The sequence below is a fragment of the Lentzea fradiae genome (assembly GCF_900100955.1).
Classification (GTDB): Bacteria; Actinomycetota; Actinomycetes; order Mycobacteriales; family Pseudonocardiaceae; genus Lentzea; species Lentzea fradiae.
In genome coordinates, this window is record NZ_FNCC01000010.1 from 154,546 (window position 1) to 264,262 (window position 109,717).

The 109,717-nt window shown below is 71.3% G+C and carries 120 protein-coding genes and 2 pseudogenes (2 of these 122 running past the window's edge); 58 read left to right on the forward strand and 64 right to left on the reverse strand.

The window, feature by feature from the left end; translation table 11 throughout:
- On the reverse strand, window positions 1-262 hold the 5' portion of the coding sequence (locus BLT23_RS24125) for an NAD(P)-binding domain-containing protein (protein WP_090052417.1). Its footprint begins 1,283 nt before the window's first position; only the first 262 of its 1,545 coding nucleotides appear in the window; the start codon lies at window positions 260-262; its stop codon lies off the left edge, out of view.
- A 63-nt stretch (window positions 263-325) separates the two neighbouring features.
- On the opposite strand from BLT23_RS24125, the gene BLT23_RS24130 reads away from it, so the two are divergent.
- The gene (locus BLT23_RS24130; protein WP_090052419.1) at window positions 326-1,822 is read left to right on the forward strand and encodes an aromatic amino acid ammonia-lyase; all 1,497 of its coding nucleotides are present in this window, start codon (window positions 326-328) and stop codon (window positions 1,820-1,822) included.
- 38 nt (window positions 1,823-1,860) lie between these two features.
- On the opposite strand, the gene BLT23_RS24135 is transcribed toward BLT23_RS24130, so the two are convergent.
- The 5 genes from BLT23_RS24135 to BLT23_RS24155 all read right to left on the reverse strand — a co-directional run bounded on the left by BLT23_RS24135 (window position 1,861) and on the right by BLT23_RS24155 (window position 6,641).
- The gene (locus tag BLT23_RS24135; RefSeq protein WP_218133869.1) at window positions 1,861-3,120 is read right to left on the reverse strand and encodes a sensor histidine kinase; all 1,260 of its coding nucleotides are present in this window, start codon (window positions 3,118-3,120) and stop codon (window positions 1,861-1,863) included.
- Window positions 3,117-3,806, reverse strand: coding sequence for a response regulator transcription factor (locus BLT23_RS24140; RefSeq protein WP_342713690.1), 690 nt, complete (start codon window positions 3,804-3,806; stop codon window positions 3,117-3,119). The genes BLT23_RS24135 and BLT23_RS24140 overlap by 4 nt, the downstream gene beginning before the upstream one ends.
- Window positions 3,807-4,086: 280 nt before the next feature.
- Entirely contained in the window at window positions 4,087-4,878 is a 792-nt protein-coding gene (locus tag BLT23_RS24145; RefSeq protein ID WP_090052421.1) for a glycoside hydrolase family 20 zincin-like fold domain-containing protein, read from the reverse strand.
- A gap of 153 nt (window positions 4,879-5,031) precedes the next feature.
- On the reverse strand, window positions 5,032-6,060 hold the full coding sequence (locus BLT23_RS24150; RefSeq protein ID WP_090052423.1) for an LLM class flavin-dependent oxidoreductase: 1,029 nt from the start codon (window positions 6,058-6,060) through the stop codon (window positions 5,032-5,034).
- Window positions 6,057-6,641, reverse strand: a complete 585-nt coding sequence (locus BLT23_RS24155) for an NADPH-dependent F420 reductase (RefSeq protein WP_218133870.1) — start codon at window positions 6,639-6,641, stop codon at window positions 6,057-6,059. Before BLT23_RS24155 ends, BLT23_RS24150 begins: the two co-directional genes overlap by 4 nt.
- A 152-nt stretch (window positions 6,642-6,793) precedes the next feature.
- On the opposite strand from BLT23_RS24155, the gene BLT23_RS24160 reads away from it, so the two are divergent.
- From BLT23_RS24160 to BLT23_RS24170, 3 genes are all read left to right on the forward strand, one after another.
- A complete protein-coding gene (locus BLT23_RS24160; RefSeq protein ID WP_090052426.1) occupies window positions 6,794-8,260 on the forward strand; it encodes an ABC transporter substrate-binding protein/permease in 1,467 nt (488 codons plus the stop codon).
- Complete coding sequence (locus BLT23_RS24165) at window positions 8,257-9,024, forward strand: amino acid ABC transporter ATP-binding protein (RefSeq protein WP_090052428.1); 768 nt, start codon at window positions 8,257-8,259, stop codon at window positions 9,022-9,024. The genes BLT23_RS24160 and BLT23_RS24165 overlap by 4 nt, the downstream gene beginning before the upstream one ends.
- A gap of 109 nt (window positions 9,025-9,133) precedes the next feature.
- Window positions 9,134-9,442 carry a DUF1540 domain-containing protein gene (locus BLT23_RS24170; protein WP_090052430.1) on the forward strand — a complete coding sequence of 103 codons (309 nt, stop codon included), beginning with the start codon at window positions 9,134-9,136 and terminating at the stop codon, window positions 9,440-9,442.
- 62 nt (window positions 9,443-9,504) lie between these two features.
- Here the strand turns inward: BLT23_RS24170 and BLT23_RS24175 are convergent, their stop codons facing one another.
- Both BLT23_RS24175 and BLT23_RS24180 read right to left on the reverse strand, forming a co-directional pair.
- Entirely contained in the window at window positions 9,505-10,110 is a 606-nt protein-coding gene (locus BLT23_RS24175) for an SMI1/KNR4 family protein (protein WP_090052433.1), read from the reverse strand.
- Window positions 10,111-10,118: 8 nt separating this feature from the next.
- Window positions 10,119-10,943, reverse strand: a complete 825-nt coding sequence (locus BLT23_RS24180; RefSeq protein WP_090052435.1) for an aldo/keto reductase — start codon at window positions 10,941-10,943, stop codon at window positions 10,119-10,121.
- Window positions 10,944-10,973: 30 nt separating this feature from the next.
- Here BLT23_RS24180 and BLT23_RS24185 point away from each other — a divergent pair, with 30 nt between their 5' ends.
- A complete protein-coding gene (locus tag BLT23_RS24185; RefSeq protein ID WP_090052437.1) occupies window positions 10,974-11,612 on the forward strand; it encodes a TVP38/TMEM64 family protein in 639 nt (212 codons plus the stop codon).
- A 60-nt stretch (window positions 11,613-11,672) separates the two neighbouring features.
- Here the strand turns inward: BLT23_RS24185 and BLT23_RS24190 are convergent, their stop codons facing one another.
- Both BLT23_RS24190 and BLT23_RS24195 read right to left on the reverse strand, forming a co-directional pair.
- Window positions 11,673-12,017: an RNA polymerase-binding protein RbpA gene (locus BLT23_RS24190; RefSeq protein ID WP_030466135.1), complete on the reverse strand. Its 345-nt coding sequence runs from the start codon at window positions 12,015-12,017 to the stop codon at window positions 11,673-11,675.
- Window positions 12,018-12,256: 239 nt separating this feature from the next.
- Window positions 12,257-13,000: a thymidine kinase gene (locus tag BLT23_RS24195; protein ID WP_090052439.1), complete on the reverse strand. Its 744-nt coding sequence runs from the start codon at window positions 12,998-13,000 to the stop codon at window positions 12,257-12,259.
- A 256-nt stretch (window positions 13,001-13,256) separates the two neighbouring features.
- Here BLT23_RS24195 and BLT23_RS24200 point away from each other — a divergent pair, with 256 nt between their 5' ends.
- From BLT23_RS24200 to BLT23_RS24210, 3 genes are all read left to right on the forward strand, one after another.
- Window positions 13,257-14,432 (forward strand): YncE family protein, encoded by a 1,176-nt coding sequence (locus tag BLT23_RS24200; RefSeq protein WP_090052441.1) that lies wholly within the window; start codon window positions 13,257-13,259, stop codon window positions 14,430-14,432.
- A 61-nt stretch (window positions 14,433-14,493) separates the two neighbouring features.
- Entirely contained in the window at window positions 14,494-14,844 is a 351-nt protein-coding gene (locus BLT23_RS24205; RefSeq protein ID WP_245744129.1) for a PadR family transcriptional regulator, read from the forward strand.
- Entirely contained in the window at window positions 14,841-15,698 is an 858-nt protein-coding gene (locus tag BLT23_RS24210) for a hypothetical protein (RefSeq protein ID WP_143036018.1), read from the forward strand. The genes BLT23_RS24205 and BLT23_RS24210 overlap by 4 nt, the downstream gene beginning before the upstream one ends.
- Before the next feature lie 37 nt (window positions 15,699-15,735).
- On the opposite strand, the gene BLT23_RS24215 is transcribed toward BLT23_RS24210, so the two are convergent.
- Both BLT23_RS24215 and BLT23_RS24220 read right to left on the reverse strand, forming a co-directional pair.
- Window positions 15,736-17,145 (reverse strand): MFS transporter, encoded by a 1,410-nt coding sequence (locus BLT23_RS24215; protein WP_090052445.1) that lies wholly within the window; start codon window positions 17,143-17,145, stop codon window positions 15,736-15,738.
- 54 nt (window positions 17,146-17,199) lie between these two features.
- Complete coding sequence (locus BLT23_RS24220; RefSeq protein WP_245744130.1) at window positions 17,200-17,961, reverse strand: glycerophosphodiester phosphodiesterase family protein; 762 nt, start codon at window positions 17,959-17,961, stop codon at window positions 17,200-17,202.
- A 385-nt stretch (window positions 17,962-18,346) separates the two neighbouring features.
- On the opposite strand from BLT23_RS24220, the gene BLT23_RS24225 reads away from it, so the two are divergent.
- The 3 genes from BLT23_RS24225 to BLT23_RS42290 all read left to right on the forward strand — a co-directional run bounded on the left by BLT23_RS24225 (window position 18,347) and on the right by BLT23_RS42290 (window position 21,410).
- Entirely contained in the window at window positions 18,347-18,688 is a 342-nt protein-coding gene (locus BLT23_RS24225) for a hypothetical protein (RefSeq protein ID WP_090052447.1), read from the forward strand.
- Window positions 18,689-18,751: 63 nt separating this feature from the next.
- Window positions 18,752-20,761: a putative bifunctional diguanylate cyclase/phosphodiesterase gene (locus tag BLT23_RS24230; protein ID WP_245744131.1), complete on the forward strand. Its 2,010-nt coding sequence runs from the start codon at window positions 18,752-18,754 to the stop codon at window positions 20,759-20,761.
- Complete coding sequence (locus tag BLT23_RS42290; protein WP_425434410.1) at window positions 20,745-21,410, forward strand: VOC family protein; 666 nt, start codon at window positions 20,745-20,747, stop codon at window positions 21,408-21,410. Before BLT23_RS24230 ends, BLT23_RS42290 begins: the two co-directional genes overlap by 17 nt.
- Here BLT23_RS42290 and BLT23_RS24235 read toward each other — a convergent pair.
- Window positions 21,407-22,366: pseudogene (locus BLT23_RS24235) on the reverse strand (helix-turn-helix transcriptional regulator); the annotation flags it as partial. The gene BLT23_RS42290 and the pseudogene BLT23_RS24235 overlap by 4 nt on opposite strands.
- Before the next feature lie 104 nt (window positions 22,367-22,470).
- On the opposite strand from BLT23_RS24235, the gene BLT23_RS24240 reads away from it, so the two are divergent.
- Window positions 22,471-22,866 carry a RidA family protein gene (locus tag BLT23_RS24240; protein WP_090052922.1) on the forward strand — a complete coding sequence of 132 codons (396 nt, stop codon included), beginning with the start codon at window positions 22,471-22,473 and terminating at the stop codon, window positions 22,864-22,866.
- Window positions 22,867-22,910: 44 nt separating this feature from the next.
- Here BLT23_RS24240 and BLT23_RS24245 read toward each other — a convergent pair whose 3' ends face one another.
- Both BLT23_RS24245 and BLT23_RS24250 read right to left on the reverse strand, forming a co-directional pair.
- A complete protein-coding gene (locus BLT23_RS24245) occupies window positions 22,911-23,297 on the reverse strand; it encodes a hypothetical protein (protein WP_090052451.1) in 387 nt (128 codons plus the stop codon).
- Window positions 23,298-23,316: 19 nt separating this feature from the next.
- A complete protein-coding gene (locus BLT23_RS24250; protein WP_090052925.1) occupies window positions 23,317-23,781 on the reverse strand; it encodes a PPOX class F420-dependent oxidoreductase in 465 nt (154 codons plus the stop codon).
- A gap of 10 nt (window positions 23,782-23,791) precedes the next feature.
- Between BLT23_RS24250 and BLT23_RS24255 the strand changes: the two genes are divergently transcribed.
- The gene (locus tag BLT23_RS24255; protein ID WP_090052453.1) at window positions 23,792-24,634 is read left to right on the forward strand and encodes an alpha/beta fold hydrolase; all 843 of its coding nucleotides are present in this window, start codon (window positions 23,792-23,794) and stop codon (window positions 24,632-24,634) included.
- Window positions 24,635-24,644: 10 nt separating this feature from the next.
- Here BLT23_RS24255 and BLT23_RS42085 read toward each other — a convergent pair whose 3' ends face one another.
- The 3 genes from BLT23_RS42085 to BLT23_RS24270 all read right to left on the reverse strand — a co-directional run bounded on the left by BLT23_RS42085 (window position 24,645) and on the right by BLT23_RS24270 (window position 28,867).
- Window positions 24,645-25,850 (reverse strand): GGDEF domain-containing protein, encoded by a 1,206-nt coding sequence (locus tag BLT23_RS42085; RefSeq protein ID WP_281248885.1) that lies wholly within the window; start codon window positions 25,848-25,850, stop codon window positions 24,645-24,647.
- A 224-nt stretch (window positions 25,851-26,074) separates the two neighbouring features.
- The gene (locus BLT23_RS24265) at window positions 26,075-27,337 is read right to left on the reverse strand and encodes an MFS transporter (protein WP_090052455.1); all 1,263 of its coding nucleotides are present in this window, start codon (window positions 27,335-27,337) and stop codon (window positions 26,075-26,077) included.
- Window positions 27,338-27,352: 15 nt separating this feature from the next.
- Entirely contained in the window at window positions 27,353-28,867 is a 1,515-nt protein-coding gene (locus tag BLT23_RS24270; RefSeq protein ID WP_176946899.1) for a carboxylesterase/lipase family protein, read from the reverse strand.
- Between the two features lie 154 nt (window positions 28,868-29,021).
- Here BLT23_RS24270 and BLT23_RS24275 point away from each other — a divergent pair, with 154 nt between their 5' ends.
- Genes BLT23_RS24275 through BLT23_RS24285 form a run of 3 tightly spaced genes read left to right on the forward strand, consistent with a single transcriptional unit; the run spans window position 29,022 to window position 31,905 of the window.
- On the forward strand, window positions 29,022-29,678 hold the full coding sequence (locus BLT23_RS24275; RefSeq protein WP_245744132.1) for an HAD family hydrolase: 657 nt from the start codon (window positions 29,022-29,024) through the stop codon (window positions 29,676-29,678).
- A complete protein-coding gene (locus BLT23_RS24280) occupies window positions 29,675-30,691 on the forward strand; it encodes a phosphotransferase family protein (protein WP_090052462.1) in 1,017 nt (338 codons plus the stop codon). The genes BLT23_RS24275 and BLT23_RS24280 overlap by 4 nt, the downstream gene beginning before the upstream one ends.
- Window positions 30,692-30,693: 2 nt before the next feature.
- Window positions 30,694-31,905: an acyl-CoA dehydrogenase family protein gene (locus BLT23_RS24285; protein ID WP_090052464.1), complete on the forward strand. Its 1,212-nt coding sequence runs from the start codon at window positions 30,694-30,696 to the stop codon at window positions 31,903-31,905.
- A gap of 120 nt (window positions 31,906-32,025) precedes the next feature.
- Here BLT23_RS24285 and BLT23_RS24290 read toward each other — a convergent pair whose 3' ends face one another.
- Together BLT23_RS24290 and BLT23_RS24295 are read right to left on the reverse strand one after the other, a co-directional pair.
- Window positions 32,026-32,739: a poly-gamma-glutamate hydrolase family protein gene (locus BLT23_RS24290; protein ID WP_090052466.1), complete on the reverse strand. Its 714-nt coding sequence runs from the start codon at window positions 32,737-32,739 to the stop codon at window positions 32,026-32,028.
- 55 nt (window positions 32,740-32,794) lie between these two features.
- On the reverse strand, window positions 32,795-33,226 hold the full coding sequence (locus BLT23_RS24295) for an Hsp20/alpha crystallin family protein (protein ID WP_090052468.1): 432 nt from the start codon (window positions 33,224-33,226) through the stop codon (window positions 32,795-32,797).
- A gap of 106 nt (window positions 33,227-33,332) precedes the next feature.
- Here BLT23_RS24295 and BLT23_RS24300 point away from each other — a divergent pair, with 106 nt between their 5' ends.
- On the forward strand, window positions 33,333-33,908 hold the full coding sequence (locus tag BLT23_RS24300; protein WP_143036019.1) for a hypothetical protein: 576 nt from the start codon (window positions 33,333-33,335) through the stop codon (window positions 33,906-33,908).
- Here the strand turns inward: BLT23_RS24300 and BLT23_RS24305 are convergent.
- Together BLT23_RS24305 and BLT23_RS24310 are read right to left on the reverse strand one after the other, a co-directional pair.
- Window positions 33,882-34,730, reverse strand: a complete 849-nt coding sequence (locus BLT23_RS24305; protein ID WP_090052472.1) for a S66 peptidase family protein — start codon at window positions 34,728-34,730, stop codon at window positions 33,882-33,884. The genes BLT23_RS24300 and BLT23_RS24305 overlap by 27 nt on opposite strands.
- Window positions 34,731-34,740: 10 nt before the next feature.
- Window positions 34,741-36,627: a dipeptidyl-peptidase 5 gene (locus BLT23_RS24310; protein WP_090052474.1), complete on the reverse strand. Its 1,887-nt coding sequence runs from the start codon at window positions 36,625-36,627 to the stop codon at window positions 34,741-34,743.
- 78 nt (window positions 36,628-36,705) lie between these two features.
- On the opposite strand from BLT23_RS24310, the gene BLT23_RS24315 reads away from it, so the two are divergent.
- The 10 genes from BLT23_RS24315 (at window position 36,706) to BLT23_RS24360 (ending at window position 45,138) form a co-directional block, all read left to right on the forward strand.
- Window positions 36,706-37,272, forward strand: a complete 567-nt coding sequence (locus BLT23_RS24315; RefSeq protein ID WP_090052476.1) for a DUF3090 domain-containing protein — start codon at window positions 36,706-36,708, stop codon at window positions 37,270-37,272.
- 1 nt (window position 37,273) lies between these two features.
- The gene (locus tag BLT23_RS24320; protein WP_090052478.1) at window positions 37,274-38,062 is read left to right on the forward strand and encodes an SCO1664 family protein; all 789 of its coding nucleotides are present in this window, start codon (window positions 37,274-37,276) and stop codon (window positions 38,060-38,062) included.
- 179 nt (window positions 38,063-38,241) lie between these two features.
- The gene (locus tag BLT23_RS24325) at window positions 38,242-38,670 is read left to right on the forward strand and encodes a hypothetical protein (RefSeq protein WP_090052480.1); all 429 of its coding nucleotides are present in this window, start codon (window positions 38,242-38,244) and stop codon (window positions 38,668-38,670) included.
- 12 nt (window positions 38,671-38,682) lie between these two features.
- A complete protein-coding gene (locus BLT23_RS24330) occupies window positions 38,683-39,396 on the forward strand; it encodes an aminoglycoside phosphotransferase family protein (RefSeq protein ID WP_090052482.1) in 714 nt (237 codons plus the stop codon).
- A 10-nt stretch (window positions 39,397-39,406) separates the two neighbouring features.
- Window positions 39,407-40,213, forward strand: coding sequence for a DUF3097 domain-containing protein (locus tag BLT23_RS24335; RefSeq protein WP_090052483.1), 807 nt, complete (start codon window positions 39,407-39,409; stop codon window positions 40,211-40,213).
- A gap of 196 nt (window positions 40,214-40,409) precedes the next feature.
- The gene (locus tag BLT23_RS24340; protein ID WP_090052485.1) at window positions 40,410-40,832 is read left to right on the forward strand and encodes an NfeD family protein; all 423 of its coding nucleotides are present in this window, start codon (window positions 40,410-40,412) and stop codon (window positions 40,830-40,832) included.
- 27 nt (window positions 40,833-40,859) lie between these two features.
- The gene (locus BLT23_RS24345; protein ID WP_090052932.1) at window positions 40,860-42,065 is read left to right on the forward strand and encodes an SPFH domain-containing protein; all 1,206 of its coding nucleotides are present in this window, start codon (window positions 40,860-40,862) and stop codon (window positions 42,063-42,065) included.
- 177 nt (window positions 42,066-42,242) lie between these two features.
- Window positions 42,243-42,665, forward strand: coding sequence for a YciI family protein (locus tag BLT23_RS24350; protein WP_090052487.1), 423 nt, complete (start codon window positions 42,243-42,245; stop codon window positions 42,663-42,665).
- 28 nt (window positions 42,666-42,693) lie between these two features.
- Window positions 42,694-43,992, forward strand: a complete 1,299-nt coding sequence (locus BLT23_RS24355; protein WP_090052489.1) for an RNA polymerase sigma factor — start codon at window positions 42,694-42,696, stop codon at window positions 43,990-43,992.
- A gap of 69 nt (window positions 43,993-44,061) precedes the next feature.
- Window positions 44,062-45,138 carry a tetratricopeptide repeat protein gene (locus BLT23_RS24360; RefSeq protein ID WP_090052491.1) on the forward strand — a complete coding sequence of 359 codons (1,077 nt, stop codon included), beginning with the start codon at window positions 44,062-44,064 and terminating at the stop codon, window positions 45,136-45,138.
- On the opposite strand, the gene BLT23_RS24365 is transcribed toward BLT23_RS24360, so the two are convergent.
- Both BLT23_RS24365 and BLT23_RS24370 read right to left on the reverse strand, forming a co-directional pair.
- Window positions 45,135-46,544, reverse strand: coding sequence for an amidase family protein (locus BLT23_RS24365; protein ID WP_090052493.1), 1,410 nt, complete (start codon window positions 46,542-46,544; stop codon window positions 45,135-45,137). The two genes, BLT23_RS24360 and BLT23_RS24365, sit on opposite strands and share 4 nt — an antisense overlap.
- Before the next feature lie 96 nt (window positions 46,545-46,640).
- Window positions 46,641-47,141, reverse strand: coding sequence for a CGNR zinc finger domain-containing protein (locus BLT23_RS24370; RefSeq protein ID WP_090052495.1), 501 nt, complete (start codon window positions 47,139-47,141; stop codon window positions 46,641-46,643).
- A gap of 26 nt (window positions 47,142-47,167) precedes the next feature.
- On the opposite strand from BLT23_RS24370, the gene BLT23_RS40125 reads away from it, so the two are divergent.
- Window positions 47,168-47,374: a hypothetical protein gene (locus BLT23_RS40125; protein ID WP_143036020.1), complete on the forward strand. Its 207-nt coding sequence runs from the start codon at window positions 47,168-47,170 to the stop codon at window positions 47,372-47,374.
- Window positions 47,361-47,951 (forward strand): TetR/AcrR family transcriptional regulator, encoded by a 591-nt coding sequence (locus BLT23_RS24375; protein WP_245744133.1) that lies wholly within the window; start codon window positions 47,361-47,363, stop codon window positions 47,949-47,951. Before BLT23_RS40125 ends, BLT23_RS24375 begins: the two co-directional genes overlap by 14 nt.
- Before the next feature lie 10 nt (window positions 47,952-47,961).
- On the opposite strand, the gene BLT23_RS24380 is transcribed toward BLT23_RS24375, so the two are convergent.
- Window positions 47,962-48,828, reverse strand: a complete 867-nt coding sequence (locus BLT23_RS24380; RefSeq protein WP_090052497.1) for a ferredoxin family protein — start codon at window positions 48,826-48,828, stop codon at window positions 47,962-47,964.
- Window positions 48,829-48,974: 146 nt separating this feature from the next.
- Between BLT23_RS24380 and BLT23_RS24385 the strand changes: the two genes are divergently transcribed.
- Window positions 48,975-49,673: an SDR family NAD(P)-dependent oxidoreductase gene (locus BLT23_RS24385; RefSeq protein ID WP_090052499.1), complete on the forward strand. Its 699-nt coding sequence runs from the start codon at window positions 48,975-48,977 to the stop codon at window positions 49,671-49,673.
- 63 nt (window positions 49,674-49,736) lie between these two features.
- Entirely contained in the window at window positions 49,737-50,366 is a 630-nt protein-coding gene (locus BLT23_RS24390; protein WP_090052501.1) for a class I SAM-dependent methyltransferase, read from the forward strand.
- A gap of 9 nt (window positions 50,367-50,375) precedes the next feature.
- On the opposite strand, the gene BLT23_RS24395 is transcribed toward BLT23_RS24390, so the two are convergent.
- Window positions 50,376-51,125: a ZIP family metal transporter gene (locus tag BLT23_RS24395; protein ID WP_090052503.1), complete on the reverse strand. Its 750-nt coding sequence runs from the start codon at window positions 51,123-51,125 to the stop codon at window positions 50,376-50,378.
- Window positions 51,126-51,211: 86 nt separating this feature from the next.
- Here BLT23_RS24395 and BLT23_RS24400 point away from each other — a divergent pair, with 86 nt between their 5' ends.
- Both BLT23_RS24400 and BLT23_RS24405 read left to right on the forward strand, forming a co-directional pair.
- Window positions 51,212-52,156: a helix-turn-helix transcriptional regulator gene (locus BLT23_RS24400; protein ID WP_090052505.1), complete on the forward strand. Its 945-nt coding sequence runs from the start codon at window positions 51,212-51,214 to the stop codon at window positions 52,154-52,156.
- Window positions 52,157-52,158: 2 nt separating this feature from the next.
- Window positions 52,159-52,425 (forward strand): hypothetical protein, encoded by a 267-nt coding sequence (locus BLT23_RS24405; protein WP_090052507.1) that lies wholly within the window; start codon window positions 52,159-52,161, stop codon window positions 52,423-52,425.
- Between the two features lie 22 nt (window positions 52,426-52,447).
- Here BLT23_RS24405 and BLT23_RS24410 read toward each other — a convergent pair whose 3' ends face one another.
- On the reverse strand, window positions 52,448-52,999 hold the full coding sequence (locus tag BLT23_RS24410; protein ID WP_245744134.1) for a cadmium resistance transporter: 552 nt from the start codon (window positions 52,997-52,999) through the stop codon (window positions 52,448-52,450).
- A gap of 97 nt (window positions 53,000-53,096) precedes the next feature.
- Between BLT23_RS24410 and BLT23_RS24415 the strand changes: the two genes are divergently transcribed.
- Both BLT23_RS24415 and BLT23_RS24420 read left to right on the forward strand, forming a co-directional pair.
- On the forward strand, window positions 53,097-53,969 hold the full coding sequence (locus BLT23_RS24415; RefSeq protein WP_090052509.1) for an SDR family NAD(P)-dependent oxidoreductase: 873 nt from the start codon (window positions 53,097-53,099) through the stop codon (window positions 53,967-53,969).
- Window positions 53,970-53,978: 9 nt separating this feature from the next.
- Entirely contained in the window at window positions 53,979-54,539 is a 561-nt protein-coding gene (locus BLT23_RS24420; RefSeq protein WP_090052512.1) for a TetR/AcrR family transcriptional regulator, read from the forward strand.
- Between the two features lie 71 nt (window positions 54,540-54,610).
- Here BLT23_RS24420 and BLT23_RS24425 read toward each other — a convergent pair.
- Window positions 54,611-54,931: pseudogene (locus tag BLT23_RS24425) on the reverse strand (mycothiol transferase); the annotation flags it as partial.
- A 768-nt stretch (window positions 54,932-55,699) separates the two neighbouring features.
- On the opposite strand from BLT23_RS24425, the gene BLT23_RS24430 reads away from it, so the two are divergent.
- From BLT23_RS24430 to ligD (BLT23_RS24445), 4 genes are all read left to right on the forward strand, one after another.
- Window positions 55,700-56,677 carry a tyrosine-type recombinase/integrase gene (locus BLT23_RS24430; protein WP_090052516.1) on the forward strand — a complete coding sequence of 326 codons (978 nt, stop codon included), beginning with the start codon at window positions 55,700-55,702 and terminating at the stop codon, window positions 56,675-56,677.
- A 129-nt stretch (window positions 56,678-56,806) separates the two neighbouring features.
- Window positions 56,807-57,631 carry a non-homologous end joining protein Ku gene (ku, locus tag BLT23_RS24435; RefSeq protein ID WP_090052518.1) on the forward strand — a complete coding sequence of 275 codons (825 nt, stop codon included), beginning with the start codon at window positions 56,807-56,809 and terminating at the stop codon, window positions 57,629-57,631.
- On the forward strand, window positions 57,631-59,073 hold the full coding sequence (ligD, locus tag BLT23_RS24440; RefSeq protein ID WP_090052520.1) for a non-homologous end-joining DNA ligase: 1,443 nt from the start codon (window positions 57,631-57,633) through the stop codon (window positions 59,071-59,073). The genes ku and ligD (BLT23_RS24440) overlap by 1 nt, the downstream gene beginning before the upstream one ends.
- The gene (gene ligD / locus BLT23_RS24445; RefSeq protein WP_245744135.1) at window positions 59,063-59,947 is read left to right on the forward strand and encodes a non-homologous end-joining DNA ligase; all 885 of its coding nucleotides are present in this window, start codon (window positions 59,063-59,065) and stop codon (window positions 59,945-59,947) included. The genes ligD (BLT23_RS24440) and ligD (BLT23_RS24445) overlap by 11 nt, the downstream gene beginning before the upstream one ends.
- A gap of 29 nt (window positions 59,948-59,976) precedes the next feature.
- Here ligD (BLT23_RS24445) and BLT23_RS24450 read toward each other — a convergent pair whose 3' ends face one another.
- Window positions 59,977-60,960 carry a GlxA family transcriptional regulator gene (locus BLT23_RS24450; RefSeq protein ID WP_090052522.1) on the reverse strand — a complete coding sequence of 328 codons (984 nt, stop codon included), beginning with the start codon at window positions 60,958-60,960 and terminating at the stop codon, window positions 59,977-59,979.
- Between the two features lie 52 nt (window positions 60,961-61,012).
- On the opposite strand from BLT23_RS24450, the gene BLT23_RS24455 reads away from it, so the two are divergent.
- Window positions 61,013-61,408, forward strand: coding sequence for a cupin domain-containing protein (locus BLT23_RS24455; RefSeq protein ID WP_090052524.1), 396 nt, complete (start codon window positions 61,013-61,015; stop codon window positions 61,406-61,408).
- 29 nt (window positions 61,409-61,437) lie between these two features.
- Window positions 61,438-64,224 carry an AfsR/SARP family transcriptional regulator gene (locus BLT23_RS24460; RefSeq protein ID WP_090052527.1) on the forward strand — a complete coding sequence of 929 codons (2,787 nt, stop codon included), beginning with the start codon at window positions 61,438-61,440 and terminating at the stop codon, window positions 64,222-64,224.
- Here BLT23_RS24460 and BLT23_RS24465 read toward each other — a convergent pair.
- Genes BLT23_RS24465 through BLT23_RS24480 form a run of 4 tightly spaced genes read right to left on the reverse strand, consistent with a single transcriptional unit; the run spans window position 64,169 to window position 69,214 of the window.
- The gene (locus BLT23_RS24465; RefSeq protein WP_090052528.1) at window positions 64,169-65,698 is read right to left on the reverse strand and encodes an ATP-binding cassette domain-containing protein; all 1,530 of its coding nucleotides are present in this window, start codon (window positions 65,696-65,698) and stop codon (window positions 64,169-64,171) included. The two genes, BLT23_RS24460 and BLT23_RS24465, sit on opposite strands and share 56 nt — an antisense overlap.
- Window positions 65,699-65,702: 4 nt before the next feature.
- Entirely contained in the window at window positions 65,703-66,512 is an 810-nt protein-coding gene (locus BLT23_RS24470) for an ABC transporter permease (RefSeq protein WP_090052530.1), read from the reverse strand.
- Window positions 66,509-67,459, reverse strand: a complete 951-nt coding sequence (locus tag BLT23_RS24475; protein WP_281248886.1) for an ABC transporter permease — start codon at window positions 67,457-67,459, stop codon at window positions 66,509-66,511. The genes BLT23_RS24470 and BLT23_RS24475 overlap by 4 nt, the downstream gene beginning before the upstream one ends.
- The gene (locus BLT23_RS24480) at window positions 67,460-69,214 is read right to left on the reverse strand and encodes an ABC transporter substrate-binding protein (protein WP_245744136.1); all 1,755 of its coding nucleotides are present in this window, start codon (window positions 69,212-69,214) and stop codon (window positions 67,460-67,462) included.
- Window positions 69,215-69,256: 42 nt separating this feature from the next.
- Here BLT23_RS24480 and BLT23_RS24485 point away from each other — a divergent pair, with 42 nt between their 5' ends.
- Window positions 69,257-70,084 carry a M55 family metallopeptidase gene (locus tag BLT23_RS24485; protein ID WP_245744137.1) on the forward strand — a complete coding sequence of 276 codons (828 nt, stop codon included), beginning with the start codon at window positions 69,257-69,259 and terminating at the stop codon, window positions 70,082-70,084.
- 17 nt (window positions 70,085-70,101) lie between these two features.
- Entirely contained in the window at window positions 70,102-71,403 is a 1,302-nt protein-coding gene (locus BLT23_RS24490; protein WP_090052538.1) for a M20/M25/M40 family metallo-hydrolase, read from the forward strand.
- Window positions 71,404-71,462: 59 nt separating this feature from the next.
- Here BLT23_RS24490 and BLT23_RS24495 read toward each other — a convergent pair whose 3' ends face one another.
- Window positions 71,463-72,038: a pyridoxamine 5'-phosphate oxidase family protein gene (locus BLT23_RS24495; protein WP_090052540.1), complete on the reverse strand. Its 576-nt coding sequence runs from the start codon at window positions 72,036-72,038 to the stop codon at window positions 71,463-71,465.
- A gap of 52 nt (window positions 72,039-72,090) precedes the next feature.
- Window positions 72,091-72,681 carry a DinB family protein gene (locus tag BLT23_RS24500; protein ID WP_090052948.1) on the reverse strand — a complete coding sequence of 197 codons (591 nt, stop codon included), beginning with the start codon at window positions 72,679-72,681 and terminating at the stop codon, window positions 72,091-72,093.
- A 188-nt stretch (window positions 72,682-72,869) separates the two neighbouring features.
- On the opposite strand from BLT23_RS24500, the gene BLT23_RS24505 reads away from it, so the two are divergent.
- The gene (locus BLT23_RS24505; protein ID WP_090052542.1) at window positions 72,870-74,528 is read left to right on the forward strand and encodes a M14 family metallopeptidase; all 1,659 of its coding nucleotides are present in this window, start codon (window positions 72,870-72,872) and stop codon (window positions 74,526-74,528) included.
- A 12-nt stretch (window positions 74,529-74,540) separates the two neighbouring features.
- On the opposite strand, the gene BLT23_RS24510 is transcribed toward BLT23_RS24505, so the two are convergent.
- A complete protein-coding gene (locus tag BLT23_RS24510; protein WP_090052544.1) occupies window positions 74,541-75,749 on the reverse strand; it encodes an FAD-dependent monooxygenase in 1,209 nt (402 codons plus the stop codon).
- A gap of 86 nt (window positions 75,750-75,835) precedes the next feature.
- Between BLT23_RS24510 and BLT23_RS24515 the strand changes: the two genes are divergently transcribed.
- The 3 genes from BLT23_RS24515 (at window position 75,836) to BLT23_RS24525 (ending at window position 77,601) form a co-directional block, all read left to right on the forward strand.
- The gene (locus BLT23_RS24515; protein ID WP_245744138.1) at window positions 75,836-76,366 is read left to right on the forward strand and encodes a TetR/AcrR family transcriptional regulator; all 531 of its coding nucleotides are present in this window, start codon (window positions 75,836-75,838) and stop codon (window positions 76,364-76,366) included.
- A gap of 141 nt (window positions 76,367-76,507) precedes the next feature.
- A complete protein-coding gene (locus tag BLT23_RS24520) occupies window positions 76,508-77,272 on the forward strand; it encodes an alpha/beta fold hydrolase (RefSeq protein ID WP_090052547.1) in 765 nt (254 codons plus the stop codon).
- Between the two features lie 119 nt (window positions 77,273-77,391).
- On the forward strand, window positions 77,392-77,601 hold the full coding sequence (locus BLT23_RS24525) for a hypothetical protein (protein ID WP_090052549.1): 210 nt from the start codon (window positions 77,392-77,394) through the stop codon (window positions 77,599-77,601).
- Window positions 77,602-77,641: 40 nt separating this feature from the next.
- Here the strand turns inward: BLT23_RS24525 and BLT23_RS24530 are convergent, their stop codons facing one another.
- The 4 genes from BLT23_RS24530 to BLT23_RS24545 form a co-directional block, all read right to left on the reverse strand.
- A complete protein-coding gene (locus tag BLT23_RS24530) occupies window positions 77,642-78,415 on the reverse strand; it encodes a pentapeptide repeat-containing protein (RefSeq protein ID WP_090052552.1) in 774 nt (257 codons plus the stop codon).
- 11 nt (window positions 78,416-78,426) lie between these two features.
- Window positions 78,427-79,557 carry a hypothetical protein gene (locus tag BLT23_RS40915; protein ID WP_090052554.1) on the reverse strand — a complete coding sequence of 377 codons (1,131 nt, stop codon included), beginning with the start codon at window positions 79,555-79,557 and terminating at the stop codon, window positions 78,427-78,429.
- 449 nt (window positions 79,558-80,006) lie between these two features.
- Window positions 80,007-81,464: a hypothetical protein gene (locus BLT23_RS24540; RefSeq protein WP_090052556.1), complete on the reverse strand. Its 1,458-nt coding sequence runs from the start codon at window positions 81,462-81,464 to the stop codon at window positions 80,007-80,009.
- A 227-nt stretch (window positions 81,465-81,691) separates the two neighbouring features.
- A complete protein-coding gene (locus BLT23_RS24545; RefSeq protein ID WP_090052559.1) occupies window positions 81,692-82,258 on the reverse strand; it encodes a TetR/AcrR family transcriptional regulator in 567 nt (188 codons plus the stop codon).
- 66 nt (window positions 82,259-82,324) lie between these two features.
- Between BLT23_RS24545 and BLT23_RS24550 the strand changes: the two genes are divergently transcribed.
- Entirely contained in the window at window positions 82,325-82,816 is a 492-nt protein-coding gene (locus tag BLT23_RS24550) for an FBP domain-containing protein (protein WP_090052561.1), read from the forward strand.
- On the opposite strand, the gene BLT23_RS40920 is transcribed toward BLT23_RS24550, so the two are convergent.
- The 8 genes from BLT23_RS40920 to BLT23_RS24590 form a co-directional block, all read right to left on the reverse strand.
- Window positions 82,813-82,989, reverse strand: a complete 177-nt coding sequence (locus BLT23_RS40920) for a hypothetical protein (protein WP_176946900.1) — start codon at window positions 82,987-82,989, stop codon at window positions 82,813-82,815. The genes BLT23_RS24550 and BLT23_RS40920 overlap by 4 nt on opposite strands.
- 106 nt (window positions 82,990-83,095) lie before the next feature.
- The gene (locus BLT23_RS24560) at window positions 83,096-83,428 is read right to left on the reverse strand and encodes an ArsR/SmtB family transcription factor (protein ID WP_245744139.1); all 333 of its coding nucleotides are present in this window, start codon (window positions 83,426-83,428) and stop codon (window positions 83,096-83,098) included.
- Window positions 83,425-83,889 (reverse strand): SRPBCC domain-containing protein, encoded by a 465-nt coding sequence (locus BLT23_RS24565; RefSeq protein ID WP_090052956.1) that lies wholly within the window; start codon window positions 83,887-83,889, stop codon window positions 83,425-83,427. Before BLT23_RS24565 ends, BLT23_RS24560 begins: the two co-directional genes overlap by 4 nt.
- Window positions 83,890-83,991: 102 nt before the next feature.
- Entirely contained in the window at window positions 83,992-84,150 is a 159-nt protein-coding gene (locus BLT23_RS24570) for a DUF397 domain-containing protein (RefSeq protein ID WP_245744140.1), read from the reverse strand.
- Window positions 84,116-84,991, reverse strand: a complete 876-nt coding sequence (locus BLT23_RS24575; RefSeq protein ID WP_176946901.1) for a helix-turn-helix domain-containing protein — start codon at window positions 84,989-84,991, stop codon at window positions 84,116-84,118. Before BLT23_RS24575 ends, BLT23_RS24570 begins: the two co-directional genes overlap by 35 nt.
- A gap of 102 nt (window positions 84,992-85,093) precedes the next feature.
- Entirely contained in the window at window positions 85,094-87,916 is a 2,823-nt protein-coding gene (locus tag BLT23_RS24580; RefSeq protein ID WP_090052569.1) for a M48 family metallopeptidase, read from the reverse strand.
- Window positions 87,917-87,918: 2 nt separating this feature from the next.
- Window positions 87,919-88,407, reverse strand: coding sequence for a hypothetical protein (locus tag BLT23_RS40925; RefSeq protein ID WP_176946902.1), 489 nt, complete (start codon window positions 88,405-88,407; stop codon window positions 87,919-87,921).
- Window positions 88,408-88,503: 96 nt separating this feature from the next.
- Window positions 88,504-89,088 (reverse strand): TetR/AcrR family transcriptional regulator, encoded by a 585-nt coding sequence (locus tag BLT23_RS24590; RefSeq protein WP_090052571.1) that lies wholly within the window; start codon window positions 89,086-89,088, stop codon window positions 88,504-88,506.
- Between the two features lie 91 nt (window positions 89,089-89,179).
- Here BLT23_RS24590 and BLT23_RS24595 point away from each other — a divergent pair, with 91 nt between their 5' ends.
- A complete protein-coding gene (locus tag BLT23_RS24595) occupies window positions 89,180-90,208 on the forward strand; it encodes an NAD(P)-dependent alcohol dehydrogenase (protein WP_090052573.1) in 1,029 nt (342 codons plus the stop codon).
- A 90-nt stretch (window positions 90,209-90,298) separates the two neighbouring features.
- Here BLT23_RS24595 and BLT23_RS24600 read toward each other — a convergent pair whose 3' ends face one another.
- Entirely contained in the window at window positions 90,299-90,721 is a 423-nt protein-coding gene (locus BLT23_RS24600) for a YkvA family protein (protein ID WP_090052575.1), read from the reverse strand.
- A 198-nt stretch (window positions 90,722-90,919) separates the two neighbouring features.
- Between BLT23_RS24600 and BLT23_RS24605 the strand changes: the two genes are divergently transcribed.
- From BLT23_RS24605 to BLT23_RS24615, 3 genes are read left to right on the forward strand one after another with little or no spacing between them, the layout of a single operon-like run.
- Window positions 90,920-91,297: a hypothetical protein gene (locus BLT23_RS24605; RefSeq protein WP_090052577.1), complete on the forward strand. Its 378-nt coding sequence runs from the start codon at window positions 90,920-90,922 to the stop codon at window positions 91,295-91,297.
- A gap of 52 nt (window positions 91,298-91,349) precedes the next feature.
- A complete protein-coding gene (locus tag BLT23_RS24610; protein ID WP_090052579.1) occupies window positions 91,350-91,949 on the forward strand; it encodes a DsbA family protein in 600 nt (199 codons plus the stop codon).
- The gene (locus BLT23_RS24615) at window positions 91,946-92,521 is read left to right on the forward strand and encodes a vitamin K epoxide reductase family protein (protein WP_090052582.1); all 576 of its coding nucleotides are present in this window, start codon (window positions 91,946-91,948) and stop codon (window positions 92,519-92,521) included. The genes BLT23_RS24610 and BLT23_RS24615 overlap by 4 nt, the downstream gene beginning before the upstream one ends.
- Here the strand turns inward: BLT23_RS24615 and BLT23_RS24620 are convergent.
- Both BLT23_RS24620 and BLT23_RS24625 read right to left on the reverse strand, forming a co-directional pair.
- Window positions 92,500-93,051, reverse strand: a complete 552-nt coding sequence (locus BLT23_RS24620; protein WP_090052585.1) for an HAD-IA family hydrolase — start codon at window positions 93,049-93,051, stop codon at window positions 92,500-92,502. The genes BLT23_RS24615 and BLT23_RS24620 overlap by 22 nt on opposite strands.
- A complete protein-coding gene (locus BLT23_RS24625; protein WP_245744141.1) occupies window positions 93,048-93,785 on the reverse strand; it encodes a DeoR/GlpR family DNA-binding transcription regulator in 738 nt (245 codons plus the stop codon). Before BLT23_RS24625 ends, BLT23_RS24620 begins: the two co-directional genes overlap by 4 nt.
- 75 nt (window positions 93,786-93,860) lie before the next feature.
- Here BLT23_RS24625 and BLT23_RS24630 point away from each other — a divergent pair, with 75 nt between their 5' ends.
- The 4 genes from BLT23_RS24630 to BLT23_RS24645 all read left to right on the forward strand — a co-directional run bounded on the left by BLT23_RS24630 (window position 93,861) and on the right by BLT23_RS24645 (window position 96,697).
- Window positions 93,861-95,021: an MFS transporter gene (locus BLT23_RS24630; RefSeq protein ID WP_176946903.1), complete on the forward strand. Its 1,161-nt coding sequence runs from the start codon at window positions 93,861-93,863 to the stop codon at window positions 95,019-95,021.
- Between the two features lie 10 nt (window positions 95,022-95,031).
- The gene (locus BLT23_RS24635) at window positions 95,032-95,712 is read left to right on the forward strand and encodes an RraA family protein (RefSeq protein WP_090052589.1); all 681 of its coding nucleotides are present in this window, start codon (window positions 95,032-95,034) and stop codon (window positions 95,710-95,712) included.
- A gap of 170 nt (window positions 95,713-95,882) precedes the next feature.
- Window positions 95,883-96,281: a VOC family protein gene (locus tag BLT23_RS24640; RefSeq protein WP_090052591.1), complete on the forward strand. Its 399-nt coding sequence runs from the start codon at window positions 95,883-95,885 to the stop codon at window positions 96,279-96,281.
- A gap of 5 nt (window positions 96,282-96,286) precedes the next feature.
- Window positions 96,287-96,697: a YciI family protein gene (locus BLT23_RS24645; protein ID WP_090052961.1), complete on the forward strand. Its 411-nt coding sequence runs from the start codon at window positions 96,287-96,289 to the stop codon at window positions 96,695-96,697.
- Window positions 96,698-96,736: 39 nt separating this feature from the next.
- Here the strand turns inward: BLT23_RS24645 and BLT23_RS24650 are convergent, their stop codons facing one another.
- The 3 genes from BLT23_RS24650 to BLT23_RS24660 all read right to left on the reverse strand — a co-directional run bounded on the left by BLT23_RS24650 (window position 96,737) and on the right by BLT23_RS24660 (window position 101,216).
- The gene (locus BLT23_RS24650) at window positions 96,737-99,880 is read right to left on the reverse strand and encodes a S8 family serine peptidase (protein ID WP_090052593.1); all 3,144 of its coding nucleotides are present in this window, start codon (window positions 99,878-99,880) and stop codon (window positions 96,737-96,739) included.
- A gap of 92 nt (window positions 99,881-99,972) precedes the next feature.
- Window positions 99,973-100,653, reverse strand: coding sequence for an aspartate/glutamate racemase family protein (locus BLT23_RS24655; protein WP_090052595.1), 681 nt, complete (start codon window positions 100,651-100,653; stop codon window positions 99,973-99,975).
- Window positions 100,654-100,661: 8 nt separating this feature from the next.
- Window positions 100,662-101,216 carry a TIGR03086 family metal-binding protein gene (locus BLT23_RS24660; RefSeq protein WP_090052597.1) on the reverse strand — a complete coding sequence of 185 codons (555 nt, stop codon included), beginning with the start codon at window positions 101,214-101,216 and terminating at the stop codon, window positions 100,662-100,664.
- A gap of 65 nt (window positions 101,217-101,281) precedes the next feature.
- Here BLT23_RS24660 and BLT23_RS24665 point away from each other — a divergent pair, with 65 nt between their 5' ends.
- The gene (locus tag BLT23_RS24665) at window positions 101,282-102,052 is read left to right on the forward strand and encodes a helix-turn-helix domain-containing protein (RefSeq protein WP_090052599.1); all 771 of its coding nucleotides are present in this window, start codon (window positions 101,282-101,284) and stop codon (window positions 102,050-102,052) included.
- A gap of 97 nt (window positions 102,053-102,149) precedes the next feature.
- On the opposite strand, the gene BLT23_RS24670 is transcribed toward BLT23_RS24665, so the two are convergent.
- The 5 genes from BLT23_RS24670 to BLT23_RS24690 all read right to left on the reverse strand — a co-directional run bounded on the left by BLT23_RS24670 (window position 102,150) and on the right by BLT23_RS24690 (window position 105,700).
- Window positions 102,150-103,436 (reverse strand): RNA polymerase sigma factor, encoded by a 1,287-nt coding sequence (locus tag BLT23_RS24670; protein WP_090052601.1) that lies wholly within the window; start codon window positions 103,434-103,436, stop codon window positions 102,150-102,152.
- A gap of 7 nt (window positions 103,437-103,443) precedes the next feature.
- Window positions 103,444-103,674, reverse strand: a complete 231-nt coding sequence (locus BLT23_RS24675) for a YciI family protein (RefSeq protein WP_090052605.1) — start codon at window positions 103,672-103,674, stop codon at window positions 103,444-103,446.
- 67 nt (window positions 103,675-103,741) lie between these two features.
- A complete protein-coding gene (locus tag BLT23_RS24680) occupies window positions 103,742-104,578 on the reverse strand; it encodes an NAD(P)H-binding protein (protein ID WP_090052607.1) in 837 nt (278 codons plus the stop codon).
- Entirely contained in the window at window positions 104,575-105,330 is a 756-nt protein-coding gene (locus tag BLT23_RS24685) for a TetR/AcrR family transcriptional regulator (protein ID WP_090052609.1), read from the reverse strand. The genes BLT23_RS24680 and BLT23_RS24685 overlap by 4 nt, the downstream gene beginning before the upstream one ends.
- 61 nt (window positions 105,331-105,391) lie before the next feature.
- Window positions 105,392-105,700: a MerR family transcriptional regulator gene (locus BLT23_RS24690; protein ID WP_090052611.1), complete on the reverse strand. Its 309-nt coding sequence runs from the start codon at window positions 105,698-105,700 to the stop codon at window positions 105,392-105,394.
- A gap of 94 nt (window positions 105,701-105,794) precedes the next feature.
- On the opposite strand from BLT23_RS24690, the gene BLT23_RS24695 reads away from it, so the two are divergent.
- On the forward strand, window positions 105,795-106,031 hold the full coding sequence (locus tag BLT23_RS24695) for a hypothetical protein (protein ID WP_090052613.1): 237 nt from the start codon (window positions 105,795-105,797) through the stop codon (window positions 106,029-106,031).
- A gap of 151 nt (window positions 106,032-106,182) precedes the next feature.
- Here BLT23_RS24695 and BLT23_RS24700 read toward each other — a convergent pair whose 3' ends face one another.
- From BLT23_RS24700 to BLT23_RS24720, 5 genes are all read right to left on the reverse strand, one after another.
- Window positions 106,183-106,758 (reverse strand): hypothetical protein, encoded by a 576-nt coding sequence (locus BLT23_RS24700; protein WP_143036021.1) that lies wholly within the window; start codon window positions 106,756-106,758, stop codon window positions 106,183-106,185.
- Window positions 106,759-106,866: 108 nt separating this feature from the next.
- On the reverse strand, window positions 106,867-107,379 hold the full coding sequence (locus tag BLT23_RS24705; RefSeq protein WP_090052616.1) for a YflT domain-containing protein: 513 nt from the start codon (window positions 107,377-107,379) through the stop codon (window positions 106,867-106,869).
- A gap of 37 nt (window positions 107,380-107,416) precedes the next feature.
- Entirely contained in the window at window positions 107,417-108,193 is a 777-nt protein-coding gene (locus tag BLT23_RS24710; protein ID WP_245744142.1) for an arylamine N-acetyltransferase family protein, read from the reverse strand.
- Window positions 108,171-108,686, reverse strand: coding sequence for a GNAT family N-acetyltransferase (locus BLT23_RS24715; RefSeq protein WP_090052620.1), 516 nt, complete (start codon window positions 108,684-108,686; stop codon window positions 108,171-108,173). Before BLT23_RS24715 ends, BLT23_RS24710 begins: the two co-directional genes overlap by 23 nt.
- A 31-nt stretch (window positions 108,687-108,717) precedes the next feature.
- Window positions 108,718-109,717 carry the 3' portion of a hypothetical protein gene (locus BLT23_RS24720; RefSeq protein ID WP_090052622.1) on the reverse strand. It continues 251 nt past the right edge of the window, so only the last 1,000 of its 1,251 coding nucleotides appear in the window; its start codon lies beyond the right edge, outside the window; its stop codon occupies window positions 108,718-108,720.

The window sequence follows — 109,717 nt, forward strand, 5'->3', positions numbered from 1 at the left end:
GGCTGTAGCGGGTGAACAGGAGCTCGGGGTCGTCGGTGAGCAGCGAGTTCCAGTCCATCCGCATCTTCTGCTCGGGATCGGAGAACCCCGTGTGGACCTTGTTGATGGAGATGAGTTTGCGGTGCCTCGGGTACCGCGTGAAGAACGTGCCGGCCCCGCTGCCGCGCTCGAGGACGGCGTAGTCCCGACCGTCGCGGTCGAGCAGTGCGGCGAGCTGCAAACCGGCCGGTCCCGCGCCGATGATCAGGTAGTCGTACGCCATGACCGGGGAAGCTACCCACGCGATCTCAGAACGTTCTGAGATCGCGTGCCTACCGTCCGTCCCGTGACGACGACCGCATCGGCCACGTCCGTGGACCTGGCCTCCCCGCTGACCGTCCCGCAGCTCCTGCGCTCCGCCGCGCCGCTGGAGGTGCTCGCCGGAACCGCCGTGCGGGACCGGGTGGCACGCGGACGGGCCTACCTGCGCACGGTGCTCGCCGACGACGAACGTCCCGTGTACGGCCTGAAGACCGGTTTCGGTGCTCTGGTGGGGTTCGCGGGCCGGACGGACGACGCCGACCAGTGCGACAACACCCTCGCACACCTCGGCGCGGGCCAGGGACCTGACCTGCCGCTCGACATCGCCCGCGCCTCCCTGCTGGTGCGGACGTGGTCGCTCGCCCAGGGCCTGTCCGGCGTGTCCGCGCACGTGGTGGAAGGGCTGGCGAAGATGTTCGCCACCACGTTCGTGCCCGCGGTGCCGCGCTACGGCTCGGTGGGCGCCAGCGGTGACCTGATCCCGCTCGCGTACGCCGCGCAGGCGCTGCGCGGCCGCGGGCACGCCTACCTCGACGGCACCCGGATGCCCGCGTTCGAGGCGCTGGACCGCGCGGGACTGTCCCCGCTGGAACTGGACGGCCGTGACGCGCTGGCCCTGGTCAACGGCACGTCGGTGACGACCGCCGCGACCGCGCTGGCCCTGTCGTCGGTGCGCGCCTCGCACCGCGCCCTGACCGCGCTCACCTGTCTGCTCGTCGACGTCCTCGGCGCCGACCCGGGTTTCGCCGACCCCCGCCTGATCACCGCTTTCGGCCACACCGGGGCCGTGGACGTGGCCTCACGGATGCGGACGGCGCTGGAAGGCTGCGTGCCCAGCGGCAAGCGCGCGTTGCAGGAGCCGTACAGCATCCGCTGCTCGCCCCAGCTGCTCGGCGCGGCGGAGGACGCCCTGCGCTACGTCGACGGCGTCGTGGCCGCCGACCTGGGCGGGGTGAGCGACAACCCGCTGTTCTTCCCCGGCGACGACCTGGTGGCGCACGGCGGCAACTTCTTCGGCCAGCCCGCCGCCTACGCCGCCGACGTGCTGGCGATGGTCACCGCGTCCCTGGGCAACCTCGCCGAACGCCAGCTCGACCTGCTGGTCGACCCCGCCCGCAACACGGGCCTGCCGCCGATGCTCGCCGCCGGGCCGGGCCGCCAGCACGGCTTGCAGGGCGTGCAGCTCGCGACCACGGCGTTCGTCGCGGAGATCCGCCGCAACGTGCTGCCCGCGAGCACCCAGAGCCTGCCGACCAACCTGCACAACCAGGACGTCGTGCCGTTCGGCACGCAGGCGGCGCTGCGGTCCTACGACCTCGCCGCCCTGCTGCGCCTGCTGTGCGGGTCGCTCGCGCTGGGGCTGCGCCAGGCCGTGCACGTCGGCGGCAGGCGCCCGGCCGCACCCCGGTGCGCGACGTTGCTGGACGCGCTGGCGGAGGCGATCGAGCCGGTGGACCCGGACCGGCCGCTCGACGAGGACGTGCGGGTGGCCGCGGACGTGGTCGTCGACGGCGAGTGGTGACAGCGCACGAGACGGCAGCGTCTGAGCGGGCCCCCGCCTCACGTCCACGCGGTCGGGACCCGGTCGGGCGCCGCCAGCCTGACCGGCGCCTCCCCGGTGGCCTGCGCCGGCACGGCGATCGGGGCCAGCGGGACGCGCAGCGTGAACCGGGCGCCCAGCCCCGGCCGCCCGGCCGCGGTCACCGTCCCGCCGTGTCCCGTCACGATCTCGCGCACCAGCGCGAGTCCCAGCCCGAACCGCCCCTCGCCGCCGCCGTGGTGCGACCGCTCGAACAGCCGTGCCGCCTCACCGGGCTCGAACCCCTCGCCGGTGTCCGTCACGACCAGCTCCGCGTGCCCGCCGGCCGCCCTCACGGCGACGGAGATGCGCCCGTCCTCCGGTGTGTGCCGCACGGCGTTGGCGAGCAGCTCGTCCACCGCGCGCCGCAGCGCCGTCTCGACGCCGTTCACCACCAGCGGGTGGCCGGGGTGGTCGAGCGACAGCACGATCCGCTGGTGCGCCGCGCGTTCGGTCTCGCCGACCACCGCGGCCTCGGCCACGTCGGCGAGGTCGACGGGGCGCTGGTCGGCCCGCTGGTCGAGCTGGGAGGACTGCAGCAGGTCGTCCACGACGTCCGCGAGGCCGCGGATCGAGCGGGCCAGCGCGTCGAGGTTGTCGCGTTGCGCGTCGGGCACGGCCGCGGCCAGCAGCTGGGCCCGCAGGTGCGCGCGGGCGATCGGGGTGCGCAGCTCGTGGCTCGCGTCGGTGAGGAAGCGGCGTTGCCGGGCCAGCGCCTCCGCCAGCGGGCCGATCGCGCGGCGGCTCACGGACAGGCCGATCACCGCGGCCGCCGCCAGGCCCGCCACCAGTGCCGTGCCGAGCGCGAGCAGCAGGTGCCTGCGGTCGGCGAGCATGTACCGGGTGTCGAACACGGCCTGCACCGTGGTGCCCGCGACCACCGCCGTGAGCACCTCGTACTGCGTGCCGTTGGCGTGGACGGTGCGTTCGACCTCACCGCCGGTCGCCTGGACCTGGTCGAGATCCGCGCGCAACGGGAACCCGTCGGGCACCGCCAGCACGCCCTCGTCGAGCACGCCGTCCTTCAGCGTGAACACCCACGCGCACCGCGGCGCGACGTCCGGGACGCCGTACCGCACGTTGTACCGCAGCTCACGCGCCACCTGGGTGTTCTGCGCGTGTGCCATGACCACGTACGCGATCCCGCCGACGAACGCGATCATCAACGTGAGCGCGGCGGCGACCAGCACGCTCACGCGCAGCCGCGCGCGCCGCACCTCCCCGTCCGCTTTCGCCCTCACAGGGCCCCCAACCGGTAGCCGACGCCCTGCACGGTCAGCACGACCGAACGTCCGACCTTCGAACGCAGGTAGTGCACGTAGGTGTCCACGATGGACTGCGACGGGGCGTCCTCGAACACGGTGCGGCGCAACGCCGCCCGTGTGTGCACTGTCTCCGGGTGTGTGGCGAGCACCCGCAGCAGCGCGAACTCCCGCGCGGTGAGCGGGACCTTCTCGCCGTCGGGGAGCACGACCTGGTGCTGTTCCAGCTCCAGGCGTCCCTCGCCGATGCTGAGCACGGCGGCCAGCTCGGCGGCCCGCCGGCACAGCGCCCGCAGCCGCGCGGTCAGCTCACCCAGGTCGAACGGTTTCGTCAGGTAGTCGTCGGCGCCCGCGTCGAGGCCCCGGATCCGGTCGTCGACCGAGCTCATCGCGGTCAGCACGAGGACCTGGGTGCGCACCGACCGGGACCGGAGCCTGGCCAGCAGGTCGAGCCCCTCGATCACCGGCAGGCCGCGGTCGATCACCACCACGTCGTAGGGCTGGGTGAGCGCGAGGTGCAGCCCGCGTTGACCGTCGAATGCGACGTCCACGACATATCCCTCACCTTGCAACGCGAGAGAGAGCAACTCCACCAGCTCCCGGTCGTCGTCGACGAGCAACAGCCGGAAGGGGTGTGCCGATCGGAATTTCGTTGAGCCCCGCACACGTTCACAATCGCACGCGGTCAGCGAGTCCGACCAGGTCACCACAGCAGTACAACAGCTAACGGACAGACTTCGTCAACAGTTCACAAATGTTTTCGACAGGCCCGTAACCGCAGGTTTTCCCGGACCGGACCGCCAAGAGGAACCGGCAATTGCAGCATTTGGCGGACATGGCCGGTCATTCGCGCACGTCGCCGCGCGCAAAAGACCGGCATTTCAACGATAAACAGGTTGTTCCGGGGTGGCCGCCACCTGCGGGGGTGCTCCGGGTGTGAACGGCCTACCAGGCGGGGGCGACCGCCGCCGACGTCCGCTGCCCGCCGACCCAGCCCGCGGTCGCGACGGCGCGCAGGCCGTCCTCGCCCTCGACGAGCCTGCCGTGCGGGCCGAGGACGGTGCTGCCGCCATCGTGCCACCGCACCGGCACCCGGCCGTGGCGTTCCAGCAGACCGGCGAACTTCGCGGTCAGCTTCGCGCTGCCGATGTGCACCCACCGGCTCGGGAACAGCTCCAGCAGCTCGATCGTCGCCGGGCTGAGCTCGGGCACGACCGTCACGCCGTGGTCGCGGCCGTACTCGACGAGGTCGCGCAACGCCTCCTGGTCGCCCTCGGGGAAGACGTGCAGCACGTTGAGCTTGTAGGCGGCCATCCGGTCGATGGCCTTGCGCATCTCGGCGGGCGGCAGCAGCTCGCTCGACACTCCGCGCCACGCGAAGGCGGGGGAGTCGCGCACGTCAGCCGCGCGCACGGTGCCGTCGTCGGTCATCAGCTGCCGGAACGACTGCACGCCGTGCCGCAGCCCGGCCTGGGTGCCCGCGCGCAGCATCACCGCGTCGTTGCTCACCAGCAGGGCGTAGCCCTCGGGACCGAGCCCGCGCATCGCCGGGTCGTGCGACACCATCAGCATGCCGTCCTGCGACTCGGCGAGCAGGTAGCCGGTCTGCCGGAAGACGTGCTCGCGCAGCAGCGCCGCGGCGGTGCGCGCCTGGCCGGTCACCCGGACGGTCACGTCTTCGGTCAGGACGAACGAGCCCGTGCGACGGGGCGCGTTCGCGGGCATGGGAACGATCACCGGTTTTCTCCTCCAGCGGTCCAACGCCGCCAGTATCAGCGGAGTTCCGCCGGCCGGACTCGGAAGGCCGTTCCCACGCCTGTCGTGCCGCTCACATCGACCGTTCCACCGTGCGCCTCGCGGGGGTTCCGCCAGCGGAACCCCCGCGGGCTCTCAGGCCGCGAGCAGTTCGCGCACCCGAGGCACCACCTGCGTGCCGTACAGCTCGATGTTGCGCATCAGCGCCCCGTGCGTGAGCCCGCCGATCCCGTACTTCAGGTCGAACCGGCTGGCGCCCAGCGTCGTCATGGTGCGGGCGATCTTCGCCGCCACCGTCTCCGGCGACCCGACGAACAACGCGCCCGACGGCCCCACCTCGCGGGCGAACGACTCCGGGGTGGGGGTCGCGAACCCGCGCGACTTGCCCAGCGGGCCGCCGAACAGCTCCAGGTAGTGCGGCCAGAACTCCTCGCGGGCTTGCTCGTCGGTCGGTGCGACGTGGCCGGGGGAGTGGACGCCGACGGGCAGCGGCTCGCGGCCGAACTTCGCCAGCGCGTGCCGGTACAGCTCGGAGAACGGCGCGAAGCGGGCCGGGTTGCCGCCGATGATCGCGAGCATCAGCGAGAACCCGTGCGACGCGGCGCGCACCACGGACTGCGGGCTGCCGCCGACGCCGATCCACGTCGGGAACGGCTCGGTGTACGGCACGATCTGCTGCTCGTGCAGCGGCGCGCGGGTCTTGCCCTGCCAGGTGACCGGGCCGCCCTTGAGGATCTCCGCGAAGAGGTGCGTCTTCTCCTCGAACAGGTCCTCGTAGTCGGCGAGGTCGTAGCCGAACAGCGGGAACGAGTCCACGCTGGACCCGCGGCCGAGGATGATCTCCGCGCGGCCGTCCGACACGGCGTTGAGGGTGGAGAACCGCTGGAACACGCGCACCGGGTCGTCCGAGCTGAGCACCGTCACGGCCGAGCCGAGGTGGATGCGGGACGTCCTGGCGGCGATGGCGGCCAGCACCACGTCGGCCGCCGACAGCGGCATCTCGGGGGTGTGGTGCTCGCCGATGCCGAAGAAGTCCAGGCCCACCTGGTCGGCGAGCACGCCTTCCTCGACGAGGTCGCGGATGGTCTGGGCGTGGCTGAGCGGGGTGCCGGTCGCGTCGTGGGTGACGTCGCCGAACGTGTCGAGCCCGAACGTGGTGGTCATGACTGCTCCTTGGCGAGCTTCTCGAAGTCGGTCCTGCCGGCGGCGACGCCGAACAGGGGGCTGCCGGGTTCCAGCAGCCGTCCCGCGGTCAGGGGGCCCACCGGCACCGGGTCGAACCCCAGGCCGTGCAGGAACTCCGCGACGAGGCCGACTGCTTCGGGGGAGTCGCCGGCGAGGCCGGCCGGGCGGCCGTCCGCGGGTTCCATGTCCTGGTAGGCGATGTGGTTGAGGGCTTTCACCACGTGCGCGCCCGCCAGCCGGGCTGCCACCTGCTCGCTCGTGCCGAGCGGGGCGTCGGCGGGCGGCCAGTGGTTCATCGCGTCGACGACGACCTTGTCCGCGAACATGCCCGGTTCGAGCGAGCCGAACCGGTGCCACGGGATCGCCAGCACGACGAGGTCCGCCCCCGCCACGGCGTCGGCGGCGGAGACCGGCACCGCACCCGGCGCCAGGAACTCGATGATCATCTCGATCCGCGCGGGGTCGCCGGAGCCCGCGATCGACACCTGGTGACCCGCACCGACGGCGAGGCGCGCGACGACGGGCCCGACGTGACCCGCACCGAGAACAGCGATCCGCACAGCACACCCGACCTCTTGTAGTTGATGTGTCATCTAGCTTAACCGGACCGTACCCCGGTTATTCCCGCGGGGGATCACCCGCGCGTCGCGCAAGCCCGTCCCGCGGAGTGGATCTTCAGCGGCTCCCGCCCCGATCGCCCTACCCTGCCCGGATGCGACAAGTCCTCAGGGGCGCGGTGCTGCTCCTGCTGCTCGGGTTCCTCCTCCCCGCCCCGGCGACAGCCCAGCCGCAGCAGCCCGTCGTCCGGGTCGGCACGGAGGGCACCTACCCGCCGTTCTCCTTCCACGACCCCCAGACCCAGGAGCTGACCGGCTACGACATCGAGGTGGTCGAGGCGATCGCCGCGAAGGCGGGCTGGCGCCTCGAGTTCGTCGAGACGCAGTGGGACGCGGTCTTCCCCGCGCTCGACGCCGGCCGGATCGACCTGATCGCGAACCAGGTCTCGCGCAACCCCGAGCGCGCCGCGAGGTACGGCCTGTCGAGCACCTACACCTACTCGCGCGGTGTGGTCGTCCGCCGCACCGGTGACGACCGGGTCAAGTCGATCGACGACCTCGCTGGCAAGACGACGGCGCAGTCCAGCACCAGCAACTGGGCGAAGGTCGCCCGCGACGCCGGTGCCCGCGTGGAGGCCGTCGAGGGGTTCGCCCAGGCCGCGGCGCTGCTCCAGCAGGGCCGCGTGGACGCCATCGTCAACGACAACATCGCCGTCCTCGACTACCTCGCCTCCACCGGGTCGCGGGACGTCGAGATCGCGGGCGACGCCGGGCAGGCGGGCAGCGAGCAGGTGCTGGCACTGCGCCAGGGTGACACCGCGCTGCTCACCCAGGCGAACCAGGCCATCGTGGCGCTCAAGGCCGACGGCACGCTGCGCGGCATCTCGGAGAAGTACTTCAAGGCGAACGTGTCCGTCCCCGACGGCGGCGACGCCGACCTCTCGCAGGGACGCGGCTCGCGCAGCACGTGGGAGGTCCTGCGCTCCACGGCGTGGCCGATGTTCGTCGGCCTGGTCAAGGTCACGATCCCGCTGACGGCGCTGTCGTTCGCGATCGGCCTGGTGCTGGCGCTGCTCGTGGCGCTGGCCAGGATCTCGCCGTACAAGGTGCTGTCGGGTCTGGCGCGGGCGTTCATCTCGGTCATCCGCGGCACACCGTTGCTGTTGCAGCTGTTCATCGTCTTCTACGGCCTGCCGCAGATCGGCCTGAAGTTCCCGCCCTTCACCGCCGCCGTCGTGGCGTTCTCGCTGAACGTCGCCGGGTACGCCGCGGAGGTCGTGCGCTCGGCGATCCTGTCCGTGCCGCGCGGCCAGTTCGAGGCCGCCTCGACCATCGGGCTCAGCTACCCGCAGACGTTGCGGCGCATCGTGCTGCCTCAAGCCGCGCGCACCGCCGTGCCGCCGCTGTCGAACACGCTGCTGTCGCTGCTGAAGGACACCTCGCTCGGCTCGGTCGTCCTGCTGACCGAGCTGTTCCGCGAGTCGCAGCTGGCCGCGGCCGAGAGCAACGAGTTCCTCGCCCTGTACTCGTTCGCGGGGCTCTACTACTGGGTGATCTGCGTGGCGCTGTCCGCGGCGCAGAAACGACTGGAGACCAGGCTGAACAGGTACGTGATCGCATGACCGACATCCGCATCGAGGTCACCGGGCTGAGGAAGTCCTTCGGCGAGCTGGACGTCCTGCGCGGCGTCGACTTCTCGGCGCCGCGCGGCACCTCGACCGTCCTGCTGGGACCGTCCGGCTCCGGCAAGACCACCGTGCTGCGCTCGCTGAACGTCCTCGACACACCGGACGCGGGCGTCGTCCGCATCGACGACGTGTCGGTGGACTTCTCGGCGCTGCCACCGGGCAAGGCGGGACGCGCCGAAGCGGCACGGCTGCGGGCGCAGAGCGGCATGGTGTTCCAGGCGCACAACCTGTTCCCGCACCGCACCGTCCTGCAGAACCTCACGGAGGGCCCGGTCGTCGCCCAGCGGCGCCCGCTCGACGAGGTCGTGGCCGAGGCACGCGTGCTGCTGGACCAGGTGGGCCTCGCCGACAAGGCCGACGCCTACCCGTACCAGCTCTCCGGCGGACAGCAGCAACGCGTCGGCATCGCCCGCGCACTCGCTTTGAAACCCCGCGTCGTGCTGTTCGACGAACCGACGTCGGCACTCGATCCGGAACTGGTCGGAGAGGTGCTCGCGGTCATCAAAGATCTTGCCTCGGAAGGGTGGACCACGATGATCGTGACGCACGAGATCCGCTTTGCCGAGAAGGTCGCCGACCAGGTCCTGTTCCTCGACGGCGGAGTGGTCGTGGAGCGAGGAACCCCAGGTCAGGTCATCGGCGACCCCCGCGAGGAACGCACGCGTCGTTTTCTCAGGAGGGTCCTGGAACACGGCTGAAATGATTGTTGGAGGATAGGCTCGCCTAATCGTTCTCGAATTGCGGGGCTTCTGCCGCGGTGGCATCGTCCGGTTCAACCGGACCTTTCCCACCACGGCAGGAGCGGACATGACCACCCTCGAGAACCCGGCGATGCCCGCGGTCCACGACTGCACCGTGAGCGACTGCTCGTACAACCACGACGGCTGCCACGCCTTCGCGATCACCGTGCGCGGCGACAACGGGGCCGCGGACTGCGGCACGTTCATCCCGCTCGGCACGAAGGGCGGCCTGGACAAGGTCGTCGCGCAGGTCGGCGCCTGTTCGCGCACGGACTGCGTGCACAACTCCTCACTGGAGTGCACGGCGACGAGCGTGCGCGTCGGGGCGGGCGCGGGCGACCACCTCGCGAACTGCCTGACGTACCAGCCGCGCTAGCGGCCGGTCCCCGCCGCGGTCGCGCAGCAGAGCGTGGCCGCGGTGGTGCCGTGCCGGTCGAGTCAGGCCCAGTGGAGGTGCCCGCCGTCGAGGACGGGCCGCAGGTCCGTCCCGCCGTGCAGCGCACGGGCGGCGTGGTCGAGCATCGCGGTCACGTCCGGGTACACCGGATCGGTGTCGGCACCTTCGACGTTGTCCCACGCCATCACGCACCCGTGCCGTGGCCCGTCGCGGAGGTCGGCGAACAGGTGGCTGCCGCCGAGGTTGGTCGCCACCGGCACCCACGCGGGCAGCCACTGCTCGGTGTGCGGAGTGCCCGCCGGGTCCCGCAGCGCCGCCTCCTGCTGGTCCCGCTGCTCCTCCGGAGAGGCCGAGAAGAGGTCGTTGCGGACCTCCATGACCATCGCGCGGTCGGCGAGCGCCTGGCGGAGGCCCTGCGGCTGCCAGTACCCCGGGACGAGACCCCACAGCAGCCCGGTGTCGCCGATGCCGCCGAACCGGCGCCACCACGCGGCGAGCCCGGCGGGCAGCGCGTACCCGATCGCCTCCTCCGCGGCCGTGACGTCTGATGTGGACGGGGGCGGGAGGAACGCGGCGTGCAGCGCGGGGGAGTTCTCGCTGACCCAGCTTTCGATGTCGGTCCAGCTCTGGTTCTCGGTGCGGCTCACGGCACGGACTAAAGCATGGCGAGTGGTGTCGGCCCGTCCGGGGGAGGGAACGCGCGGTCGAGCTCCGCCAGGTCCTCACTCGTCAGCGTGAGGTCGCGGGCTCGCGCGTTGTCGCGGACGTGGTCGGCGGTGCCGGCCTTCGGGATGGCGTTCACGTGCGGCAGCCGCAGCACCCAGGCCAGCGCGATCTGGGCGGGCGTGGCGTCATGTCGCCGCGCCACCGAGGCGAGCGCCGGTGAGCCGAGCAGCCTGCCCTGTTCGACGGGGGAGTAGGCCATGACCGGGATGCCCGCCTCCGCGTGCCACGGCAGCAGGTCGTGCTCGGGGCCGCGGCGCGTCAGGTTGTAGAGGATCTGGTTGGTCTGGCAGTGGCCGGGCAGCGCCGTCAGCTCGCGCATGTCCGCGAGGTCGAGGTTGCTGACGCCCCAGTGCCGGATCTTGCCCGCCTCCACGAGCGCGGCGAACCCTTCGAGCGTGGCGGCCAGCGGGTGGTGGCCGCGCCAGTGCAGCAGGTAGAGGTCGAGCCGGTCGGTGCCCAGGCGGCGCAGGCTGGCCTCGCAGGCCCGGACGGTGCCGGTCGCGCTCGCGTTGCCGGGCAGCACCTTCGACACGAGGAACACCTCGTCGCGGCGCCCGGCGACGGCCTCGCCGACGAGCGACTCCGCGGCGCCGCCCCCGTACATCTCGGCCGTGTCGATCAGCGAGAGGCCGAGGTCGAGGCCGGTGCGCAGCGCCGTGACCTCCTCGGCGCGCCGGGCGAAGTCCTCCGCCATCATCCACGTCCCCATGCCGAGCGCGGGCATGCCCTCGCCGGACGGCAGCTGCACGGTCATGGTCCCCAGCTTGCCCGGTAGGTTGGAGTGATGCGACGTGCGGGCCCGATCCTGTTGGTGCTGCTCGTCGTCGCACTGGCGGTGCTCGCTCAGGTGGCCGACGTCCCCGACGGCGCCGAGCTGCGTGCTCTGGTCGACGGCGCGGGGGAGGCGGCTCCGCTGGTCTTCGTGGCGGTGTGCGCGGCGGGCACGGCCGTGTTCTTCCCCAAACCGGTGCTCGCCACGGCGGCGGGCCTGCTGTTCGGCGTGGGGTGGGGGAGTGCGCTCGCCGTCGCGGGGTTCACGGCGGGGGCGATGATCGCGTTCGGCGTCGCCCGCTGGCTCGGGCGCGAGACGGTGGCGGGCTGGCTGGGGGAGCGGCTGGCGGTGCTCGAACGGGTCTTCGCCCGGCGCGGCGTCGAGGCGACGCTGGTGGTGCGGCTGTTGCCGGTGGTGCCGTTCACGCTGGCGAACTACGGCGCGGGCGTCACGTCGGTGAAGGCGGCGCACTTCGCGCTCGGCACGGCGCTGGGGCTGGTGCCGTCGACGGTGCTCGCCGCGGTGCTGGGGGACGCGCTGAGCGACCTCGGGTCACCCCGCTCGCTCGTCGCGCTCGCGCTGTGGGGCGTGCTGGCGGCCGTCGGCGTGTGGTGGGGGCGGACCCTCGTGACGCAGGCCGCGCGAGCCTGACCGGGCGCACGCAAAAGCCGTCCCGGCGGGAGACCGGGACGGCTTCAGACGTCTGCGAGATCAGGCCGTGCGGGTGCGGCGTCCCCGCAGCTCCTCGAGGCGCTCGTCGAGCAGCTCCTCGAGCTCGGGGATCGACCGGCGCTCCAGGAGCATGTCCCAGTGCGTGCGCGGGGGCTTGACCTTCTTCACCTCCGGCTCGACCCCGTCGATGATCTTCGACTCGGTGCCGTGCAGACGGCATTCCCAGGTCGGCGGCAACTCGGCGTCGTCGGAGAACGGGACCTCGAAGTCGTGTCCCTTCGGGCAGGCGTACCGCGCCGCCCGGCGCGGAGCGAGATCGTGGTTGCGGTCGGTCTCGTAGCTGACTGCTCCGAGCCGGCTGCCACGCAAAACGCGGTCGGCCATGGCGGTGTCCTTTCGCTCGGCTCAGGGCCGGGGCCCAGGCTTCTTGCTCACCGTGTGCAACGCCCGGATTGCTCCGTTTGTTTCCGGTTCGCTTCTCATGGTCGCCCACAGTGACGTCGTTCACTCGTCAACGAAGGCTTCCTTCTAATGGATGCGATCGCCGCAGGATCGTGACGCGTTATCAAGCTCCTGCGCTCATGCATCACTCTAATGGCCTAGAGCAGGCGGTGTGCACCCGGCTAGGCCAAGCGCAGCTGACCACTTTGTGCGACGTCAGGCCCCAGGTCACCTAGCCGGAAGTGACGCCGGCAGAGCACCTGATAGCGCACAGTAGTTTCGGTGTTGTCCGCAACACCGTTGCTCTCCGTGCCCGACTGGTGCTGTTCCGTGTCGGCGACGAGAACCGTGTCTCCCGCGCGGATCACCTGGCCTGCCAGCACCCGTGCGTTGAACCGTCCCGGCACCCCGCACCAGCACAGGACCTCGACCTGGATCGCCTTCAGCTCGTCGGCCAGCTCGAACAGGCGCTGGGAGCCGGGGAACATCTCGCCGCGGAAGTCCGTGGCGAGCCCGAAGCAGTAGACGTCGACCTGGACGTCGTCCGCGAGCTCCGCCAGCTGCTCCACCTGCTCGCAGGAGAGGAACTGCGCCTCGTCCACGATCAGGTAGTCCACCCGCTTGCCCTGAGCCCACTCCGCCCGCACGAGGTGGCGGAGATCGTCGTCGCGGATCTCCGCGGCTTCGCGGGTGATGCCGATCCGGCTGGAGATCTGCGGGCGGCCCGAGCGGTCGTGCCGCACGAGCAGCAGCCCGCGCCGGCCCTGCCGGGAGTTGTTGTGGTCGATCTGCAGCGCGAGCGTCGACTTCCCGCAGTCCATGGGGCCGAAGAAGAACTTGAGGTGCCCCACCACCGGCGTCGACCGGCGGGAACCCGCGACAGGAACGGCGGAGAGGGCATCTGTCGGGTCCGGAAGGGCGTCCACGGCGGGTCACCCTAGTGCCTGGATCCCGATCATGAGGAATCCCCACGGTCCATCGCCCGACCTCTCGCCCGCGACCTGCTGCTCTCAGGACGGCATAGCCGCAAAACGGGCAGTTCAAACCTCCTTTCGAATCGGGAAGTTCTATAACTTCAGTGTTGACTGAAAGCAACCTCCTCCTGTTGGCGGTTCCCGCGAACGGCAGAACATGAGAATTCTTCAAGTGATGCAACGACGCATGGGAAGGGACCGAGAGGCGATGAACCCTGCACGTCTCCTGCTCGCCGTGGTCTGCCTCGGGCTGACCGCCACACCTGCCGCGCACGCCGCCGACCCGTTGCGCGACGTCGTGATCGTCGGCAACTCCGCCGCCGGCACCGTCACGTTCCTCGACGGACACACGTTCGCCAACGTCGGCACGATCGACGTCGCCGCCGACAAACAACAACGCATCGACGAGATGGACCCGATCCGCCGCATCGCCTACGAGGTGATCCGCGGCCAGGTGGGGGACAAGTTCGTCGACGACGCCCACCTCACGCCCGACGGCCGCACGCTGATCGTCTCGCGCGGCAACCTGGGTGACGCCGTGGCCTACGACGTCGCGTCACGGCAGCAGAAGTGGCGCACGCAGCTCGAAGGCTTCAAGGCCGACCACGCCACGCTGTCGCCCGACGGCACGAAGTTCGTCATCTCCGCCATCACCGCGGAGAAGGTCCAGGTGCTCGACGCCGCCACCGGCCGGGTGCTCGGCTCGTTCGCGACGGGCGCCTACCCGCACGAGAACATGTACTCGCCCGACGGCAGCCGCATCTACAACATGAGCATCGGCAACCCGGCGCTGCCCAAGTGGATGAACTGGGCCAAGGGCGCCAAGCGGATCACCGTCGTCGACGCTCAGAGCCTGCAGAAGGTCAGGTCGTACGACTTCGAGTACGGCGTGCGGCCCGCGGTGATCACGCCGGACGAGAAGACGCTGTACCTGCAGCTGTCCTACCTCAACGGGTTCGCGGAGTTCGACCTGGTCAACGGCCGGATCACGCGCACGGTGGAGATGCCGTTCAGCGAGGCGGGCCGCAAGCTCAAGGAGGACGAGTACCCGCAGAACTCGGCCCACCACGGCATGGCGCTCAACGGGGGAGCGGACAAGCTCTGCATGGCCGGCACGATCGACGACTACACCGCCATCGTCTCGCGGCCGGGGCTGACCACCGACGCCTTCGTGCACTACCCGGTGGGGGCGTTGCCGTACTGGTCGGTCACGAGCGCGGACGGCAACCACTGCCTGGTCACCCTGTCCAACCTCGACGCCGTCTCGGTCGTGGACTACCGCACCGGCAGGGAGGTGGCGCGGGTGCCCGTCGGCGACTTCCCGCAGCGCGAACGCCTCGGCAAGCTCCCCGCCAGCATCTTCAATAGCTTCAGTGTCAACTAAAGCGAGTCACCATAGGTGACTCGCTTCCCGATATAGCTCGCGTCGCGATATATTCCACGACATGAGTGGTCGAGTGATGTCGGAACAGGCGTTCCTCGTGCTCACCGCGCTGGCGGAGGAGCCGTTGCACGGCTACGCGATCGTGCAGGCGGTGGAGCAGCTGTCCGAGGGGCGCGTGGAGCTGCGCGTGGGCACGTTGTACGGGGTGCTGGACAGGCTGGTCGCGGACGGGCTCGCCGAGCGCGACCGGGAGGAGGTGCACCAGGGGAGGCTGCGGCGCTACTACAAGCTCACCGACTCCGGTGTGCGGGCTTTGCAGGCGGAGGTCGCGCGGCTCAGTGCCAACGTGCGCGCGGCCTCCGCCGTGCTGCGGGGGAGGGGAGTGCAGGCGTGGACGACGGGGCGGGCGTGAGCAATCTGGAGCGGCGGTACCGGGCGCTGCTGAGGGTCCTGCCGCGGTGGTACCGCGCGGACCGCGAGGAGGAGATGACGGGGATCTTCCTGGCCGGCCGGACCGACGAGCTGGACCTGGAGCACGGCTGGCCGGGGTGGGGGGAGACCTGGGCGGTGCTCGGGCTCGCCGTGCGGACGCACCTGGCGGCGGGGGCGGCGCTCACGAGCGCGCCGGCGGGGGTGCGGTGGCTCGGGGAGATCGTGCGGGCGCTGGGCTTGATCGGGCTGTTCGTGGGGGTGTTCGAGGCGGGTGCCTCGGTGAGGTCGGTGTTCGACGAGAGCGGTCCGCTCGCGTTCTCCGCGCAGGGCGCCGGGGGGTACCTGTTCAACGTGTTGCCCGTGGTGGCGTTCGCGGCGTTGCTGGCGGGCAAGCGGACGGCGGCGAAGGTCGCCGCGGGCGTGGCGGCGCTGCCGGGTGTGCTGATGATGCCGTTCGCCGGACTGTTGGTGCTGTTCCAGCTGCCCGGGCTGGTGACGTTCGCGTGTCTGTGCCTGGGTTTCCACCGGGAGGCGCCGACGCCGCCCGCCGGGCGGCTCGCGTGGTGGGGTGGGGCAGCGCTGCTGCTGGGCCTGGCCGCCGGGGCGTGGCCGGGGACGGCGCTGCTCGTCGTCGCGGTGGTGGCGGTGCGCGTCTTCGCGTTGGTGCGCGGTGACTTCGTGCTGGGGCGGGCGGTGTCGGTGTTCGCGCTGCTGGAGCTGGGGCCGGTGGTGTTGCTGCTGCTGAGCGGGACCGTCGTGGAGATCGCGGTGGTGCTCGTGGTGCTGCTGGTGGTCAGCGTGGTGGCGCCGGTGCGCAGGCCGCAGTTCTCGTGAGGGTGTGGCCCGGCGCGAGCCGGGCCACACCAGGGGGTCAGACGAGGGCGGGTTCTTCGTTGCCGACGGCCTTGATGGCCCTGCGGACCGGCACGAAGATCAGCAGGACGAAGCCCGCGACGAAGAAGACGATCAGGGCCAGGATGGCGGGGCGCAGGCTGCCGGTGGCCTGGCCGACGCCCGCGAACACCAGGGGGCCGAGCCAGCTGGTGGAGCGCTCGCCGACCTCGTAGAGCGAGAAGTACTGCGCTTCGCGGCCGGGCGGCACCATCTGGCTGAAGAGGCTGCGGGACAGGGCGTTGGTGCCGCCGAGGACGATGCCGATGCCGGCGGCGACGAGGTAGAACTGCGTCTCGTCGCCGACCTGGACGAAGAAGGCGGCGGTGATCACGGCGATCCAGACGACCAGGGAGCCGAGGATGGTCTTCTTGGCGCCGACGCGCTTGGCGACGTAGCCGTGCAGGACGCCGCCGATGAAGGCGACGAACTGGACGATGAGGATCACGGTGATCAGCGTCTGCTGTTCGAACTTGAGCTCGACGCTGCCGTACTGGGCGCTGACGTTCGCGACGGTGGCGATGCCGTCGGTGTAGATCAGGTAGGTGCCGAGGAAGGCGAGGGTGAGCGGGAACGCCTTGGCCTGCTTGAGGGTGCTGCGGAGCTCCTTGAAGCCGGCGGAGATCACCGAGGCGCCCTGTTCGGCGCCGTGGGGGCGCTGGTGCTCGGTGAGGGCGCGCAGCGGGATGATCGTGAAGGCGGCCCACCAGATGCCGGAGATGACGAACGCGATGCGGGCGGCGTCGCCGGAGGAGATGCCGAGGCTGTCGGCGGAGAGCGTGATGCCGAGCTGGATGGCGAGGGCGATGCCGCCGCCGAGGTAGCCGAAGGCCCAGCCGCGGCTGGAGACGGCGTCGCGTTCGTCGGGGGTGGCGATCTCGGGCAGGAAGGCGTAGTAGACGACGACGCTGGCGCCGTAGCAGATGTTGGCGATGATGAAGAAGAGGACGCCGAGCTTCCAGTTGGTGCCTTCGACGGCGGCGAGGGCGATGGTGGCGGCGGAGCCGGTGAAGGCGAAGGCTCCGAGCATCTTCTTCTTGTTCTGGGTGCGGTCGGCGATGGCGCCCATGATGGGGAGCACGACGACCTGGATGACGGTCGCGACGGAGAGCAGGTAGCCCCACAGCGAGCCGGCGGGGAACTGCAGGCCGAGGAACGTGACGTCGCAGTTGACGAGCGCGTTGTCGTTGCCGCAGGGGTCGGCTCCGTTGAGGGCGGGGTCGGCCTTGGCGGCGTTGGTCGCGATGCTCGTGAGGTACAGCGAGAGGAAGACGGTGATCACTGACGTGGGGAACACGGAGTTCGCCACGTCGTACCAGACCCAGCCGCGCTGTTCCCTGCGGCGGCCGGCGGTGGTGGCGTCGGCGGCGTCGTCGCCCTTGACCTTCATGACGGCGGACAATACTTGTCCGATCAACGGCTTCAGAGGCGGCTGTCCAAGCTGTTACCAGCTGTTGCGGGAGCGGAGGACCTCGCGCAGGACGTCGGGGCGGTCGGTGACGAGTCCGTCGACGCCGAGGTCGAGCAGGGAGTGCATGTCGGCTTCGTCGTCGACGGTCCAGACGTGCACTTCGAGGGCGCGGCGGTGGGCGGCTCGGACGAAGCGCTGGTCGACGATCTTGAGGCGGCCCTGCTGGACGGGGACTTGGGCGACCTGGCCGCGGACGGCGAGGCCGGCGAGGGGGACGCGGCCCGCTGCCCAGAGGGCGCCGGCGGAGCGGGGGCCCATCGAGGTGAGCAGCTCGGGGCCGCCGTGGCGGCGCAGGCGGGCGAGGCGGTGGTCGGAGAAGGCCGCGAGGCAGACGCGGTGCAGGGAGCGGGTGCGGCGGAGCAGGGTGATGATCGGTTCGACGGCGTGGTCGGACTTGACGTCGATGTTGAAGAAGGTGTCGGGGAGCTCTTCGAGGACGTCGGCGAGGCGGGCGACGGGTTCGCGGCCGCCGACGCGGGCGGTGCGGACGTCGGACCAGGGGAGGTCGGCGACGCGGCCGGTGCCGTCGGTGGTGCGGTCGAGGGTCTCGTCGTGGTGGACGACGATCTCGCCATCGGCGGTGGCGTGGACGTCGGTCTCGATGTAGTGGTATCCCTCTCGCACGGCGCGGCGGAAGGAGCTCAGGGAGTTCTCCATGCCGGTGAGGTCGTCGACGTGCCAGCCGCGGTGGGCGAAGGCGCGGGGCCGGGGGCCTGCGAGGTACGGGTGGGTCACGGGGCTGAGTGTGCCTGGTGGTGGTGGCCGTGCGGTGGACGGTGCGTGGCGCGACACTTTCTTGTTTTTCTCTATTTCTTCAGTGTTGCCTAAAATCAAACCTGTCGGTTGTCGCGTCCACAGAAACGTTCCGAGTCAACAACGCGAGGGAACCGGGGGAGCCCCGGCTGCCATCGAAGGGGCTCAGGACACCGCGGCAGGGGAGAGGTCGTTGAAGCGCGAACAGGCGAAGCAGTCGCCCCGGCACGAATCGACTCGACGTGATCAAACCTCATCCGAAACCACCGGCACCGGCAGGACCGGCGCCGGTCGTCTCCCTACGAAGGTAGTGCTTTCTGGCGCGTCGCTGGAGGTCAAGCGGCGTCATTCGCTACCGTCGCGCGCCATGGAGCGCTCCGTGGAGGCCGATGAGCCGAGGCACTGTGCGTGGTGCGGGAGGCGGTTGCCGGGGAGTGGCCGGATCGGGCGGCCGCGGCGGTATTGTGCGCAGCCGTGCCGGCAGCGTGCCTATGAGCGCAGGGCCGCGTTGCAGCGGGGTGGTCTGCCCGAGGACGCGGTGGTGCTCTCGACGGCGGAGCTGGCTGATCTGCAGGACCGGCTGTTCCAGCTGCGGTGTGCCGCGGAGGACGTGGTGACGGCGGCGCAGGACGGTGCGGAGAACGAGGAGCTGAGGAAGCTGGCGGCGGAGCTGGTGGAGTCGGCGAAGGGCTTGGAGCGGCTGCGGTAGCCGTTCGCACAACAGCGAACCAACCGGCGTAGCGGGTTGCTTACGTCCGGTGATCGGACGATCATGACGCGCGTGATGTCCTACTGCCGCACGGTGCTGGACCGGGCGGGCGTCAGCTATGCCGTGACGGATGCGCGCGGGAACGTGCTGTGGTGCAACCGTGCCATGAGTGCTGTGCTGGGTGTTCCGGTGGAGCAGGCGTACGGGCGGTCGTTGCCGGCGTTGCTGCCGGGTGCGCCCGAGGTGCCTGCTCCGGCGCGGGAGGTGCTGGTACCGGGGCCGAAGTGGCTCGAGGTGCGGTGTTCCCGGTTGGGTGACGACCTGATGTACGAGGTCGTGGACGTGTCGGCGTGGCGTGACCGCGAGCTGGCGGTGACGCAGGAGGCGGACGCGTTGCGGCGGGCTCAGGCGCTGGGGCGCATGGGTACGTGGGAGTGGGCGGTCCGGGAGGACCAGGTGACGTGGTCGGACACGTTGCTGGAGATGTTCGGGTTCGAGCCGGGGACGGCGTTCGACTTCGAGCTGTACTCGCGGTTGGTGCATCCGGACGATCTGCCGATGATCGAGGAGACGCTGGACGCCGCGTTGAAGACGGGGTCGGTGTTCACCTACACGCATCGGATGTTGCGTCCGGATGGTGCGGAGCGGGTGTTCGAGTGTTTCGGTGAGGTCGTGCTGGGTGATGACGGTGCGCCGTTGCGTGCGTTGGGGACGGCGCATGACGTGACGCAGACGTCGCGGGTGCATGACGAGCTGGTGCGGATGGCGGAGCAGGACCCGTTGACGGGGTTGCCGAACCGGCGGGCGTTGACGCGGGCGTTGGAGCGTGAGCTCGCGAACGGTGTGTCGGGTGCTTTGCTGGTGCTGGATCTGGACAACTTCAAGGACGTCAACGATCTGCGTGGTCATGCGGTGGGTGACCGGGTGATGCGGATGCTGGCGTCGGCGTTGCAGTCGCGGTTGGGTGATCGGTTGATCGCCCGGCTGGGTGGTGACGAGTTCGCGGTGGTGTTGCCGGGTGCGTCGCCGAAGGACGCGTCGGCGGTGGCGGATGGGTTGCGGGACGCGGTGGCGGGTTTTCCGCTGGCGGGGATCGGGACGCCGGCGCGGATCACGGTGTCGACGGGGCTGGCGGAGTTCGGTCCTGGTGACTCGTGGGAGTTGGTGCTGGCGAACGCGGATTTGGCGTTGTACGCGTCGAAGGCGGCGGGCCGGGATCGGGTGACGGTGTACGAGCCGAACCATTACGCGGACACGGTGAAGCGTGTGAGTGTGCTGGACCGGTTGCGGGCGGCGTTGGCCGGTGGTGGGTTGGCGTTGTACGGGATGCCGATGGTGGAGCTGACGACGGGTCAGACGCTGGGGCATGAGTTGTTGTTGCGGTTGGAGGACGGGCAGGAGCCGTATTTGGGTCCTGCGGACTTCTTGCCGGTGGCGGAACGGTCGAACCTGATCCTGGACGTGGACAGGTGGGTGTTGTCGACGGCGATCGACGCGTTGGTGGCGGAGCCGGATTCGCGGTTGCGGTTCAACGTGAACGTGTCGGGGCGGACGTTGGAGGATCCGGACTTCGGGGACTTCGTGCTGGAGAAGCTGGGGTCGGCGGGGGTGGCGCCGGGCCGGTTGGGGTTGGAGATCACGGAGACGGCGGCGGTGACGAACTTGGACGCGGCGGTGGCGTTGGCGACGCAGCTGCGGGGGTTCGGGTGCCGGATCACGTTGGACGACTTCGGGTCGGGTTTCGGGTCGTTCGTGCATCTGAAGCATCTGCCGATCACGGGGATCAAGATCGATGGTGAGTTCGTGAAGGGGATCGAGACTTCGGACGCGGACGCGGTGCTGGTGTCGGGGATCGTGCAGATCGCGAACGGGTTGGGTTTGTCGGCGGTGGCGGAGTGGGTGGAGCGGCCGTCGCAGGTGGAGGCGTTGCGGCGGTTGGGTGTGCGGGTGGGGCAGGGGTTTCATCTGGGCAGGCCGGTGCCGTTGCGTGATGTGGTGAGCGCGGAGCGCATGCCGCCGAATGGCGCATTGTCCTCTCGGGTGGTTGGCGCAGAGGATGGTGCGCGCTCCTGATTCCCCGCCTGATGGGTTGATCGTGTCGTCTTGTGGTGTGCGTCGTCTCGAGTTGTTCGTTGCCGAGCCCGAGTTGTCGGTGGACTTCTTCGCGGGTGTGCTGGGGTGGACGGTGCTGGCCGAGCCCGGTGGGTCGTTCTCGGGGTGGGTGGGTGATCGGCTGGCTGCCCAGGTCGTGGTGGGGGACGCGGGGTGGCGGGTGGTGTTCGGTGGTGATGGTCCGCGTGGGCTGGAGCTGAACTCGGCGGTGGACTCGGGGCGGGTGTTGCACGGTCCGTGGGCGCCGCCGCCGCGTCATGGTGAGCCGTGCTGGGTGGAGCTGGGGTCGGGGGACTCGGGTTATTGGGTGCGGGAGCTGGGGTGGGAGTCCGTGCCCGGTGGGTTGTTCTCGTCGTCGCGTGCGGGTGAGTCGCGGGTGGTGGCGGGGTGTGCCGGGGAGGGTGGTTCCGGGGCGGGGTGGGGTGTGTTCTTCGCTGTGGACGACCTGGAGTCGGCGTTGGTGCGGGTGTCGCGGTGGGATGGTGAGGTGGTGTCGGGTCCGGTGTCGTCGGCGCGGGGTGTGGTGGCGTCGATCTCGGGTCCGAGGGGTGGGCGGTGTGTGTTGCTGGAGCGTCCGTCGGGGTGGGGCGGGGTTCTGGTGGGGGCGTAGAGGTCTGCTGTCACGGTTGCTTGGTGGTGGAGGGCGTCGCGGAGCCACTGGGGGTGGAGGGCTTCGGCGTGGGTGGAGTGTTGCCAGAGGGCCCATCGGGCGTGGCGGTGGTCTTGGAACGTGACGGTGAGGTGGAGCCAGTCGTCGGGGCCGGTGTGTTCGGTGTGGACGGCGACGGCGGTGGTGAGCAGGGTTTCGCGGTGGTCGGGGTGGAGTCGTAGGCGGACGGTGACCTGGTTGTCGCCTGCGCGGAAGCGGGTGCCGCGGTCGTGCCAGGCGCGGTCGAGGTCGACGTGGTCGGGGCGTTGGGCGGGTTCGTCGAGGTGGCGTGCGGCGCGGACGCGGGAGAGCCGGTAGGTGCGGTCTTCGCCGTCGCGGGTGGCGAGCAGGTAGGTGTGGTCTCGGACGGTGACGAGGCCGATGGGGTCGATGGTGCGCCAGCGGGGTTTGTGGCCGTGTGCGGCGTAGTGGATGCGGAGTTTGTGGCCGGAGAAGACGGCTGTGCGGATTTCGGCGAGGGTGTCGTCGGGTGGTTCGGGTGGTGTGGTGCGGCGGGCGAGCAGGTCGGTGTCGGGGTCGATGAGCAGGCGCCGGGTGACGTCGGTGGCGGCGTTGCGGTGGGTGTCGGGGAGTGCGTCGACGACTTTGAGCATGGCGGAGGCGAGGGCGGAGCCGAGGCCGAGGGTTGGGGTGCCGCGGCGGGAGCCGGCGATGAGCAGGGCGAGTGCTTCGTCGTGGGTGAGGCCGGTGAGTTCGGTGTGGAAGCCGGGCAGGAGGGTGAAGCCGCCGTTGCGGCCGCGTTCGGCGTAGACGGGGACGCCGGCGGCGGAGAGGGCGTCGATGTCGCGCAGGACGGTGCGGGTGGAGACCTCGAGGTGGCGGGCGAGGGTGGTGGCGGAGAGGCGTCCGTGGCGGCGCAGGAGCAGGACGAGGGACACCAGCCGGTCGGCGCGCATGGGCGGAGATTCTAGGAAATACGTGACAGCGGGTGTCGTGTTTTGCTTGGGACGCTGTTGATCACACGGCGGAGGTGCCGCCGGTGGGGTCGATGGGAGTGGATGTGGAGCGCACGACGGTGAACCCGTGGCCGTGGTCGGTGGGGTTCGGGTTCAACCAGGGGGAGGTCGTGTCGGGGCAGTCGCGGACGTTGTTCTGCGCGGGGCAGGGTGCGACGGATGCCGGGGGCCGGCCGGTGCACGAGGGTGACATGGCGGCGCAGGTGGAGCTGAGTGTGGCGAACCTGGAGGCGGTGCTGGCGGCGGCGGGGATGTCGTTGTCGGACGTGGTGCGGTTGACGGTGTACACGACTGATGTGGATGTGCTGTTGGAGCACTACGGGGTGTTGACGGGGCGGTTGCGTGCGGCGGGGGTGGCGACGGCGATGACGTTGCTGGGGGTGCAGCGGCTGGCGTTCCCGTCGATGCTGGTGGAGCTGGAGGCCACGGCGGTGGCGTGAGGTTCGGGGCGCGGGCGGGTGTGGTGCCCGCTCGCGCCCCGGGGTCAGGCGGGGTCTCGGTCGCGCCAGGCGATGAGGAGCAGCAGCAGGCCGGTGGCGGTGCTGACACCGGTGTTGACCAGCAGGTCGGTGGTGGCCATGCCGATCTCGCGGCCCCAGTGCACGAGTTGGGAGCCGGCGTCCCAGAGCAGGTACATGAGGGCGTTGGTGATGATGAGCTTGCGGCGGTCGTGTGCGCGGGGCAGGCCCATCGCGATGATCGTGACGGCGATGAGCAGGACGTGGTAGCCGGCGACGGCGAACCACTGGAAGTGGCGGGTGGGGGTCATCTCGCCGCCGAGGTAGGCGCGGTCGGTGATCTCCGGTGCGAACGTGAGCACGGCGGCCTGCAGGGCGTTGAAGGCGATGTAGGCCCACAGGACGGCTTTCATCCACGGTTTCACGGGCGGGTCAGGTGGCGAGCTCGGGTGGGAAGCCGCCGGTGGCGATGGGGCCCCAGCTGTCGATGGTGACGCGGATGAGGGCTTTGCCCTGGCGGATCATGGCGGCGCGGTACTCGTCCCAGTCGGGGTGTTCGCCCGCGATGCAGCGGTAGTAGTCGACGAAGTCGTCGAGGGCGTCGGGCAGGTCGAGGACTTCGGCGGTGCCGTCGACTTGGACGTAGGGGCCGTTGAAGTCGTCGGAGAGCACGCAGACGGTGACGTGGGGGTCGCGGCGGGCGTTGCGGGTCTTGGCGCGCTGCGGGTAGGTGGAGATGACGATGCGGCCTTGCGGGTCGACTCCGCAGGAGACGGGGGAGACCTGGACGCCTGCGGTGCTGGCGCGGCGGGTGACGAGCAGGGCGTGGTGGCGGGGGCGGAGGAACTCGAGCAGCTGCGGCCGGTCGACGCGGTCGGCCGTGGCGATCTTCGGCATGATGGTCAGCATGGCACGGTTCACCTCGTTCGACGGCACGCGGCTCGCCTACCGGGAGTTCGGTGAGGGTGATCCCCTCGTGGTGCTGGCGGGTGGTCCCGGCAGGGCGTCGGAGTACCTGGAGACGCTGGGCGGGCTGGACGGGGCGCGGCGGCTGGTGGTGCTGGACAACCGGGGGACGGGGGAGTCGGACGAGCCGGTGGACCCGTTCACGTACCGGCGGGACATGCTGGTGCGGGACGTGGAGGTGCTGCGGCGTCACCTGGGGCTGGAGCGGGTGGACGTGCTGGGGCATTCGGCCGGTGCGGGGATCGCGATGGGGTATGCGGCGGACTTCCCGCAGCGGGTGGGGAAGCTGGTGCTGTTGACGCCGGCGTTGCGCGGTGTGGGGTTGTCGCCGGAGCAGAGCGACTGGGACGCGCACCTGGCGGCGCGGTCGGGTGAGCCGTGGTTCGCGGGGGCGGTGGCGGCGATGGAGCGGGCGGCGGCGGGGGACCGTTCGGTGGCGACGCGGGTGGAGGCGTCGCCGTTGATGTACGCGCGGTGGGACGAGCGGGCGCGGGAGCACGCGCGGGCCGAGCTGGGGCAGTGGAAGTACGAGGTGGCGGCCGGGTACAACGCGGAGGGGGCGTTCGTGCCGGGGGTGTTGCGGCGGGCGTTGGCGGAGTTCGGCGGGCCGGTGTTGGTGTACGCGTGTGCGCAGGACCCGATTTCGCCGGTGCGGCGGTGTGCGCGGCTGGTGGAGTTGTTCCCGGACGCGGTGTTGCATGTGCACGAGGGTGTGGGGCATTACCCGTGGGTGGAGGATCCCGGTCATCTGGTGAAGGAGCTGGTCGCGTTCTTGGACGCGTAGGCCCGGCGGTTCAGGAGACGGTGGCGGTGGCGACGCGGTCGCGGCCGTTGTTCTTGGCCTGGTAGAGGGCTTCGTCGGCGGCCAGCAGCAGGGGGCTGAGCTCGGTGGCGGTGCCGGGGAACACCGCGGCGCCGGCGGAGGCGGTGAGGCCGGTGATGACCTGGTCGTGGCCGAGGCGGTCGACGACGGCGATGCGCAGGCCGGCGATCTCGCGGCGGATGCGTTCGGCGGCGGTGCGGACCTCGTCGGTGCTGACGCCGGGCAGCAGGACGGCGAACTCCTCGCCGCCGAAGCGGCCGACGAGGTCGTAGGAGCGCACGGAGTGTTTGAGCGCGTCGGCGACGGCGCGCAGGACGCGGTCGCCGGCGAGGTGGCCGTAGGTGTCGTTGATCAGCTTGAAGTGGTCGAGGTCGAGGATCAGGACGCCGACGGTGGAGACGAGGCGGCGGGCGCGGGCGAGCTCGCGTCCGGCGACGTCGTGCCAGAAGGTGGCGTCGACGAGGCCGGTCTTGGAGTCGGTGCGGGCGGCGACGCGGAACTGCGGCAGCAGCAGGCCCATGTGCAGGGCGAGCACGGTGAGCAGCAGCATCGGGGTGAGCCACGGGCGGGCGAGCATGAGCACGGCGACGACGGAGCCCAGGCCGACGGAGGCGAGCACGATGAGCACGTCGGAGGCGTTGCCCAGGGCGGTGCGCAGCGGGTTGTGCCGGTTGGTCAGGTAGATGGCGGTGACGACCAGGGCGTAGTTGATGAACCAGTAGAGGAATCCGGCCGTGACCAGGATCAGCAGGCCGACAGGTCCGTCAACGTCAAGAGACCGGTCCGGGAGGAGCCCCAGAACGAGTTGCGCCACGCCGCTGCCGAGTACGACAGTGGCGGCGGAGAACACTTTGCGGAACAGGACCGCGCGTCGTTTGTAGACCCGGAACCACGAGTGCGTGTAGCTGATGACGATCAGCGCCACGAGCAGGGGCATCGGGAGGACGAGCACGCCCGCGAACAGCCACACGGACTGCATGTGGGCGTGCGGGGAGCCTTCCGCGCCGATCTCGCGGATCCGTTCGATTCCCCTGGCCGCTTCCAGGTGCAGCACGGCGCCGCCGGCGAGCAGCAGGAGGAAGGGCCAGTTCATGGCCTCGGCAGGGGTACGTCGTGCGGTGGCGAGCGTGACGAGGGTCGCTGCGGCGACGACCGTCACGACGTAGGCCAGCACCACAGGGGGAAGCGACCATAACTTCCACCGGCGCGGGTCGAGCCAAGGCACGCTGCCACCCCCACACCACCGTCCAGGAACCAACCACTGTAGCTACCGGGTAACTCAAAGTCGTGGCTCCATGTGGGGGACCTCACTGTGCGTAGTCCTCACGGAGCGCGGTCCGTGTGGTTCACGCAGTCATCGCAGTTCCAGTACGCAACGAACACCCAGAGGAGCAGCCATGATCAACCGTATTTCCGCTGCCGGCCGTCCCGTCCGTCCGACCGACTGGGTGCGTCCCACCGACTGGAACCGTCCGACGGACTGGGCCCGGCGCTGAGCCACCACAGCACGGCGGCGCCGCCCGCCGCGAGCACGCCCAGTGCTCCGGCGGCGGCGACCACCCGGTGCGCCGGGGTGGTTTCGGCGGCCAGACCGGCCAGGGCGACGCCGGTGCCCTGGGAGACGCGCAGCGCGGTGACGGCGAGCCCGAACGCCTGGCCTCGGGAGGCGTCGGGTACGGCGCGCACGAACCGCGTGTTGGCGACCAGGTGGTAGGCGCTGGCCGCACCGGAGAGCGCGAACAGTGTGAGGCTGACGGCGAGTCCCGGCCGCAGTGCGGCCGGGACCAGGGCGGCGCAGGCGGCGATCGCGAGCCACGGCATCAGCCGTGCCTGCAGGGCCGCGCCGAGCCGGGCCAGGGCGAGCATTCCGGCGGTGGCGCCGGCCGCGTAGGCGCCGAAGATCATGCCGACGGCGGCCGGTCCGGCGCCGAGGCCGGCGGCGTAGGGGACGGCGAGGGCTTCTCCGGCGATGTAGAACCCGGACACGCAGGCGAGCGCGACCAGGGCGCGCAGGTGCCGGTCGTGCCAGACGAGGGCGGCGCCGCCGGCGAGGTCGGCGGGCCAGGCCCGCACGTGCGGGCGGCGCGGGGCGGGACGCGGTGCCAGGTAGGTCCGCACGAGCAGTGCCGAGGCGGCGAAGGTGGCGGCGTCGGCGACGAGCACGAGGCCGGGTCCGAGCCAGGCCACGAGGGCGCCGCCGGTGAGGAACCCGGCGACCTGCGCGGCCTGGGTGACGGTGCTCAGCAGTGCCTGGCCGAGCGGGTAGCGCTCGTCGGGCAGGATCTGCGGCAGCAGTGCGGCGCGGGCCGCGCCGTGGGGTGCGCCGGCGAGCTGCACGGCGAGAAGGAGGGTGGCGAGCAGCCACAGGGGGATGCCCGGCAGGGCCATCAGCAGCAGGAGTGCGACGCGGGCGGCGTCGGCGGTGACCATGACGGTGCGGCGGGCGAACCGGTCGGCGAGCCCGGACAGCAGGGGGCCGCCGACCAGGTCGGGCAGGAATGTCAGGGCGTAGGTCAGCGCGGTCAGGCCGGCGCTGGCCGTGCGCTGGTAGACGTGCACGGTCAGCGCGACCCTGGCGAACTGGTCGCCGGCCACCGAGACCACGTGTGCTGCGAACAGGGCGCGGAACTCGCGATCCCGGGCGAGGTCTCGGTAGCCGGGCATGTCCTTCAGGATGGGTTACCGGCCCAGCGACGACCAGAACGCACACCGGTGATCCCGGGCGAAGTCGGTGCCGCCGACCGCGCCGGGTGCCAGTGACTGGACCTCGGCGTGCCAGCCGGGGTCTCCGGTGCGGGCGAAGCGGCCCCACGCGTCGATCATGTGGTCGCCGAGCCGGCGCTGGGCGGGGGTGAGCGTGACGCCGAGGTCGAACAGCATCGTCAGCTCGGAGCCGTGGTAGGCGCCGTAGCCGCCGGGCATTTCGGGCAGGCCGGGGAAGATCAGCGGCACGTCGCGGTCGGCGAACTCGTAGCCGGAGACGCGGGTGACGCGGCCGAGCTGGCGGCGGGTGTCGTGCGTCGGGCAGGCCCAGGAGTGGTCGGTCAGGGCGGCGGCGAACTCGTCGCGGGCGTCGCCGTTGCCGTTGACCGGGTAGCGGGCGGCGATCGCGTCGGCGTGGGTCTCGCCGAACGCTGCGGCGATGGTCGCGCGGTGGGCCTGCTCGGGGATCGGGGTGGGCAGGTACAGGGCGGCGAACAGGGTGCCTTCGTCGTGGGTGGAGCCGACCATGGTCGGGACCCGGTGCACGCGGCCGGTGGCCTGCGCGACCGCGGGGTCGACGGGCAGGACGCGGGTGTCGAACGCCGGGTACGGGAACAGCACGTGCGACGGCAGCAGCTCCTGCACCGACAGGCCCCGCAGGCAGGCGAGGTCGGCGCAGCCCAGCGGCTGGGCGGCGCCGGTCCGCTCGATCTCGGTGCGCGGTTTCCACAGGGTGAGGAACTCGCCGGGCCGCTGCGGGTCCGGGGTGGTCAGCCCGCACGCGCCGGACTGGATGACCGCCTTGTGGAACAGGCCCGCGGCGGCCGGGGAGGCGAGCTGCGCGCACACGCTGAGCCCGCCCGCGGACTCGCCGAACAGGGTGACGTTGCGGGCGTCGCCGCCGAACGCGCGGGCGTTGCGCTGCACCCAGTGCAGCGCTGCCTGCTGGTCGGCGAGGCCGAACGTGCCGGAGCCCGGCAGGCCGGGGTAGCCGAAGAACCCGAACACGCCGAGCCGGTAGTTGACGGTCACGACGACCGAGCCGGTGCGCTGGGCGAGGCGCCGGGCGTCGTAGAGGCGGCCGGAGCCGCTGGTGAACCCGCCGCCGTGGACCCACACCATGACCGGGCGCGGGGTGCGGGAGGCCGTGGCGGGGGTGGTGACGGTGAGGTAGAGGCAGTCCTCGGTCTCGGAGGCCGGGGTGCCGAGCTGTGCGTTCTGCGCGCAGACCGGGCTGGGCACCGTGGCGTCGCGCACGCCGTGCCACGGGGTGACGGGCCGCGGGTCGCGCCAGCGGTTCTCGCCGACGGGCGGGGCGGCGAACGGGATGTTGCCGAACGTGCGGGTGCCGCCGGTCACGGTGCCGCGGACCGTGCCCTTGTCGGTGTGGACGATCTCGCCGGAGCCCGCGTGTGCGGCCGGGGCCCAGGAGAGGCTTGCCACGAGTGCGGCGGCGACGGCCGCCGTGAGTGTCTTGGATTTTTTCGACATGAGTGTCGACCCCCTTTGGTGACCGACCGTAGCGAGACGCCTCGGAACGCGACACCGGATTCGGAGAGGACGGCCGAATCCGCCGGACGGGCACGGGGAAAGCCGATCACCACCCCGGTTGCTCACATACCGACCGGTCGGTACCCTCCGGGGCGTGGGTGACACGACACTTCCCGACGCACCGCTCGTCGACGCGCTGGTCTTCGACTGGGGCGGCGTCATGACGGTCTCCGTGCCCGAGTTCGTCGGCGCCTGGCTGCACGCCGAGTCCGTCGACCGCGCCGTCTACGGCCGCGTCATGCGCGAGTGGATGAGCCGCGACGCGCTGCCGGACAACCCCGTCTCCCGCCTGGAGACCGGCGAGCTGACCGTGGCCGAGTTCGAACGGCTGCTGGCCGCCGAGCTCATCACCACCACCGGCGCCAGGATCGAGGAGACGGGGCTGCTGCGGCGCATGTTCGGCGGCGCCACCCCCGACCCGGCGATGGTCGAGCTGGTGCGCTCGGCCCGCGCCGCCGGCCTGCACACCGCGCTGCTGTCCAACAGCTGGGGCGAGGGCTACCCGAAGGACCTGCTCACCGAGCTGTTCGACACCGTCGTCATCAGCGGCCGCGTCGGCCTGCGCAAACCCGACCGGCGCATCTACCTGCACACCCTCGAGCAGATCGGCGTCCCCGCCGGGCGCGCCGTGTTCTTCGACGACGCCCCGCCCAACGTCGAGGCCGCCCAAGCCGTCGGCATGCACGCCTTCCGCCACACCGGCGCCGAGTCCACCCGCACCGCCCTCGCCACCCTCGGAGTGAACCCGTGACCGACCTCCCCGGCCTCGACCTGCGGGCCCTGGCCACGTACCTGGGCACCGGCCCGCTGACCGGCGAGCTGTTCCGCGGCGGCCGCTCCAACCTCACCTACAGCGTCACCGACGGCACCGAACGCTGGGTGCTGCGCCGCCCGCCGCTGGGGCACGTGCTCGCGACCGCGCACGACATGACGCGGGAGTTCCGCGTCATCTCCGCCCTGGCCGGCACCGCCGTCCCCGTGCCGCGCGCCCACCGGCTCGTCGAGGACACCACCGTCATCGGCGCGCCGTTCTACCTCATGGAACACGTGCCCGGCGCCGCCCTGCGCGAACGCTCCCAGTGCCCGTGGCTCACCCCGGACATGGCCACCACCCTGTCCGGACGGCTCGTCGACGTCCTCGCCGACCTGCACACCGTCGACCCCGCCTCCGTGGGCCTGGCGGACTTCGGCCGCCCCGAGGGGTTCCTCACCCGCCAGGTCACCCGCTGGGGCAAGCAGCTCGACGCCAGCCGCAGCCGTGACCTGCCCGGCATCGACGAGCTGCGCGACACCCTCGCCGCCACCGTCCCCGTCTCCGGGCCGCCCGCGATCATCCACGGCGACTACCGCCTCGACAACGCGCTCGTCACCCGCGACCCGCTGGGCATCAGCGCCGTGCTCGACTGGGAGATGGCCACCCTCGGCGACCCGCTCGCCGACCTCGGCCTGCTCTACGTCTACTGGGCGGGCCTGGGCGCAGGCCCCGCCCTGGGCGCCGACCCCATCACCGGCGGCGTCACCTCCCTGCCCGGGTTCCCCACCGCCGACGAGCTCGTCGCCCGCTACGGCGACCGCACCGGCACCGACATCTCCGGCCTCGGCTGGTACATCGCCTTCGGCTACTTCAAGCTCGCCGTCATCGTCGAGGGCATCCACTACCGCTACGCCAGCGGCAAGACCGTCGGCGCCGGCTTCGACCAGCTCGGCGCGTTCACCGTTCCCCTCGTGCGGCAGGGACTCGCCGCCGCCCACAAGGAGCTCTGACCATGGACTTCGCCTTCGACGCCAAGACCGAACAGCTGCGCGCCACCCTGCTGGAGTTCATGGACTCCCACGTCTACCCGGCCGAAGCCGTCCTGGAGCAGCAGCTGCACGACGCCACCGACCCGTGGCAGCGCCAGCCGATCATCGCCGACCTCAAGGCCGAGGCCCGCCGCCGCGGCCTGTGGAACCTCTTCCTGCCCGACCCCGAACACGGCGCCGGACTCACCAACCTCCAGTACGCGCCGCTCGCCGAGATCGCCGGCCGCAGCCCCCACCTCGCCCCCGAGGCCCTCAACTGCGCCGCCCCCGACACCGGCAACATGGAAGTGCTCGCCATGTTCGGCACCGACGAGCAGAAGAAGCAGTGGCTGCGGCCGCTGCTCGACGGCGAGATCCGCTCCGCGTTCTGCATGACCGAACCCGACGTCGCCTCCTCCGACGCCACCAACATCGCCACCCGCATCGACCGCGACGGCGACGACTACGTCGTCAACGGCCGCAAGTGGTGGTCCTCGGGCGCCATGAACCCCGACTGCGCCATCTTCATCGTCATGGGCAAGACCGACCCCGACGCCGACCGCCACCGCCAGCAGGCCATGATCCTCGTCCCCCGCGACACCCCCGGCGTCACCGTCAAACGCGCCATGCACGTCTTCGGCTACGGCGACCACGCCCACGGCGGCCACGCCGAGATCGTCTTCGACGACGTCCGCGTCCCCGCCGCCAACCTCATCGCCGGGGAAGGCGAAGGGTTCGCCATCGCCCAGGCCCGCCTCGGCCCCGGCCGCATCCACCACTGCATGCGCCTGATCGGCATGGCCGAACGCGCCCTCGAGCTGATGTGCCGCCGCGCCGTCTCCCGCGTCGCCTTCGGCAAGCCCATCGCCGCCCAGGGCGTCGTGCAGGAGTGGATCGCCGAGTCCCGCGTCCGCATCGAACAGGCCCGACTGCTCGTCCTCAAGACCGCCTGGCTCATGGACACCGTCGGCAACAAGGGCGCCCACACCGAGATCCAGTCCATCAAGATCGGCACCCCCGCGATGGCCGAATGGGTCATCGACAAGGCCATCCAGGCCCACGGCGCCGGCGGCGTCAGCCAGGACACCCCGCTCGCCGAACTCTGGGTCGCCGCCCGCACCCTGCGCCTGGCCGACGGCCCCGACGAGGTCCACCGCATGTCCCTGGCCAAGCGCGAACTCAAGAAGTACCTGTAACCCTCAACGCCCACCCCGCACGCCCACCTCATTCGCGCACGCGGGGCCCTTTCGTACTGTGTGACAGTACGAAAGGGCCCCGCGTGCGGTGTGGTGAGGCGCGGCGAGGGGGCGGCGGGGTCAGTTGTTGAGCGCCTCGCGGGCCGCCAGCGCCGCCCGGCAGGCGTGCACGAAGCCCCAGAACACCTCGGTCGTCGTGTGCCGCCGGTCCGACCGCGAGTTCTCCTCGAACATCGCCGTGCGCAGGGGAGTGGTCAGCTCCAGCTGCCCGCCCTGCCGCGACCGGGTGCGGTTGGCGATGTTCGCCCGGTCGTAGCCGCCCAGCACCGGGTGGTCCACGGCGTCGATCGTGTGGAACCCGGCGCGGCGCAAAGCGGCGAGCAGCTCCAGGCGCAGCAACGCGTCACGGCCACCGACGAGCACCGCCCGGTCGTGGTCCTCCAGGCCCGCCGCCGCCGACGTGCAGCCGTGCAGGCCCAGCGCGTGCTGGGCACCGGAGACGAGAGAACGGGCCACGCGGTCGTCGCAGTGCGACGAGGTCACGTGCAGCTCGTCGTTCGCGAACGACCGCAGGCCCTCGAACATCCAGTAGTCGTGCGTCTGCCCGATCGGCATCCGCGTCGACGGGTGGTACCCCGCGACCGCGACGCACAGCTCCGACGTGCCGACCTCGATGCCGCCGCCGTGCGGGGCGAGCACCACCGACGCGGTGCGGGGCCGGTGCCGCTTGAACCGGCGCCGGTAGTCCACCCGGTCCACCAGGCGCGGATCGGCGTAGAGGTCGGTGTTGGACGCGTAGACGTCCAGCGCCGCCCACTGGGGCTGGGATCTCATGGCGGGCGGAAGCCTACCCGGCCTCACCCGGACGGCCGCCGCCCACCAGGGGCACTCACGCGTCGATCTGCTTGGGCGCCTGCTCGCCCGCGGTGATCGCGATCTTGCGGGGCTTCGCGCGCTCCGCGACCGGAATGCGCAGCGTCAGCACACCCGCGTCGTACTGGGCGTCGACGTGGTCGGTGTCGAGGGTGTCGCCCAGGAACAGCTGCCGCGAGAACACGCCCAGCGGCCGCTCCGACACCTGCATCTCCACGTCCGCGCCCACCGGCCGGCGCTCCGCCTTGACCGTCAGCACGTTGCGCTCGACGTTCAGCTCGATCGCGTCGGGCGACACGCCCGGAAGGTCGAAGCAGACGACGAACTGGTCCCCGTCGCGGTAGGCGTCCATCGGCATCGCCGTGGGACGCGACCACGTGCCCGAACCCCCGAACACCTGCTGCGTCAGGCGGTCCAGCTCACGGAACGGGTCAGTGCGCATCAACATCTGACACCTCCTGTTTGTCTCTCGCGGACTGTCAATGCGCTGCACCACTGTTGTAGCATGTCGTCGGAACGATGACAACCCCTGATGTCATCGGAAGGATGACATGATGACGATGCCACCACACGACAACGACCCGGCCAACGACTACGAGACGGTGCGCGCCGCGGCCGCGCGGCCCGGCAGCGCCACCGAGGTGCTCTCCGCCCTCATGCTGCTGCGGCAGCTGCGCGACGAGCTGTCCGGCTGGGAGCCCCAGCTCATCGAGGCCGCCAGGGCACTGGGCACCAGCTGGGCCGACCTCGCCCCCGCCCTCGGCGTCGCCAGCCGCCAGGCCGCCGAGAAGCGGTACCTGCGCGTGCGGCGCACCGAGGACACCGGCACCGGCGACGAACGCGTCCAGGCCGAACGCGACCGCCGCGCCGGGGACAAAGCCGTCGCCGCCTGGGCGCGGGAGAACGCCGCCGTGCTGCGCACCCTGGCCGCGCAGGTCGGGCCGCACGACCCGGCCGTGCAGCGGGCGCTGGGCGGCCAGGACGCCGCGGGCCTGCTCGGCCCCCTGTCGCAGGCAGGGCCGGGGCTGCGCGACGGCCAGCCCGGACTGGCCCGGCAGATCGACGACATCGGGCGGCAGACCGACCGGCTGCGCACCGCGGCGCTACAGCAGCGTCACCGTCCCGGCTGACGCGTCGAGCTCCGCCGCCACCCCCAGCGGCAGCGACCACGACCCGGCGCAGTGGCCGAACCCGAACTCGCCCAGTATCGGCACCCCGAGTCCGGCCAGCCGGTCGTGCAGCACCGCCGCCACGTCACCGCAGCCCGTCCACGACCCCAGCACGATGCCCGACACCGGCTCGAACCAGCCCGCCCGCAGCAGCTGCGTGAGCAGCCGGTCGAGCCGGTAGGGCTCCTCGCCCACGTCCTCCAGCAACGCCAGCGACCCCTCCACCGGCCGCGCCCACCGAGGCCCGCCGACCGCCGCCGCCAGCAGCGAGCAGTTCCCGCCCGTCAGGACCCCGCGCGCCACCCCCGGCACCACCGGCACACCGGAGGTCCACGACCGCGTCCCGTCGAACAGCAGCGCCCGCAGCCGCTGCTGCGCCAGCGGGTCGTCCACGAAGTCCGCCGTGCCCGGCATCGGCCCGAACACCGTCGCCATCCCCACCGCGTTCAGCTCGGCGTGCAGCACCGTCACGTCCGACGAGCCCACGAACACCCGCGGCGGCAGGTCCTTCCACGGCACCAGGTCCGTCATCCGCAGGCACCCGTAGCCGCCGCGCACGCAGAACACCGCCGCCACGTCCGACCGCCACGCCGCGGTGAACTCCGCGGCCCGCGCCTCGTCCGGCCCCGCCAGGTAGGGCAGCGACCACGGCCGCACCCGCGGCGCCGTCACCTCCAGGCCCCACGAGCGCAGCACCCCGGCCCCGGCGGTGAGGCGCGGCGCCGCGGCCGGGCCCGCCGGCGACACCAGCGCCACCCGGTCACCCGGCACCAGCGGGGTCACGGCGACCCCGTCACCGCGACAGCTCCAGCACCGGCACGCCCGGCGGCACGAACCCGAACACCTGCCCGTAGAACGACAGCTCCGCCTCCAGCGCCGCCTTGATCGTCTCCGCCTTGCGGAACCCGTGCTGCTCGCCTTCGAACCGCAGGTACGCGTGCGGGATGCCCGACCCGGCGAGGTCCGCGGCGAAGCGGTCCGCCTGCTCCGGCGGGCAGATCTCGTCCTCCAGGCCCTGCAGCAGCAGCACCGGGCCCGACACCGACCGCGCCTTCGTCGACGGCGACCGGTCCCGGTAGCGGTCCGCGGCCTCGGGCATCCTGCCCACCAGGCCCTCCACGTAGCGGGACTCGAAGTCGTGCGTCTCGCCGCCCTCCGACGTCCAGCCCGCCAGGTCCAGGATCGGGAACGCCACCATCCCGCACCGGTACACGCCGGTCGAGGTCAGCGACGCCGCCGACGTCCAGCCGCCCGCCGAGCCGCCCCGGATCGCCAGCCGCGCCGGGTCCGCCGTGCCCTCCTTCGCGAGCTGCTGCGCCACGTGCGCGCAGTCCTCCACGTCCACCACGCCCCACTGCTCGCGCAGCCGCTCCCGGAACGCCCGCCCGTAGCCGGTCGAGCCGCCGTAGTTCACCGCCACCACGCCGATGCCGCGGCTGGTCAGGTAGGCGATGTCGCTGTCGAGCTTGGGCAGCGCCCTGCCGGTCGGGCCGCCGTGCACGTGCACCACGTACGGCGGCAGCTCACCCTCCGGTGCCGCGAAGTCCGGGTTCGACGGCGGGTACACGTACGCCGGGATCTCACCGAACATCCGCTCCTGCGGCACGGGCAGGTACGCGTCGTGCCCGGAGCTCTCGCCGCCGGTCAGGTAGGTCAGCTCCCCGTTGGACAGGTCCAGGCGCACCACCGCGAACTCGCTGGCCGGACCGGCCGCGCCGCAGACCACCACGCCGTCGCGCACCCACAGCTCCGGCGCCCACGTCGGCAGGTCCGTCTGCACGTCGGTGACCGTCGCGCTGCGCTCGTCGAGCACCGCCAGGTGCCCCGACCGCACCACCAGGTAGCGGCCCGGCGACAGCGTCGCGAACCAGCGGTTGCCCAGCCGCCACATCGGCCCGCCCAGCTCCTGCTCGCACGGCGCCAGGTTGCGGCGGCTGCCGTCGGGGGAGATCCGGAACAGGTTCCACCAGCCGTCCGGGTCGGTCAGCGCCAGCAGTGAGTCGTCCTCCCACTCGAACTGGCACACCGCCTCGGTCTCCGACCCGGACACCACCCGGTGCTGCGAGGACCCGACCTCGGCGACGCACAGCTCGGTGCCGTCCCACGGCATCCGCGGGTGGTCCCAGCCGATCCAGGCGAACTTCGTGCCGTCCGGGCTGATCTTCGGGCCCGTCATGAAGTGGTGCGACGCCCCCAGCACCCGAATCTCACCCGAAGGTGTGATGGCGACGAGGTCGCGGCGCACGTCGGTGCGGGCGTCACCGGTGATGGTCTCCCGCACGCACCACACCTCGCCGTCCGGGCCCGCCGACAGGTCGGCGTAGCGGACACCGTGGTGGCGCCGCGGCTGCGGCGTCAGCGCCACCGGCTCGCCCCCGGCCGGGTCGAACACGTAGACCCGCTGGTCGTCCCAGTGCGTGAACGCCACCCGGTCCTCCGCCAGCACCACGAACGGCCTGCCGCCGTACTCGTGCACCCGGTTGCGGGCGTTCCACGGCGCGGGCAGCACGTCCACCCCGTCGCGCACCAGCGCCACCCGGCCACCCTCGGCGGGCCTGCTCTCCGCCCACCACACCCTGTCACCGTCGAGGCAGGCCCACTGGAACCCACCCCCCGGCTTGGAGGTGTCGCCGGCGCTGATCGGCGAGGTCCACGTCCCGTACGAAGCGATCTTCACCACAACCCGACCCTATACGCGGAGTGTTCGGTGGGGGAGGACCTGCCGACGATCTCCGCGTGGCCTAGGGTCGTAGGTGCCATGGCTCGCGTCATTCACGTATTCCGCGCACCCGACCGGTTCATCGCAGGAACCGTCGGGCAGCCCGGCGACCGCACCTTCTACCTGCAGGCTTCCGAGCAGAGCAGGTTGATCAGCGTCGCGCTCGAGAAGCAGCAGGTCCAGGTCCTCGCCGAACGCATCGGCTCGCTGCTCGAGGAGGTGCACCGCCGCTTCGGCACCGACGTGCCCGACGACGCACCCCCCGACGACCTCGACACCGAACCGCTCGAGGTGCCCGTCGAGGAGGAGTTCCGCGTCGGCACCATGGGGCTGGGCTGGGACGCCGAGTCCAAGGCCGTCGTCATCGAGCTGCTCGCGATCTCCGAGGAGGAGGTCGACGAGGCCGTCGTGCTCGACGACACCGAGGAAGGCCCCGACGCCGTGCGGGTGTTCCTGTCGCCGTCCGCGGCCCGTGCCTTCGCCGAACGCGCCGACCGCGTCGTCAACGCCGGCCGCAAACCCTGCCCGCTGTGCGCCGAACCGCTCGACCCGGACGGCCACATCTGCCCGCGGCAGAACGGCTACCGCCGCACCGAGGAAGACTGACGTGGACACCGCCGCGGCCATCGAGTTACTCACCCGCGGCCGCATCGAGGTCGAGGGCAGGCTCGTCGACGCCTCCAACGCCACGCTGTTCTGCAAGATCTCCCTCGACGGCGTCGACGCCCAGTGCGTCTACAAGCCCGTGCGCGGCGAGCGGCCGCTGTGGGACTTCCCCGACGGCACCCTCGCCGGCCGTGAGGTGGCCACCTACCTCATCTCGGCCGCCTCGGGCATGGACGTCGTGCCGCCGACGGTGCTGCGGCCCGGCCCGTTCGGCGACGGCATGGTGCAGCTGTGGGTCGAGACCCGCGAGGAGGACGAGCTCGTCGACATCGTCGGTGTCGACGACGTCAAACCCGGCTGGATCCCCGTCTTCCACGCCCACGACCGCTTCGGCGACCCGGCCGTGCTCGTGCACGCCGACCACCCGCGCATCGCGCTGATGTCGGCCTTCGACGTCGTGGTCAACAACGCCGACCGCAAGGGCGGGCACGTCCTGCACGGCGTCGACGGCTCCGTCCACGGCGTCGACCACGGCATCTGCCTGCACGCCGAACCGAAGCTGCGCACCGTCCTGTGGGGCTGGGCCCGCGAACCGCTGCCCGAGCACGTCCTGGACCCGCTGCGGCGGCTGCGCTCCGCCCTCGCCGGCGACCTGGGCGAGGCGCTGCACGACCACCTCACCCGCGCCGAGGTCCGCGCCGTCGCCGACCGCGCCGACAAGCTGCTGGCCGCGGGCGTCTACCCCGAACCCTCCGGCGACTGGCCCGCCATCCCGTGGCCCGCGTTCTGACACCCGCGCACACCACCGCACCCGAAAGCGCAGAAAGTCACCACACCCGCACAACGCCACTATTGTTGATTCGCTGTTCAGAATTCGGGCGTTGACGGGCGGATCACCCTGCCCCTATCTTTTGGTTGGCGTTCTGAGCTGCGGAAACGTTCGAATTCTGAATGCGGGACACGGGGGACATGACTTATTCGGAACGCATCGTCGTGGTCGGGACGGCCGAACTCGGCCCACGCGCCGCCGCCTGCCTGGCACACCGATTCGGCCCGGTTCACCTGATCGGACCTGGCGCGGACGCGCTCGCCGACATCGGGGTGCGCCGCTACCCGCACGCCACGGTGCGCGACCTCGACCTCGACACCCCGGCGGTGATCATCGACAACGACGGCGGCCGCCTGCAGCGCCTGGTGTGCGACCGGCTCGTCGTCGTCGGCTGGCCCGTGCCGCTGCTGCCGGCCAACCGGTGGGTCGTCGACGGCAGGGTCGCCATCGCCGCCGGCAACGACGACCTCGACCTGCTCGGCACCTGCTTCGACAACGCCGGCCTGTGGCGGCCCGCGCTCGCCGAGTACCAGTTCCGCCGCCAGCAGGCAGCCGGCACCCTGGCCTGAGACCCGCCTCCGGTGAGCGGCACGGTGATCGGTGAGGACGCGCGCGCCCGGCTCGTGCGCCGCTTCGGCGACGGCGTCACCGGCTGGGTCGACGCGCTGCCCGGCCTCGTCGCCCGCCTGGCCGAACGCTGGGACCTCACCGTCACCGCGCACCTGCCCGGCGGCACCAGCGCCACGTTCCTGTGCGCCACCGCGGTCCTCAAGCTCACCCCCGACCACGACCTGGCCGCCGCCGAGGCACGCGCCCTGACCGCCTGGGACGCCACCCCCGCCGCGGTCGGGCTGCTCGACACCGACCTGGCCCGCGGCGCGCTGCTGCTCGAACGCCTCGACCCCGGCACCCCGGCGCCCGACCCCGCCAGGGTGCTGCCGCGGCTGCACATCGCGCCGCCGCAGGGGTTCCCGCCGCTGAGCGCACGCGTCGACTTCCTGTTCGAGACGCTGCTGCCCCGCCGTACCGGCACCTACCACGCCGCCGAGCACCGGCGCGCCCGCGAGCTCGCCGCCGACCGGGTCACCCCGGTGCTGCTGCACGGCGACCTGCACCCCGGCAACGTCCTGCGGGGCCCGCGCGGACCCGTCGCCATCGACCCGCGGCCCTGCGTCGGCGACCCGGCGTTCGACTGGACCGACCTCGTGCACGACGGCTACGACCTGCACGGCGCCGACGTCGACCTGGACCGCGTCCACGAGTGGCTCGCCGTCTTCGCCCCCTTCTACGGATAGGGTCGGCGGCGTGCGTTCCCACGACTACGGCCGCGACGTGCTGTCCACCCCGAAGCGCAAGAAGGTCCCCGAGATCCCCACCGAACCGGGCCTGGTCGTCGAGGACCCCGCCAGCGGTTTCTGCGGCGCCGTCGTGCGGGTCGAGCAGGGCAGGGTCGTGCTGGAGGACCGCCACGGCCGGCACCGCCTGTTCCCGCTGACCCCCGCCGGGTTCCTCGTCGACGGCAGGCCCGTCACCCTCGTCACCCCCGCCCCGCGGCCGGCCGGGCGGAGGCTGAGCGCGTCCGGGTCGGTGCGGGTGGAGGGGCTGCGGGCGCAGACCGCCAAGGCCAGCCGCATCTGGGTCGAGGGCAAGCACGACGCCGAGCTCGTCGAACGCGTGTGGGGTCACGACCTGCGCGTCGAGGGCATCGTGGTCGAGCCCCTCGACGGCGTCGACGACCTGCCCCGGCGCATCGCCGAGTTCGGCACCGCGCCCCACCGCCGCCTCGGCGTCCTGGTCGACCATCTCGTCGCCGGCACCAAGGAACACCGCCTCGTCGAGCAGATCCGCGACGACAACGTGCTGGTCACCGGCCACCCGTACGTGGACATCTGGCAGGCGGTGAAACCGGCCGCGGTGCGCATCGACGCCTGGCCGCGGGTGCCGCGCGGCGTCGACTGGAAGACCGGCGTGTGCGAGCGGCTGGGCTGGGGCGAGCCGTGGGAGGGCTGGCAGCGGGTCCTGGGCGCGGTGAGCAGCTACCGCGACATCGAGTCCGACCTGCTCGGCGCCGTCGAACGGCTCATCGACTTCGTCACCGTCCCGCAGGAGTAGCCCGTTCCGCGGAAGTGCACCGCACGGCGGTGGTGAGCGCGGCGTGGGTGGAGCAGCGGGGCCGGGCATCGGGCCCATCGCGCTCCGCCACCCGGCGAATCGGACATATCGCCAGTTGATCGATTTCGCAACGGTCCGGGGTCCACGCCGGTGATTGTCGGACGCGTGCGGGCCGCCGTGGTGTATGTATGGGCTCATGGCCGCGCTGATCTGGCTGATCGTCGGGATTCTGCTCGTCGTCGCCGAGGTTCTCTCCGGTGACTTCGTGCTGGTCATGCTCGGCGCCGCCGCGCTCGCCGCGGCGGGGGTGTCCGCGGTGGGCGTGCCCGACCTGGTGAGCGTGCTCGTGTTCGCCGCGACCTCGGTGGGCCTGATCGTCGGGGCCCGGCCGTTCGTGAAGAGGCGGATGCTCGGTTCGGGCATCCGGATGCACCACGAGGCGCTGCTGGGCAGCACCGCCGTCGCGGTGTCGCGGGTCGACGAGAACAGCGGACAGGTCAAGATCGGCGGCGAGACCTGGAGCGCCCGCACCCTCGACGGGTCCGTGGTCGAAGAAGGCGAAGCCGTCACCGTTGTCGAGATATCGGGAGCGACCGCCGTGGTCATCGCGGCCGTGTGACCCCCGCGTAGTGAGGATGTGAACCCCGTGGACCCGATCACCCTCGTGGTCGTGGCCGTCATCGCGCTGTTCGTGCTGACCATCGCCGTCAAGTCGGTGCTGGTCATCCCGCAGGCGCAGGCCGCCGTCATCGAACGCCTCGGCCGTTACCGCACCACCGGCGCGCCCGGCCTGAACATCATGGTGCCGTTCATCGACAAGGTGCGTGCCCGCATCGACCTGCGCGAGCAGGTCGTGTCGTTCCCGCCGCAGCCGGTGATCACGCAGGACAACCTGACGGTGTCCATCGACACCGTCGTGTACTTCCAGGTCACCGAGCCGCGCTCGGCGGTGTACGAGATCTCCAACTACATCGTCGGTGTCGAACAGCTCACCATCACGACGCTGCGCAACCTCGTCGGTGGCATGAGCCTGGAGGAGACGCTCACCTCCCGTGACCACATCAACGGTCACCTGCGCGGGGTGCTCGACGAGGCGACCGGCCGGTGGGGCCTGCGCGTGGCGCGCGTGGAGCTGAAGTCGATCGACCCGCCGCCCTCCATCCAGGACTCGATGGAGAAGCAGATGCGCGCCGACCGCGAGAAGCGCGCCATGATCCTCACCGCGGAGGGCCAGCGCGAGTCGTCCATCAAGACCGCGGAGGGCCAGAAGCAGTCGCAGATCCTCGCGGCCGAGGGCGCCAAGCAGGCCGCGATCCTCGCCGCCGAGGCCGAGCGGCAGTCGTCGATCCTGCGGGCGCAGGGTGAACGCGCCGCCCGCTACCTGCAGGCGCAGGGCCAGGCCAAGGCCATCGAGAAGGTCTTCGGCGCGATCAAGGACGGCAAGCCCACCCCGGAGGTGCTGGCCTACCAGTACCTGCAGACGCTGCCGCAGATGGCGCAGGGCGACGCCAACAAGGTGTGGATGATCCCGTCCGACTACGGCAAGGCCCTCGAAGGGTTCGCGAAGATGCTCGGCGCGCCCGGCGACGACGGCGTCTTCCGCTACGAGCCGCCCGTCGACACCGACACCCGGCCCCGGCCGGAGGACGACGACGAGTCGGTGGCGGACTGGTTCGACACCGCGCCGGACCCGAAGGTCGCCGAGGCGGTCGCCGCCGCGGAGGCCGTGGCCCGCAAGGAGGTGCCGGGCCCGCTCAACACCCCGCCGCGCTCGGTCGGCGGTGCCTCCCCGGTGCCGCAGCTGGAAGGCGAGCAGCCGCGCTCGCTGCACCAGCCCGGCGACCCGGTCTGACCCGCACGACCCTCACCTGAGCGGTCTGCCCCGGACGTCCGGGGCAGACCGCTCAGTCGTCTCACCGGCCACGACAGAAAACTTTCGCGTGCGTGTCGATCGGGCCACCCGCCCGTTCGACCTCCGCGTGACAGGGTCCGCGGTGGACCCGCACGAACCCCCCGGGGAGTGACTGACATGAAGTTCATGCTGATCTGGCGCGTGACCTCCGACGAGGCGTGGGGCAACCTCGGCGAGGTGGACTTCGACGCGATGCTCGAGACCGTCGGCCGGTTCAACGAGGAGATGATCAACGCCGGGGTGCTGCTGGCCGCGGAAGGGCTCGCCCCAGCCGAGGAGGGCGTGGTCGTCGACTTCTCCTCCGAGCCGCCCGTCGTCACCGACGGCCCGTACGGGGAGACCAAGGAGCTGTTCAACGGCTTCTACCTGATCAACGTGCCGACCCTCGAGGACGCGGTCGAGTGGGCCAAGCGCACCCCGATGTCGGCCGCCGGGTTCAAGACCGAGGTCCGCCGCGTCACCACGGTCGACGAGTTCCCGCAGGACAACGAGTGGATCAAGAAGGAACGGGCGTGGCGCGAGTCGACCGGTCAGCTCTGAGCGGACCCGGTTCTGGTCTGATGGGGCCATGAGCAGCAGCGACCCCACGGGACGCAAGGCCGTCGCGGCGGTCTGGCGCATCGAGTCCGCGCGGATCACCGGTGCGCTGACCCGCTACACCGGTGACTTCGCGCTGGCCGAGGACCTCGCCCAGGAGGCGCTGGCCGAGGCGCTGGTGACGTGGCCGCGCGAAGGCGTGCCGGCCAACCCGGCGGGGTGGCTGCTCACCGTCGGCCGGCGCCGCGCGATCGACGCGTTCCGCCGCCGCGGCACCCGTGACGCCAAGTACGCCGCCCTGGCGCACCACCTGCCCGAGGGCGGCGCTCTCACCGGCGCCACCGATCCCGGACCCGCGCCGGACGACGTGCTGTGGGACCCGGACCGCATCGACGACGACACGCTCGCGCTGATGTTCACCTCCTGCCACCCGGTGCTGTCGGCGGAGGCGGGGGTGGCGCTGACGCTGCGCGTGATCGGCGGTCTGACCAGCGACGAGATCGCGCGGGCGTTCCTGGTGCCCACGGCGACCGTGCAGGCCCGCATCACCAGGGCGAAGAAGACCCTCGGTGCCGCGGGGGTGCCGTTCGAGGTGCCGCCGGCGGCGCAGCGTCCCGCGCGGCTGGCGCAGGTCCTCAGCGTCGTCTACCTGATCTTCACCGAGGGGTCGTCGGCGACCTCCGGTGACGAGGTGCTGCGCCTGGACCTGGCAGGGGAGGCGCAGCGGCTCGCCCGCGTCCTGACCCGGCTCATGCCCGGCGAGCCGGAGGTGTGGAGCCTGCTGGCGTTGCTGGAGCTCACCGCCGCCCGGTTCCCCGCCCGCCGCGGCCCCGGCGGCGAGACGGTGCTGCTGCAGGACCAGGACCGGCGACGCTGGGACCGCTCCGCCATCGCCCGCGGCCGCGCGGCGCTGGCCAAGGCCGCGCGGGCGGGCCGCGGGTACGGCTACTACGGGCTGCAGGCCGCGATCGCCGAGTGCCACGCCGTGGCCCGCTCGGTCGAGGACACCGACTGGGACCGCGTCGTCGCCCTCTACGACGGCCTGGCCCGGCTCGCCCCGTCACCGGTCGTGGACCTCAACCGCGCGGTCGCCGTGTCGATGGCGCGAGGGCCCGCCGCGGCGCTGCCGATCGTGGACGCGCTCGCGGACACGGCGGCGTTCAAGGGCTCACACCAGCTGCCGGGGGTGCGCGGGGAGCTGCTGCGGCGGCTGGGCCGCGCCGAGGAGGCACGGGCCGAGCTGGAGCGGGCCGTCGCGCTGTGCGGGAACGAACGGGAACGGGCCGTGCTCGCCCGCAAACTCGCCCAGCTGGAGACCCCAGCGCACTGACTGTGCACCTTAAATCCGTTAGGGCGACATCAGTAGCACTCGATGAGGTGACGCGGGAATGATGTTGTGATGGATTCGCTGCCCGCCGCCGTGGCTTCCGCGCTCGACGAGGCCGACAGCGAGACCACCGGCTGGCCCGCCCGCTGGCAGACGCTCACCGCCGTGTCGGTCGAGCTGCAGTCACTGCTGGTCACCGACCCCGGACCCGGTCTGGTCGCGCTCATCGAGGACGTCGCCGGCCAGCTCGCCGCCGCGGCGGGCACGAGCCGCCGCCACCGAGTCGAGCTGGCCGAGCTCACCCACCGCGTCCTCGACACCCATGCCCGCGCGTGCGCGGCGGCCCGCCCCGACCCCGTCCGGCTCGCCGACTGGCTGCTCGACCTGCAGCTGCGCCACCCCGAGGCCCCCGACATCGGCCTGGCCGCCTACGCCGCCGCCCTCGACGACGAGGGCCTCGCGCACTACCGCGACCGCGCCGTGACGCTGTTCGAGCCGCTGCCGGTGATCGAGTTCGGGGAGACCGGCCGCTACGACCGCGCCCGCTGGGCGTTGCTGCGCGTCATGGAGGAGCTCGCCGAGTACACCGAGGACGTCGACCTGCAGCTGCTCGTGCTCACCAAGGACCTGTCCTCGGGCTGGCACTACCTGCAGGTCGCCACCGTGCTGCGGGACAACGGCCGTTCCGGCGAGGCGCTGGAGTGGGTGCGGCGCGGCCTCGACGCCGTCGGCGGCAGGGGAGCGATGCCGCGGCTGCTCGACCTCGCGGTGGAGGAGCACCTGCGCCGCGGCGAGCAGGAGGCCGCGGTCGCGATCTGCCGCGAGGTGTTCTTCTCCCGCCCGAACTTCGATGTCTACCTCAAGCTGCGCGCCCTGGTCGTGCACACCGACGACTGGCCGCCGCTGCGCGCCGAGCTCGTCGACCACCTCGTGCGCGACGGAGGCCGCCTGGCCGTCGAGGTCTACCGGCGCATCGTCGAGGTCGAGCTGGCGCGCCGCGGCATCGAGGAGCAGGAGCTGCTCGTGGAGTGGCTGCGGCAGCTGCGCGGCCTGCAACCCGACGCGTTCGCCGACTACCTCGACCACATCAAGTCCCGCCACGTCGCCGACCGCGAGCTGCTCGACGAGCTGGCCCGCCGCGGCTTCTAGGCGTCCAGGCCGGAGGGGACGCGGCCTGCCCACGGGCGGGCGCGTTCCAGCTGCGCCGACACCGACAGCAGCGTGCACTCGTCGTGGCGGCGGCCCACCAGCTGCACCGCCAGCGGCAGCCCCGCCGCGCTGCGCCCGGCCGGTACCGACGCCGCCGGGTTGCCGGTGATGTTCCACAGCGGCAGGAACGTCGTGTACCGCGCCGCCGCCAGCAACGCGGTCACGACGGAGCGGTCGGCCCACTCGCCCACGCGGATCGGCGGCCGCGTCAGCACCGGTGTCAGCAGCACGTCGACCGAGGTGAACACCCGGTCGGCGTGGGCGGTGAGCGACGCGTCGTGCGCGGTGGCCCAGCGCGTCAGCGCCCGCGGCAGCCGCCTGCCCAGCTCCGCCACGGCACGGGTGCGCGGTTCGAGCAGGTCCGGCAGGTCCATCCCGGCCCGCGCGAGGTGGGCGGTGCGCAGGTACCGCACGGCGAACTGGGTGGAGGCGGTGAGCTCGCGCATCGGTGGGTCCAGCCGCACCACGTCGTGGCCGAGGTCGGTGAGCAGCGCGGCGGTGTCGAGCACGGCGTCGCGGACCTCGCCGGAGACCGGGATGCCGGGGCCCCACGGCCGCAGCGACACCCCGACCCGCAGCCGTCCCGGGTCGGTGCGGGCGGCCTCGGTGAACGTGGTGCGCGGCGGGTGGGCGGCGTCGGCGTCACCGGGCTCCGCGCCGTGGATCACGTCGGCGACCAGTGCCCAGTCGGCGACGGTGCGGGTGAGCGGACCGGCCACGACCAGCCCGCCCCACATCCGCGGCTCCGGCGCGAGCGAGACCCGGCCGCGTTGCGGCTTGAGACCGAACAGCCCGGTCATCGCCGCGGGGATGCGGATCGACCCGGCGCCGTCGGTGCCGATCGCCGCGGCGGCCAGCCCCGCCGCCACCGCCGCGGCCGACCCGCCGCTGGAACCGCCGGGGGAGTGCGTCAGCGACCACGGGTTGCGCGTCGGCGGCGCCCAGGAGCTCTCGGTGAACGGCCACAGCCCCAGCTCGGGCATCCGGGTGCGGCCGATGACCACCGCCCCGGCCGCGCGCAGCCGCCGCACGACCGCCGAGTCGCGGGGCTGCGGAACGTGGGCGGCGTTGGTGCCCTTCGTCGTGGGCAGGCCCGCGACCGCGAGGTCCTCCTTGACCGCGACCGGCACCCCGCGCAACGGCAGGTCAGCGCCCGCGGCGTCGAGCGCCTCCGCCTGCGCGAGCGCCTGCTCGGCGAAGACCACGCGGAACGCGCCCAGCCGCGGGTCGACCCGTTCGATGCGGTGCAGGTGCGCGGCGACCAGGTCACGCGCGGACACCTCGCCGGACCGCACGGCCTGCGCCTGCCTGACGACACCGGCGAAACACAGCTCCGTCAGCTCCATGATCGGTGACCCTAGGTGCCCGGACCGGGCCCGGTCACGCTTCCAGAGGGTCACACCTCCAGAGGGTCACACCTCAGGGGCACGCCTCCGGGTGGCTCACGCGGAGCGGCGGCTGCGGTGCCCGGCCACCGCCACCCGGTTCGCGCACCGGGTGGAGCAGAAGCGGCGCCTGCCGTTGCGGCTGGTGTCGATGAACACCGTGCCGCAGCCCTCCCGGCCGCACCAGCCGATGCGTCCGGCGTCCTCGCAGAACACCGCCGCCATGCCCGCCGCCGTGTACGCCTTGATCCGCACGTCGATCGGCGCGTCCTCGCGCGCGTAGTGCAGGTGCGGCGCGCGGCCGTCGTGGGTGGAGATGTAGTGGGTGGTCGACGACTCGGCGAGCAGCTCGTTGAGCAGGTCGACCTCCGGGGCGCGGAAGACCTGCCGCAGCCGCTCCACCCAGTCCCGCACGTCGCGCTCCTGCCGTGCGGTCAGCGGCACCAGCGGCTTGTAGTCCGACCGCGCCAGCACGTCGTACAGGGCCGTGGCGGGGTCGGCGTTGACCAGCTTCGCGGCCAGCTCCGCCGCCGCCCCGCCGTAAGGGTTGAAATGCACTAGACCATGACATCACGCTGGGGGACATGATCGCCACCTGCCCCGCCTGCCACTGGCCGTGCACCTCCGCCGTCTCCACCCACGGCCCCGTCGCCTACGTGCGCTGCGTGTGCGGGCTGTTCCTCGTCGTCGACCGCGGCACCGTCACCGCGACCGCCGGGACCAGCACGTTCGCCCCCGCCCACCACGACCGTGGTGATCTTGCTAGGGTCGCTGACCGTGAGCCGTCGTGAACTCCTGTGCGACACCGCGATCCAGATCCTCGCGGTGGAGGGCGGCCGGGGACTGACCCACCGGGCCATCGACCGCGAGGCGGGCGTCCCCATCGGCACCACCAAGAACTACTTCCCGACCCGGGAGGCCATCCTCACCGCCGCCGCGGCCCGCATGACGTCCCTGCACCGCGCCGCGGTCGACCGGCTGCGCGAGACCACCCCCGCCGACGTCAGCGCCGCCGACGTCGCCCAGCTCTACCCGGCGCTGCTGCGCCGCGCGGTCGACGGCGACCCCACCCAGATGCTCGCCATGGTCGAGCTCTACCTGGAGGCCGTGCGCAGGCCCGGCGTGCGCGAGGCGCTGTCGGGCATGGTCCTCGCCAACGCCGAGGCCGCCGCCGCGTTGCAACAGGCGGCCGGGCTGCCCTCCACCGTGCGCGACACCGGCCTGCTCGACGCCTACTTCCTGGGCGTCGCGCTCTCCCTGCTCGCCCTGCCGTCGCAGACGCTCGAGACCGTCGGCCTCGACGACCCGTACGCGCTGGGCATCGGCGTGTTCACCGCGACCGCGCCCCGGACGGAGGGCTCCGCGTAGGACGGGGCGGTCAGCCGCGGCGGGCGCCGACGAGCTGGTCGACGGCCGTGGCGACCAGCGCGACCGCGACGTCCGGCGACTTGCCGCAGGAGGCCGGGCGCGCCGGCACGGGCCGCTCGGTCAGCGTCACCCGCCACTGCCGTCCGTCGGCGTGCCGCACCGTCGCCGAACCGGGCGTCTCGGCCACGACCGTGAGCACGTCACGGGTCTCACCGAGCTGCTGCCGCACCGCCACCTCGGCGACCTGGCCGTGCGGCGTGAAGCAGGAGCGTCCCCGGCAGCGGTCGGCGACGATGCCGTCGGTGACCACGCGCTTGGCCAGCTCGTGGTCGATGCGCCCGTACAGGTGGCCCGTGGGCAGCAGCACGCCCGTGGGCGCGAACCGGTGTCCGCCGGTGTGGGTGCACTCCCACAGGTCCAGCGCCGTGGCGATCGGCCGCCCGTACAGCGCGCAGCACACGTCGCGCTTGCTGTTGGTGCAGATCAGCAGCAACGGATCGGTCACCGGCGTGCCGAACGCGGTCGACCGGCCCTGCCCCAGCGCCTCGAAGTCCAGCTCCAGCACCTCCTCCGGGCAGGCGAGGTCGGCCTGCTCCAGCCAGGAGGCGCCGGGCTCGGTGGAGGCGAGGTAGAGGCGGCGGCGCGAGGGCAGGCGATGGTCGGCGTGCCGCCCGGGACGGCGGATCAGCAGCACGCGCACCCCGGTGCCGGCCGCGCGGCGGCCCAGCTCCGCACCCAGCTCGGGGTCGAGGTGGCTCTCGGTCAGCGCGTCACGGCCCCACGGTCCGGGCTGCTCCAGGCACAGCCACGCCGTCGCGGACGCGGCCGTGCCGGCCAGCGGTTCACCCGCGAAGTCGGAGAGCGTCGAGCACCTCATCCGCACACCCTATACCTCCGTTCGGGTGATGACTAAGGCCACCCTTAGCTAAGTTCGGGTACCCGGACCCTCGGGCTTCACCACACGGGCCGACTCGAAACAGGGCGCTGTCGCACAGGGTGGCCGCCGCCCCTACGGTGGGCGGCATGACAACGGTGATCACCGGGGGCAGCCGCGGCATCGGCGCCGCCACCGCACGCAGGCTCGTCCGCGACGGGCACCGCGTCGTGATCGGCTACCGCCAGGCCGCCGACGACGCCCGCCGCCTCGAAGACGAGCTCGGCGTCCTCGCCGTGCGGGCCGACACCACCGACGAGGACGACGTGGCCCGCCTGTTCGACGCCGCGGGCGACGACGTCACCGGAGTCGTCAACAACGCCGGCATCACCTCACCGGCGGGCCCGCTCACCGACCTGCGCACCGCCGACCTGCGCCGCGTCGTCGACGTCAACGTCATCGGCGCCATCCTCGTCGCCCGCGAAGCCGCCCGGCGGATGACCGGCGGCTGCATCGTCAACGTGTCCTCCGGCGCCGCCACCCTGGGCAGCCCGGGGGAGTACGTGCACTACGCCGCCACCAAAGCCGCCGTCGACGCGCTGACCGTCGGCCTGGCCAAGGAGCTCGCCCCGCGCGGCATCCGCGTCAACTGCGTCCAGCCCGGCACCATCCGCACCGACATCCACCAGCTCTCCGGCCTGCCCGACCGCCCGGACCGCGTCGCCGGCCGCGTACCGCTCGGACGCGCGGGCGAACCCGACGAGATCGCGGGCGCCATCGCGTGGCTGCTCTCCGCCGACGCCTCCTACGCCACCGGCGCGATCCTGCGCGTGACCGGCGGAACCTGACCCGCCCGCTACGGCCTTTCGCCTCTGAACCCGCTCCGCACCCGGCCCCTAAGCTTCTGCGACATGCCCGCGCCCGCGCTGTCCGACTTCGTGCTCGCCAACACCACGCTCATCCCCGTGCCGCTGGTGCCCGAGGTGCTCCTGCACAGCGCAGCGGAGGCCATGGACCTGTGGGAGCTCACCGACCACGACCAGCCCCCGTACTGGGCGTTCCCGTGGGCGGGCGGCCAGGCACTGGCCCGGTACCTGCTCGACCACCCCGGCCTCGTGCGCGACAAGAAGGTCTTCGACCTCGCCTCCGGCTCCGGCCTGGTCGCCATCGCCGCCGCGCTCGCCGGCGCCGACGCCGTCACCGCCAACGACATCGACCCGCCGGCACTGGCGGCCGTGCAGCTCAACGCCTCCGCCAACGGCGTCGCGGTCACCCCGCTGCCCGGCGACCAGCTCGACGGCGACGCCCTCGGCGCCGACGTCGTCCTGGCCGGCGACGTCTTCTACGACGCCACGATCACCACGCTCGTCCTGCCGTTCCTGGCCAGAGCCGCCGCCAGGGGAGCGCTCGTGCTGCTCGGCGACCCCGACCGCGCCCACCTGCCACCCGGCCGGTTCGTGCGCTGCGCCCACTACGACGTCCCCGTCCCGCTGACCCTGGAAAGCACCGAGACCCGCGACGCCACCGTCTGGCGCGCCTGACGCCCGCGCTCAGCCCAGCCGTTCCACCACGAACGCGGTCAGGAACCCGGCCGTCAGGCACAGCCCCGTGTAGAGGCGGGCCCGCTCGAAGGACTCGGGGATCATCGTGTCCGCGACCATCGCCAGGATCGCCCCCGCCGCCACCGCCGTGATCACCGCGACCAGCTGGGGCGACGCCCCGTCCAGCAGCACGTTGCCCAGCGCGGCGGCCAGGCCGCCGGCCACCGCGATCGCACCCCACACCCCGAACACGTACCCGGCCCCGCGCCCGGCCGCCTTCATCCCGGCCACGCTCGACAGGCCCTCCGGCACGTTCGAGATGACCACCGCCGCGAGCATCGCCGCCCCGACCCCGCCGCCGCCGAGCAGCGACACCCCCAGCACCACCGACTCCGGCACGCCGTCGAGCAGCGCGCCGACCGCGATCGCCGTGCCACTGCCCGCCTGGTCCGACTCCGACGGCTGGTCACGGCTGCGCTTGCGGTGCCGCGCACCCCGCCGCGCCAGCAGCACGTTCGTCAGCACGTACACCACCGCGCCGCCCGCGAACCCGGCCGAGGTGGCGAGCAGCCCACCGGTCCGTTCCGCCTCGTCCACCAGCTCGAACGCCGCGGCCGCCGTCAGCACCCCGGCACCGAACGCCATCACGACCGCGACGACATCGCGCGGCACGCGCAGGAACCACGCCACCAGCGCGCCCAGCACGAGCGCCCCGCCACCGGCCAACCCCCACAGCCCCGCCTCCACCCACTGCGCCATGAGCCCAGAGTGACCGGCGACGACCCCGCTGACACCTCGGACAACCCAGGTGTGTCCCGGCCAGCTCCTGTCCTAAAGTGCGCGGCATGCTGGAAACCTCGGCCCGCCTGCTGCGCCTGCTCGCCCTCCTGCAGTCCCGCCGCGACTGGCAGGGCAGCGAACTGGCCGACGAACTGCGCATCAGCCCCCGCACCGTCCGCCGCGACATCGACCGCCTGCGCGAGCTCGGCTACCCCGTCAACGCCACCACCGGCTCCTTCGGCGGCTACCGCCTCGGCGCCGGCGCCGAACTGCCCCCGCTGCTGCTCGACGACAACGAGGCCGTCGCCGTCGCCGCCGCCCTGCGCACCACCCCGGTCACCGGACTCGAAGAGATCTCCCTGCGCGCCCTGCTCAAACTCGAACAGGTCCTGCCCTCCCGCCTGCGCCACCGCGTCTCCGCCCTCGAACACGTCGAGCAGGTCCCCCGAGTCCACCAGGCCCCCGCCGTCGACCCGGAACTGCTGTCCACCCTCGCCGCCGTCTGCCGCGACAGCGACACCATCCGCTTCGACTACACCGCCCACGACGGCACCCCCACCCGCCGCCGCACCGAACCCCACCGCCTCGTCAGCTGGGGCCTCCGCTGGTACCTCGTCGCCTGGGACCTCGACCGCGCCGACTGGCGCAGCTTCCGCGTCGACCGCATCAGCCCACCCGCCCCACCCTTCGGCCCCCGCTTCGCCCCGCGCGAGATCGACGCCACCACCTACGTCGCCACCCGCGTCGGCTCCGCCATCTGGCGCTTCCACGCCCGAGTCCTCATCCACGCACCCGCCGCCGACGTCACCGCCCGCATCACCCCCTCCGTCGGCACCGTCACCCCCACCGGCGACACCACCTGCGTCCTGGAGACCGGCTCCGACTCCGTCGAGAACCTCGCCGTGTGGATCGGCATGCTCGGCTTCGACTTCGAGGTCACCTCACCACCCGAGCTCGTGGCACACGTTCGCACCCTTGCGGCCCGCTACGCCCGAGCCGTACAAGACTGAGCATGGCCATCACCGGACGGGACATCGAGCGCCTGCTCTACACCGACACCGCAGACCCCGTCCTGGTCGTGCACGACGGCACAACCCGCATCGTCGCCGCCGCCGAACTCGGCCGCCACACCGGCGCCGTCGTCGTCTGCTCCCGCACCGAGGTCCTGCGCCACGTGGGGGAGCGCGACCTCACCGAGGAGGAACTGTCGGCGATCGCGTCCAGCCTGGAGGCGGCCGTCGAAGACCCAACTCGGCGGCGGCCGCACTGGCCCGTGTGAACACGTCGGACCGAAGGCCCGTTCACCCCGAGAACAACACCAACAGCCCGATCCCGACCAGCACCACCGGCAGCACCACGTGCCCCCACCGAGCCAGCGCCCGCGCCACCACCTGACGTGACGCCAGGAACCACCCGGCCAGGCACCACACGCCCACCAGCGCCAGGAACACCGCCACGTACACCCACAGCGCGTCGGTCACCGCGAACACCGGGACGTACACACCGATGTTGTCGCCGCCGTTCGCGAGCGTCACCCCGGCCATCGCGAGCACACCGGGGGAGGAGACCGGCTCGTCCGAGTCGCCACCCCCGCGCCACAGCCCCCACGCCGCCTTCAACCCGAGAGCCAGGGGGATCAGGCCGAGCCACGGCCGGAACTGCTCCGGCAGCAGCGACGCACCCAGCGCGCCGAGCACCGCCACCACCAGAATCCCGCAGAACCCCAGGTACTGGCCCGCCACCACCCGCCGGACGCCCCGCGCCCGCGAGAAGAACAACGCGAGCAGCACCAGGTCGTCCACGTTGGTCACCGCGAACATGCCCGCCGCCTGACCGGCCACCCCCAGGATCACGGCGCAATTCTGCACCCACCAGAACCGGATAGTTCATCCACAACTGTGCTACCGTCAGAAACGGAAGCGGAATCACTATCCGGATCGAGGTGTCGCCATGACCCGCACCGCACTCGTCACCGCCGGAACCGGAGGCATCGGCCTCCACACCGCACTCGGCCTCGCCCAGGCCGGCCACACCGTCACCATCGTCGGCCGCAACCCCGAACGCGGCACCCACGCCGCCGACACCATCACCAGCCAGACGGGGGAGAAGGCCCGCTACCTCCAGGCCGACCTCAGCTCACTCGACCAAGTCCGCGACCTCGCCCGGCAGATCGCCACCGAAGGACCACTCGACGTCCTCGTCAACAACGTCGGCGCCATGTTCCCCGACCACACCCACCTCGACGGCGTCGAAGCCTCCTTCGTCGTCAACCACCTCTCGCCCTACCTCCTCACCGAGCTCCTCCTGCCCGTCCTCACCACCCGCATCGTCAACGTCACCTCCGGCTCCATCGCCTTCGCCAAGAAGAACTTCGACACCCTCGAACCCCGCGGCGGCTACTACGGCTTCCACTGGTACGGACGCGCCAAGCTCGCCAACCTCACCTACACCCTCGACCTCGCCGAACGCCTCCGCGACACCGGCATCGGCGTCCTCGCGGCCGACCCCGGCGGCGCCGACACCGACATGACCGACGGCAGCAGCCGCACCCCCAAGATCGTCTCCCCACCCCTGCGTCTGCTCTGGCCCCTCGTCCGCCGCGCACTCGAACGCGGCACCTCCGGCCCCGCCTCCCTTGCCGCCCGGCCCTCCATCCGCGCCGCCACCGACCCCACCCTGCCCACCGGCACCGTCCTCGGCCCCGACACCCAGCCCGTCACACCCCACAAGACCGCCACCAACCCCCGCACCATCGCCGCCGTCCGCGCCCTCACCGAGACCCACGCACCACTCCACCGCGTACCGGATGGCCTATCCAATTAAGCTGGCACCATGACGCCACAGCGGAAGGACGCCGCACGCAACTGGGACCGCATCGTCGCCGTCGCCCGCGAACTCGTCGACGAAGGCACCCCACTGCAGCTCAATGACGTCGCCCGCCGGGCAGAACTCGGCGTCGGCACCGTCTACCGGCACTTCCCGACCCCCGAGGCACTCCTCGAGACCGTCGCCCTGCCGCACTTCGAAACCCTCGCCACCCACGGCGAACAGGCACTCCACCACGAAGACCCCTGGCAGGCCCTCACCGGCTACCTCACCCGCCTCGTCGAAGTCCAGGTCGGCGACCCCGCCGTGGCCAAGGTCAGCGCCGGCCACACCGACGTCCTGCCCCGCACCACCGAACTCAGGAAACACCTGATCGACATCGGCACCACCCTGCTCCACCGCGCCCGCGACGCCGGCACCGCACGCGGCGACATCGCCGACGACGACCTGGTCCCGCTCATGTGCGGCATCAGCTACGCCAGCTACGTCCACAGCGACAACGCCACCGATCGGCTCGCCGCCGCACGCCGCTACCTCGACACCCTCCTGCGCGGCCTGCACACCTGACCCACGAGACCAACGAACCCACAAGATCAACGAAACTGGGGGAGAGGGGACTACCAGCGCCCCTCTCCGGTCGCACCGTCGAGCTGCTCCCGCAGGATGTCCGCATGCCCCGCGTGCCGGCACGTCTCCGTCAGCACGCGCACCAGAACGTTGAACAACATCACGTCAGGACGCGGCCACCACGGCACATGCCCGGGCGCGTCCACGGCAAGAGCCGAAATCGTCGCATCCGAATGCGCCAGGTGCTTCACCAAACCCAGCAGGCTCGTCCCGGACGGAACGAGCGCCCGCCGCACGTCCGCCTCACCCAACCCGTCCAGCTTCCACAGCACCGACTCACGCACCTCACACAGATCGTCGTGCAGGTACCGCTTCGCGAAGTCATCGATCATGAACCCGGCACTGCCACGCCAAACGACACGGTGACGAAAGCCAGAAGCGCGACAGGGGACGCAGGGGTCGGCGCGGCGCCGCACGCACCCGTCGTCAGAGACTCGCTGCCGACTCACCGAGGGCCGAGCCGCGACGCGTTGTCGAGGAGCAAGCAGACGTCGTGGATGTCGTCGGCCGTCCGCAGCGGTAGGCGCCGGCCCCAAGGCGGGTGGGAGGGCCCGTAGAGGAGGCTCAGATCCACGTTACTTGACATAATGTAGATTATCGGCGAAACCGCGACCTGCGAAGATCGCCGCCAGAAGTGGTTCGCCCGAAACGGCCTTGTTGGCGCGCCTGCGAACGTCGCCCGGCGGGCAGGCCGAACGCGCTCGCAGGCGCCTCAACATCTCAACCTCGGCGATGCCGGAGCGCGGTCGGCACCGACGAGTCGTCAGTGAGACGTACGCGGCGGGGCGTCATTACGCTCACGATCCCCGACAAGTGACGCCACCTGGTCCAACGTCCGGCGAACCCCACAGCGAACCCGGACTAAACGGACATTTCATGCATAATCGCCATTATCCAGCACAGAGCACACCGAGCACAGCACGCCGAGAGCCGGAACTCTCGGCAAACCTCGCCGGGGACTCGTGCCTGGTGACATCGTCCCGCCAACCGGCCCCGCCCGCAGATCGCTCCGCCCCGCTCTGACCTCGGACGAGCCCGCACCCCCACCGGGTGGGTCCGAACGGGTCCTCCCCTCCCCTGCGGCCGGAATTGTCGGTGCCGTGGGGTACAAGATCCATATGCACGTGCTCGCCGCCCAGGACGCCTTCTTCCTCGCCCGCCGGACCCGCAAGGACTCGCCGCACACCACGGCGGCCTACCAGCGGGATCTCGCCGGGGTGACCGCGCTGCTGGCCGAGACGCTGTCCCGGCCAGCCGAGGAGCTCGTGGTGCAGGACCTGACGGGGGCGAACCTGCGTCACGCGTTCGGGTTGTTCGCGGACACGCATGCGCGGAGCTCGGTGTTGCGGGCGTGGTCCACGTGGAATCAGTTCCTGACGTTCTGCGTGGCGGAGGACCTGATCGCCGGTAACCCGATGGGGGCGGTGGCGCGGCCGAAGACGCCTCCGCTGGTGCCGAAGCCGTTGCGGGGTGAGGACACGCCGGAGCAGTTGCTGACGGCGGCCGCGGAGGGGGCGCGCAAGGGGCGTGACCCGTGGCCGGAGCGGGATGTGCTGGTGATCGCGCTGGGGTTGGTGGCGGGGTTGCGCAGTGCGGAGATGCGGACGTTGACGCTGGCGAGCGTGGTGGGGCGGGAGGGTGATCGGCGGTTGCACGTGAAGGGGAAGGGCAACCGGGACCGGTCGGTGCCGATCGAGCCGCCGATGGAGCGGATCGTGGAGGCGTATCTGGCGAGTTGCCGGCGGCGGTTTCCGCAGGGGCGGTTCGACCGGGACAGCGCGTTGTTGCGGGATCGGCATGGTGAGCCGATCGGGCGGGGTGGGTTGGAGTACCTGGTGAAGTCGTGTTTCCGGTGGGCGGGGTTGAACGACCGGGTGCCGACGGGGGCGAACTTGCACGCGTTGCGGCATACGTTCGCGACGCGGCTGGCGGAGGACGGGGCGTCGGCGAGCGAGATCATGGCGTTGCTGGGGCATGCGAGTTTGGCGACGAGTCAGAACTACATCGAGGCGACGGCGCGGGAGCGGCGGGCGGCGGTGGCGAGCAATCGGACGTATCGGGCTTTGCGGGACATGTAGCGGGGTTCCAGCGGGGTGCGGGACTCTCGGTGCGGAGCGTGTGGCCGGGGGTCGCCCGTGTGTCGTGCGGTTGGGCCGAGTGGGTGACCTGGTGGTGCGAAAACCGCATTTCAGGGGTACCCAATGAGAATGAGATCCGTGTGGCGTGGGGCCATCTCCTTCGGGTTGGTGACGATCGCCGTGCGCCTTTACACGGCTGTCGAGGAGCACGACTTCCGTTTCAACCAGGTGCACCGTGAGGACGGCGGGCGCATCAGGTACAAGCGTGTGTGTTCGGTGTGCGGTGAAGAGGTGGAGTACTCGGAGATCACCAAGGGCTATGAGCTGGACGACGGCCGGATGGTGATCATGGAGCCGGAGGACTTCGAGAAGCTGCCGGTGAAGACGGACAAGTCGATCGAGGTGCTGGAGTTCGTGCCGGTGGAGGAGATCGATCCGATCTTCTTCCAGAAGACGTATTACCTGGAGCCGGACAAGGCGGCGGCGCGGCCGTACGTGTTGTTGCGGGACGCGTTGGTGAAGACGGGTCAGCTGGCGGTTGTGAAGATCACGATCCGGCAGAAGGAGACGTTGGCGACGATCCGGGCTCGGGATGACGTGCTGGTGATGCACACGATGTTGTGGCCGGATGAGATCCGGAAGGCGGAGTTCGACTTCCTGGACGCGGACGTGGAGGTGCGTCCGCAGGAGTTGAAGATGGCGACGTCGCTGGTGGAGTCGATGGCGGGTGACTTCGATCCGGACACGTTCACCGATGACTACCGGGATGCGCTGGAGAAGGTGATCGCGGCGAAGGCGGAGGGTGCTGAGCTGCCGGAGCAGCCGGAGGCCGAGGACAAGGGCGATGTGATCGACCTGATGACGGCTCTGGAGCGGAGTGTGGAGAAGGCGAAGGCGGGTCGTAAGGGGTCTGGGAAGAAGTCGGTGCCGAAGAAGAAGGCTTCGTCGGCGTAGTGGCGGGGCTTGACGAGTATCGGCGGAAGAGGGATCCGGCGCGGACGCCGGAGCCTGTGCCGGGTGCTGGGGACTTGCCGCGTGGGGACGATGACACGTTCGTGATCCAGGAGCATCACGCGTCGAGCTTGCACTGGGACGTGCGGTTGGAGCGTGGTGGGGTTTTGGTGTCGTGGGCGGTGCCGAAGGGGTTGCCGCCGACGACGGACGTGGTGCGGTTGGCGGTGCACACCGAGGATCACCCGTTGGAGTACGCGGAGTTCTCGGGTGAGATTCCGAAGGGTGAGTACGGCGGCGGGGAGATGTTGCTGTGGGACCGCGGCCGGTACGAGACGGTGAAGTGGTCTGACCGCGAGGTCGATGTGGTGTTGCGCGGTCAGCGGGTGCGGGGGCAGTTCGTGTTCTTCCGGTCGGGTGGGGACGGGAAGAACTGGATGGTGAAGCGTCGGCATGCTGCGGCGCGGCCGGACTGGCAGGTGTTGCCGGAGTCGGTGAAGCCGATGCTGGCGGTGCCGGGGCCGCTTCCTTCCGATGACGACGACCAGTGGGCGTACGAGTTCAAGTGGGACGGGGTGCGGGCGGTCCTGCGGGTCGAGGGTGGCCGGGTGCAGGCGTGGTCGCGGCTGGGCAACGACATCACGGTGGCGTATCCGGAGTTGCAGGCGCTGGGGGCGCAGCTGGGGGCGACGGAGGCGTTGCTGGACGGGGAGATCGTGGCGTTGCAGGGTGGTCGGCCGAGTTTCAGCGCGTTGCAGAACCGGATGCATGTGAGCAAGTCGGATGCGGCGCGGCGGGCGGCGCGGCGGTATCCGGTGACGTTGTTGTTGTTCGATCTTCTGCATTTGGACGGGACGTCGTTGGTGCAGTTGCCGTTGGTGAAGCGGCGTGAGTTGTTGGAGGGGTTGGAGCTGCGGGGGCCGCATTGGCTGACTCCCCCGTCGTACGACTCGGACGGGGCGGCGGTGCTGGCGGCGAGTCGTGAGCAGGGGCTCGAGGGTGTGGTGGCGAAGCGGCTGGACTCGGTGTATCAGCCGGGGGTGCGGTCGCCGGTGTGGCGCAAGATCACCGATTTGATGGCGCAGGAGGTGGTGATCGGGGGCTGGCGGATGGGTGAGGGCAAGCGGTCGGGGGTGATCGGGGCGTTGTTGCTGGGTATTCCGCGGGGTGACGGGCTGGCGTTCGCGGGGTCGGTGGGCACGGGGTTCAACGATGCGGAGCTGGCGGTGCTGACGCCGCGGTTGAAGGCGTTGGCGCGGCGCTCGTCGCCGTTCGTGACGGAGATGCCGCGGGAGCGGTCGCGGGGTGCGAGGTGGGTGGAGCCGGAGCTGGTGGCCGAGGTGGTGTTCCGGCAGTGGACGCCGGACGGGCGGATGCGGTTTCCGGCGTGGCGGGGGTTGCGGCCGGACAAGTCTCCTGAGGAGGTGCGGCGGGTTGAGTGGTGACGGGCCGAACGAGGTCTCGGTGCGGGTCGAGGACCGGGTGGTGAAGCTGACGAACCTGGAGAAGGAGATGTATCCGGAGTTCGGGTTCACCAAGGGTGAGGTGATCGACTACTACACCCGGATCGCGCCGGTGCTGCTCCCCCATCTGAAGGATCGTCCGGTGACGTTGAAGCGGTTCCCGAACGGGGTGGACGGGAAGTGGTTCTTCGAGAAGAACGCGGCGGAGCACCGTCCGGGGTGGGTGCGGACGATGCGGTTGGAGTCGCCGGGGTCGGTGAAGGGCAACGAGACCGTCAACTACGTGATGGTGGACGAGCTGGCGACGTTGGTGTGGCTGGCGAACCTGGCGGCGCTGGAGTTGCACGTGCCGCAGTGGACGGTGGGTCCGCGTGGGGGGAAGCGGGATCCGGATCTGCTGGTGTTCGACCTGGATCCGGGTGCGCCGGCGTCGTTGGTGGAGTGTTGCCGGGTGGCGGAGCTGGTGCGCACGGTGCTGGATGACGACGGTGTGGACGCGTGGGCGAAGACGTCGGGGAACAAGGGGTTGCAGGTGTACGCGTATGCGCCGGCGAAGGACACGTCGGAGTATGCGAAGGGGGTGGCTCGGCGGCTGGCGAAGGAGGTTCCGGAGCTGGTGGTGTCGACGATGGCGAAGGCGCAGCGGCCGGGGAAGGTGTTGATCGACTGGTCGCAGAACAACCCGGCGAAGACGACGGTGGCGCCGTACTCGTTGCGGGCGCGGGAGCGGCCGACGGTGTCGGCGCCGGTGACGTGGGACGAGGTCGAGGAGTGTCAGGTGGTGGAGGACCTGGTGTTCACGGCGGGTGAGGTGCTGGAGCGGGTGTCGGCGGCGGGTGACCTGTTCGGGTCGTGAGGTGTGTGGGTGGCGGGGCCACGCGCGGGTCAGCCCGCCTGCCTGCTCAGCCCGCCTTGTCCGAACCGGCGCCGGTACTGCGACGGTGTCAGGCCCGTCTCGCGGCGCAGCACCGTGCGCAGTGTCGTGGCGGTGCCCAGGCCGGTGCGGCGGGCCACGACGTCCAGGCGCGACTCCCCCAGCTCGATCAGTCTGCGGGCGAGCGTGACGCGTTCGCCGGTCAGCCAGGCCAGCGGGGTGGTGCCGAGCTGGGCGCGGAAGCGGCGGTGCAGGGTCGCCGGGCTGATGTTGGCGTGGGCGGCCAGTGCGGGGACGGTGAGGGCGGTGTCGAGGTGCTGTTGTGCCCAGGCGAGCAGGGGTGCCAGGGACTCGTCGGGCAGTTCGGGCACGGGGCGTTCGACGAACTGGCGTTGGCCGCCGTCGCGGTGGGCGGCGAAGACGAGGCGGCGGCTGACGGAGGCGGCGACCTCGGCGCCGTGGTCGCGGCGCACGAGGTGCAGGCCCAGGTCGAGGGCGGCGGCGCTGCCCGCGGAGGTGAGGATGTCGCCGTCGTCGACGAACAGCACGTCCGGTTCCAGCCGCACCGCGGGGAAGCGGGCGCGGAACTGCTCTGCCCACTGCCAGTGCGCGGTGGCGCGGCGGCCGTCGAGGACTCCGGCTTCGGCGAGGGTGAACGCGCCGCTGCAGAACCCGACGAGCCGCGTGCCTCTGGTGTGGGCGCGGCGGACGGTGTCGAGCACTTCGCGGCGGCGGGGTGTGTCGATGTCGGGCCGGTTGGGCACGATCAGCGTGTCGGCCTGGTCGGCCGCGTCCAGGCCGGCGACGCCGGTGAGGGTGAAGAACCCGTCGCGCATCACCGTGCCCGGGTCGGGTGAGCACAGGCGGAAGTCGTAGAGGTCGCGGCCGAGCTCGGGGCGGCGCAGGCCGAACACCTCGGTCGCGCAGCCCAATTCGAACGGGTTGGAGTTCGCGTCGACGATGACGACGACCCGGTGCGAGGATTCTTGCGGCATGTGCGATTCCTAGCACTCACGGCCGTGCGGTGGTGGGCGTCAGGCTGGTCGCATGATCGAACCCATCGCCCTGGACGACGCCCTGGCCTCCTTCGAGGCCCTGTGGAGCCCGCGCATCGTCACCCGTGTCAACGACTACGACGTCCGTGTCGCGAAGGTCTCCGGTGAGCATGTCTGGCACGTTCACGACCACACCGACGAGTTCTTCCTGGTCCTGGGTGGCGAGCTGCACTTGGCCCTGCGCGAGGCGGGCGGTGAACGCACCGTCGTGCTGCCTCGCGGGTCGGTGTTCACCGTGCCGCGCGGCACCTACCACCGTCCGTCGGCGCCTGGTGGCGCGTCGATCCTGATGTTCGAGCCTTCCGGCACTCCGACTGTCGGTGACCGCCACGATGGTGAGGTCCCCGCGCACGTGGACGCGACGACCGGCCACGAATTGCACACCTGAGGGCGTGGGGTGCGTCAGAATCACGCGGTGTGAGGTTCGGGGTGCTGGGGCCGGTCGAGGTGCGCGGCGATCAGGGGGTGGTCGCGGTGGCGGCGCCCCGGCAGCGGGCCCTGCTCGCGTTGCTGGCGCTGGAGGCGGGCCGTGTCGTCGGGCACGACCGGCTGGTCGATGGTCTCTACCCCGAGCCGCCCTCCGGTGCCGTCAACGCGTTGCAGTCGCAGGTCTCGCGGTTGCGCCGGAGCGTGCCGGGGCTGCTGGTCGAGCACCACCCCGCCGGCTACCGGCTGGTCGCGGACCCGTCGGACGTGGACGCGCACCGCTGCGCCGAGCTGCTGGATGCCGGGCGGGGCGCGCAGGCGCTGGCGTTGTGGCGCGGCACCGCGCTGGCCGATGTGGACGCGCCGTTCGCCGAGCAGGCGCGGCACCGGCTGACGGAGCTGTTCGTGCGCAGTGTGCTCGCCGGTGGCACGATCGCGGACCTGTGTGAGCTGCTGGCGCGGCACCCGTTGCGTGAGGACGTGCGGGCCGCGGTGATGCGGGCCTTGCACCGCGACGGTCACACGTCCGAGGCGTTGCGGGTGTTCGAGCAGGGACGGGCGCTGCTGGCCGACGAGCTCGGCGTCGACCCCTCCCCCGTGCTGGCCGCAGCGCACGTGGAGGTGCTGCGGGCGGCCGCGCCGCATCGGGGCGTGCCCGAGCAGCTGACCAGCTTCGTCGGCCGCGATGACGACCTGCGCCGTGTCACCGCGCAGCTGGCCGGGCACCGCCTGGTCACGCTCGTCGGGCCCGGCGGCACCGGCAAGACCCGGCTGGCCGCCGAGGTGGCCGCCCGTGACCGGGGAGAGGTGGCGTTCGTCGATCTCAGCGCCACCACCGACGTCGCGCGTGCTCTGCTCGACGGTGTCGGTGCGCGCGAGGCCGGGCTGCTCGACGGCGCGGCGGCCGGGGTCGAGCAGCGGCTGCGCGCCGCCCTGTCGGCCCGCGAGATCCTGCTCGTCGCCGACAACTGCGAGCACGTCGTCGACGAGGCCGCCCGTGTGCTCGGCGGCCTGCTGACCACGTGCGCGGGCGTGCGGGTGCTCGCGACCAGCCGTGAACCGCTCGGCATCACCGGTGAGACGCTGCATCCCGTCACCGGTCTGGACGAGGCCGCCGCCGCCCGCCTGTTCGGTGACCGGGCGCGGGCCGTCGCTCCCGGTTTCACCGGCGAGCACGCCCTGGTCGCCGAGGTGTGCCGGCGGCTGGACGGCATCGCGCTCGCCGTCGAGCTGGCCGCCGCCCGCGTGCGGACGTTGCCGCTGAGCGAGATCGCCGCCCGCCTCGACGACCGGTTCCGGTTGCTCTCGCACGGCCCCCGCACCGCCGCGCCCCGGCATCGCACGTTGCACGCCGTCGTCGAGTGGAGCTGGGAGCTGCTCGACGACGCCGAACGCGACCTGGCCGCCCGTTTCACCGTGTTCACCGGCAGCGCGTCGCTGGCCGCGGTCACCGCCGTCACCGGCTCCGACGTCGGCGTGCTCACCTCGCTGGTGGACAAGTCCCTGGTCGAGATGCACGGCGACCGCTACCGGATGCTCGACACCATCCGCGCGTTCTGCGCCGCCCGCGCACCCGATCTGCGCGCCCGTCACGCCCGCTGGTTCCTGGACCGGGCGCGGGAGGCCGAACCGCACCTGCGTTCCCACGACCAGGTCCGGTGGCTCGCGAGCCTCACCGCCGACCACGACGACCTCGTCGCCGCCGTCACCTGGGCCACCGGCCACGACCCGTGCCTGGCGTTGCGGCTGGTCGCGGCCCTGTCGACCTACTACTGGTTCCGCGGCCTGCGCACCGAGGCCGCCACCAGGGCCGAGGCCGTGCTGCGCGCGTGCGGCGAGACCCCGCCGCCCGGCTTGGAGCAGGAGTACGCGCTGTGCCTGCTGATCGCCTGGCCCGTCGCGACCGGCGACCAGACCGCGCGCATCCGCCAGGCCGACGCCCTCACCCACAGCCTCACCGGGCCGCCGCGCTTCCCGATCATGACCATGATGTGGGGCATGGCGCTGGGCGCGCCCGAGAGCGGCTCCCCGGTCTGGCACCACCGCACCCGCATGCTCGGCGACGACCCGTGGAGCGCCGCGCTCGCCCTAGTCGGCGACGGCCTGATGGCCCGCCAGAGCGGCGACCAGGCGGCGGGTGAGCAGCTGCTGCGGCGCGGCGCGCAGGCGTTCACCCGCATCGGTGACCGGTGGGGTGCGGCGCTGGCGTTCGCGCAGCTCAGCGAGCTCACCCTGGCCTCGGGCGACGCGGTGGCCGCGCTGGAGCACGCCGAACGGGCCCGCGCTCTGCTGCGCGAGCTCGGCGCCACCGAGGACACCGCCGAAGCCGTCACCGCCCGCGGCCACGCCCGCCTCGCGGCCGGTGACCTCGACGCGGCCCGCACCGACTTCGGCGTGGCGCTGAAGCTGGCGCGCCGCTCGGGGGCGCTCGTCGTGCAGGCAGGCGCCCACCTCGGCCTCGCCGGGCTCGCCCGCCGCGCCGGGGACCACACCGCCGCCGCCGCGGAGTGCGACAGGGCCTGGGAGCTCACCCCCGGCGGCTGGTACGGGCCCGACGAGCTGCGCTGCCACATCGCGGCCGAACGCGGCCGCATCGCCGCGGCCGCCGGCGACCACGGCGCGGCACGCCGGCACTTCGAGGACGCGGTGCTGCGCGCCGCCGGTCAACGCAACCGCGTCACCGAAGCCGCCCTGCGCGCCGAGCTCGACGCTCTGCCGTCCGCTACAGCGTCGGCGCCGCGTCCACCAGCGCCCGCGTGTAGTCGTGTGACGGGCTGAGCAGCACCTGCCCGGCCGGGCCCTGCTCCACGACCCGTCCCCGGTGCATCACCGCGACCCGGTCGGCGACCTGCCACGCCAGGCCCAGGTCGTGGGTGATCAGCAGGCACGCCAGGCCCAGCTCGCGGCGCAGCCGCAGCAGCAGCGCCACGACCTCCCCGCGCACCGACGCGTCCAGCGAGGCGACCGGTTCGTCGGCCACCAGCAGCCGCGGCCCCAGCACCAGCGCCCCGGCGATCACCACCCGCTGCTGCTGCCCACCCGACAGCTCGTGCGGCAACGCGTCCAGGTACAGGCTCGCCGGACGCAGCTCCGCCCGTTCCACCGCCTCCGCCACCCGCGCGTCCAGGTTGTCGGTGAGGCCGTGCACGCGCAGGCCCTCCGCGACCGCGTCGGCCACCCGGTGGCGCGGGTTGAGCGCGCTCGCCGGGTCCTGCAGCACCAGCTGGACCTGGCGGCGCAACGCCTTGAGCGCCTTGCCCTTGGCCGGCACCGGCACGCCGTCGAACAGCACCTGACCGGACGAGGGCGCGCGCAGCCCCATGATCGTGCGGGCCAGCGTCGTCTTGCCGGAACCGGACTGGCCCACCAGCGCCACGATCTCGCCCTGGCCGACCTCCAGGTCCACGCCGTCGACCGCGCGGGTGCGGCCGTAGTCGACCACCAGGTCCCGCACCGCCAGCAACGGCTCCCGCGTGGACTCCGGGCTGGGTTCGGTCCAGCGGTGGGCCGGGTCGCCGATCACCGGGAACGCCGCCGCCAGCGCCGCCGTGTGCGGGTGCCGCGGCGCGGCGATCACCTCGCGGGTGCGGCCGCGTTCCACCACGGCGCCGCGGTGCATCACCGCGAGATCGGTGCAGGTGGAGGCGAGGACCGACAGGTCGTGGCTGATCATCAGCAGCCCCAGGTCCTGCTCGGCCACCAGCCGTGTCAGCACCCCCAGCACCTGCGCCTGCACCAGCACGTCCAGCGCCGTGGTCGGTTCGTCCGCGACCACCAGCCGCGGCCGGCACGCCAGCGCCATCGCGATCATCACCCGCTGCTTCTGCCCGCCCGACAGCTCGTGCGGGTAGGCCCGCGCCTTGTCCCGGGGCAGCTCCACCTGCTCCAGCAGCTCCGCGACGCTGCCCGGGGTGCCGTGCAGCCGCATCGGCTCGGCGATCTGGTCACCGACGCGGCGCACCGGGTTGAGCGAGTGCATGGCGCCCTGGAACACGATCGACGCCGAGGACCACCGCACCGCCCGCAACCGGCCCCACGACATCGTCCCGACGTCCTCGCCGTCGAGCAGCACCTGCCCGTCGACCCGCGCGGACTTCGGCAGCAGCCGCAGCACCGACATCGCCACCGTCGACTTGCCCGACCCCGACTCACCCGCCAGCCCGAGCGTCCGGCCCGGCGCGAGCGTCAGCGACACGTCGTCCACGACCCGCTTGGACCCGTGGTGCACGGTGAGGTTGCGCAGCTCCAGCACCGGTTCACCTCCTCGGCGTCACGACGGCTTCGAGGGCGCGGCCCACCAGCGTGAACGCCAGCACCACCACCACGATCGCCACCCCGGGCGGCAGCAGGAACCACCACGCCCGCTGCGGCACCGCCCCGTGCAGCTGCGCCTGGTGCAGCAGCGCGCCCCACGAGATCCGCGTCGGGTCGCCCAGCCCCAGAAACGCCAGCGTCGACTCCGCCACGATCGACGACGCCACCGCCAGCGTCGCGTTGACCAGCACCAGCGGCACCACCGACGGCAGCACGTGCCGGCCGATCACGTGCGTGTGCCCGCCGCCCAGCGCCCGCGCGCGTTCCACGAACGGCCGCGCCTCGATCGTCAGCGTCTGCGCCCGCACCATCCGCGCCGTCGACGGCCAGCTCGTCAGCCCGATCGCCAGCACGATCGTGCCCAGGCCGCGCGGCAGCACCGTCGACAACGCGATCGCCAGCACCAGCGACGGCAGCACCAGGAAGAAGTCCGTCACCCGCAGCAACGCCCCCGCCGCCAGCCCGCCGAAGTGCCCCGACAGCACCCCCACCAGCGTGCCGATGCCCACCGACAGCACCGCCGCCGTCAGCCCCACGAACAACGACGTCCCCGTGCCCTGCAGCACCAGCAACGCCACCGACCGGCCCGCGTGGTCGGTGCCCAGCCAGTGCCCTGCCCCCGGCGGACGCCACGGCGCGTCGGTCACCCGCGTCACGTCCAGCGCGTCGGCGGGGACCAGCAGCGGCGCGAGGACGGCGACCAGCGCGGCCACCGCCAGCACGGCCGCGCCCGCTTTCCCGGCCCGGTTCACGCGGCCCTCACCCGCGGGTCCAGCACCCCGTGCAGCAGGTCGGCCAGCAGGTTCATCACCACGACCGCGCCCGCCGTCACCACCAGCAGCCCCTGCAGCAGGAAGTAGTCCGGCCCGGTCAGCGCGTCGTAGAACAACAGGCCCAGGCCCGGCCAGGAGAACACCGTCTCCGTCGTGATCGCGCCGCCCACCACCAGCCCGAACCGCAGGAACACCAGCGTGATCGCGGGCAGCACCGCGTTGGGCACCGCGTGCCGGCGCCGCACCAGGTCGTCGCGCAGGCCCTTCGCCCGCGCCGTCACCAGGTACGGCGCGGTCGTCTCCTCCAGCAACGACGACCGCATCACCAGCACGTACTCCGCGCACACCACCGCCACCAGCGTCACCGACGGCAGCACCAGGTGGTGCGCGACGTCGAGGGACTGCGAGACGAAGTCCGGCGGTGTGTCGGTGTCGCGCATGCCGCGTGAGGGGAACAGGTCTCCGGTGGCCATCATCAGCAGCATGCCGAGCCAGAACGTCGGCACCGCCCACAACGTCAGCGACACCCCGGTCGTCACCCGGTCGAACGGCGAGCCGCGCCGCCACCCGGCCCGCACGCCCAGCCACAGCCCGAGCAGCACCGCGACCAGCGTCGCGGTGCCCACCAGCAGCAGCGTCGGCCCGAGCCGTTCGGCGATCACGTCCGCGACCGGGCGGCGGAACGTGAACGACGTGCCCAGGTCACCGCGCAGCAGCCCGGTGAAGTAGGACCAGAACTGCTCGTGCAGCGGGCGGTCCAGGCCGAACCGCGCGCGCAGCTCGGCCTGCATCGCCGCCGTCGTCGGACGGCCGCGCGTCATCGACACGACGGGGTCGCCGGGCACCACCCGGAACAGGAAGAAACCCAGCACCGCCACCATGACCAGGCTCAGCGCGGCACCCCCGGCACGACCGGCGAGACGCACCTACTCCCGCTCCCCGGCCGTCGCCCGGCGCCGCAGCGCGTAGGCCACGATCGCCACCAGCACCGCCGCCATCGCCGCGCCGGCCGCCGCGAACCCACCCCACCCGCGCGGTCGCGCGGCGGTCACCTCGGCGGGTTCAGCCTGGTAGTAGCCCCACACACCGTTCTGCGCCATGATCACGCCGCCGTGCGCGGGCTGCGTGGTGAACCGGGCGAAGTGGTCGGAGCGGTACGCCTCCAGCGCGTTGTCGTAGGCCAGCACCACCGCGGGCACCTGGTCGTAAAAACGCGCCTGCATCTGCCGCACGAGGTCCCGGCGGCGGCCCTCGTCGAACTCCGAGAGCTGCTGCGCGTACAGGCGGTCATAGGTCTCGTCGCAGAAGTAGGCGTCGGTCGTGCCGCCCTTGCCGTCCGCGCCCGGCCGCTGCGCGCACGTGTGCAGGCCCAGGATGAAGTCCGGGTCCACGCTCGTCGCCCAGCCCGAGAACGCCAGGTCGTAGGTCGCGGCCGTGGTCGCCTCGTTGAGCTGGTTGTCCGACACCAGCCGCACGTCCAGCGCGATGCCGATGTCGCTCATCGACCGCTTCAGGTGCTCGGCGGCCTGCTCGTCGTAGGCCCGCCCGGCGCGTCCGGTCAGCCGCAGCGAGAACCGGGTGCCGTCGGCGCCCCGCGGGTGTCCCGCCGCGTCGAGGGCGGCGTTCGCGGCGTCCGGGTCGAACGGGCGTTCCTGACCGGGCTCCGGCCGCCAGTGCCACTTCGCGAACACCGGCGGCACCAGCCCGGCGCCCTTCTCCGCGTAGCCGTGGTTCACCCGATCCACCAGCGCGTCGAGGTCGATCGCCTGCGCGATCGCCCGCCGCACCCGCACGTCCCGCAGCGCCGGGTGGCCGTCGCCGATCGGCTCACCGGTGCGGGTGCGGGCACCGGGGTTGATCAGCAGCTCGGTGAAGCGGCGGCCCTGCGCCTGGTTGCGCGTCACGCCCGCCTTGCCCTCCAGCGAGTCGAACTGCGCCGGCGCCATGCGGTTGACCAGGTCGATCTCGCCCTTGGCCAGCGCCTGCACCGCGGCGTCGGAGTTCTGGAAGTACACGAAGTGCAGCTCGTCGTACTTCGGCGCGCCCCGCCAGTAGCCCTCGTTGGCGCGCAGCTTGATGAACTGCCCCGGCACGTGCTCGGTCAGCACGAACGGCCCGGAACCGACCACCGGCATGCGGTCGTTGGCGTAGTCCTTGACGCTGCCGACCTGCTCCCACACGTGTCTGGGCACGATCGGGACGTCGAGCGCGAGCATCGTGACCTGCGGCGCCTTCGTCCTGATCACGACCGTGCGGTCGTCGGGGGCGGTGACGGACTCGAAGTTCGCGACGAAGCTGCCGTTGGCGGTGCGGGCGGCCTCGTCGGTGAGCATCAGGTTGTAGGTGAACGCCACGTCGTGGGCGGTGATGGGCTCCCCGTCGGACCACTTCTTGCCGTCGGGGACGGTGAAGGTCCAGGTGAGCTTGTCCGGTGAGGCTTCCCAGCGTCTCGCCAGGCCCTCCACGACCGCCTGGTCGTCGGCCGAGTACGCCGTGAGGTAGTCGTACATCAGCTTGTTGATCTCCGTGCTCGACTGGAACACGGCCAGGAACGGGTTCAACGAGTCGATCTGCTGCACGATCGCGACCTTGAGGATCACCGGTGCCTGGGCCGTGGCCGCGGGCGCGGCCAGACCCAGCGTCGTCGCCACCGCGAGCAACACGCACAACTTCACCCGCACGAAAACCCCTCTTCCCCAGCAGCCCGCCGCTAACTTACCGGTGTGCGGATCATGATCTCGGCGGACATGGAAGGCGCCACCGGAGTCACCTGGACCGGGGACGTCCTTCCGGGAACCGAGCAGTGGCAGCGCTTCCGGCGGCTGTTCACCGGCGACGTCAACGCCTGCGTCACCGGCCTGCTCGCCGGCGGCGCGACCGGCGTGCTGGTCAACGAGGCCCACTCCTCCCAGCGCAACCTGCTGCTCGAGGACCTGCATCCCGGCGCCCGGCTGCTCACCGGCCGGCACAAGCCGCTGTCGATGATGCAGGGCGTCGACACCGGCGTCGACGGCGTGGTGTTCCTCGGCTACCACACCGGTGCCGGCGCGCCCGGCGTGCTCGCCCACACCTACCTGGAGAACTCCATCACCGGCGTGTGGCTCGACGGCGTGCCCGCCTCCGAGGGCCGCCTCAACGCCGCGCTGGCCGCCGAGCACGGCGTGCCGGTGCTGCTGGTCACCGGCGACGACCTCACCTGCGCCGACGCCCTCGCCTACGCGCCAGGGGCGCAGGTCGTGGCGGTCAAGGACTGCGTGTCGCGCTACGCCGCCGTGTGCCTGCCACCCGCCGTCACCGCCGACAGGATCACCGCGGCGGCGACGGCCGCGATGTCCCACGCCGGGCACACCACCGGTGCGGTGACGGCGCACCGCGTCGAGGTCGAGTTCGACGCCACCCACCTCGCCGAGGCCGCCGCCGTCGTCCCCACCGTCGAGCAGATCGGCGTGCGCCGCGTGGGCTTCGACGCGGAGTCCATGACCGCGGCGATGAAGGCGTTCAAGGTGGTCACCTACGTCGCGTCCGGGGCCGTCGAAGGCATCTACGGCTGAAACGTAGGGTGGCGGCCATGACGCTGGACGTGGCACAGCTCTGTGCGCAGCTCATCCGCTTCGACACGACCAACCGCGGCGGCGGTGAGTCCGCGGGCGAACGGGAGGCCGCCGACCACGTCGCCGCCGTCCTGCACGACGCCGGCGTGGCACCCACCCTGCTCGAACCCGCGCCGCGGCGCACCAACGTGCTCGCCCGCGTCCCCGGCACCGACCCGTCGCTGCCCGCCGTGCTCGTCCACGCCCACCTCGACGTCGTGCCCGCCGACCCCGCCGAGTGGAGCTTCGACCCGTTCGGCGGTGAGATCCGCGACGGGTTCGTGCACGGCCGCGGCGCCGTCGACATGAAGGACATGGTCGCGATGACGCTGGCCGTGGTCCACCGCTGGCACACCGAGGGCCGCCGCCCGCGCCGCGACGTCGTGCTGGCGTTCGTCGCCGACGAGGAGGACCAGGGCGCCCACGGCGCGCACTGGCTCGTCGAGCACCACGCCGCCCACTTCGCCGGGGTGCGGGCCGCCATCAGCGAGTCCGGCGGCTTCTCCTTCGACGTCGGCACCGCCTCGGGGGACACCGTCCGGCTCTACCCCGTCGGCACCGCCGAACGCGGCACCTCCCACCTGCGCCTCACCGCCACCGGCCGCGCAGGGCACGGCTCTCGCCGCAACGACAGCAACGCCGTCACCGCCCTGGTCACCACCCTGGCCCGCCTCGCCGCGCACGACCACCCGGTGCGGCTCACCCCGACCGCCGAGGCGTTCCTCGTCGGCGCCGGCAAGGCGCTGGGCGTGGAGGTCGACCTCGACGACGTCGACGCCACCATCGCCCGCCTCGGCCCCGCCGCCAAGCTCGTCGAGAACACCGTGCGCTGCTCGACGACGCCGACCGTGCTGCAGGCCGGCTACAAGGTCAACGTCATCCCCGGCACCGCCACCGCCCAGGTCGACGTCCGCACCCTGCCCGGCACCGTCGACGAGCTCGTCGCCACCGTCGACGCGCTGCTCGAACCCGGCGTGACCCGCGAGTTCCTCGAACACCAGCCGCCCGTCGAGGCCCCGATCGACACCCCGTGGTTCACCGCGATGGCCGACGCGCTGCGCGACGAGGACCCCCGCGCCACCGTCGTGCCGTACTGCCTGGGCGGCGGCACCGACGCCAAGGCGTTCAGCAGGCTCGGCATCGACTGCTACGGCTTCGCCCCGCTGCTGCTGCCCGCCGGGTACGACTACCGCGCGATGGCCCACGGCGTCGACGAACGCGTCCCCGTCTCCGGACTGGAGTTCGGCGCCCGCGTGCTCGACCGCTTCCTGTCGAGCTGACCGCGGCGTCCGCGTCACCACGACCGGGGGACGGAGCCCGCCCCCCGGCGCGGGGATTCTCAGCGCGGCGGCAACGGCAGCGGCACCGCGGGCAGCCCGTCGATGCTCTCGATGTTGTACGGCTTCTTGTTCGTGTACTCGCGGAACTCCTCGTCGGACTTGCGGCCGAAGTACTCCGCGTGCATCAGCCGTTCCTCGCGGTAGTCCATGAACGGCACCGCGAACCCGCACGAGTCGCTGATCCGCTCCGCCGAGACCACCACGACCGCCCGCAGCGCAGGACCGTCCGCCTCGCCGAACCCCGCCACCAGCTCCGCGAACCGCGGGTCGTCGCGGAACACCGGCTCACCGCGGCCGTGCAGCCGCAGCACCTTCGGCGGCCCCTCGAACGCGCACCACATCAGCGTGATGCGGCCGTTCTCCCGCAGGTGCGCGACCGTCTCGGCGTGGCTGCCGCCGAAGTCGAGGTAGGCCACCGTGCGGTCGTCGAGGATGCGCAGCGTGCCCTGACGGCCCTTGGGCGAGAGGTTCACGTGCCCCGCGCCGTCCAGCGGCGCGCTGGCCACGAAGAACACCTTCTGGTTCTCGATGAACTCCCACAGCCGCGGCTCGATGCGTTCGTACTCCTTGCCCATGCCCGCAGTATCGATCATGCGGCACGTCCTGTCAGTGCCTTTCCCGGCGGCCTCAGGTGAGCCCGGACGCCTCCCGCGCCGCCAGCTCCACCCGTGCGCGGTAGGCGGCCCAGTCCTGCTCCGGCAGGTTCGACGCCCCCGGCCGCAGCCCCGCCGTGCCGTCGAGCCCCTCCCGCAGGACGTCCGCGTGCCCGGCGTGCCGGTTCGTCTCGGCGATCATGTGCACCAGCAGCAGGTGCAACGTCACGTACTTGCGCTCCTGCGGCCACCACGGCACCACCCCCGGCGCGTCCAGCGGCAGCTCGCCGATCACCGTGTCCGCGAACCGCGCCACCCGCTCGTACAGCGACGTGATGTCCTGCCGCGACTCCCGCGGCGTGGCGACCATGTCCGCGTTCGGGTCCTCACCGGACTCGATCAGCGCCACCCACGGCAGCTCCTCGCCGAACGACCGCCCCATGCACGCGCCGAAGTACTCCTGCTCCGTCGTCGCGAGGTGCTTGACCAACCCCAGCAGGTTCGTGCCCGTCGGTGTCAGCGGACGGCGCACGTCGTACTCCGACAGGCCGTCGAGCTTCCACAGCACGGCCTCGCGGGCGGTGCGCAGGTAGCGGTGCAGGTGGTCTTTGGGATCGGGCGCCATGCCGGCCAGCTTCGCAGAGACCGGCACGCGGCGACCGCGAATTTCCCACCCACCCCGTGCGTCCACCTGGCCGCAGCGCCTCGTCCCACCCGGCAAGACCCATACCTATGGCGGGATGACGGTGGGGCTTCACACCCACTACACATGGCGGAGCCATGTCCTGCCGTGGTCCGAAAGGGTTGCCCTGCATGCGAAAAAGCCATCTCAGACCCCTGATCGGGGTCACCGTCGCCGCGAGCGTCGTGTTCGCCATGGGAGGCGTGCCGACCGGCGCGGCCCCGGACGCCCAGGAGACCTCGACCAACTACCAGGTCAGCAACGTCCGCACCGCCGAGCAGCGCTCCCAGCTCGCCCGCTCCGGCGCCGCCATCGACTCGGTCGAGGAGCACGGCATCGTCGTGATCACCGCGACCGGCCGCGAGGTGCGCAACCTCAGGGCCCAGGGCTTCGAGGTCACCGAGCTGCCCAAGCGGATGGAGGCGAACGCCGACATCGGCCCGTTCGACTTCCCCGCCGCCGACTCCAACTACCACAACTACGCCGAGATGACCGCCGAGATCAACCAGGTCGTCGCCGCGTACCCGAACCTGGTCTCCCAGCAGGTCATCGGCAAGTCCTACGAGAACCGCGACATCGTCGCGATCAAGATCAGCGACAACGTCGCCGCCGACGAGGACGAGCCGGAGGTGCTGTTCACCCACCACCAGCACGCCCGCGAGCACCTCACCGTCGAGATGGCGCTGTACCTGCTCAACACGTTCACCTCGCAGTACGCGACCGACGCCCGCATCAAGGGCCTCGTCGACACCCGCGAGATCTGGATCATCCCCGACGTCAACCCCGACGGCGGCGAGTACGACATCGCCACCGGCAGCTACCGGTCGTGGCGCAAGAACCGGCAGCCCAACGCCGGGTCGAGCAACGTCGGCACCGACCTCAACCGCAACTGGGGCTACAAGTGGGGCTGCTGCGGCGGTTCCAGCGGCAGCACCGGCTCCGAGACCTACCGCGGCGCCGCCGCCGAGTCTGCGCCCGAGGTCAAGGTCGTCGCCGACTTCGTGCGCGGCCGCAACGTCGGCGGCAAGCAGCAGATCACCGCCGCCATCGACTTCCACACCTACAGCGAGCTCATCCTGTGGCCGTGGGGCTGGACCTACGACGACATCGCGCCGGGCCTGACCCAGGACCAGCGCGACACGTTCGCCACCATCGGCCAGTCCATGGCCGCCAGCAACGGCTACACCCCCGAGCAGTCCAGCGACCTCTACATCACCGACGGCTCGATCCCCGACTGGCTGTGGGGGACGCAGGGCGTCTTCGCCTACACCTTCGAGATGTACCCGGGCAGCGCCGGCGGCGGCGGCTTCTACCCGCCCGACGAGGTCATCCCGGCGCAGACCTCCCGCAACAAGGAAGCCGTGCTGCAACTGCTCGAACGCGCCGACTGCCCCTACGAGGCCATCGGCAAGCAGCAGCAGTACTGCGGCGTCGAGGGACCGCCGCCCGGCAAGTACTTCGAGAACGCCACCGACGTCCAGATCAGGGACAACACCACGGTCAACTCCCCGATCACGGTCACCGAGGTGACGGGCAACGCGCCGGCGGCGCTCAAGGTCGCCGTCGACATCAAGCACACCTACATCGGTGACCTGCGCGTCGAGCTCATCGCCCCGGACGGCACCGCCTACGTGCTGCACAACCGCACCGGCGGCAGCACCGACAACATCAACACCACCTACACCGTCAACGCCTCCAGCGAGGTCGCCAACGGCACCTGGCAGCTCAGAGTCCGCGACAACGCCACCTTCGACACCGGCTACATCGACAAGTGGAGCCTGCAGTTCTGATCGGCTGACGGGTCAGGGCGCCGGGGTCGCGGCGTCCTGACACCCGTAGTCACGCACCGGCATCGAGTCGTGCAGCCGGATCCCCTTGGAGTTGAGCTTCGCCAGCGGCCGCACCAGCCACAGCGGCAACGACGTCGCCACCTGCATCCCGCGCGTCAGCGCCGACACTCCCAGCCGCGTCGCGGGGATGATCGTCTTCGCCATCCCCAGCGCGAACTCCCTGCTGGCGTGCACGATGTCGCGCATCTCGTCCTCGTACCGGGCGAACGCCGCCTCGTGGTCGGTACCCGCCCCCAGCTCGCCCGCCAGCACGTACGCGCCCAGCACCGCGAGGCTCGTGCTGCCGCCGATCGCCGGCCCCGGGCAGTACGCCGCGTCCCCGGCCAGCACCACCCGGCCGCGTGACCAGGTGTCCTCGCGCAGCTGCGTGATCGAGTCGAAGTAGAACGCCCGGTCGGTGTCCAGGTAGGTCAGCCACTCGTCGACCTGCGGGTGCAGGTCCGCGAGCGCCTCGCGCAGCAGCTGCTTCTGCCGCGCGACGTCGCGGTGGTGGTACTCCAGCTCCGGCGAGCGGAACAGGAACACCGCCCGCGCGTCGTCGATGTGCCGCGCCCCGTACACCGCGGCGCTGCGCCCCGGCCCGATGTGCCCGGTCATCGCCCCCGGCGCCCCCAGCTCGCGCGGCACCGACAGCACCGCCAGGTACGCGCCCGTGAAGTGCTTCGCGACCTCGCCGAACACCAGCCGCCGCACGTTCGAGTGCAGCCCGTCCGCCCCGATGACCAGGTCGAACCGCCGCGGCGCGCCCCGTTCGAAGCTCACCTCGTCCTCGCCGATCGCGGTGATCGAGTCACCGAAGACGTACTCGGCGTCCTCGCACGTGGCGTCGTGGTAGATCTCGCTCAGGTCGTCACGCATGACCTCCACGTGCCGGTCGGAGGCGGCCGCGAACAGCTTCGTCGCGTCACCGGTGATCGGTTTGCGGGTGCCCTGGCGCAGGAACGACAGCCGCTCCGTGCCGGTCGCCAGCGCCTCGACCCGCTCCAGCACCCCCATCTTCTCGGAGATCACCATCGCCGGCCCGAACAGGTCGACCGCGTGACCGCCGGTCTTGCGCAGCACCGGTGACCGCTCCACCACCGTCACCTCGTGCCCGTTGCGCGTGAGCCAGTACGCCAGCACCGGACCGGTGATGCTGGCCCCGGAAACGAGTATCCGCACGCCGTCCCCCCTTACTTAACGGTCGGTAAGCCGCTGGGCGCGACAGTAGCACCGTGACTTACCGACCGTTAAGTAATATTCGCCGCGTGGCCTCCGACACCAAGCAGCGGATCATGCAGACCGCGCGCGAGCTGTTCGCCGTCCAAGGCGTGCAGCAGACCAGCCTGCAGGAGATCGCCGACCGCCTCGGCATCACCAAACCCGCGCTGTACTACCACTTCTCCTCCCGCGAGGAGCTGATCCGCAGCATCGTCACCCCGCTGCTCGACGACGGCGAACGGTTCCTCGCCGACGTCGAGACCCGCGAGAACGTGTCCGCCCGCGAGCTTGTCGAAGGCTTCTTCGCGTTCCACCACCGCCACCGCGAAGACATGCTGCTGCTGTTATCCGAGCTGACCACCCTCGCCGACCTCGGCCTGATCGACGTCGTGCTCTCGTGGCGCGCCCGCCTCACCACCCTCGTCTACGGCCCGGACGCCACCCTGGAGCAACAGGCTCGCGCCGTGCTGGCGTTCGGCGGCATGCAGGACTGCACCATGCAGTTCCCCGACGCGCCGTTCGACGAACTTCGCGACGCAACGGTCACAGCGGCATGCGCCGCACTCGGGATCGACTGATCGGCCTCTCCCCAAGAAGCCGTTCGTGGGCGATCATCACGCGATAGCCCCAGCCAGATGAGAAACGGCTCTCGAAACCGGTCTCCGCTCACCTGACCGCGGGGTAGGGTCCGCACGAAGAACCACGCCGCCGGGAGAGAAATGCGCGCCGTCGAGATCAGACCTGGGGTCCGCATCCGCTGGGTCGAGGTGCCGGGAGCGACCCCCGCCAGGGTGTACCTGCACGGCCTCGGAGCGTCGTCGGCGCCCTACTACGCGGAAGCCGTCGCACACCCCCTGCTCGCGGGCCGCCGCAGCCTGATGATGGACATGCTCGGCTTCGGCATCAGCGACCGCCCCACCGGCTTCGCCTACTCGCTGGAAGGCCACGCCGACGCCCTCGCCGTCGCGCTCGCCAAGATCGGCCTGCGCCGCAACGAGATCATCGGCCACAGCATGGGCGGCGCCGTCGCCATCGTGCTCGCCGCCCGCCACCCCGAGATGGTCCGTTCACTCGTCCTGGTCGACCCGCACGTCGACCCGGCCCGCCCGTCCCTGGGTGCCCCCGGCAGCCGCGGCATCGCCGCCTACAGCGAAGCCGACTTCCTCAGCCACGGCTACGACCGCGTCCTGCACGACGTGGGCCCGCACTGGGCCGCCACCATGCGCATGGCCGGCCGCGAAGCCCTCTACCGCAGCGCCGTCGACCTCATCCGCGGCACCTCGCCCACCATGCGCAAACTGCTGATGGAACTGGAGATTCCGCGCGTCTTCCTGCACCCCGAGGACGCCCCGCCCAGCGGCGGCCGCGAACTGGTCGCCTCCGGCGTGCAGATCGTCTCCGTGCCCAACACCGGCCACAACATCATGATCGACAACGTGGAGGGCTTCGCCCGCGCCGTCGCCCAGCAACGCCTGTCCGTCTGACCACACCGCGACCGCGCCATCACAGCCGGTCAACCGTGAAGCGTCTCCCTAGAACTTTTCGGACAGCTTCCTCGATACGGTCGGGCAATTCGTTCGAACCCGTACAGAGGAAGTTCCCCATGATGCGCAAGATCGTGTGCGGCGCCGCAGTGGCCGCTCTCCTTCTGACCACCGGCAGCACCGCGATGGCAGCGGACTGGCGCTGGCAGAAGTCGTCCGAGTCCATCGACGTGCTCGACGCCGAATGCAAGATCGGCCTGCGGTTCGGCGGATGGGACCAGTGCAAGTTCGTCGCGGACTACCGGATCTACCACCTCTACGTCCGCTGACGTCACGAGCGTGCGGAACAGCGTCAGCCGTTCCGCACGCTCACCGCGCCGTCCAGTGCGCCGGCCTGCTCAACACGGCTGGCAGCTTCGTCCGCGCGTTCCCCCGCGCCGCGTTCACCTGCGGCTGCGTCAGGAACAGGCACGTGCTCAGATCCGCGCCCGACACATCGGCACCCCGCAGATCAGCCCCGATCATGTCCGCTCGCGACAGATCGGCGTTCGTGAGGTCCGCCCCGATCAGGTAAGCACCGCGGAAGTCGGCACCGCTCAGGTTCTTGTTCCGCAACCGCGCCCCGATCAGATCCGCACCCCGGTACGACTTCGCACTGCTCCGCAACCGCTCACTGGTGCGCAGCAACAGGACGTTCACCTTCGCCCTGACCTCCGCGACATCGAGCGCGAGGATCTCCTCCGGACTCCCGGCACCAAGCCGGTCAACCTCCGCGAACGCCGCGTCCAGGTCGTCGTGCGGGTCGAGACGCCGCGCCTCCGCCAGATACCACAACAGCTCGTGCAGCTGCCTGACCAGCGGAAACACCGCGAACATCGGCTCACGCCCAGCCTCACGCCAGCTGACGCCGCCGAACACCTCCTGCGACACCCGCTGTCCCGCGCCAAAACAGTCGTAGACCGTGCACCCGGTGTAGCCCTTCCGCCGCAACTCGGTGTGAATGCCACACCGGTGGTCTGCCAGCAGGTTCCGGCACGGCGTGCCCGCGTCCTTGCTGGCTGCGAAGTCGGCCGACCTGGTGAACGGCAACGCGACGCAGCACAACCCGAAACAGTTGGCGCAGTCGCCCTTCAACTCGTCCATCGCCGACCAGCCTACTGACTCCCCGACGCCCGCCGCGCCGCCCGCAGCTCCTCCATCGCCTCGTCCAACTGACGCTCCGCCCGCTCAGCCCGGGTCAACGTCTGAGCACGAGCGTCCTCCACCACAGCCAGCGTCTGCCGCACCGACGCCACCTGCTCCGCACTCTCCTCCCGAACCCGCGCGATCCGCGCCTCGAACTCACCCCGTACCCGCTCCAACTCACCACGAGCATCCGCAGCCGACTGCTCGGCCCGCTCAGCCCGCACCACCGCCAGATCCCGGGCCTTCGCCGCCCTGCTCACCGTGTCCGCAGCCTCCTGCCGAACCAGATCAGCGGCCGCACCCTGCGCCTTCACCTCAGCCTCGGCCCGCTCCACCGCCACCCGAGCCCGTTCCACCTCTTCAGCAGCCGCCGACCGAGCCTGCTCGATCTCCTTGGCCGCCTGCCGCCGAGCCTGCTCGGCGTGCTTCACCGCATCAGCCTTCGCCTGCTCCACCGCCTCCCGCGCCAGACGCACCTTCTCGTCCGCCTCGGCCCGAACCTCCTCCACCTCCGCAGCCGCCTGCGCCCGAACCTCGGCAACCTCCGCCGCGGCCCGCTCCACCGCCTCCTGAGCCGCCCGCCGAGCCTCGTCCCGCTCGGTGAGCGCGGCATCCACAGCGGCATCAGCCTCCTCCGCCGCCCGCACCGCCTGCTCGGTCACCTCCTCGGCGACCTTCCGAGCCTGCTCAGCGTCATGCCGGCGCCGCTCAGCAGCAGCGAGCTCGGCCTGAGCCTCCGCGACCTTCCGGGCAGCCTCCGCCTCCGCCGCCTGGACCTGACTCTCGGCGACACTCGGGTCCGCCATCGCGTTCAGCTCGGTGACGGCCCGCCCGAGGGTCTGCGACATCTGCTCGGACAGCACCCGGAAGCGGTCGAGAAGCTCTTCAGCCCTGATCTTGGCGGTACCGGAGACCCTAGGGAGATTCGTCACGGTGACGACCTCCAGGTTTTGCTCGGGGGTTTCCGCCAGCTTCTGCCGCTCCCTCCAGGCGCGCCACCGCGTGTGCTCGGGCAGGTCGCAGTACTCGGACGGCCTGCCGGGCCCGCCACCTCGGAAAACAGGTCGTTCGCAGCCGGGGAAGTTGCAGCTCGTCTCCACGGCAATATCGTAGCAAAATTACGTGTGCAGTTACGTTATCCAACGCAACGCTACCTAATGAGGCGAGAAAATGCTGACCTCCGATAAGTGAACGTTATCGGAGGTCAGCGTTGGCTGGGTTCAGGTGGCGGTCCAACGCAATGCACACGACCGGTGAAACCTGGTGAAGTCGCCAGAGAGGGAAGGAGGGGCCATGCATCGCGAGTCGCTCGATCAAGCCTCTGCCGCCTTGCCGAACGACGCAACGCTGGTGAGCGAACTCCCGCCTCTGGCCTCGGCCATCGAGGCTGACCCGTGCACGGAGACGTGGGACGGGATCTGAATTTGCCGACGCAACCTGAACGTTGACCAGTCCGTTCGCGACGCAGGACGCTGATCGGGCGCGGCCAGGGGAGAACACCTCCAAGATGGAGGAGTTGCCGAGACACCTGCGGAAGTCACTGTCGGTCCTAGCCGTCATCACGCCGGACGGGCTGCTTCCTCAAGAAACCGGTAAGCCGCCCGAACACTTCGACGCGGCGGCTCCGCGGCCTGTCGACTTCCTCTTCTTTCTCCTTCTCAGGTTCTCCCCCTTCCGGTTCTCCGATTTCAGGTTCCCCTCTTTCAGGTCCTCCCATCTCGGGTTCCTCTGCGTATGTGGCCTTGCCCGATGCTTTCTCTTTTCTCTTCCTGCCCTCCGCTGTCCCGATGTTGGTGTAGGAGCGCTTGCCTCCCTGACTGATCACCTCGTCGAAGCACTGGTAAACCTCATCCATGAGTTTGCGCCACGCCACGTTCTGTTTGAGGTTGCGTATCTCGAGGATCGTGGCTGGGGTCGCATACCCTGGACGGTCCTCGTAGCTGATGTAGTCGACACGCCTACCGTAGGCGCCCAGTCCTTCATGAAGCTCTTCCAGTACACGCAAGAGCTCTTTCGCGTCGAGCCGGAACGGATTGGTGACCTCGAGATCCTTCGCGGTCTGCTTGGCAAGTCTGATGTCCTTGCGGAGCGCGGCGATGCGCTCTTCCTCCTCCAGGGCACCTGCTTTGCCGCCGGCGCTCAGCAGATCGCGTCCTTCAGGTTCGGCCATCGACTCCAGCCACGCCCTCCTCGTGGTCTTGTTGCGATAGGGGAAGTACATACCCCTGTCCATGTACTCGAACGTTTGGTTGAACACCGGCTTCGACTCGCGATCGGGAGCGCCGAGCTTCAGCCCGGTCATCGCGGCAGCGATCCAAGACTCCTGGTCCGCGCGAAGAATCCGCTGCTCGTGCTTGGGCAGCATCCCGAACATGGTCGCAAAATCGGTGCGCGCCATGGTGTACACCAAGTTCTTGAAAGATAGGTCTCCGCTCTTCGAGTCCCCGGCGATGAGGTAGCTGCGCACGAGTTCGAGCAGGCCGGTCAGTTCGGCACTCGGCTCGTCGATACCCCGTATCGGACCGGGCTTCTCTTCCAGCTTCCTCGCGGTATATTCGTAGGGTCCGGTTATTTCCACGACACCTTTTTCGCGCAACTTTCGTCCTAGCTCCGGGATCAACGCCAATGGCATTCCTACGGTCATCTGCAAGAAAGGACGGAATGATGGAGTCTTGTTTTTCTCCGGCGGCTTCAAGTAGAAGTTGGGTTTCCCTCCGGTAAGCCAGGTCGCGGGGAACGGATTGCTGCTGCTCCCGTACTTGTCGAGCTCGGTCGCGGTGTCATCGATCTCCGTCTTCAGCGCGTCCCAGTCTCCGAGGTCCACAACGCCTGGCGGGTGCGACACGATCTCGATTGCCGACCGGTCCATCGCATCTTCTGCCTGCACTTGCATCTCGTTGCGGACCACGAATGGCACGGTCTTGTCGACCCGCTTCCTGCGGTCGCCTGATCCTTGGTAGACCGTCCAGTCCCCGTCCTCCAGTTCGACACCGACGTTGCGCTGCACTGAAAGCAAGCGGCCCAAGGCACGGTTGCCGACCGCGCTCTGCAGCGCCAGTAATCCTGTTCGGGTCGGCGGGGGGCTTTCTGCTCGCGTGTGGCCGGATCTCGGCAAATGGGCGTGCACGCTACCTCCCGTGGAGCAGTCGTGCTTCACGGTTGCGCGTTCAACGGGGGCATGCAGGTCTCGTCCGGACAGGCAGAGGTGCGGCGATTACTACCTCTGCGGGCAGGTCAAGCCGTCGGCCACGTCCGCAGCACCGCGTCGAGCGCGTCCAGCGACCGCAGCCACGACGCCTCCACCCCACGCGGATGCCGGTGAAAAGCGCCGGACCGCTCCAGCGACACGTACCCGTGAAAAGCGCTGTGCACCAACCGCGCGGCGTCGGTCAGGTCGGGCTCCCACAACCCGTACCCCAGCAGCACCGCACGCACCATGTCGTCGTACCGGCCGGCGCTCTCCCCCGCCACGTCCGGGTCCAGCGCCAGCTGGGTGGCCGCGTACCGGCCGGGGTGTGACGACGCGTAGCCGCGATAGGCCAAGCCGAACGCGACCAGGGCGTCTCGGCCGGAGCGTCCGCCGATCGCCTCGCTGACCAGGTCGGCCAGTTCGCTCAGTGACAGCACCGCGAGGCGGATGCGCAGGTCGTGGGCGTTGCGGATGTGGGAGTACAGGGACGCGTCTTTCACGCCGAAGTGGCGGGCGAGCGCGGACACCGTGACGTTCTCCAGGCCGACCTCGTCCGCCAGGTCCGCCGCTGCCTGGGTCAGGCGGTCGGCGGTGAGTCCCGCGCGTGCCATGCGTCACCCTTCCTAGGGCTCATAATAATTTGCCTAGGACCTCTAGGAAGCCTAGCGTCGGTCGTCATGAAGCCGCTGACCGAACACGACATCCGCGCGTCCTTCGTCAATTTGACCAAGGGCGAGGCGAAGCGGATGCACGTGCCCAGGGATCTCGGTGCGCTGCCGTGGGACGACCTCGACTTCCTCGGGTGGCGGGACCCGGCCGCGCCGGACCGGTCCTACCTCGTCGTCGAGCTCGACGGAGTGGTGACCGGGGTTGCGCTGCGGCGAGCGGGTAAGGCCGGGCATGCGCGCAAGACGTTGTGCGCGTGGTGCCTGACGACGCACCAAGGGGACGGGGTGTCGTTGATGACCGCGCGCAAGGCCGGGAAGTCCGGGCAGATGGGCAACTCGGTCGGCGCCTACGTGTGCGCCGACCTGGCCTGTTCCCTGTACCTGCGTGGGAAGAAGAGCGCGGGGCCCGGCTCCCGGTTCAAGGAGGCGATCACGCTCGACGACCAGGCCGAGCGGCTGGTCTCCGGGGTGCGCGCCTTCCTCGGCCGGGTGAACTCCTAGAGCTCCAGCACGAGCTCCGCGGTGCAGGCGCGGGCGCAGGGCCACGGGTCGCCGCACTCGCTGCAGCCGGTGGTCGCGGGCAGGTGCGTGTCCAGCACGTGCACCGCTCTCGTCCGGTAGCGCTCCAGGTCGGACTCCCAGTCGTGGCGGGAGGACGCCGTTGCACTCGTCATGGTCATCAGTCCTCGAGTAGAGGTGGTTGAGACCAGCATGCACCTGTGCGGGGCCCAGTGGGCATGAAATCGCCGATGACGGCAAGCTGTCGTCATCGGCGAAAGGTCATGACTTCGGTTTTTCCTGTTGGACGCGTTCAGCGATGCGCTTGATCCGCTGCAAGCGGGCGTCCCAGGTCGCGCCGACCGCGGACAGTTGTGCGACGGCGCGAGAGAGTTGGTGCTCGTCCACCTCGTAACGGCGTTCGCGGCCCGACGGTGACGCATGCACGAGGCCCACGCGGTCCAGGACGCCGAGGTGCTTGGCGACCGCCTGCCGCGTCACTGGCAACCGTTCGCTGAGCGTGGTCGCCGTGCCGCCGCCGTCCAGAAGCAGCAGGTCGAGCATCCGCCGGCGCGTCGGGTCGCCGATCGCCGACCACAGATCGTCGTCGATCACGGCCGCGTGACCAGCTTGTTCGCCAGGACGACCAGGCGCGGCAGGAAGTGGTCCCAGCCGCTGACGTGGTCGTTGTAGGCCGCCTCCAGCACCGCAGCCTCCCAGCCGCGCTCCCGGAAACCGGTCTCGGAAAACTTCAGCAGCGTGCCGTCACCCGCGGCGACCAGGTCGAACGCGACCAGCAGCGAGTTCTCCGGCGCAGGCGTCGCGCCCTGGTCGTAGACCCAGCGGAACGCGAACCGGCGCGGCGGGTCAGCCTCCACGACGGTGAGATGCTCGACCTTCGCGTCCGGCGAGGCCGGGTCGCCGAACGTGATCGTGCCGGTGCCACCGGGCACGGCGTCGAGCTCGGCGTCGTCGGGCCACCACTCGCGCAGGTGCTCGGCCGAGCTGACGACCTCGTAAACCACCTCGGGCGCGGCGTCGATCCGGATCTCACGCTCGATGCTTCCGTACTCCAACACAGGAACCTCCGGGCTCGGGTTGGCGTGCAACCTTTGGTTGCTCATCAACTTAGCCACAGATGGGCGCATTGTGCAACCAAAGGTTGCGTCTAAGGTGGGTCAGGACGACTTCACCTGGCGCAGGAGTCGTGACCACTGCTCGGCGGTCAGGGACAGTTCGGAGGACGGGGACTTGCTGTCCCGGACGCCGATGCCCCTGCCCACCTCCACACAGTTGCCGTCGTTAGCGCTGTAGCTGCTCTTCCGCCACGTGCTCACCACAAGCCTCCTCACCGATGATCTCGGTGATCAGCTTCCTCGTCCCGTCGGAGTTCAACGCCCTCCGTCCGAGTGATCTGATGACCGTGGCGTAGAGGCCCACGGAGTGGCGGTCTTCGAGGAAGACATTGGCGCCGTGGCTCTCCAGGTAGACGAGTGGCGGGATCTTCTTGAACTTGAGCAGGTCGAAGTCACCGGCCAGGCCCGCGTGCGGGCCCGACGCCGTGGGGATGACGCGGATCGTGAGGTAGGGGCGTACCGAAAGGCGGAGCAGGTGGTGGAGCTGCTCCGCCATCACCTCGGCGTTGCCGACCGGCAACCGGAGCGCCTGCTCGTGCATGAAGATCGAGACCGTGCGATAGCCGTCGAGAACGGCTCGCTGCCGCATCGACCGGCTGTGCACGACGGTGTCGACGTCGTCCTGGAGGTTCACCGCCGAGTCGGCGAGGTGGCGGGTGTAGCCGGGCACCTGCAGCAGGCCGTGGACCACGTTCATCGACCAGCCCGTGATCTCCGATGCGATCCTCTCGTGCTCCCGGAGGGTGCGTGCCCGGTCCGGCGCGCCGGACCCCTTGGGCTGCAACCAGTCTCGGATGTGGGTCTCGTGGTGCAGGGCCATCAGGTGGTCGAACTCGTCGGGTGGGGTGCGCAGCAGGCCGAGGAGCTTGGCGAGGTCGACGTCGGACGTGCCCTCTTTGCCGTTGATCAGTTCCGAGACCTTGGCTTCCTGCCAGCCGAGCAGTTCGGCCACCGCGCGGTTGGTCAGGCCGGCCGCGCGCAGCAGCGCCCGGATCGCGTCGCCGAACTCGCGGCCGCGCACAGTGGATCTCCGCAGAGGCATGCCGGGACGGTAGAGGCCGGGTTCCGTTTGGGGCCAGTGTTTCCGCTCGGGACGACCGGAAAGCATGGTGTTTGGCGGCCTTCCACACTGGGCTGGCACCCCTCACCTGCCCGCTTCCAGCAGGGCGTCGAGGCGGTCGTCGACCCGGTCGCCGGTCGTGCCCGCCTCGGTGAGGCCGCGCATGGAGGTGTTGAAGTCGACGTAGTTCTGCTCGTCCAACGCTTTCGTGCAGGTTTGGGAGGCGCGCCACGCCTGCACTACGAACTGCTGCCACACGATGTGGGTTTCCGGGTCTGGTACGCGGAAGTAGCGCACCGCGTCCTTCGCCATCTCGGAGATGTCCGTGCACAGTGGACGGACATCTCCGAGTCCTGTCACGCCGCGCTGGCCGCTGTCTACGTACGCGGTGACGGCGGCGAAGGCGTGGCGGCGGTTGCGGTAGAAGCGGTTCATCAGGTCGTCGCCGCCCAGGTCGGCCCAGGCGTCGATCTGCAGTGCCAGCACGTCGGGGGTCGGTGGTCTGGAGGGTGTCGCGTCGTCCAGCCACTGGCGTGCTTCGCGTTGCAGGGCGGAGGCCGTGGGCATGGTGGCGGCCTGGGGTGACAGCGCGACCGCGCGGGTGACGCCCAGGCCGAGGGCGGTGAGGCACAGGGCGGTCACGACCGTGCGGCGGACGAACATGCCGCGGGTCGCCTGGTGCCGGGTGGTGCGGGGCAGAGCCGCGAGGACGGCGGCGACGGTCGTGCTCGCGACGAGGCCCAGCACGATCGACGGGGTCACGAAGAAGGTGAAGGTCGGCTGCACGGGCCACGGGTTCCAGCCGCAGGTGGTTCTGTCGATCGAGATCACCCCGGCGCAGCCGTCCAGGGCCGCGCGCAGGTAGACGCCCGCCAGTCCGAGCAGGACCGCCACCTGGCCGGAGACGAGTGCGACGGGCAGGCGGTGCGTCCGTGTCCATGCGCACGCCACGGCGGAGGCGATCGTGGCGCCGGCGACCACCGACAGCACCGTCAGCGTCAGGTGGACGGTGAAGAACCTGGTCGCCGAGACTTCCGTGGCGATGCGGACGTGCAGGTAGGCAGCAACCGCGGCGACGGCCGCCCACGCGACGGCGCCGCCGAGCAGGGCGGGCAGCAGCACCTTGCGCAGCGGGGGTAACGGGGTGCCCACCACGGTTTCCGCGGGGGAGTCGGCGGCGGCACGGGCCCACGCCGCTCCCCCGGCCGGTCGCACGAGCCACGCGAGGAGGAGAACGGCCCACAGGCCGATGACCGAGATGAGGGCAAGGGGTGGTCCGGCGAGGTTGTCGATGGCCAGGTGCCATCCGGCGTGCAGGCGGTCGACGGTCGCCAGGGGCGGTGAGTCGGAGGTTCTGCCGAGGTAGTTGGTGGCGAGGATGTCCCGGGTGCCGGCGAGGTCGAACGTCATGCCGGAGACGAGGGCGACGCCCAGCGCCTGCCACCAGGAGAACCAGGTCGCGAGGGCGAGGGTGGCGGCGGTGAGGCTCAGCGCGAGCACGGGGCGCAGGGTGCGTCCGCGCCAGACGCTGACCCACAGCACCGCGCACCGCGTCGTCCAGCACGCGAACACCACGGCCGTCAGCAGCACCAGCAGGAGGAAGACCGGCCGGTCCGGCACCCACACGGTGATGGCCGTGCCCTGGCCGGTGATCACCCCGCCGAGGACCATGCCGAGTCCCAGCCACGTCCCTGCCCGCAGGCCGGAGGGGACGCGGTGGCCGGTGAGGACCGCGTGGACGACCGCGCGCCACAGCGCCACCCCGGCCACGCCCACCACCAGTGCCGCCGCCACGGCCGCGCCCGCGTACTGGACCCACCGGCTGAGCTGGACGTACACGGTGAGGGCCTGGATCACCTGGGTGCTGAACACCATCGCCGCGGCGCCGGTCAGCACGAGCGGCAGCGGCCGCGGGCCGAACAGGACCTCCGGGTTGACCAGCGCCGTGCGCCGCTCGGCCGGGCCGGGGTGCAGGCTCAGCAGGTCGCGCACCGCGCGGCGCCGCTCGGCCCTGGCCTGTCTCGACCAGACCTCGCGGTCCGCGCCCCAGCGCACGGCGGCCAGGTCGGCGTAGAACTCGCGGTGGCGCAGCACGTCGGCCCGCGCGAGGTAGACGAACGCGGTCATGACGACGGTCAGCAGCAGTCCTCTGGTGACCATCGGGTCCTCGACGGCACCGGACAGCGACTCGGCGGACCGGTACAGCCTCGTACCGGCCCACACCAGGAACGGCGGCAGCGCCACCAGCGCGTACACCCGCCACAACGCGATCGTGAGGTAGGTGATGGTGATGTCGCGGTAGTGCACGTGGCCCAGTTCGTGGAGCACGACCGCCTCGAACACCCTCGGGTCGCGGTTTCTGCTGAGCAGCAGTCCGGCGTTGAGGCGGACCACCGGGCGGCGGTTGCGGCCGTAGACGACGGCCTGCGGGGACAGCTTCGCCGGGTCGACGACGAACCGCGGGGTGCGCGTCAGCCCTGCCCTGGCCACGAGCTGCTCCAGCGCCGCGCGCACCTCGCCGTCCGGGTCCATCTTCGCGAGCGGCACGGTCCGGCGGGACTTCCACCACGGCAGCATCCGGAACAGCGCTGTGGTCAGCACCGCGAGCAACGTCAGCCAGGCGACCGGCAGCCACCACGGAGGAGGCGCGGCGTGGCGCGTCATGCAGGAGAAGTACGCCTCCCACTGCAGGCCGCGTTTGACGACCACCTCGTGCACGCTGTCCCGCGACAGGTCGACCCCGGCCGCGAGCGAACAGCCGACCGCGTCGTAGGCCGTCAGCGTGATGAACAGGTAGAGCAGCATCAGGCAGCTGCTCATCAGCAGCAGTGCCGCGAGCAGCAGGAACCGGGCCGTGGTGCCCGCCGCCAGCGTGCGCTCGTCGACCTGGGTGGAGGCGGTCTCCACGGCTACCGCGCCGCGCCGCCGCCGTCGTCTTCCCGCTCGTCGGGTGGTCGTCGGTCGATGTGGTCGAGGACGGCCGTCACGATCTCCTCGGTCAGGGCGTCGTCCAGCTCGTGGGCCGCCGCCAGCTCACGCAGCCGCCTGCGCACCTCGGCGACCTCGTCCGCTGTCAACGCGGGCAGGACGACCTGCTGCGAACGGCGGCCCGTGAGCCTGCGCAGCAAGCGCTTCGCGCCCTTGGCGGTGCCGTCGACGGCGGCTCCGGCGGCGCGTTGCGCGATCTCGTTGAGCACCAGCCACACCACCGGTGTGACCAGCGCGAGGATCTCGCCCAGGCCGAACCCGAGCGGTTCCCTGCCCGCGCGGCCGGACAGCCGGCGCACGACGGTCTCGTCGTCGAACTCGGCGAGCCCGTCCAGCAGCGGCAGCTCCGCCGGCTCGACCCGGGCGACCACCGATCGCACCACGTCGCGGACCGTGGTGGTGGTGCTCATGTCCTGCACGCCGTTCCCCCTTCCCTCGACATTCCCCTTGTCGATAAAGGTGTCGTACCGGCCGACTTGTTGCATCCCAAATGGATGAATTCGACCTCAGGGAGCGACGGCGCGGAGAACCGTGTCGCGCAGGAGCGCGCGGCGGCGCTCGTGCTCCTCGGCGGGCTCGTCGGCGGTGGCGGCGTAGACGTTGCTGACTGGGGACCACGCCATCGACATGGCGATGACCAGCGCCATGATGTCGAACGGGTCGCCGTCGCGGACCAGTCCGGCCTGCTGCGCGTCGGCGATGGCACGCAGCTTGGCGTCGTCACGGCGGTCGGTCTCGGCGACGAGCAGGCCCGCCGGACGGCGTTCCAGACGGGCCCACGTCGCGAGCCGGATGAGGTCGGGACGCCGCAGGTACTCGTCGTACAGGCGCACGGCCCAGCCTGCGAGGTCGGTGGCGTCGATGGGGACGACGTTGACGATCCGGTCCAGCGAGCCGAAGAAGATCGCGTCGAACAGGCCGTCCTTGCTGCCGAAGTAGGCGTAGAGCTGGGCCTTGTTGGTGCGGGCCGCGGCGACGACCCGTTCGACGCGGGCGCCGGCGATCCCGTGCTCGGCGAACTCGGCGGTGGCGACGTCGATGATGCGCTGCCGGGTGGCCTCGCCGCGGGCGGTCAGCTGCTGGTCGGACATGGCGCCAGCTTAACGACAGACCATTCGGTTTACTTTGCGGCCGGACGCGCCTAGGCTCAAATAGACCGAACAGTCTGTTTGAGGAGAGCTCATGCGAAGCACCACCGGCTGGAGGGCCCAGGACGGGGCGCTCGTCCAAGCCGCCATCACTCGCCGCGACCTGCGCCGCGACGACATCGCGGTGCGCGTCGACCTCTGCGGGGTCTGCCACACCGACCTGCACGCCCTCCACTCCCACGACGGCGGGGTGCTCGTGCCGGGTCACGAGTTCACCGGCGTCGTCCTGGAGGTAGGCCCGGACGTGACCCGGTTCCGTCACGGTGACGCGGTCGCGGTCGGCAACATCGTCGACTCGTGCGGGGAGTGCGACATGTGTGCGGCGGGACAGGAGAACTTCTGCCGCGCCTACCCGACACTCACCTACGGCGGCACGGACCGTCACGACGGGACGACGACGCTGGGCGGGTTCTCACGGGAGTACGTCGTGCGCGAGAAGTTCGCCTATCCCCTGCCCTCCGGGCTCGACCCGGCGGCAGCGGCGCCGTTGATGTGCGCCGGGATCACCGTGTGGGAGCCGTTGCGCGCGTTGGACGTCGGTCCGGGGACGCGGGTCGCGGTGGCGGGGCTGGGCGGTCTCGGTCACCTCGCGGTGAAGCTCGCCGCGGCGATGGGCGCCGAGGTGTCGGTGGTGAGCCGCTCGGCGGACCGCGAGGCCGAGGCGATCAAGCTCGGCGCGCGGGACCTGGTCGTCTCCACCGACGCGGCGAGTGTGGCGGCGTCACGCGACCGGTTCGACGTGCTGGTCGACACCGTGCCCGTGCCGCACGACGTCAGCCCGTACCTGCGGCTGGTGGCGATGGACGGCACCCTGAGCCAGGTCGGCCACCTCGGGTCGATGACCGTGGAGACGCTGGACCTGCTGGTGGGACGCAAGAAGCTCAGCTCCGGCGGCAGCGGCGGGGTGCCCGCGACCGCGGCCATGCTGGAGTTCTGCGCGGAGCACGGGGTCGCCGCGGACGTCGAGGTCCTGCCGTCGGCGCGGGTGGGCGAGGCGCTGGACCGGCTCGGGCGGGGCGACGTGCGGCACCGGTTCGTGCTCGACCTGTCCGACCTGGACTGAGTCAGGCGACCGGGCCGAGCAGGAAGCCGCCGTCCGAACCGCGGAACTCGCCGAGCCCGGTGCTCTCGGTCGCCGGTGCCGTCGAACCGGTCACGGGCGTGAGCGGTCCAGGCCGGTGAGCCGGGCGAGTGTGGCGAACCCGTCGTCGGTGCCGGGCCAGCGGGCTCGGACGGCGTCGAGCCCGGCACGACGCACGACGCCGCGCAGCACCGCGGTGACGATGATCGCGTCGTCGGCGTAACCGAGCACGGGCAGGAAGTCGGGAACGAGGTCGATCGGGGACGCGAGGTAGACGAGCAGCAGCACGAGCCGGACGCGGACCCCGCGCGGGAGGGTGCGGTCGGCGGCGAGACGGCGGACCAGCCGCACCAGGTCGGGCAGGATGCGCAGCGCCTCGCGCAGCAGGCCCCCTTCCGGGCGGGCAACCACGAGCACGACCACGAGGGCCACCCAGGCCAGCAGCAACGCGGCGGCCACGCCGATCACCAGATCCCACCAGAACCACCCGGTCACGGCCGGCTCACCGCCCTCGGTCGCGGTGGCGTCCGGTCACCCGCCGCCGGGAGCTTGGGCGCGCCTCCTGCTTGGTCCCTCACGTCGCCAGGTTACGTCCGTTGCAACACGCTGGAGCAGGTGCTCCGAGCGCCCTGGCGTTCCGGGAACAGCGGCCCTTCACCGGGTCCGGTTCCGCTTCTCGCTACCCTGGATCACGTGCCCGGCACCAGCAGCTCGCGGACCCGCGCGTACCTCGCGCGGGTCTTCGCGGTGCTCGCCCTGGTCGCCGGGGTCGCGATGATGCAGGGCACCCCGTGCGAGACCGAGTTCGCCTGGACCGCGCAGTGCGCCACGACGAGCACGACCCCGGCCGCGTTCGTCGCCGACCCGGTGCACGACGACGGGTCGGCGTTGCTCGACGGCATTCTCGTCGCGGGCTGCTGTCTCGTGGTGGCGCTGGCCGTGCTGATCGGTGTCGCCCTGCTGCGGCGGTCGTCGTTCCGGCCACGGCTGCCGCGCCCGGTCACCGTCGCCGCTCCCCCGTCACGCCGGCTGGAAGTGCGGCTGGCCCAGCTCTGCGTGCTGCGCGCCTAGACCGAACCCGTTCCGCGGTCCTCGGTCCATTTCGCACACGTGGAGTTCTGCCATGTCCAAGAACGCTCGTCTGTCCCTGGTCATCGTCGCCGTGGTGGCGGTGGTGATCGCCGGGTTCGCCCTGTTCAGCCGCGATGACGGCACCACCGCCGTCGCCCGCTCCGCCGACGGCAAGGTGACCGTCGTCGAGTACCTCGACCTGGAGTGCCCGTCCTGCCGCGCCGCCTTCCCCGGCGTCGAGCGGCTCAAGACCGAGTACGGCGACCGGGTCGTGTTCGACATCAGGCACTTCCCGATCCCCAGCCACCGCAACGCCGAGCTGGCGGCCGTCGCGGTCGAGGCCGCCGGGGCGCAGGGCAAGCGGGACGAGATGTTCCGGCTGCTGTTCGAGACGCAGCCGGAGTGGGGCGGGCAGCAGACGTCCCAGCGCGCGGTGTTCCTGACGTTCGCCGACGAGCTCGGGCTCGACCGGGCCGCGTTCGAGAAGGCGCTCGACGACCCGGCGCTGCGGGAGCGGGTGCTCGCGCAGCGGTCGGAGGGCAGCGCGGCGGGTGTGCAGAGCACGCCGACGTTCTTCGTCGGCGGCACCAAGTTCAGCGGCGCGCCGACGTACGACGCGCTGAAGTCGGCGATCGAGAAGGCGCTGTCGTGAACCAGACCGAAACGGTCGCGGAGACCAGGTCCGGCGTGCACCGGATCGTCGCGTGGGTGCTCGCCGTCGGCGGCGGCGTCGGCCTGCTCGCCTCGTTCGTGCTGACGATCGAGAAGATCGCGCTGCTGCGGGACCCGTTCTACATCCCCACCTGCAGCATCAACCCGGTGCTGAGCTGCGGCTCGATCATGAAGACCGACCAGGCCGCGGTGTTCGGGTTCCCCAACCCGCTGCTGGGCATCGCGGGGTTCGCCGTGGTCACGACCCTGGGCGTGCTGCTGGTGGCCGGGGTGTCGCTGCCGTGGTGGGTCTGGATCGGGTTGCAGGCGGGGGCGACGGCGGGCGTGCTGTTCGTGCACTGGCTGATCTACCAGTCGCTGTACGAGATCGGCGCGTTGTGCCCGTACTGCATGGTCGTGTGGGCGGTGACGATCCCGATCTTCTGGTACACGACGCTGCGCAACATGCGGCCGTCGTTCCAGTACCACTCGGTCGTGCTCGTCCTGTGGTACTTGCTGATCGCGGCCGGGGTGCTGCAGGCGTTCTGGTTCTACTGGTCGTCGCTGGTCTGAGCGAGCACCTCGCGCAGACCGGAGATCCCGGTGAAGTGGTGGCCGCGCATCCCCGCCCGGCGCGCGGCCGCCACGTTCTCCTGCCTGTCGTCGACGAACAGGATGTCGCCGCCGCCGAGCCGGTCGCGGCACCACTCGAACGCCTTGCGCTCGGGTTTGGCGGCGCCGATGCGGCAGGAGAACCCGCGCACCTCGAACAGGTCGAGCCACGCGTAGGTGTGCTCGAAGAAGCGGGCGTGGTCCTCGGGGATGTTGGACAGCAGCGCGATGCGGCGGCCGGCGTTGTCGAGCTCGTGCAGCAGCGCGATCATCTCGTAGTCGACGCGGCTCCAGCTGGCGACGTCCTGCTCGACCAGCGGCGGGTGGCCGACGAGGCGCCAGTACTGCTCGGCCGTCACGTCGCCGCGGTCGTAGGCGGGGCGGTGGGCCCAGTACGCCTCCCAGAACTCCGGTGAGGTGCTCATCTGGTCCATGACCTCGCGCGACTGGTCGCGGGCGATCACGCCGAACATGTCGAACAGCACGATCATGCCGTCACCACCGTGACGCCCGCGGCGGTCAGGCCGTCGTCGCCGTCCGCGTCGGTGACCACGGCGTCCAGCGCGGAGGCCGGTGCCACGTGCGCGAGCGCGGTGCGGGTCAGCTTGGAGGCGTCGACTGCGGCGATCACCCGCCGGGCCGAGGCGATGGCGGTGCGTTTCACGGAGGCGTCCTCCAGGTCGTAGGCGGTGAGACCGTGCTGCGCGGACAGGCCGCAGCAGCCGATGACCGCGGTGTCGAAGCGCAGGGCCTGCAACGACGCGAGCGTCAGCGGTCCGGTCAGGGCGAGCTCACCGGGGCGCGGACGGCCGCCGGGGATGAGCAGGGTGAGCGTGGCCGACGACGCCAGGGCGTTCACGGCGTGCAGCGACAACGGCATGACGGTCAGGCGCCGGTCGTGCAGCAGGCGGGCCACCTCCAGGCACGTGGTGCCGCTGTCGAGGACGACGGACTCGCCGTCGGCGATCAGCGCGGCGACGGTGGCCGCGATGCGCCGCTTGGCGTCCATGTTCTCGTCGGCGCGCAGCGCGAACGGGGGTTCCTCGCCGCGCAGGAGCAGGCTGCGGGCACCGCCCCTGTATCGTTCGAGCACGCCCTGAGCTGCCAGGACCTCCAGGTCGCGGCGAATGGTCATCTCGGAGGCACCCGTCAGGGACGCCAGCTCCGCGACCCCGAGGGAACCGGCGTCGCGGACCGCCTCGGTGATCTGCTTCAGTCGGGACACGACCGCGATTGAACACGAGTGGTGTTCGATACTCAAGCTTTCGAACATGACCCCTGTTCGTTTAGCGTGTGCCGCGTGAGTCCTCTCAAGGCCGCGCGGGTGGCCACCTTCACGTACTTCGCCCTGAACGGGTTCCTGCTCGGGCTGTGGCTCGTCCACATCCCGACCGTCGAGGACCGCACGGGCATCACCCACGCGGAGCTCGGCCGGCTGTTGCTGCTGCTCGGGCTGGGCGCGTTCCTCGGCATGCGGGTCGGCGGCAAGGTCGCCGACCGGCTGGGCGTGAAGCTCGTCGTGCCCGCCGCGGGCGTCATCTGCAGCGTCACGGCGTTCCTGCCGGGCGTGGCGGTCAACCAGTGGACGCTCGCGGTCGCGCTGCTGGTGTTCGGCTTCGGCAACGGGCTGATCGACGTGAGCATGAACGCGCACGCCGTGGTCGTGGAACGGCACTACAGCCGCCCCGTGATGTCGGCGTTCCACGCCACCTGGTCGCTGGGCGGTGTGGCGGCGGCGCTGACCGGTGCCCGCACGCTGGGCTGGGAGCTCTCCCCCGCCACCACCCTCGGCGCCGCCGCGGTGCTCGGTGTCGTCGTCAGCCTCGTCACGGCCCGGTTCCTGCTCGACGAGAAGGAAGAACAGCAGGCGGAGACGGCCGGGAAGAAGCGCAAGGCGCCGCGCAAGATCTGGATCATGGCCGTGCTCGCCCTGCTGGTGATGCTGAGCGAGGGCGCCGCCAACGACTGGAGCGTGCTGCACCTGCAGGACGTCCTCGACGCCTCACCGCAGATCGCGGCGTTCGCCTACGGCGCGTTCGCGACGACCATGACGATCGGGCGGCTGCTCGCGGACCGCGTCACCGCGAAGGTCGGGCCGACGCACGTGCTGCGCTGGGGCTCGGTGATCGGCGCGGCCGGCATCGCGACCGCGGCGCTGTCGCCGTGGATCTGGCTCGCGCTGGTCGGCTGGGCCATCGCCGGCATCGGCCTGTCCGGCACGGTGCCGCAGCTGTTCAGCGCGGCGGGCCACGCGGAACCGGGCGCGGCGGGCGTCAACGTCTCGCGCGTCGCCGGGCTCGGCTACCTGGGCGTGCTCGCCGGACCGGCGGTGATCGGCTGGCTCACCCACTTCGTGCCGCTCAACATCGCGTTCCTGCTGCCGGTGGCGCTGTGCCTGGTGGCGGCGCTGTCCGCGGGCGTGTTGCGCGCGGAACCCACCAAGGAGCGGGTCGCCGCGTAACACTGTCCGAATGGATCTCCCCAACCTCGCGTCACTGGACCTGACGACCGCACATCTGGCCGACGCCTGCATCCGCGCGCACATCCCGGTGCGCGCGGTCTCGCTGAAACCGGTCGTGCCCGGCACGACGACATCCGGCCGCGTGCTGCCGGCCAGACACGCGGGCAGCGTCGACATCTTCCTGGAAGCGTTCGAGCGCGCCCAGCCCGGCGACGTGCTGGTGGTCGACAACGGCGCCCGCACCGACGAGGCGTGCGTCGGCGACATGGTCGTGCGGGAGGCGCAGCTGGCCGGTCTCGCCGGGGTGGTCATCTGGGGTCTGCACCGCGACACCCAGGACCTGCGCGAGATCGGCCTGCCGGTGTTCAGCCTCGGCGCGAACCCGACGGGTCCGCTGACCCTGCGCGACCGCGAACCGGAGGCGTTGTCGACGGCCCAGGTCGACCAGTGGACCGTCACGACCGACGACGTCGTGTTCGGCGACGACGACGGCGTGCTGTTCGTCCCGGCCTCGCACGTGGAACCGCTCATCACCAAGGCGCGGGGCATCCGCGACGTCGAACGAGCGCAGGCCGAGCGGGTGCGGCAGGGTGAGTCCCTGCGCAGCCAGCTGCGGTTCGGCGAGTACCTCGCGAGCGGCCTGACGTTCCGCGAGCACCTGCGCACGATCGGCGGCGCGGTCGAGGAGTGAGGCCGTGACGATCGCGGACGGGTACCGGGTCCGCGCCGAGGTCCCGGTGCTCGCCGGTGCGTCGTTGCGGGACCGGCTGCTCGGGTATGTGGGTCGCGACCCCGTGTCGAAAACCCCGTGAGCGCTTCGACGCGGTGGTGCAAGGGCCACCGCTGAGAGGAACGCGAGACATGGACTGGACCCTGGAGGTCGTCGTCGTACCGGTGTCGGACATCGACCGGTCGAAGCACTTCTACTCCGAGCAGCTGGGCTTCGTCGTCGACCACGACACGACGTTCTCGGAGGACACACGCGTCGTGCAGCTCACCCCTCCGGGGTCGGGCTGCTCGATCGTGATGGGCAAGGGGATCGTGAAGGGCGAGCCGGGGTCGCTCAAAGGCGTGCAGCTCGTCGTGTCCGACCTGGAGAAGGCACGCGCGCAACTGCTCGAGCGCGGCGTCGAGGCCGGTGAGATCGTGCGCATGAACGACAAGGACGGCGGGTCGTTCGTCTTCTTCGACGACCCGGACGGCAACAGCTGGGCCGTGCAGGAGATCAAGGCTCGTGCGACCGGTGGGGAGTGGAAGTGAAGTACATGCTGGTCAGCTACGGCGGCAACCAGGAGGACTGGGAGGGCCTGGCGGCCTGGGGCGACGAGGACATGCACCGCATGGTCGCCTACATGCGCGACCTCGACGCCGAGCTGCGCGCCACCGGTGAGCTGCTGCAGTCGGAAGGGCTCAGCGGTCCGGCGCGGGCGTTCGTCGTGCGCGGGTCGGACGACGGCCCGGTGGTGGTCGACGGGCCGTTCACCGAGGCGAAGGAGGTCATCGCCGGGTACTGGGTGGTGGACGTCGACAGCCACGAGCGGCTGCTGGAGATCGCCCGCAAGGCATCGGCGTGCCCCGGACCGGGTGGGACGGTGCTGAACCAGCCGATCGAGGTGCACCCGATCATGTCGGCGCCGGACGTGGACCCGCAGACGCTGGCGCCGTACCGGAAGTGAAGGGGTGGGGGCCGGTGCGCACCGGCCCCCACCGTCAGGTCACTTCAGGTCGTACGCGCGAATGATGGTCTGCTGCACCTCGCTGCCGGAGTCCGCCGCCCGTGCCTTGAACGACACGTTCTTGGCGCCCTCCGGGTGGGTGAGCGTCATCTCCCACCCGCCTCCGGTCGTGCGCAGCGGTGCCGGTTCCCAGGTCGCGCCCTCGTCGTAGGACACTTGAACCGCGGGTGCCTCGATGTCCGTCACGATGCCCGTGCCGCTGCGCTCCACCGTGACCGGCACAGTCAGCTCGCGCCCGGCGCGGTTGTGCTCGTCGAGCCGCGGGCTGAACCGCACCGCCAGCAACGGCACCGGCCGCAACGCCTCACCCGGAACGAACTCCGAGGTGAACGACCAGTCGGCGGTCACCTTCGACGACACCGAGTCCTGGGTCGCCTCGGTGTGCACCCGGTAGCGCTTCGCCTGCCACGGAGCGTCGGGGATGGTGGCGTAGCCGGGCAGCGGCTGGTCGGAGATGACCTCGCCGTCGACCGTCACGGTGGTGTGGCCGGCGGCGAGAGTGCGGCCTGTCATACCCTGCGCGCTGTGCAGCGGCACGTCGATGCGCAGCACGTTGCCGAGGCGTGCGGCGTATCGCACGAACCTGGGGTCGTGCGGGACACCCGGCCCGTAGACGGCGCTGTTGCGGTGCTCGGTGACGGTCTGGCCGAGCTCGAACACGCGCGGCACGGCCGAGTACTGGGCGCCCAGAGTCGGGTACACGCCTGGTTCGGTGAACTCGACGACCGAGCTGTCCCAGGCGATGCCCGGGGTGTAGTACTCCACGAGCCGGAGTGGCAGCGGGCCGGAAGCACCGTCGTCGACGCGGCCGACCGAGCCGGGCACACGGGCGTGCGTGATCGAGTCGACGCGGACCAGATCGCGGTCCTCGACCTTGCGCTGGACGTTCTCTGGCACGCGGGTCTTCTCGCTGACCCGCACGTGGTACTGGTACGGGCTGCCGTGGAAGGTGCCTTGGCCGTCCGGCCTGGCGAGCACCGACTCGGTGTAGAACTCGAAGTCCGGCCACGACGTCGCCGACGGGCGGACGAGGTACGCGTCGAAGCTGGGGAAGTTCCAGGCGCTGCCGGTCTCGCCCCAGGTCGCCCTGGTCCGGAAGCCCAGGCCGGCTTTGACGCTCGCGGCGTCCGCGTGTCCGACGGCGATCGAGGGCTTGGACGCCTGGCGTGCGTCGAACACGACCTCGGTGGGCCCGGTGACCTCGAACGCCGGCTCGGCCAGCGCGGTCGTCAAGTTCCCGGTGCTGATGCTGCCCTCGAAGAGGAACCGGCCCTTGGGCAGTCGCTGCACGAGCGTGCCGGACGGGTCGAAGCGGAAGAACGCCTCCTCCTTGTCGATGTTGACGAACCGGTAGTTGTAGAAATCCGGCTGCTTGCCGTTGTGACCGAGGAACGTCAGCTTCACGTCATAGCTCTCGATCTCCTTCACGACGCCGATCGGCACCCGCACCCCGGTGGACGCCACGACCGCGGCGCCGTGGACGCCGTCCGGCACTTGTGCGCGGGTGTCGGCGGTGACGGTGGCGTCCGCCGTGCCACCGGCCGGGATCATGAGCTTGGCCGGGGAGACGCTGAACAGGCCGTCTCCGGCGGGCTTCACGTCTGTGACGGCCAGGTCGACCGTCACGTCGGAGGTGCCGGTGTTGCGGTAGGTGAGTTTCCGCGTGATCGGCGTGTCGTCGTCGTGCGGCCACTGCGCGGAGCCGAGCGAGAGGCTGCCCTGGTCGGTGGAGACCGGTGAGGACACGGCGCGGTCGACGTCGAGACGTCCGGCGCCCTGCTCGTAGACGGTGAGCGACGGGTGGGGCTTGGCGCTGTTCATCAGCGCCGCCTTGAGGTTTTCCGCCTTCCACTCGGGATGCTCGGCGGCCAGCAGTGCCGCGGCGCCCGCCACGTGCGGGGTGGCCATCGAGGTGCCTGTGAGCGCCACGTGCCCGTCGTCGACGGGGTCGCCGACCTGGCCGTTCTTCGCCTTGGCCGCGACGATGCCGACGCCCGGCGCGGTGATGTCGGGCTTGATGGCGTTGTTCGCCCAGCGCGGGCCTCGGGAGGAGAACCCGGCCAGTGCGTCGTCGCGGTCGACGGCACCGACGGTGAGGGCGGCGTCGGCGGACGCCGGTGAGCCGATGATGCCACCGGTGTTGCCCGCGGCGACGACGAACAACGCCCCGGTCTCCCCGGTGATGCGGTTGAGCGCGAGCGCCATCGGGTCGGTGCCCTCGTCGGGCCACGAGCTGCCGAGGCTCATGTTGATGATCTTGGCCTTGGTGGCGGCCCACTCCATGCCGGCGATGATGTCGCTTTCCCGGCCGCCGCCGCCCTGGTCGTCGAGCACCTTGGCGTTGACGATCTTCGCGTCCGGGGCGATGCCCTGGTACTTCCCGGCGCCGGTGATGGTCGCGGCGACGTGCGTGCCGTGGCCGACCCTGTCGTCGGTGGTGGGGCTGGAGGTGAAGTTCTTCGACTCGACCACGGCGCCCGCGAGGCCGGGGTGGGACTCGTCGACGCCGGTGTCGAGGACCGCGACGGTGACGCCTTCGCCGGTGAAGCCCTTCGCCCAGGCGGCGGGAGCGTTGACCTGCGCGGCGCTGTGGTCCATGGCCGCCGTGACCTTGCCGTCGAGCCAGATCCTGCCGCTGCCCGCCGTCCAGGCGCCGGCGTTCTTGTCGGCCTCCACCGCGTGCGCGCCGATGCTCGTCAGCGCCGGGGCCTCGGTCGCCTTGGCGCGGATCGTGCCGAGTGCCTGCCGCTCCACGATCAGCGGGGTGGTGCTGCTGGAGGCGTCGTCGTAGCCGGACCTCGCCAGCAGCGAGATGTCGAACAGGCGCTCGTCGAGCCGGCCGCTGTCGATCCCGGGCTGGGCGTCGAGCGGGACGACGTGCAAGTCGCCGCGCGGGTCCTGGTAGGAGCGGAAGGCGATGTGCTCGCGGCCCTTGGCCGCTCTGGTGTGGACGCGGCCGTTGACGACGTCGACCTCGTCGCCGGTGATCAGCGTGACCGTGGTGGTCAGGCTGTCGGCGAGGAGCGGCTGCGGTCCGGGTGGTGAGGTCGCTGCGACGGGAACGGCCGCCGTGGCGCCGACCACGACGGCCACCAGCCCTGCGGCGAGGTAGGAGCGGTGCAACGGGTGACTCTCCTTCGGGGGTGTGTTTCCAGTTGTCGGGACTGGAAACACACCGCGCCGCGGCCCCGCTGCTCGCGATTACCCGGACGTGTTCACAGAATCCGGTCCACGGCGGCCTCGACGTGCAGCCTGGTGGTCGGGAACAGCGGCAGCGGGACGTCGTCTTGGCTGATCAGGAGCTCGATCTCGGTGCAGCCGAGAACGACGCCCTGGGCGCCGCTGAAATGTGTGATCACGTCTTGACAGGCGCGGCGGGATTCCTCACGCACGACGCCGAGGCACAGCTCGTCGTAGATGATCCGGTGCACGGTCGCGCGGTCCTGTGGCGAAGGCAGCAGCACCGTCAGGCCGTGCGACTCCAGCCGTTCGCGGTAGAACGGCTGGTCCATCGTGAACGCGGTGCCGAGCAGCCCGACGGTGGACAGGCCCGCCGCCTTGATCGCGGCCGCGGTGGTGTCGGCGAGGTGCAGGACCGGGATGTCGACGGCGGCCCGCACCTGGTCGTACACCTTGTGCATGGTGTTGGTGCAGATCAGCAGCAGGTCGGCCCCCGCGGCCTGCACTCCGGCGGCGGCCGTGGCGAGCACCTTCCCCGCCTCGTCCCACCGGCCGTCGACCTGCATGCGCTCGATCTCGGCGAAGTCGACGGAGTGCAGCACGACCCGCGCCGAGTGCAGGCCGCCGAGCCGTTCGCGCACCAGCACGTTCGCGAGGCGGTAGTACTCGGCGCTGCTCTCCCAGCTCATCCCGCCGAGCATTCCGATCGTCATCATCGCGCCAGTCAAGCACTCCAGCGCGGGTCGCGGCCGGTGGTGGCGAGCAGCCGCTCGAACGGCGAGGCGTCGGCGGGTGCCTCGACGGGGGCGGCGAAGACGTTCATCTCGAGGGCCGTCGGCCCCATCTGCCCGACGAGGGCGGTGACCTCGGTGAGCACCTCGGGGTCGGGCTCGAACTTCTGGCCGGTCGCCTGTGCGAGGTCGGAGGCGTGGATGGTGAGGTCGAGCAGCGCCAGGCCGCCGACGACCTGCGCGGGCATGTTCATGTTGCCGGCGATGCCCTCGTCCGCACCCGGCTGCCCCCACGCGTCGACGAGCTTCGCCGTCTCGGCCGGGTACCGCTCGCGCCAGTCCGGGTACCGCGGGGTGTGGCTGAAGTCGGCGTCCTGCTTGACGGCGAGCTTCTGGAACTCGACGACGACGTGCAGCAGGTGGTCGAGCAGGGCGCGGACGTCGTAGTCGGCGCACGGGGTGGGCTTGGACAGGTCGTCGTCGCCGATCCCGGCGATGACAGGCAACACGTGGTCACGGGCTCGGTCGAGCAGAACGCTGAGCTTCATGGTTCGACGCTACGACCGTGTGGTTCGGCGTTCTTGAAAAAACGCGCCAACCTAGGATTCGGGGCGTGCAGGGGCCGCGCCGGGACACTCGGGGGATCGTGGACGCACGGGAGCTGTTCGCCCGCGTCCGGTTCCGCCGCCGTCTGCCGTGCGAGCAGCTGCGGCCGTTCCTGGAGCACTACTGGCTGATCGACGGTCACCTGGACGCGCCCTACACCAGCTACGTCGTGCCGCACCCGTCGGTGAACATCGTCTTCGAGCACGGGTACACGCAGCCGGAGATCGCGGGCGTCGGGCTCGGGCTGTTCAGCCGGGTGCTCGAAGGGCGGGTCAGGGTCGCGGGCGTGCAGTTCCGGCCCGGTGGGTTCCGCCCGTTCCGGCCGGAGCCGGTGTCGGAGTGGACCGGCAGGCACGTGCGGCTCGACACCCCGGCCTCGGCGGTGCTGGACGTGGAGGACGAGGACGAACGGGTCGCGGCGCTGGACGCGTTCCTGCTCGGCCTGGGCCCGGCACCCGACCCGCAGGCGACGCTGGCGATGGAGCTGGCGCAGCGCATCCGTGACGACCGGGAGATCCGGCGGGTCGCGGACTTCGCGCGGGACTGCGGCCTGGCGGTGCGGACGTTGCAACGGCTGTTCGCCGACTACGTCGGGGTGAGCCCGAAGTGGGTGATCCTGCGCTACCGGATCCACGAGGCGCTGGAGCGCGCCGAGTCGGAGGTGGAGTGGTCGCGCCTGGCCGCCGAGCTCGGCTACAGCGACCAAGCGCACCTCGTGCGCGACTTCACCCAGACGGTCGGCGTCTCGCCCACGGCCTACGCCCGCGCGCTCAGCTGACGAGCTTGCCCCGCACGTGCCCGCCGCGGCTGAGGTCGAAGGCACGGGCCGCCTCCGCGAGGAGGAGACGACTTTCCAGTTCGCTGTCCCCTGACGGTCAGCTGGCGCCGGCGCGACCGGCCAACGTCCCCGTCTGATCGCAGGCGGCGGCCCGTTCCAGCAACAACGTCCTCTCGGCCTCGTTGCGGGTGAGCGAGGCGGCTTTCTCGAACTCGGCCTTCGCCTCGTCCGTGCGGCCCAGCTTCATCAGGAAGTCGCCCCGCACGCTGGGCAGCAGGTGGTAGCCCCGCAGCGCCTTCTCGCCCGCGATCTCGTCGACCAGGGCGAGTCCGGCGGCGGGACCGAACGCCATCGACAGCGCGACCGCGCGGTTGAGCTCGACCACCGGGGACGGTGAGATCCGTGCCAGCACCTGGTAGAGCGCGGCGATCTGCTGCCAGTCGGTGTCCTCGGCCTTGCGTGCGCGGGCGTGGCAGGCGGCGAGCGCGGCCTGCACGTAGTACGGGCCGGGCGGCTGGTTGAGGGCCTCGGCGCGTTCGAGGGCCTGGAGGCCGCGGCCGATGAGCAGCCAGTCCCACTTGCCGCGGTCCTGGTCGAGCAGCAACACGGGCTCGCCGCCGGGGCCGGTGCGGGCCTTCGCACGCGACGCCTGGATCTCCATCAACGCTACGAGGCCGTGGACCTCAGCCTCCTTGGGCGCGAGCTCGGCGAGCACGCGGCCCAGCCGCAAAGCCTCCGCGCACAGCTCGGGGCGCATCCAGTCGTCACCCTGGGTGGCGGAGTAGCCCTCGTTGAAGATCAGGTAGAGCACTTCGAGCACGGACGCGAGCCGGGGTGCGAGATCGGGCCCCTCGGGGACCTCGAACGGGACACCGGCGTCGGCCAGCGTCTTCTTGGCACGCACGATGCGCTGCGCCACGGTCGAGTCGCTGACGAGGAACGCGCGGGCGATCTCCTCTGTCTTGAGGCCGCCCAGCATCTTCAGCGTCAGCGCGACGCGCGCCTCCGTGCCGAGGACGGGGTGGCAGGCGGTGAAGATGAGGCTCAGCAGGTCGTCGCCGATCTCGTCCTCGATGCCCTCGCTCGCGTCCGGGGTGGCCTCCCGGACGTCGCGGCCGATCTCCTCGACCTTGCGGTTGAGGTTCTCCCGGCGCCGGATCTGGTCGATCGCGCGGCGCTTGGCCGTGGTCGTCAGCCACGCGCCGGGGTTGCGCGGAACACCCTCGACAGGCCACTGCTCCAGTGCCGCGACCAGCGCGTCCTGGGCCATCTCCTCGGCGAGGCCGACGTCGCGCGTGTACCGGGCGAGCGCGGCGATGACCTTCGCCGACTCCATCCGCCAGACCGCGTCGACGGTGCGGTGCACCGAGGTGGTAGCCCCCATGAGGGCATCAGACCACAGCCACCTGACGTATTTCCACGACACAAGCCGGAAGGGGGATGCGCCGGACGCGCTCCACCGCCTCCTCGCGGTCGCGGACGTCGATCAGCCAGTACCCCGACACCCCGCACACGCCCGCCACCAGGTCACCGGCGTCGAGCAGGACCCCCGCGCGCAGCAACGCGTCCCCGCCGCACACCGCCAGCGACCTCGGGCTTCTGACGAACACCATGAACCGCACCCCGGACCTCCTCGCTCACGCCCCCCGCGGGTACGTCGAACGAGGAGGTGCCGGAATCGACGGGCGGTCACGCGCGGAAGTCGTCCGCGTGGTCACGGGCCCAGACGGCGAACGTGCGGTACGGCCTGCCGGTCAGCCGCTCGAACTCCGGCGTGACGGTGAACTCGTAGTCGCCGAAGTCGTCGGGTTCGCCACCCTCGTAGCCGCTGAGGCCGAGGATGAAGCGGGCCACCTCCTCCGGCCAGCCGGCACCGATGTAGTAGGCGAGGGCCTCGTCGGGCGTGACGTCGCGGAACGACAGGTCGCGGCCGATCGCCGCGCCGATCTCGCGCGCCATGTCCCGCCGGGTGAGCGGCGGCGGCCCGGACAACGTGTAGGCCCGGCCCGCGTGCCCGTCCTCCAGCAGGGCCTTGACCGCGATCTCGGCGATGTCCGCCTCGTGGATCGGCTGGCTCCACGCGTCCGGGTCGGGGTGCACGATCGTGCCGTCCTCGCGGATCGACGGCCCCCACAGGCCGATCGTGTTGGCGGCGAACTCGCCGGGCCGCAGGTGCGTCCACTCGGCTCCGGACGCCTCGACGGCCTGTTCGACGGGCAGGTGGTGGCCGGTGTCGTAGCCGTGGGTCACCGCGCCCGACGACAACGTCACGATCCTGCGCACGCCCGCGCGCACCGCCCGTTCCACGACCTCCCGCGCGGTCGGCGGGTGCGCGAACAGGTAGAGCTTCTCGACGCCGTCGAACGGGATGCCGTCCGGGTCGTCGAGGTCGCCCCGCACGACCTCGACGCCATCAGGGAAACGGGTCTTGGCGGGGTCGCGGGTCATCGCCCGCACCCCGGCGCCGAGCCCGCGCACCACCAGCCGGCCGACCGTGCCGGTCGCACCGGTCACCAGGATTGTCATGCCAGACCTCTCTCGATGCCGTCCAGCAACCTGTCGAGCCCGTAGTCGAACGAGGTCCGCACGGTGTCGGCGAGCGTGCCCTCCGTCTGGTAGGCGCCGAGGTTCCACAGCGTCGTCATCGTCGGGTAGCGCTCGACGTCGAAGTAGTCGTCCCAGAACACCTGCCGTGCGCCCCACCACGAGTCGCCGGTCTCACCGGTGGTCGCGGCGAGCTGCTGGTCGTCGACCTCGGCCGCCGCCGCGCCGTGCACGAACCCCTCGACCGCGACGTGCGCGGTGGTCACCTGCCGCGGCTCCAGCCCGGAGTCGGCGAGCGCGGCCAGCAGGAACTCCTGGCCGTCCATCAGTCCCGGACCGAGCGGCGGGCGCACCATCGAGACGTCCCTCATCCACGGATGCCGCTGGTAGACCGCGCGCGTGCGGTCGGCGTAGTGCTTCACGCGCTCACGCCAGCCGCCTTCGGGCACGAGGTCGCGTTCCTGCAGCACCGCGTCGGCCATCAGGTCGATCAGCTCGGCCTTGCCGGGCACGTGGGTGTAGAGCGACATCGTCCCGACGCCGAGCTCCTGGGCGACGCGCGCCATCGACATCGCGGCGAGCCCGTCGCGGTCGGCCACCGCGAGGGCGGCGGTGACGATTTGGTCGACGCTCACCTTCGGTTTCCTGCCGACCGTCCTGGGCTCCGGCGGCTTGCGCCAGAGCAGCGCGATCGTCCTGGCCGGGTCTCCCCCGCCGCTGCGTTCGACGGCCACCCGTCCACCCCATTTCCGTAGGCCATACGGAAACGATACCGTACCTCGTACGGAAATGAGGTCAGGTCGTGCTCAGCCGCGCCCGCAACGCGTCCACCTCGGCGTTCGCCGCGGCCAGGTCGTCCTGCAGCCGCACGATGAGCGCCGCCGACGCGAGCTGGTGACCGTCGTCGAACAGCGCCCGGTAGCGCTGCGCCACGCCGAGCTGCCGGCGGGAGTAGCGGCGGTGACCGCCCTCGGAGCGGTGTGGCACCAGCACCTCGGCGGCGTCGAGGCTGCGCAGGAACGCCTGCCGCACGCCGAGCAGCTCGGCGGCCCGGCCGGTGGTGTAGGCGGGGTAGTCCTCGTCGTCGAGGTCGCTCAGCGGCACGCGCAACTCCTCCAGTGGGTACTTGACGAAATCTACAGTCCGAGCTACAAAAAATCTGTACCGAGTAGCTACTTCCACAAGGGAGTGACGCGAGGTGCTGACGACCGACCAGAGGGCGTTCGCGGACCTGGTGTGCGCCGACCCCGACTGGGTGAGCGCGGAGTTCGAGGCGATCATCGACGCCAGCTTCGGCGCGAACCACGACCGGGTGCCGGTACCGCGTCCTCGCCCTCTCCCCGCCGCCGCCGGGCACCGCGAGCCCGCGGTGATGCGAGGGGTGTGGCGCGCCAGGTGCGCGAGATCGCGGCAGCGGTCTCCTCCGGCCGGATGAGGAACCACGTGCGTCCCGTCCAGCCGAGGTGAAAGGAAGAACCGCAGGACCGAGGGCGGCGAACTCGCGGACTCGCCGCCCTCACTTCACCGCCGTGCGGGCCTGGACGATGTGCCGGTCCAGCGGTCGTGCCGGTTCGGCAGGCGCCGACTCAGTTGACGTACCAGATGACGTGGACCGCGGTGGCGGACACGTCCTTCAGTTCCGCGCACACTTCCCGCACCGCCACGAGTCCCGTTCGCCGGCACAGCCGGTCGTCGCCGTACATGAGCGAACGCGCGGGCGTGTAGCCGTGGGACGTCAGGTGCTCGCGCATCACCTCGGGCGCGCGGTCGCCGGTCGCGTCGAGGTCTCGAGAGCATCCGCCGGAGCCGCAGTACCCGATGCCCTCGACGACCTTCAGCGCCGCCGGCCCCGGCAGCAGGTCCTCGTCACCGGGCGGCGCCTCCAGCCTCATCACCGCGACAGCTGCCGCGGTCACGAACCCGGTGACGACCAGTGCCGCCAGCCCGAGCAGCCCCGCCGGGCGTCGCCTCGCCACCATCCACGTCCCGCAGACCGCGGCGACGAGCAGCGGCAGCAGCCAGAACGTCTCGACCAGCGACGGCACCCACGTTCCCGACCAGCCCAGACCGCGCGGCACCACGAACCACGCCACCAGCGCGAGCACGACGAGTCCGATGGCCGCCTTCGCCCGGCGGCCGGTCCTCTCCCCCTGTTCCGGCATGCCGCCAGTGAACAGGACCCCGTCCAAGCGGAAACGCCGCCCCGTGATCGGGACGGCGCTTCCTGTGGTGGGAGCGATGTGCGGGGTTACCGCCGGCGGCCCCGGTGGTCACGCGCGCCAGGCGAGCCTGGTCAGCATGTCCTTGCCGCGCTCGGCGCTGCGCGGGTGGCTCAGCACGTCGTAACGGCCGCCGACGAGCTGGGTGACCGAGGCGAAGTCGCGGCGGCCGCGGGTCGCGCCGTACCGGGCGGCCGAGCTGGCCAGGCCGAACGCGGTACCGACGACGAGACCCGTGACGATCGGGGCGATCGCGCCGCCGGTCGAGAACAGGCCCAGCAGCAGACCGACGAACAGACCGAACCAGGCGCCCGACGCCGCACCGGCACCGAGGACGCGACCCCAGGTCAGGCGGCCGGTGACGCGTTCGACGATCATCGGCTCGACACCGACGATCGTGACGTCCGCGACCGGGAAGTCGTTGTCCGCCAGGTGGTCGACCGCCCGCTGCGCTTCCTCGTACGTCGCGTAGGAACCGATCGGCCACCCCGTGGGCGGGGTGGGCAGTGCGTTGTTGGCACCGGTCGAACCGGCTCCCGTGGTGAACGGAGTCGCGGTGGTCATGTCCAACACCTCCGATGTGCGATTCCCTGCACCTGTACTACGAACGCTGCGCCTCCGGTGTTCCCAAAGTTGAGCTGATGTGACTCAGCTCCCCGTCGGTAAGCGTGATGTCCAGCGACAACAGCGCCTTGCCGAGGTCTTCCACGGTGGAGGTCTCCGGTTCGAGACCGGCGTGCTCGACGGTGAACCGCGAGCCGACGAGCCGCCGGCTCAGCCCCGGCTCGAGCCGCATCACGACGAGCTGGCGGCTGAACGGCGACCGTTCGTGCGTGGCCACGTAGTAGTTGGCGGCCAGGTAGTCGACCGGCTGCTGCTCGACGTCGTCCTCGAACGCGTGCTGGAGCTCCCACCCGTCCCCTGACCGCTTCTCCAGCACCCAGCGCCGCCCCTCGCGGCGCAGCCGGTGCGGCCAGCCCGCCTGGTCCACGACGGCGCCGTCGGCGAGCGGCATCGGGTGCAGCATCCCGGCGCCGAACCCGACGTCGACGAGCTGGTCGTCGACGATCGACATGAAGTGGGTGCGCGGCCCGGTCTTCACCCGGCTCATGCGCCGCGCGACCGTGTACCCGAGGCGTTCCAGTACGGCCGTGAACAGCAGCTGGTGCTCGTAGCAGTACCCGCCGCGGCCCCGCCGGAGCATCTTGTCCTGGATGTCGCCGAGGTCCAGCGACGGCACACGGCCCAGCATCACGTCGATGTTCTCGAACGGGATGGCGCGCACGTGCGCCTCGTGCAACTCCGTCAACGAGCTCGACGCCGACGCACCCGTGCGCGCGAAGTACGCGTCCAGGTCAACTGATTCCGTCTGCCACACGACGTTCCCCCTGAGATCGATGCCATTCCACCTTTGTCAGCGCGTACTCCACCTCTCCTTGTTCCGCACCGGGCAACGGATCCGGGAAGTCGACGTGAAACGTGCGGACGTACCGCAGCCCGCACTTTTCCATGACGCGTCTCGACGCCGTGTTGACCGCCATCGTGGTCGCGACGACGCGCTGCACTTCGCCGCTGGTGAAACCATGTGCGATCAGGGCTCTGCCGCCCTCGGTGGCGTAGCCGCGGCCCCAGAACTCCCGTCGCAGCCGGTACCCGAGCTCGACGACACCACCGCCGGCGTCGCGGAACTCGAACCAGCCGATGAACCGGCCCGTCGTCTTCTCGACGGCGGCGAGATGCCCGCCTCGCAGGTAGCGCGTCACCGGTGCGGGGTCGAGGTGGCGCATGACCTCGGGGTCGGCGTGCAGGGCCAGCACCGCGGCCTCGTCGGCCTCGGTGAGCGGCCGCAGCGTCAGGTGTTCGGTCTCCACGAGGGCATCGTGGCGACGCTGTCCACCGGATTTACCGCCGCTTCGGCGTGATCGTCTCCAGCACGGTGCCGGCCGCGTCCCTCACCACCACCTTCGCGTCAGGGTGCTCGTCGATCAGCGGGGCGTCGAGCACGAACGTGCCGCCGGCGATGGTGGCGGAGATGCCGGGCGCGCCGGGCACGGTGTAGGTGATCGACGCGACGCGCTCGTCGGTCACGAGCCCGACCGCCGCGAAGGCACCGCTGCCGCCGTGCTGGACGCCCTCCGGTGACGTCGTGGACAGGAAGTCGTGGAAGGCGGCCATCGAGGCGATGGTGCCGCCGCGGATCTCCTTTAAGTCGTCGAGGTCGTAGACGGTGCCGCGCAACGGCGCGTTGGGGGTGTCGAGGCAGTACAGCAGCAGGTCGCCGAAGCGTCCGACGCGCGCGGTGTCGGTGGCGCTGAGCTGGACGCTGAGGGTGTGGGCGAACTGGTCGGCGTCGGGGATCGGCCGGTCGCGCAGGCACTCGCCGAACCTCGTGGCGTCGGGGGTGTCGCGGGCGGCGGGGGGCAGCGGGCGGTCGACGACGGACTCGGACGGTTTCGGCACGCCGCGCAGGACCTGCTGGTGACCGTTGACCAGGGCCCGTGTGCCGGTCTCGGCCCTGAGGAACGCGCTGGGCGCGAGGAAGAGGCCGTCGACGACGGCGGGCGAGGCGCTGTTGCGGCTGGAGTCGGAGATCCTGGTCAGGCTGAGGAACGAGACGTCCGGCGAGACCAGGCCCGCGATCGCGCCGGTGGGGCTGGTGAACAGGACCCGGACCCCGCGCGGGCCGTCCTGGCTGGTGACGGGCTCCGGCGTGGAGACCGTGGTGGTGGTCGCGGTCGTGGCGCAGAAGAACATGCCGGTGGAGGCGGAGAACGCGGTGAGCGCCGTGCCGTTGTTGTGGCTGGTGGCGATGGGGTTCCACTCGGCGGCGGGTGGGTGGCCCTGCGCGGCCGCGACGCAGCGGGCGAGCACGTCCGGGGCGACCGTGCCGCGTTCGACGTGG

What these genes read in the sequence shown, in the direction of transcription:
- BLT23_RS24150 (WP_090052423.1), bottom strand. Translation starts at nt 6,060, where the DNA reads ATGACCACCACGTTCGGGCTCGACACGTTCGGCGACGTCACCCACGAC.
- BLT23_RS24160 (WP_090052426.1), top strand. Translation starts at nt 6,794, where the DNA reads ATGCGACAAGTCCTCAGGGGCGCGGTGCTGCTCCTGCTGCTCGGGTTC.
- BLT23_RS24165 (WP_090052428.1), top strand. Translation starts at nt 8,257, where the DNA reads ATGACCGACATCCGCATCGAGGTCACCGGGCTGAGGAAGTCCTTCGGC.
- BLT23_RS24170 (WP_090052430.1), top strand. Translation starts at nt 9,134, where the DNA reads ATGACCACCCTCGAGAACCCGGCGATGCCCGCGGTCCACGACTGCACC.
- BLT23_RS24180 (WP_090052435.1), bottom strand. Translation starts at nt 10,943, where the DNA reads ATGACCGTGCAGCTGCCGTCCGGCGAGGGCATGCCCGCGCTCGGCATG.
- BLT23_RS24185 (WP_090052437.1), top strand. Translation starts at nt 10,974, where the DNA reads ATGCGACGTGCGGGCCCGATCCTGTTGGTGCTGCTCGTCGTCGCACTG.
- BLT23_RS24190 (WP_030466135.1), bottom strand. Translation starts at nt 12,017, where the DNA reads ATGGCCGACCGCGTTTTGCGTGGCAGCCGGCTCGGAGCAGTCAGCTAC.
- BLT23_RS24200 (WP_090052441.1), top strand. Translation starts at nt 13,257, where the DNA reads ATGAACCCTGCACGTCTCCTGCTCGCCGTGGTCTGCCTCGGGCTGACC.
- BLT23_RS24205 (WP_245744129.1), top strand. Translation starts at nt 14,494, where the DNA reads ATGAGTGGTCGAGTGATGTCGGAACAGGCGTTCCTCGTGCTCACCGCG.
- BLT23_RS24215 (WP_090052445.1), bottom strand. Translation starts at nt 17,145, where the DNA reads ATGAAGGTCAAGGGCGACGACGCCGCCGACGCCACCACCGCCGGCCGC.
- BLT23_RS24225 (WP_090052447.1), top strand. Translation starts at nt 18,347, where the DNA reads ATGGAGCGCTCCGTGGAGGCCGATGAGCCGAGGCACTGTGCGTGGTGC.
- BLT23_RS24230 (WP_245744131.1), top strand. Translation starts at nt 18,752, where the DNA reads ATGACGCGCGTGATGTCCTACTGCCGCACGGTGCTGGACCGGGCGGGC.
- BLT23_RS42290 (WP_425434410.1), top strand. Translation starts at nt 20,745, where the DNA reads ATGGTGCGCGCTCCTGATTCCCCGCCTGATGGGTTGATCGTGTCGTCT.
- BLT23_RS24245 (WP_090052451.1), bottom strand. Translation starts at nt 23,297, where the DNA reads ATGAAAGCCGTCCTGTGGGCCTACATCGCCTTCAACGCCCTGCAGGCC.
- BLT23_RS24250 (WP_090052925.1), bottom strand. Translation starts at nt 23,781, where the DNA reads ATGCCGAAGATCGCCACGGCCGACCGCGTCGACCGGCCGCAGCTGCTC.
- BLT23_RS24255 (WP_090052453.1), top strand. Translation starts at nt 23,792, where the DNA reads ATGGCACGGTTCACCTCGTTCGACGGCACGCGGCTCGCCTACCGGGAG.
- BLT23_RS24265 (WP_090052455.1), bottom strand. Translation starts at nt 27,337, where the DNA reads ATGCCCGGCTACCGAGACCTCGCCCGGGATCGCGAGTTCCGCGCCCTG.
- BLT23_RS24270 (WP_176946899.1), bottom strand. Translation starts at nt 28,867, where the DNA reads ATGTCGAAAAAATCCAAGACACTCACGGCGGCCGTCGCCGCCGCACTC.
- BLT23_RS24285 (WP_090052464.1), top strand. Translation starts at nt 30,694, where the DNA reads ATGGACTTCGCCTTCGACGCCAAGACCGAACAGCTGCGCGCCACCCTG.
- BLT23_RS24290 (WP_090052466.1), bottom strand. Translation starts at nt 32,739, where the DNA reads ATGAGATCCCAGCCCCAGTGGGCGGCGCTGGACGTCTACGCGTCCAAC.
- BLT23_RS24295 (WP_090052468.1), bottom strand. Translation starts at nt 33,226, where the DNA reads ATGTTGATGCGCACTGACCCGTTCCGTGAGCTGGACCGCCTGACGCAG.
- BLT23_RS24300 (WP_143036019.1), top strand. Translation starts at nt 33,333, where the DNA reads ATGACGATGCCACCACACGACAACGACCCGGCCAACGACTACGAGACG.
- BLT23_RS24315 (WP_090052476.1), top strand. Translation starts at nt 36,706, where the DNA reads ATGGCTCGCGTCATTCACGTATTCCGCGCACCCGACCGGTTCATCGCA.
- BLT23_RS24325 (WP_090052480.1), top strand. Translation starts at nt 38,242, where the DNA reads ATGACTTATTCGGAACGCATCGTCGTGGTCGGGACGGCCGAACTCGGC.
- BLT23_RS24340 (WP_090052485.1), top strand. Translation starts at nt 40,410, where the DNA reads ATGGCCGCGCTGATCTGGCTGATCGTCGGGATTCTGCTCGTCGTCGCC.
- BLT23_RS24350 (WP_090052487.1), top strand. Translation starts at nt 42,243, where the DNA reads ATGAAGTTCATGCTGATCTGGCGCGTGACCTCCGACGAGGCGTGGGGC.
- BLT23_RS24355 (WP_090052489.1), top strand. Translation starts at nt 42,694, where the DNA reads ATGAGCAGCAGCGACCCCACGGGACGCAAGGCCGTCGCGGCGGTCTGG.
- BLT23_RS24360 (WP_090052491.1), top strand. Translation starts at nt 44,062, where the DNA reads ATGGATTCGCTGCCCGCCGCCGTGGCTTCCGCGCTCGACGAGGCCGAC.
- BLT23_RS24365 (WP_090052493.1), bottom strand. Translation starts at nt 46,544, where the DNA reads ATGGAGCTGACGGAGCTGTGTTTCGCCGGTGTCGTCAGGCAGGCGCAG.
- BLT23_RS40125 (WP_143036020.1), top strand. Translation starts at nt 47,168, where the DNA reads ATGATCGCCACCTGCCCCGCCTGCCACTGGCCGTGCACCTCCGCCGTC.
- BLT23_RS24380 (WP_090052497.1), bottom strand. Translation starts at nt 48,828, where the DNA reads ATGAGGTGCTCGACGCTCTCCGACTTCGCGGGTGAACCGCTGGCCGGC.
- BLT23_RS24385 (WP_090052499.1), top strand. Translation starts at nt 48,975, where the DNA reads ATGACAACGGTGATCACCGGGGGCAGCCGCGGCATCGGCGCCGCCACC.
- BLT23_RS24390 (WP_090052501.1), top strand. Translation starts at nt 49,737, where the DNA reads ATGCCCGCGCCCGCGCTGTCCGACTTCGTGCTCGCCAACACCACGCTC.
- BLT23_RS24395 (WP_090052503.1), bottom strand. Translation starts at nt 51,125, where the DNA reads ATGGCGCAGTGGGTGGAGGCGGGGCTGTGGGGGTTGGCCGGTGGCGGG.
- BLT23_RS24400 (WP_090052505.1), top strand. Translation starts at nt 51,212, where the DNA reads ATGCTGGAAACCTCGGCCCGCCTGCTGCGCCTGCTCGCCCTCCTGCAG.
- BLT23_RS24405 (WP_090052507.1), top strand. Translation starts at nt 52,159, where the DNA reads ATGGCCATCACCGGACGGGACATCGAGCGCCTGCTCTACACCGACACC.
- BLT23_RS24415 (WP_090052509.1), top strand. Translation starts at nt 53,097, where the DNA reads ATGACCCGCACCGCACTCGTCACCGCCGGAACCGGAGGCATCGGCCTC.
- BLT23_RS24420 (WP_090052512.1), top strand. Translation starts at nt 53,979, where the DNA reads ATGACGCCACAGCGGAAGGACGCCGCACGCAACTGGGACCGCATCGTC.
- ku (WP_090052518.1), top strand. Translation starts at nt 56,807, where the DNA reads ATGAGATCCGTGTGGCGTGGGGCCATCTCCTTCGGGTTGGTGACGATC.
- BLT23_RS24450 (WP_090052522.1), bottom strand. Translation starts at nt 60,960, where the DNA reads ATGCCGCAAGAATCCTCGCACCGGGTCGTCGTCATCGTCGACGCGAAC.
- BLT23_RS24455 (WP_090052524.1), top strand. Translation starts at nt 61,013, where the DNA reads ATGATCGAACCCATCGCCCTGGACGACGCCCTGGCCTCCTTCGAGGCC.
- BLT23_RS24490 (WP_090052538.1), top strand. Translation starts at nt 70,102, where the DNA reads ATGACGCTGGACGTGGCACAGCTCTGTGCGCAGCTCATCCGCTTCGAC.
- BLT23_RS24495 (WP_090052540.1), bottom strand. Translation starts at nt 72,038, where the DNA reads ATGGGCAAGGAGTACGAACGCATCGAGCCGCGGCTGTGGGAGTTCATC.
- BLT23_RS24500 (WP_090052948.1), bottom strand. Translation starts at nt 72,681, where the DNA reads ATGGCGCCCGATCCCAAAGACCACCTGCACCGCTACCTGCGCACCGCC.
- BLT23_RS24505 (WP_090052542.1), top strand. Translation starts at nt 72,870, where the DNA reads ATGCGAAAAAGCCATCTCAGACCCCTGATCGGGGTCACCGTCGCCGCG.
- BLT23_RS24520 (WP_090052547.1), top strand. Translation starts at nt 76,508, where the DNA reads ATGCGCGCCGTCGAGATCAGACCTGGGGTCCGCATCCGCTGGGTCGAG.
- BLT23_RS24525 (WP_090052549.1), top strand. Translation starts at nt 77,392, where the DNA reads ATGATGCGCAAGATCGTGTGCGGCGCCGCAGTGGCCGCTCTCCTTCTG.
- BLT23_RS24530 (WP_090052552.1), bottom strand. Translation starts at nt 78,415, where the DNA reads ATGGACGAGTTGAAGGGCGACTGCGCCAACTGTTTCGGGTTGTGCTGC.
- BLT23_RS24545 (WP_090052559.1), bottom strand. Translation starts at nt 82,258, where the DNA reads ATGGCACGCGCGGGACTCACCGCCGACCGCCTGACCCAGGCAGCGGCG.
- BLT23_RS24550 (WP_090052561.1), top strand. Translation starts at nt 82,325, where the DNA reads ATGAAGCCGCTGACCGAACACGACATCCGCGCGTCCTTCGTCAATTTG.
- BLT23_RS40920 (WP_176946900.1), bottom strand. Translation starts at nt 82,989, where the DNA reads ATGACGAGTGCAACGGCGTCCTCCCGCCACGACTGGGAGTCCGACCTG.
- BLT23_RS24575 (WP_176946901.1), bottom strand. Translation starts at nt 84,991, where the DNA reads ATGCCTCTGCGGAGATCCACTGTGCGCGGCCGCGAGTTCGGCGACGCG.
- BLT23_RS40925 (WP_176946902.1), bottom strand. Translation starts at nt 88,407, where the DNA reads ATGAGCACCACCACCACGGTCCGCGACGTGGTGCGATCGGTGGTCGCC.
- BLT23_RS24590 (WP_090052571.1), bottom strand. Translation starts at nt 89,088, where the DNA reads ATGTCCGACCAGCAGCTGACCGCCCGCGGCGAGGCCACCCGGCAGCGC.
- BLT23_RS24595 (WP_090052573.1), top strand. Translation starts at nt 89,180, where the DNA reads ATGCGAAGCACCACCGGCTGGAGGGCCCAGGACGGGGCGCTCGTCCAA.
- BLT23_RS24610 (WP_090052579.1), top strand. Translation starts at nt 91,350, where the DNA reads ATGTCCAAGAACGCTCGTCTGTCCCTGGTCATCGTCGCCGTGGTGGCG.
- BLT23_RS24620 (WP_090052585.1), bottom strand. Translation starts at nt 93,051, where the DNA reads ATGATCGTGCTGTTCGACATGTTCGGCGTGATCGCCCGCGACCAGTCG.
- BLT23_RS24635 (WP_090052589.1), top strand. Translation starts at nt 95,032, where the DNA reads ATGGATCTCCCCAACCTCGCGTCACTGGACCTGACGACCGCACATCTG.
- BLT23_RS24640 (WP_090052591.1), top strand. Translation starts at nt 95,883, where the DNA reads ATGGACTGGACCCTGGAGGTCGTCGTCGTACCGGTGTCGGACATCGAC.
- BLT23_RS24645 (WP_090052961.1), top strand. Translation starts at nt 96,287, where the DNA reads ATGCTGGTCAGCTACGGCGGCAACCAGGAGGACTGGGAGGGCCTGGCG.
- BLT23_RS24655 (WP_090052595.1), bottom strand. Translation starts at nt 100,653, where the DNA reads ATGATGACGATCGGAATGCTCGGCGGGATGAGCTGGGAGAGCAGCGCC.
- BLT23_RS24660 (WP_090052597.1), bottom strand. Translation starts at nt 101,216, where the DNA reads ATGAAGCTCAGCGTTCTGCTCGACCGAGCCCGTGACCACGTGTTGCCT.
- BLT23_RS24670 (WP_090052601.1), bottom strand. Translation starts at nt 103,436, where the DNA reads ATGGGGGCTACCACCTCGGTGCACCGCACCGTCGACGCGGTCTGGCGG.
- BLT23_RS24680 (WP_090052607.1), bottom strand. Translation starts at nt 104,578, where the DNA reads ATGACAATCCTGGTGACCGGTGCGACCGGCACGGTCGGCCGGCTGGTG.
- BLT23_RS24700 (WP_143036021.1), bottom strand. Translation starts at nt 106,758, where the DNA reads ATGCCGGAACAGGGGGAGAGGACCGGCCGCCGGGCGAAGGCGGCCATC.
- BLT23_RS24705 (WP_090052616.1), bottom strand. Translation starts at nt 107,379, where the DNA reads ATGACCACCGCGACTCCGTTCACCACGGGAGCCGGTTCGACCGGTGCC.